The organism is Streptomyces sp. NBC_00209 (assembly GCF_045206345.1).
Classification (GTDB): domain Bacteria; phylum Actinomycetota; class Actinomycetes; order Streptomycetales; family Streptomycetaceae; genus Streptomyces.
Genome location: NZ_CP108121.1, coordinates 4,550,516 through 4,662,440 on the forward strand (window position 1 = coordinate 4,550,516; position 111,925 = coordinate 4,662,440).

General features: G+C 72.2%; 104 protein-coding genes, 3 tRNA genes, 1 pseudogene and 1 riboswitch (1 of these 109 only partly in view). Of the genes and pseudogenes, 48 read left to right on the plus strand and 60 right to left on the minus strand.

Features of this window, described 5'->3' with window-relative positions; genetic code table 11:
* Window positions 1-61: 61 nt before the first annotated feature.
* Window positions 62-529: a thioredoxin-dependent thiol peroxidase gene (gene bcp, locus OG867_RS20740; RefSeq protein ID WP_406287380.1), complete on the minus strand. Its 468-nt coding sequence runs from the start codon at window positions 527-529 to the stop codon at window positions 62-64.
* A gap of 127 nt (window positions 530-656) precedes the next feature.
* On the opposite strand from bcp, the gene OG867_RS20745 reads away from it, so the two are divergent.
* From OG867_RS20745 to OG867_RS20755, 3 genes are all read left to right on the plus strand, one after another.
* A complete protein-coding gene (locus OG867_RS20745; protein WP_406287383.1) occupies window positions 657-974 on the plus strand; it encodes a DUF3618 domain-containing protein in 318 nt (105 codons plus the stop codon).
* A 43-nt stretch (window positions 975-1,017) separates the two neighbouring features.
* Window positions 1,018-1,356 carry a GroES family chaperonin gene (locus OG867_RS20750; RefSeq protein ID WP_406287385.1) on the plus strand — a complete coding sequence of 113 codons (339 nt, stop codon included), beginning with the start codon at window positions 1,018-1,020 and terminating at the stop codon, window positions 1,354-1,356.
* A 42-nt stretch (window positions 1,357-1,398) separates the two neighbouring features.
* Window positions 1,399-1,470, plus strand: a riboswitch (guanidine-III (ykkC-III) riboswitch).
* Between the two features lie 39 nt (window positions 1,471-1,509).
* Window positions 1,510-1,830 carry a multidrug efflux SMR transporter gene (locus OG867_RS20755; RefSeq protein ID WP_018105629.1) on the plus strand — a complete coding sequence of 107 codons (321 nt, stop codon included), beginning with the start codon at window positions 1,510-1,512 and terminating at the stop codon, window positions 1,828-1,830.
* An 8-nt stretch (window positions 1,831-1,838) separates the two neighbouring features.
* Here the strand turns inward: OG867_RS20755 and OG867_RS20760 are convergent, their stop codons facing one another.
* Window positions 1,839-4,217, minus strand: coding sequence for a transglycosylase domain-containing protein (locus tag OG867_RS20760; protein ID WP_406287387.1), 2,379 nt, complete (start codon window positions 4,215-4,217; stop codon window positions 1,839-1,841).
* Window positions 4,218-4,389: 172 nt separating this feature from the next.
* On the opposite strand from OG867_RS20760, the gene OG867_RS20765 reads away from it, so the two are divergent.
* The 4 genes from OG867_RS20765 to OG867_RS20780 are packed head-to-tail and all read left to right on the plus strand — an operon-like array spanning window position 4,390 to window position 7,775.
* Complete coding sequence (locus OG867_RS20765; RefSeq protein ID WP_328900361.1) at window positions 4,390-5,190, plus strand: ABC-2 family transporter protein; 801 nt, start codon at window positions 4,390-4,392, stop codon at window positions 5,188-5,190.
* Window positions 5,183-6,052, plus strand: a complete 870-nt coding sequence (locus OG867_RS20770; RefSeq protein ID WP_328900360.1) for an ABC transporter permease — start codon at window positions 5,183-5,185, stop codon at window positions 6,050-6,052. Before OG867_RS20765 ends, OG867_RS20770 begins: the two co-directional genes overlap by 8 nt.
* Window positions 6,053-6,071: 19 nt before the next feature.
* Window positions 6,072-7,091, plus strand: a complete 1,020-nt coding sequence (locus tag OG867_RS20775; RefSeq protein WP_406287389.1) for an ATP-binding cassette domain-containing protein — start codon at window positions 6,072-6,074, stop codon at window positions 7,089-7,091.
* Window positions 7,092-7,121: 30 nt separating this feature from the next.
* Window positions 7,122-7,775, plus strand: coding sequence for a DUF1707 domain-containing protein (locus OG867_RS20780; RefSeq protein WP_328904336.1), 654 nt, complete (start codon window positions 7,122-7,124; stop codon window positions 7,773-7,775).
* A gap of 9 nt (window positions 7,776-7,784) precedes the next feature.
* On the opposite strand, the gene OG867_RS20785 is transcribed toward OG867_RS20780, so the two are convergent.
* On the minus strand, window positions 7,785-9,035 hold the full coding sequence (locus OG867_RS20785; RefSeq protein WP_406287392.1) for an SGNH/GDSL hydrolase family protein: 1,251 nt from the start codon (window positions 9,033-9,035) through the stop codon (window positions 7,785-7,787).
* 163 nt (window positions 9,036-9,198) lie between these two features.
* On the opposite strand from OG867_RS20785, the gene OG867_RS20790 reads away from it, so the two are divergent.
* Window positions 9,199-10,548, plus strand: coding sequence for a DUF445 domain-containing protein (locus OG867_RS20790; RefSeq protein ID WP_406291085.1), 1,350 nt, complete (start codon window positions 9,199-9,201; stop codon window positions 10,546-10,548).
* Between the two features lie 82 nt (window positions 10,549-10,630).
* Here the strand turns inward: OG867_RS20790 and OG867_RS20795 are convergent, their stop codons facing one another.
* Window positions 10,631-10,963 (minus strand): hypothetical protein, encoded by a 333-nt coding sequence (locus tag OG867_RS20795; protein WP_406287394.1) that lies wholly within the window; start codon window positions 10,961-10,963, stop codon window positions 10,631-10,633.
* A 174-nt stretch (window positions 10,964-11,137) separates the two neighbouring features.
* On the opposite strand from OG867_RS20795, the gene OG867_RS20800 reads away from it, so the two are divergent.
* Together OG867_RS20800 and OG867_RS20805 are read left to right on the plus strand one after the other, a co-directional pair.
* Window positions 11,138-12,649 carry an MFS transporter gene (locus OG867_RS20800; RefSeq protein WP_406287396.1) on the plus strand — a complete coding sequence of 504 codons (1,512 nt, stop codon included), beginning with the start codon at window positions 11,138-11,140 and terminating at the stop codon, window positions 12,647-12,649.
* The gene (locus OG867_RS20805) at window positions 12,646-13,200 is read left to right on the plus strand and encodes a TetR family transcriptional regulator (RefSeq protein WP_328900354.1); all 555 of its coding nucleotides are present in this window, start codon (window positions 12,646-12,648) and stop codon (window positions 13,198-13,200) included. Before OG867_RS20800 ends, OG867_RS20805 begins: the two co-directional genes overlap by 4 nt.
* 97 nt (window positions 13,201-13,297) lie before the next feature.
* Here OG867_RS20805 and OG867_RS20810 read toward each other — a convergent pair whose 3' ends face one another.
* Together OG867_RS20810 and OG867_RS20815 are read right to left on the minus strand one after the other, a co-directional pair.
* Window positions 13,298-15,214 (minus strand): serine/threonine-protein kinase, encoded by a 1,917-nt coding sequence (locus OG867_RS20810; protein ID WP_406287399.1) that lies wholly within the window; start codon window positions 15,212-15,214, stop codon window positions 13,298-13,300.
* A gap of 89 nt (window positions 15,215-15,303) precedes the next feature.
* Window positions 15,304-16,239 (minus strand): oxidoreductase, encoded by a 936-nt coding sequence (locus OG867_RS20815; protein WP_406287402.1) that lies wholly within the window; start codon window positions 16,237-16,239, stop codon window positions 15,304-15,306.
* An 80-nt stretch (window positions 16,240-16,319) separates the two neighbouring features.
* Here OG867_RS20815 and OG867_RS20820 point away from each other — a divergent pair, with 80 nt between their 5' ends.
* Together OG867_RS20820 and OG867_RS20825 are read left to right on the plus strand one after the other, a co-directional pair.
* On the plus strand, window positions 16,320-16,922 hold the full coding sequence (locus tag OG867_RS20820) for a TetR family transcriptional regulator (RefSeq protein WP_328900351.1): 603 nt from the start codon (window positions 16,320-16,322) through the stop codon (window positions 16,920-16,922).
* Window positions 16,923-17,028: 106 nt separating this feature from the next.
* The gene (locus OG867_RS20825; RefSeq protein WP_406287406.1) at window positions 17,029-17,646 is read left to right on the plus strand and encodes a dihydrofolate reductase family protein; all 618 of its coding nucleotides are present in this window, start codon (window positions 17,029-17,031) and stop codon (window positions 17,644-17,646) included.
* Between the two features lie 43 nt (window positions 17,647-17,689).
* On the opposite strand, the gene OG867_RS20830 is transcribed toward OG867_RS20825, so the two are convergent.
* Window positions 17,690-19,345, minus strand: a complete 1,656-nt coding sequence (locus OG867_RS20830; RefSeq protein WP_406287409.1) for a cellulase family glycosylhydrolase — start codon at window positions 19,343-19,345, stop codon at window positions 17,690-17,692.
* A 164-nt stretch (window positions 19,346-19,509) separates the two neighbouring features.
* Here OG867_RS20830 and OG867_RS20835 point away from each other — a divergent pair, with 164 nt between their 5' ends.
* The gene (locus tag OG867_RS20835) at window positions 19,510-20,103 is read left to right on the plus strand and encodes a sugar O-acetyltransferase (RefSeq protein ID WP_406287412.1); all 594 of its coding nucleotides are present in this window, start codon (window positions 19,510-19,512) and stop codon (window positions 20,101-20,103) included.
* A gap of 18 nt (window positions 20,104-20,121) precedes the next feature.
* Here the strand turns inward: OG867_RS20835 and OG867_RS20840 are convergent, their stop codons facing one another.
* A complete protein-coding gene (locus tag OG867_RS20840; protein WP_018105646.1) occupies window positions 20,122-20,478 on the minus strand; it encodes a DoxX family protein in 357 nt (118 codons plus the stop codon).
* An 84-nt stretch (window positions 20,479-20,562) separates the two neighbouring features.
* On the minus strand, window positions 20,563-21,513 hold the full coding sequence (locus OG867_RS20845; RefSeq protein WP_406287414.1) for an aminoglycoside phosphotransferase family protein: 951 nt from the start codon (window positions 21,511-21,513) through the stop codon (window positions 20,563-20,565).
* An 813-nt stretch (window positions 21,514-22,326) separates the two neighbouring features.
* Here OG867_RS20845 and OG867_RS20850 point away from each other — a divergent pair.
* The gene (locus OG867_RS20850) at window positions 22,327-22,833 is read left to right on the plus strand and encodes a GNAT family N-acetyltransferase (protein WP_406287417.1); all 507 of its coding nucleotides are present in this window, start codon (window positions 22,327-22,329) and stop codon (window positions 22,831-22,833) included.
* 384 nt (window positions 22,834-23,217) lie between these two features.
* Window positions 23,218-23,688, plus strand: a complete 471-nt coding sequence (locus OG867_RS20855) for a GNAT family N-acetyltransferase (RefSeq protein WP_406287419.1) — start codon at window positions 23,218-23,220, stop codon at window positions 23,686-23,688.
* 451 nt (window positions 23,689-24,139) lie between these two features.
* Here the strand turns inward: OG867_RS20855 and OG867_RS20860 are convergent, their stop codons facing one another.
* The 3 genes from OG867_RS20860 to OG867_RS20870 all read right to left on the minus strand — a co-directional run bounded on the left by OG867_RS20860 (window position 24,140) and on the right by OG867_RS20870 (window position 25,557).
* Window positions 24,140-24,346 (minus strand): DUF397 domain-containing protein, encoded by a 207-nt coding sequence (locus OG867_RS20860; RefSeq protein ID WP_406287421.1) that lies wholly within the window; start codon window positions 24,344-24,346, stop codon window positions 24,140-24,142.
* Between the two features lie 165 nt (window positions 24,347-24,511).
* Entirely contained in the window at window positions 24,512-24,721 is a 210-nt protein-coding gene (locus tag OG867_RS20865) for a DUF397 domain-containing protein (RefSeq protein WP_406287423.1), read from the minus strand.
* The gene (locus tag OG867_RS20870) at window positions 24,718-25,557 is read right to left on the minus strand and encodes a helix-turn-helix domain-containing protein (RefSeq protein ID WP_406291087.1); all 840 of its coding nucleotides are present in this window, start codon (window positions 25,555-25,557) and stop codon (window positions 24,718-24,720) included. Before OG867_RS20870 ends, OG867_RS20865 begins: the two co-directional genes overlap by 4 nt.
* Window positions 25,558-25,651: 94 nt before the next feature.
* Here OG867_RS20870 and OG867_RS20875 point away from each other — a divergent pair, with 94 nt between their 5' ends.
* Together OG867_RS20875 and OG867_RS20880 are read left to right on the plus strand one after the other, a co-directional pair.
* Complete coding sequence (locus OG867_RS20875) at window positions 25,652-25,903, plus strand: hypothetical protein (protein ID WP_406287425.1); 252 nt, start codon at window positions 25,652-25,654, stop codon at window positions 25,901-25,903.
* A 94-nt stretch (window positions 25,904-25,997) separates the two neighbouring features.
* Window positions 25,998-27,173: a methyltransferase domain-containing protein gene (locus OG867_RS20880; RefSeq protein ID WP_406287428.1), complete on the plus strand. Its 1,176-nt coding sequence runs from the start codon at window positions 25,998-26,000 to the stop codon at window positions 27,171-27,173.
* 336 nt (window positions 27,174-27,509) lie between these two features.
* Here the strand turns inward: OG867_RS20880 and OG867_RS20885 are convergent, their stop codons facing one another.
* The 5 genes from OG867_RS20885 to OG867_RS20905 all read right to left on the minus strand — a co-directional run bounded on the left by OG867_RS20885 (window position 27,510) and on the right by OG867_RS20905 (window position 31,733).
* Entirely contained in the window at window positions 27,510-28,397 is an 888-nt protein-coding gene (locus tag OG867_RS20885; RefSeq protein ID WP_406287430.1) for a hypothetical protein, read from the minus strand.
* A 561-nt stretch (window positions 28,398-28,958) separates the two neighbouring features.
* Window positions 28,959-30,041 carry a methyltransferase domain-containing protein gene (locus OG867_RS20890; protein WP_406287432.1) on the minus strand — a complete coding sequence of 361 codons (1,083 nt, stop codon included), beginning with the start codon at window positions 30,039-30,041 and terminating at the stop codon, window positions 28,959-28,961.
* On the minus strand, window positions 30,038-31,012 hold the full coding sequence (gene tgmB, locus OG867_RS20895; RefSeq protein ID WP_406287435.1) for an ATP-grasp ribosomal peptide maturase: 975 nt from the start codon (window positions 31,010-31,012) through the stop codon (window positions 30,038-30,040). The genes OG867_RS20890 and tgmB overlap by 4 nt, the downstream gene beginning before the upstream one ends.
* Window positions 31,012-31,233, minus strand: coding sequence for a hypothetical protein (locus OG867_RS20900; RefSeq protein ID WP_328900339.1), 222 nt, complete (start codon window positions 31,231-31,233; stop codon window positions 31,012-31,014). The genes tgmB and OG867_RS20900 overlap by 1 nt, the downstream gene beginning before the upstream one ends.
* The gene (locus OG867_RS20905; protein WP_328900338.1) at window positions 31,230-31,733 is read right to left on the minus strand and encodes a DUF6415 family natural product biosynthesis protein; all 504 of its coding nucleotides are present in this window, start codon (window positions 31,731-31,733) and stop codon (window positions 31,230-31,232) included. Before OG867_RS20905 ends, OG867_RS20900 begins: the two co-directional genes overlap by 4 nt.
* 97 nt (window positions 31,734-31,830) lie before the next feature.
* On the opposite strand from OG867_RS20905, the gene OG867_RS20910 reads away from it, so the two are divergent.
* Entirely contained in the window at window positions 31,831-33,201 is a 1,371-nt protein-coding gene (locus OG867_RS20910) for a hypothetical protein (RefSeq protein ID WP_328904335.1), read from the plus strand.
* 291 nt (window positions 33,202-33,492) lie between these two features.
* Complete coding sequence (locus OG867_RS20915; protein ID WP_406287438.1) at window positions 33,493-34,413, plus strand: phosphotransferase; 921 nt, start codon at window positions 33,493-33,495, stop codon at window positions 34,411-34,413.
* Between the two features lie 54 nt (window positions 34,414-34,467).
* On the opposite strand, the gene OG867_RS20920 is transcribed toward OG867_RS20915, so the two are convergent.
* Together OG867_RS20920 and OG867_RS20925 are read right to left on the minus strand one after the other, a co-directional pair.
* The gene (locus tag OG867_RS20920) at window positions 34,468-34,818 is read right to left on the minus strand and encodes a hypothetical protein (protein ID WP_406287440.1); all 351 of its coding nucleotides are present in this window, start codon (window positions 34,816-34,818) and stop codon (window positions 34,468-34,470) included.
* A 218-nt stretch (window positions 34,819-35,036) separates the two neighbouring features.
* Window positions 35,037-36,317, minus strand: a complete 1,281-nt coding sequence (locus tag OG867_RS20925) for an amidohydrolase (RefSeq protein WP_406287443.1) — start codon at window positions 36,315-36,317, stop codon at window positions 35,037-35,039.
* A 175-nt stretch (window positions 36,318-36,492) separates the two neighbouring features.
* On the opposite strand from OG867_RS20925, the gene OG867_RS20930 reads away from it, so the two are divergent.
* A complete protein-coding gene (locus tag OG867_RS20930; protein WP_018105658.1) occupies window positions 36,493-36,663 on the plus strand; it encodes a thiazolylpeptide-type bacteriocin in 171 nt (56 codons plus the stop codon).
* An 81-nt stretch (window positions 36,664-36,744) separates the two neighbouring features.
* Here the strand turns inward: OG867_RS20930 and OG867_RS20935 are convergent, their stop codons facing one another.
* The 11 genes from OG867_RS20935 to OG867_RS20985 form a co-directional block, all read right to left on the minus strand.
* A complete protein-coding gene (locus tag OG867_RS20935; RefSeq protein WP_406287445.1) occupies window positions 36,745-38,697 on the minus strand; it encodes a TOMM precursor leader peptide-binding protein in 1,953 nt (650 codons plus the stop codon).
* On the minus strand, window positions 38,694-39,449 hold the full coding sequence (locus tag OG867_RS20940) for an ABC transporter permease (RefSeq protein WP_406287447.1): 756 nt from the start codon (window positions 39,447-39,449) through the stop codon (window positions 38,694-38,696). Before OG867_RS20940 ends, OG867_RS20935 begins: the two co-directional genes overlap by 4 nt.
* Window positions 39,446-40,441, minus strand: a complete 996-nt coding sequence (locus OG867_RS20945) for an ABC transporter ATP-binding protein (RefSeq protein WP_406287450.1) — start codon at window positions 40,439-40,441, stop codon at window positions 39,446-39,448. Before OG867_RS20945 ends, OG867_RS20940 begins: the two co-directional genes overlap by 4 nt.
* A gap of 53 nt (window positions 40,442-40,494) precedes the next feature.
* Window positions 40,495-41,613, minus strand: coding sequence for a peptidase M50 (locus OG867_RS20950; protein ID WP_406287452.1), 1,119 nt, complete (start codon window positions 41,611-41,613; stop codon window positions 40,495-40,497).
* On the minus strand, window positions 41,610-42,764 hold the full coding sequence (locus OG867_RS20955; RefSeq protein ID WP_406287454.1) for a lantibiotic dehydratase C-terminal domain-containing protein: 1,155 nt from the start codon (window positions 42,762-42,764) through the stop codon (window positions 41,610-41,612). Before OG867_RS20955 ends, OG867_RS20950 begins: the two co-directional genes overlap by 4 nt.
* Window positions 42,752-45,538, minus strand: coding sequence for a lantibiotic dehydratase (locus tag OG867_RS20960; protein WP_406287457.1), 2,787 nt, complete (start codon window positions 45,536-45,538; stop codon window positions 42,752-42,754). Before OG867_RS20960 ends, OG867_RS20955 begins: the two co-directional genes overlap by 13 nt.
* A 13-nt stretch (window positions 45,539-45,551) precedes the next feature.
* The gene (locus OG867_RS20965) at window positions 45,552-47,165 is read right to left on the minus strand and encodes a nitroreductase family protein (RefSeq protein ID WP_406287459.1); all 1,614 of its coding nucleotides are present in this window, start codon (window positions 47,163-47,165) and stop codon (window positions 45,552-45,554) included.
* Window positions 47,166-47,218: 53 nt separating this feature from the next.
* The gene (locus OG867_RS20970; protein ID WP_406287461.1) at window positions 47,219-49,141 is read right to left on the minus strand and encodes a TOMM precursor leader peptide-binding protein; all 1,923 of its coding nucleotides are present in this window, start codon (window positions 49,139-49,141) and stop codon (window positions 47,219-47,221) included.
* Window positions 49,131-51,419, minus strand: coding sequence for a TOMM precursor leader peptide-binding protein (locus OG867_RS20975; RefSeq protein WP_406287463.1), 2,289 nt, complete (start codon window positions 51,417-51,419; stop codon window positions 49,131-49,133). Before OG867_RS20975 ends, OG867_RS20970 begins: the two co-directional genes overlap by 11 nt.
* A gap of 200 nt (window positions 51,420-51,619) precedes the next feature.
* Window positions 51,620-53,506, minus strand: coding sequence for a BTAD domain-containing putative transcriptional regulator (locus tag OG867_RS20980; protein ID WP_406287467.1), 1,887 nt, complete (start codon window positions 53,504-53,506; stop codon window positions 51,620-51,622).
* A 78-nt stretch (window positions 53,507-53,584) separates the two neighbouring features.
* Window positions 53,585-53,737 (minus strand): hypothetical protein, encoded by a 153-nt coding sequence (locus OG867_RS20985; RefSeq protein ID WP_406287469.1) that lies wholly within the window; start codon window positions 53,735-53,737, stop codon window positions 53,585-53,587.
* A 288-nt stretch (window positions 53,738-54,025) separates the two neighbouring features.
* Between OG867_RS20985 and OG867_RS20990 the strand changes: the two genes are divergently transcribed.
* Window positions 54,026-55,033, plus strand: a complete 1,008-nt coding sequence (locus OG867_RS20990; RefSeq protein WP_406287472.1) for a helix-turn-helix domain-containing protein — start codon at window positions 54,026-54,028, stop codon at window positions 55,031-55,033.
* Window positions 55,034-55,105: 72 nt separating this feature from the next.
* Here OG867_RS20990 and OG867_RS20995 read toward each other — a convergent pair whose 3' ends face one another.
* The 3 genes from OG867_RS20995 to OG867_RS21005 form a co-directional block, all read right to left on the minus strand.
* The gene (locus OG867_RS20995) at window positions 55,106-55,294 is read right to left on the minus strand and encodes a hypothetical protein (protein WP_328900323.1); all 189 of its coding nucleotides are present in this window, start codon (window positions 55,292-55,294) and stop codon (window positions 55,106-55,108) included.
* Between the two features lie 113 nt (window positions 55,295-55,407).
* Window positions 55,408-55,866, minus strand: coding sequence for a hypothetical protein (locus tag OG867_RS21000; RefSeq protein ID WP_406291089.1), 459 nt, complete (start codon window positions 55,864-55,866; stop codon window positions 55,408-55,410).
* A 247-nt stretch (window positions 55,867-56,113) separates the two neighbouring features.
* Complete coding sequence (locus OG867_RS21005) at window positions 56,114-56,623, minus strand: hypothetical protein (protein ID WP_406287474.1); 510 nt, start codon at window positions 56,621-56,623, stop codon at window positions 56,114-56,116.
* 867 nt (window positions 56,624-57,490) lie between these two features.
* Between OG867_RS21005 and OG867_RS21010 the strand changes: the two genes are divergently transcribed.
* Window positions 57,491-57,739, plus strand: a complete 249-nt coding sequence (locus OG867_RS21010; protein WP_406287476.1) for a helix-turn-helix transcriptional regulator — start codon at window positions 57,491-57,493, stop codon at window positions 57,737-57,739.
* A gap of 85 nt (window positions 57,740-57,824) precedes the next feature.
* On the opposite strand, the gene OG867_RS21015 is transcribed toward OG867_RS21010, so the two are convergent.
* Both OG867_RS21015 and OG867_RS21020 read right to left on the minus strand, forming a co-directional pair.
* Entirely contained in the window at window positions 57,825-58,022 is a 198-nt protein-coding gene (locus tag OG867_RS21015; protein ID WP_406287478.1) for a DUF397 domain-containing protein, read from the minus strand.
* A complete protein-coding gene (locus OG867_RS21020; RefSeq protein WP_406287480.1) occupies window positions 58,022-58,867 on the minus strand; it encodes a helix-turn-helix domain-containing protein in 846 nt (281 codons plus the stop codon). Before OG867_RS21020 ends, OG867_RS21015 begins: the two co-directional genes overlap by 1 nt.
* 164 nt (window positions 58,868-59,031) lie before the next feature.
* Here OG867_RS21020 and OG867_RS21025 point away from each other — a divergent pair, with 164 nt between their 5' ends.
* Entirely contained in the window at window positions 59,032-59,775 is a 744-nt protein-coding gene (locus OG867_RS21025; protein WP_406287483.1) for an ATP-binding protein, read from the plus strand.
* A 307-nt stretch (window positions 59,776-60,082) separates the two neighbouring features.
* Here the strand turns inward: OG867_RS21025 and OG867_RS21030 are convergent, their stop codons facing one another.
* From OG867_RS21030 to OG867_RS21040, 3 genes are all read right to left on the minus strand, one after another.
* The gene (locus OG867_RS21030) at window positions 60,083-63,226 is read right to left on the minus strand and encodes a DUF3427 domain-containing protein (RefSeq protein ID WP_406287485.1); all 3,144 of its coding nucleotides are present in this window, start codon (window positions 63,224-63,226) and stop codon (window positions 60,083-60,085) included.
* 65 nt (window positions 63,227-63,291) lie between these two features.
* Window positions 63,292-63,789, minus strand: a complete 498-nt coding sequence (locus OG867_RS21035; RefSeq protein WP_406287487.1) for a GNAT family N-acetyltransferase — start codon at window positions 63,787-63,789, stop codon at window positions 63,292-63,294.
* A 73-nt stretch (window positions 63,790-63,862) separates the two neighbouring features.
* Complete coding sequence (locus OG867_RS21040) at window positions 63,863-64,867, minus strand: hypothetical protein (RefSeq protein WP_406287489.1); 1,005 nt, start codon at window positions 64,865-64,867, stop codon at window positions 63,863-63,865.
* Between the two features lie 117 nt (window positions 64,868-64,984).
* On the opposite strand from OG867_RS21040, the gene OG867_RS21045 reads away from it, so the two are divergent.
* The 5 genes from OG867_RS21045 (at window position 64,985) to OG867_RS21065 (ending at window position 68,898) form a co-directional block, all read left to right on the plus strand.
* Window positions 64,985-65,143, plus strand: a complete 159-nt coding sequence (locus OG867_RS21045; protein ID WP_018105675.1) for a DUF3311 domain-containing protein — start codon at window positions 64,985-64,987, stop codon at window positions 65,141-65,143.
* Complete coding sequence (locus OG867_RS21050; RefSeq protein ID WP_406287491.1) at window positions 65,140-66,642, plus strand: sodium:solute symporter; 1,503 nt, start codon at window positions 65,140-65,142, stop codon at window positions 66,640-66,642. The genes OG867_RS21045 and OG867_RS21050 overlap by 4 nt, the downstream gene beginning before the upstream one ends.
* A gap of 66 nt (window positions 66,643-66,708) precedes the next feature.
* Window positions 66,709-67,047, plus strand: a complete 339-nt coding sequence (locus OG867_RS21055; protein ID WP_406287493.1) for a DUF6412 domain-containing protein — start codon at window positions 66,709-66,711, stop codon at window positions 67,045-67,047.
* Window positions 67,048-67,131: 84 nt separating this feature from the next.
* Window positions 67,132-67,902 (plus strand): YidC/Oxa1 family membrane protein insertase, encoded by a 771-nt coding sequence (locus tag OG867_RS21060; protein WP_406287495.1) that lies wholly within the window; start codon window positions 67,132-67,134, stop codon window positions 67,900-67,902.
* Between the two features lie 135 nt (window positions 67,903-68,037).
* Window positions 68,038-68,898: a fumarylacetoacetate hydrolase family protein gene (locus OG867_RS21065; RefSeq protein ID WP_406287498.1), complete on the plus strand. Its 861-nt coding sequence runs from the start codon at window positions 68,038-68,040 to the stop codon at window positions 68,896-68,898.
* Between the two features lie 73 nt (window positions 68,899-68,971).
* Here the strand turns inward: OG867_RS21065 and OG867_RS21070 are convergent, their stop codons facing one another.
* The gene (locus OG867_RS21070; protein ID WP_328900312.1) at window positions 68,972-69,451 is read right to left on the minus strand and encodes a heme-degrading domain-containing protein; all 480 of its coding nucleotides are present in this window, start codon (window positions 69,449-69,451) and stop codon (window positions 68,972-68,974) included.
* Window positions 69,448-70,578, minus strand: a complete 1,131-nt coding sequence (locus OG867_RS21075) for a Gfo/Idh/MocA family oxidoreductase (protein WP_406287500.1) — start codon at window positions 70,576-70,578, stop codon at window positions 69,448-69,450. The genes OG867_RS21070 and OG867_RS21075 overlap by 4 nt, the downstream gene beginning before the upstream one ends.
* A gap of 56 nt (window positions 70,579-70,634) precedes the next feature.
* Between OG867_RS21075 and OG867_RS21080 the strand changes: the two genes are divergently transcribed.
* From OG867_RS21080 to OG867_RS21100, 5 genes are all read left to right on the plus strand, one after another.
* Window positions 70,635-71,741 (plus strand): ROK family protein, encoded by a 1,107-nt coding sequence (locus tag OG867_RS21080; RefSeq protein WP_406287502.1) that lies wholly within the window; start codon window positions 70,635-70,637, stop codon window positions 71,739-71,741.
* Between the two features lie 192 nt (window positions 71,742-71,933).
* Window positions 71,934-72,989 carry a hypothetical protein gene (locus OG867_RS21085; protein WP_406287504.1) on the plus strand — a complete coding sequence of 352 codons (1,056 nt, stop codon included), beginning with the start codon at window positions 71,934-71,936 and terminating at the stop codon, window positions 72,987-72,989.
* 122 nt (window positions 72,990-73,111) lie between these two features.
* A complete protein-coding gene (locus OG867_RS21090; protein ID WP_328900308.1) occupies window positions 73,112-73,900 on the plus strand; it encodes an HAD-IIA family hydrolase in 789 nt (262 codons plus the stop codon).
* Between the two features lie 107 nt (window positions 73,901-74,007).
* Entirely contained in the window at window positions 74,008-74,562 is a 555-nt protein-coding gene (locus OG867_RS21095) for a hypothetical protein (RefSeq protein ID WP_406287507.1), read from the plus strand.
* A 1-nt stretch (window position 74,563) separates the two neighbouring features.
* The gene (locus OG867_RS21100) at window positions 74,564-75,244 is read left to right on the plus strand and encodes a class F sortase (RefSeq protein ID WP_328900306.1); all 681 of its coding nucleotides are present in this window, start codon (window positions 74,564-74,566) and stop codon (window positions 75,242-75,244) included.
* A gap of 295 nt (window positions 75,245-75,539) precedes the next feature.
* Here OG867_RS21100 and OG867_RS21105 read toward each other — a convergent pair.
* Both OG867_RS21105 and OG867_RS21110 read right to left on the minus strand, forming a co-directional pair.
* Window positions 75,540-75,613 (minus strand) — tRNA-Lys (locus OG867_RS21105).
* Complete coding sequence (locus OG867_RS21110) at window positions 75,591-75,707, minus strand: phage DNA packaging protein J (protein ID WP_406291091.1); 117 nt, start codon at window positions 75,705-75,707, stop codon at window positions 75,591-75,593. Before OG867_RS21110 ends, OG867_RS21105 begins: the two co-directional genes overlap by 23 nt.
* A gap of 101 nt (window positions 75,708-75,808) precedes the next feature.
* On the opposite strand from OG867_RS21110, the pseudogene OG867_RS21115 reads away from it, so the two are divergent.
* The 3 genes and pseudogenes from OG867_RS21115 to OG867_RS21125 all read left to right on the plus strand — a co-directional run bounded on the left by OG867_RS21115 (window position 75,809) and on the right by OG867_RS21125 (window position 79,614).
* Window positions 75,809-77,119: pseudogene (locus OG867_RS21115) on the plus strand (peptidoglycan-binding protein).
* A gap of 25 nt (window positions 77,120-77,144) precedes the next feature.
* The gene (locus tag OG867_RS21120) at window positions 77,145-78,857 is read left to right on the plus strand and encodes an SPFH domain-containing protein (RefSeq protein WP_406287510.1); all 1,713 of its coding nucleotides are present in this window, start codon (window positions 77,145-77,147) and stop codon (window positions 78,855-78,857) included.
* A gap of 166 nt (window positions 78,858-79,023) precedes the next feature.
* The gene (locus OG867_RS21125) at window positions 79,024-79,614 is read left to right on the plus strand and encodes a lytic polysaccharide monooxygenase (protein ID WP_406287512.1); all 591 of its coding nucleotides are present in this window, start codon (window positions 79,024-79,026) and stop codon (window positions 79,612-79,614) included.
* 116 nt (window positions 79,615-79,730) lie between these two features.
* Here OG867_RS21125 and OG867_RS21130 read toward each other — a convergent pair whose 3' ends face one another.
* The 7 genes from OG867_RS21130 to ehuB all read right to left on the minus strand — a co-directional run bounded on the left by OG867_RS21130 (window position 79,731) and on the right by ehuB (window position 85,601).
* Window positions 79,731-81,251 carry an MFS transporter gene (locus OG867_RS21130; RefSeq protein ID WP_406287514.1) on the minus strand — a complete coding sequence of 507 codons (1,521 nt, stop codon included), beginning with the start codon at window positions 81,249-81,251 and terminating at the stop codon, window positions 79,731-79,733.
* Between the two features lie 131 nt (window positions 81,252-81,382).
* Window positions 81,383-81,456: transfer RNA gene (locus tag OG867_RS21135), tRNA-Lys, on the minus strand.
* A 62-nt stretch (window positions 81,457-81,518) separates the two neighbouring features.
* Window positions 81,519-82,277, minus strand: coding sequence for an IclR family transcriptional regulator (locus tag OG867_RS21140; protein WP_026171865.1), 759 nt, complete (start codon window positions 82,275-82,277; stop codon window positions 81,519-81,521).
* A 185-nt stretch (window positions 82,278-82,462) separates the two neighbouring features.
* Window positions 82,463-83,314, minus strand: a complete 852-nt coding sequence (gene ehuA / locus OG867_RS21145; protein WP_406287517.1) for an ectoine/hydroxyectoine ABC transporter ATP-binding protein EhuA — start codon at window positions 83,312-83,314, stop codon at window positions 82,463-82,465.
* Window positions 83,304-83,948, minus strand: coding sequence for an ectoine/hydroxyectoine ABC transporter permease subunit EhuD (ehuD, locus tag OG867_RS21150; RefSeq protein ID WP_328900300.1), 645 nt, complete (start codon window positions 83,946-83,948; stop codon window positions 83,304-83,306). The genes ehuA and ehuD overlap by 11 nt, the downstream gene beginning before the upstream one ends.
* Window positions 83,945-84,679 carry an ectoine/hydroxyectoine ABC transporter permease subunit EhuC gene (ehuC, locus tag OG867_RS21155; RefSeq protein WP_406287520.1) on the minus strand — a complete coding sequence of 245 codons (735 nt, stop codon included), beginning with the start codon at window positions 84,677-84,679 and terminating at the stop codon, window positions 83,945-83,947. The genes ehuD and ehuC overlap by 4 nt, the downstream gene beginning before the upstream one ends.
* Before the next feature lie 19 nt (window positions 84,680-84,698).
* Window positions 84,699-85,601 carry an ectoine/hydroxyectoine ABC transporter substrate-binding protein EhuB gene (gene ehuB / locus OG867_RS21160; RefSeq protein WP_328900298.1) on the minus strand — a complete coding sequence of 301 codons (903 nt, stop codon included), beginning with the start codon at window positions 85,599-85,601 and terminating at the stop codon, window positions 84,699-84,701.
* Between the two features lie 353 nt (window positions 85,602-85,954).
* On the opposite strand from ehuB, the gene OG867_RS21165 reads away from it, so the two are divergent.
* Window positions 85,955-86,737, plus strand: a complete 783-nt coding sequence (locus OG867_RS21165) for a decarboxylase (protein ID WP_406287523.1) — start codon at window positions 85,955-85,957, stop codon at window positions 86,735-86,737.
* A gap of 138 nt (window positions 86,738-86,875) precedes the next feature.
* Entirely contained in the window at window positions 86,876-87,988 is a 1,113-nt protein-coding gene (locus tag OG867_RS21170) for an LLM class flavin-dependent oxidoreductase (RefSeq protein ID WP_406287525.1), read from the plus strand.
* A gap of 3 nt (window positions 87,989-87,991) precedes the next feature.
* Here OG867_RS21170 and OG867_RS21175 read toward each other — a convergent pair whose 3' ends face one another.
* Window positions 87,992-89,839, minus strand: a complete 1,848-nt coding sequence (locus OG867_RS21175; protein ID WP_406287528.1) for a putative bifunctional diguanylate cyclase/phosphodiesterase — start codon at window positions 89,837-89,839, stop codon at window positions 87,992-87,994.
* A 455-nt stretch (window positions 89,840-90,294) separates the two neighbouring features.
* On the opposite strand from OG867_RS21175, the gene OG867_RS21180 reads away from it, so the two are divergent.
* Entirely contained in the window at window positions 90,295-91,509 is a 1,215-nt protein-coding gene (locus OG867_RS21180; protein WP_406291093.1) for a M6 family metalloprotease domain-containing protein, read from the plus strand.
* Window positions 91,510-91,581: 72 nt separating this feature from the next.
* On the opposite strand, the gene OG867_RS21185 is transcribed toward OG867_RS21180, so the two are convergent.
* The 7 genes from OG867_RS21185 to OG867_RS21215 all read right to left on the minus strand — a co-directional run bounded on the left by OG867_RS21185 (window position 91,582) and on the right by OG867_RS21215 (window position 97,954).
* Window positions 91,582-91,655, minus strand: a tRNA-Lys gene (locus OG867_RS21185).
* A complete protein-coding gene (locus tag OG867_RS21190; RefSeq protein WP_328900294.1) occupies window positions 91,646-92,341 on the minus strand; it encodes a bifunctional DNA primase/polymerase in 696 nt (231 codons plus the stop codon). Before OG867_RS21190 ends, OG867_RS21185 begins: the two co-directional genes overlap by 10 nt.
* A gap of 159 nt (window positions 92,342-92,500) precedes the next feature.
* The gene (locus OG867_RS21195; RefSeq protein WP_328900293.1) at window positions 92,501-92,842 is read right to left on the minus strand and encodes a hypothetical protein; all 342 of its coding nucleotides are present in this window, start codon (window positions 92,840-92,842) and stop codon (window positions 92,501-92,503) included.
* A gap of 118 nt (window positions 92,843-92,960) precedes the next feature.
* On the minus strand, window positions 92,961-94,295 hold the full coding sequence (locus OG867_RS21200; RefSeq protein WP_406287530.1) for an AAA domain-containing protein: 1,335 nt from the start codon (window positions 94,293-94,295) through the stop codon (window positions 92,961-92,963).
* Window positions 94,292-95,920 carry a hypothetical protein gene (locus OG867_RS21205; RefSeq protein ID WP_328900289.1) on the minus strand — a complete coding sequence of 543 codons (1,629 nt, stop codon included), beginning with the start codon at window positions 95,918-95,920 and terminating at the stop codon, window positions 94,292-94,294. The genes OG867_RS21200 and OG867_RS21205 overlap by 4 nt, the downstream gene beginning before the upstream one ends.
* Window positions 95,911-97,053: a hypothetical protein gene (locus OG867_RS21210; RefSeq protein WP_406291095.1), complete on the minus strand. Its 1,143-nt coding sequence runs from the start codon at window positions 97,051-97,053 to the stop codon at window positions 95,911-95,913. Before OG867_RS21210 ends, OG867_RS21205 begins: the two co-directional genes overlap by 10 nt.
* Window positions 96,983-97,954, minus strand: coding sequence for a phosphatase PAP2 family protein (locus OG867_RS21215; RefSeq protein WP_406291097.1), 972 nt, complete (start codon window positions 97,952-97,954; stop codon window positions 96,983-96,985). Before OG867_RS21215 ends, OG867_RS21210 begins: the two co-directional genes overlap by 71 nt.
* 216 nt (window positions 97,955-98,170) lie before the next feature.
* Here OG867_RS21215 and OG867_RS21220 point away from each other — a divergent pair, with 216 nt between their 5' ends.
* Window positions 98,171-98,767 (plus strand): histidine phosphatase family protein, encoded by a 597-nt coding sequence (locus OG867_RS21220; protein WP_406287532.1) that lies wholly within the window; start codon window positions 98,171-98,173, stop codon window positions 98,765-98,767.
* Window positions 98,768-98,983: 216 nt separating this feature from the next.
* Here the strand turns inward: OG867_RS21220 and OG867_RS21225 are convergent, their stop codons facing one another.
* Window positions 98,984-100,363 carry a tetratricopeptide repeat protein gene (locus OG867_RS21225; protein ID WP_406287534.1) on the minus strand — a complete coding sequence of 460 codons (1,380 nt, stop codon included), beginning with the start codon at window positions 100,361-100,363 and terminating at the stop codon, window positions 98,984-98,986.
* Between the two features lie 238 nt (window positions 100,364-100,601).
* On the opposite strand from OG867_RS21225, the gene OG867_RS21230 reads away from it, so the two are divergent.
* Entirely contained in the window at window positions 100,602-100,991 is a 390-nt protein-coding gene (locus OG867_RS21230; protein ID WP_328904329.1) for a hypothetical protein, read from the plus strand.
* 96 nt (window positions 100,992-101,087) lie between these two features.
* On the plus strand, window positions 101,088-101,981 hold the full coding sequence (locus tag OG867_RS21235; protein WP_406287537.1) for a spermidine synthase: 894 nt from the start codon (window positions 101,088-101,090) through the stop codon (window positions 101,979-101,981).
* 17 nt (window positions 101,982-101,998) lie between these two features.
* On the opposite strand, the gene OG867_RS21240 is transcribed toward OG867_RS21235, so the two are convergent.
* On the minus strand, window positions 101,999-102,538 hold the full coding sequence (locus tag OG867_RS21240; protein ID WP_406287539.1) for a hypothetical protein: 540 nt from the start codon (window positions 102,536-102,538) through the stop codon (window positions 101,999-102,001).
* A 68-nt stretch (window positions 102,539-102,606) separates the two neighbouring features.
* Between OG867_RS21240 and OG867_RS21245 the strand changes: the two genes are divergently transcribed.
* The 3 genes from OG867_RS21245 (at window position 102,607) to OG867_RS21255 (ending at window position 106,312) form a co-directional block, all read left to right on the plus strand.
* Window positions 102,607-103,311 (plus strand): response regulator transcription factor, encoded by a 705-nt coding sequence (locus OG867_RS21245; RefSeq protein WP_406287541.1) that lies wholly within the window; start codon window positions 102,607-102,609, stop codon window positions 103,309-103,311.
* The gene (locus OG867_RS21250; RefSeq protein ID WP_406287543.1) at window positions 103,308-104,708 is read left to right on the plus strand and encodes an ATP-binding protein; all 1,401 of its coding nucleotides are present in this window, start codon (window positions 103,308-103,310) and stop codon (window positions 104,706-104,708) included. Before OG867_RS21245 ends, OG867_RS21250 begins: the two co-directional genes overlap by 4 nt.
* A gap of 128 nt (window positions 104,709-104,836) precedes the next feature.
* On the plus strand, window positions 104,837-106,312 hold the full coding sequence (locus OG867_RS21255; protein ID WP_406287545.1) for a cellulose binding domain-containing protein: 1,476 nt from the start codon (window positions 104,837-104,839) through the stop codon (window positions 106,310-106,312).
* Window positions 106,313-106,463: 151 nt separating this feature from the next.
* On the opposite strand, the gene OG867_RS21260 is transcribed toward OG867_RS21255, so the two are convergent.
* A complete protein-coding gene (locus OG867_RS21260; protein WP_406287548.1) occupies window positions 106,464-108,251 on the minus strand; it encodes a 2-isopropylmalate synthase in 1,788 nt (595 codons plus the stop codon).
* A 175-nt stretch (window positions 108,252-108,426) separates the two neighbouring features.
* Between OG867_RS21260 and OG867_RS21265 the strand changes: the two genes are divergently transcribed.
* The 3 genes from OG867_RS21265 to OG867_RS21275 form a co-directional block, all read left to right on the plus strand.
* The gene (locus tag OG867_RS21265; protein ID WP_406291099.1) at window positions 108,427-109,122 is read left to right on the plus strand and encodes a FadR/GntR family transcriptional regulator; all 696 of its coding nucleotides are present in this window, start codon (window positions 108,427-108,429) and stop codon (window positions 109,120-109,122) included.
* Between the two features lie 535 nt (window positions 109,123-109,657).
* Entirely contained in the window at window positions 109,658-110,983 is a 1,326-nt protein-coding gene (locus OG867_RS21270) for an extracellular solute-binding protein (protein WP_328900280.1), read from the plus strand.
* A 159-nt stretch (window positions 110,984-111,142) separates the two neighbouring features.
* Window positions 111,143-111,925, plus strand: partial view of a sugar ABC transporter permease gene (locus OG867_RS21275; protein ID WP_328900279.1) — the 5' portion only. It continues 216 nt past the right edge of the window; 783 of the gene's 999 nt are visible here — the first part of the coding sequence; it begins with the start codon at window positions 111,143-111,145; its stop codon lies off the right edge, out of view.

The following is a 111,925-nucleotide window of genomic DNA, read 5'->3' on the forward strand; positions in this document are numbered from 1 at the left end:
GCCCAGCGAATGGCCCGTTTCGGGCCGTTCCGTGCGGCCCGCGGAGCGGCCCCGCCACCCCTCAGATCTTGAGGTCCTTGATGATCTTGGCGACGTGGCCGGTGGCCTTCACGTTGTAGAACGCGTGGGCGACCTTCCCCTCCTCGTCCACCACGACCGTGGACCGGATGACGCCCGTCACCGTTTTGCCGTAGAGCTTCTTCTCGCCGTACGCGCCGTACGCCTCAAGAGTCTCCTTGGCCGGATCGCCCACCAGTGTGACCTTGAGGTTCTCCTTCTCGCGGAACTTCGCGAGCTTCTCCGGCTTGTCCGGGGAGACCCCGATGACGTCGTAGCCGGCCGCGGCGAGCAGGTCGAGGTTGTCCGTGAAGTCGCACGCCTGCTTGGTGCAGCCGGGGGTAAGAGCGGCGGGGTAGAAGTAGACGATGACCTTGCGGCCCTTGTGGTCCGCGAGCGAGACGTCGTTGCCGTCCGCGTCGGGCAGGGTGAAGGCGGGGGCGGTGTCGCCGGAGGTGAGGCGCTCGCTCATGGTTCTCCTCATTGGTACGTGGGGTCTAAGGGACCGAGCGTAATGGGGGTGCCGCCGGGTGCGGATGCGGCGGAACTGACAGACTGTCGATGAAGGTTTACCGGACGAGGACCACGGAGGCGGCGCGGTGTCGGATGCCAGGACCCCTGCGCAGATCGAGGCGGACATCATCAGCAGGCGCGAGCAGCTTGCGGTGGTACTCGATGAGATCGGGGTGCGGGTGCACCCGAAGACGATCATGGGTGACGCGAAGGCGAAGGTCGCCGGGACCGTGGACCGGACGGCCGGCCGGGCGTATGTGGCGGTGAACCGGGCGGTCTCGGACGTGAAGGCCCAGTTCGTGTCGGAGACGGGCAGCCCTCGGCTGGAGCGTGTGATCCCGGCGGCGCTGCTCGCGGTGGGCGTGGTCGGCCTGGTGGTCGTCTCCTCGCGGCGCAAGCGCTGACCCCTCGCGCACGGCGGGTGCGCTGCCCGGTAGGTTGCGGGGCGTGAGCGAGAACACCAACGACAAGCTGCCCATCCGGATGCTGCACGACCGCGTGCTGGTCCGGTCCGAGTCGCCCGAGGGCGAGCGGCGCTCCGGCGGCGGGATCCTGATTCCCGCGACGGCCGCGGTCGGCCGTCGGCTGGCGTGGGCCGTGGTGGTGGCGGTGGGGCAGAACGTGCGGACGGTCGAGCCGCGTGACCGGGTGCTGTTCGACCCGGAGGACCGGGCGGAGGTCGAGGTGCGGGGTGTGGCGTACGTGCTGATGCGCGAGCGCGACCTGCACGCGGTGGCCGCGGACCGGTTCGAGGGCTCGGAGGATTCGACCGGGCTGTATCTGTAGACCTGTGGGCGAGGGCCCGGTGACCGTTGTCACCGGGCCCTTTGCCTGTTCTTTGCTACGGTGGAACCACCCCGACGAGACGCGCCGTACCGGGTTCCGCAAAGACGACGCACCCGTGTGGTTCGCGTGTTCTGTCTCGTCGGAGGTGCTGTCGTGGCGTGGGTTCTGCTGGTCGTCGCCGGTCTGCTGGAAGTGGCCTGGTCGATCGGGATGAAGTACACCGAGGGGTTCACCCGGCTGTGGCCGAGTGTGTTCACGGGTCTGGGGATCGTGGCGAGCATGATGCTGCTGTCGCACGCGGCCAGGACCCTGCCGATCGGTACGGCGTACGGGGTGTGGGTCGGGATCGGTGCGGCGGGTGCCGCGGTCCTGGGCATGGTGGTGCTGCACGAGCCGGTGACGGCGGCCCGGATCTTCTTCGTGTGCCTGCTGCTGGTGGCGGTCGTCGGGCTGAAGGCCACTTCGGGGCACTGAGCCCGGTTTCAGGGGCGCGTGCCGGGTGCCCGCGTGCCCCGGGGCCCGTCGAGGAAGCCGCCGATGTCGCCCTCGCCCCCGGTGTCCCCGCCGTCCCCGCCGCCCGTGTCCGCCCCGCCGTCCGTGGTGCCGCCGGGGCCGGTGCCTCCGGCCGGGTTGTCCGTGGTGCTGGGGGTGGTGCGCGGGGCGGAGGGGGTCCGGGACGGGGTGGTGGGCGGGGTGCGCCGGGGAGTGGCCGAGGGGGTGCGGCGGCCGGTGTCGCCGGGGGCGGTGTCCTCGGCGGTGGGCAGCGCGGTGTCGCCGGTGTCCTCCTCCACGTCGAGGTCGAAGTCCTGGGCGGGGGTGCCCTTCAGGGCGGCCGCGGTGTACTGGGCCCAGGTCTCGGCGGGGGCGCCGCCGCCGTTGATGCGGGGGAGTCCGAGCGCGCCGTAGAGGGACTTCTGGGCGCCGGTGGACGGGTCCTGGCCCATGACGGCGATGACGGTGGCGAGGTCGGGGGTGTAGCCGGCGAACCAGGCGGCCCGGTCCTCCTCGGCGGTGCCGGTCTTTCCGGCGGCGGGCCGCCCCGCGCCCCGGGCGGCGGTTCCGGTGCCGCCCTCCACGACGCTCCGGAGGATCGACGTGGTGGTGTCGGCGGCCTCGCGGCTGACGGCCTGCTTCACCGTACGGCCGGGCAGGGTGACGTCCTCGCCGTCCTTGGTGACCTTGCTGACCAGGATGTGGGCGCCGTGCTTGCCGTGGGCGGCGAGGGTCGCGTACGCCTCGGTCATGTCGAGGACGCTGGCGGTGGCGACGCCGAGGGCGATGGAGGGGGTGGGGGTGAGATCGGCGGTGTTCTTGGGGATGCCGAGGGAGACGGCGGTCTGCCGGACCTTCTCGGGGCCGACGTCCTCGGCCATCTGGGCGTAGACGGCGTTGACGGACTTGTCGGTGGCGGTGGACACGGTGATGGGGCCGTAGCTGCGGTCGTCCTCGTTGGCGGGGTCGTAGCCGGTGGGGCCGTCGGGGCCCTCGACCATGCGCTTGTTGGTGCCGTCGTAGATGGTGCTGGGGGTGATGCGGCGGCCGTCCTGGGTGGTGGAGTCGTGGGCGACGGCCGAGGTGAAGACGAACGGTTTGAAGGTGGAGCCGACCTGGTAGTCGCGGCGGGTCGCGTTGTTGACGTACTGCCGGGTGTAGTCGACGCCGCCGTACATGGCGACGACGTGGCCGGTGGCGGGGTCGATGGAGGCGCCGCCGACGCGGACGTCGCGGTCGGCCGCGCGGTCGTCGTCGGTCTTGGACATGACCTTGTCCTCGACGGCTTCGACGAGGGCGTCCTGCCTCTTCCGCTGGAGTGTGGTGGTGATGCGGTAGCCGCGGGTGGCGAGGGTCTTCTCGTCCAGGATGTCGTTGCCGACGAGGTAGTCCTCGACGGCCTTGACGATGTAGCCGCGCTGTCCGGAGAGGCTGTTGGCGGGCTTGACGGGGCCGGGGACGGGGAAGGTCATCGCGGCGCGCTCGGCGGGGTCGAGCCACTTCTCCTTGACCATGCCGTCCAGTACGTAGTTCCAGCGGGCGACGGCGACGGCCTTGTTCTCCGGGTAGGCGACGACGTCGTAGGCGCTGGGGGCGTTGAGCAGCGAGGCGAGGTACGCGCCCTGGGCCGTGGTGACGTCGCCGATGTCCTTGCCGTAGTACGCCTGGGAGGCGGCCTGGATGCCGTAGGCGTTGCGGCCGAAGTAGCTGGTGTTGAGGTAGCCCTCCAGGATCTGGTCCTTGGACTGTTCCCGGTTGAGCTTGATCGAGATGAAGAATTCCTTGGTCTTGCGGACGACGGTCTGTTCCTGGCCCAGGTAGTAGTTCTTGACGTACTGCTGGGTGATGGTCGAACCGCCCTGCTTGCCCTTGCCGGTGAGGGTGTTCCAGCCGGCCCGGAACATCGCCTTGACGTCGACGGCGCGTTCGGAGTAGAAGTCGCGGTCCTCGGCGGCGAGGACGGCGTGCTGGACGGTGCGGGGGACCTGGGCCAGCTTGATGTTCTCGCGGTTGACGAGGCCGTCGCGGGCGATGACCGTGCCGTCGGCGTACAGGTAGACGTTGGACTGGGCGGTGGCGGTGGCGTTGGCGGCGGGGATGTCGACCAGCTGGTAGCCGGCGACGAACCCGCCGATCAGGATCAGGGCGATGAGGAGTACGCCGCCGAGGACCATGCGCCAGGTGGGGATGAGCCGCCGCCAGCCGGTGCGCTTGGGGCGCTTGGCCTTGCCGGACTTCTTCGGGGCGGGGGTGCCGGCGGCCTCGCCTTCGGGGGCCGGTCCCGGGGCGGCGGCGTCGGCAGGCAGGTCCCTGGGGGCCCAGCCCGGGGGGTCGGTGTCCCCGTTCTGCTGCTGTGGCTCGTCGCTCATGTCGGTGCAGACTCCTCGGCCGCGGTCAGTTCCCCCATACTGCCCTTTTCTGGCGCATATCCCTTGGATCGACGGCCGAAAAGCGCTCGCGGCGGCCGTCCCGGCTGGACTAGGCTCCTGCGCTTTGGTGTCCACGCACGGTGCGGCACCCGTTGACGGGGAGGCGGTTGCTGTGCGGGTCTACGCGGTGGCGGCGGCGGGCGGTTTCCGCCGTTACGCCACCTATCGGATCGAGACGGCGGCGGGGGTGTTCACCAACACCGTCTTCGGCTTCATCCTCGCCTACACGTACATGGCGTTGTGGGACGAGCGGCCGAGCCTCGGCGGTTACGACATGCCGCAGGCGCTCACCTTCGTCTGGCTGGGCCAGGCGCTGCTGATGACCTGCGTGATGATGGGCGGTGGATTCGAGGACGAGCTGATCGAGCGCATCCGCACGGGCGACATCGCGGTGGACCTCTACCGCCCGGTCGACCTCCAGCTGTGGTGGCTGGCCCAGGACTTGGGGCGGGCGGCCTTCCATCTGCTGGGGCGCGGCATCGTGCCGATGGTGCTCGGTGGGCTCGCGTTCGACCTGGCGCTGCCGGGGTCGGCGGGGCCGTGGCTGGCGTTCCTCGTCTCGGTGGCGCTGGGTGTGGTGGTGAGCTTCGGGATCCGTTATCTGGTGGCGCTGTCCGCCTTCTGGCTGATGGACGGGGCGGGTGCGGCGCAGATCGCCTTCCTGGCGGGGATGTTCTTCTCGGGGATGCTGCTGCCGCTGAGCCTGTTCCCGGGGCTGCTGGGCGAGGTGGCGCGGCTGATGCCGTGGTCGGCGCTGCTCCAGGTGCCGGCGGATGTGTTCCTGGGCAAGCACACGGGCTGGGGGCTGGTGCGGGTGTACGTGTTCCAGGCGTCCTGGGCCGCGGTGTTGCTGCTGGTGGGGCGGATGGTGCAGGGCGTGGCGACGCGGAGGGTGGTGGTCCAGGGTGGCTGAGGTGGTGGAGGTGGCCGTGCCGGAGGCGCCGGGGGAGGTGTTCGCCCCGCGGCCGCGGCTGGTCGAGGGGGTGCGGGCGTACGGGCTGATCGTGTCGATGTGGCTGCGGTCCACGATGGCGTACCGGGCGTCGTTCCTGATGACGGCGGTCGGCAACTTCACGGCGACGGCGTTCGACTTCGTGACGATCATGCTGATGTTCGCGCACGTCGACGCGCTGGGCGGCTACACCCTCCCGGAGATCGCACTGCTGTACGGGGCTTCGGGGACGGCGTTCGGTCTGGCGGACCTCTTGATGGGGTCGATGGACCGGCTGGGCCGCCGGGTGCGCGACGGCACGCTGGACACGCTGCTGGTGCGGCCGGTCCCGGTCCTCGCGCAGGTGGCGGCCGACCGCTTCGCGCTGCGCAGGCTGGGGCGGATCACCCAGGGGCTGCTGGTCCTCGGCTACGGGCTGGTGGCGGCGGACATCGACTGGACCCTGGCGAAGGCGGTCGTGCTGCCGCTGATGCTGCTGAGCGGGTCGGTGATCTTCGGGGCGGTGTTCGTGGCGGGCGGGGCGTTCCAGTTCATCGCGCAGGACGCCTCGCAGGTGCAGAACTCGTTCACGTACGGAGGCAACACGCTGCTCCAGTACCCCCCGACGATCTTCGCGAAGGACCTGGTGCGCGGGGTGACGTTCGTGGTGCCGCTGGCCTTCGTGAACTGGCTGCCGGCGCTCTACGTGCTGGGCCGGGAGCTGCCGTTGGGGCTGCCGGAGTGGGTGGCGTTCCTGCCGCCGGTGGTGGCCGCCGTCTGCGCGACCGCGGCGGGCCTGGCGTGGCGGGCGGGGCTGCGGGCGTACCGGAGTACGGGAAGTTGACGGACGGAGAGGGAGCGGTATGAGCAGGGACACGGACCGCGGGACGGCCTTCATCGAGCTGGACCGGCTGGAGAAGGTCTTCGACGTCCGCCGCAGGACGGGCTTCCTGCGCGCCGAGCGGCGCCAGGTGCGGGCGGTCGACGGGATCAGCTTCCGGGTGGAGCGCGGCGAGATGGTCGGCTACATCGGGCCGAACGGGGCCGGGAAGTCGACCACGATCAAGATGCTGACGGGCATCCTCACGCCGAGCGGCGGCTCCCTGCGCGTCGCGGGCATCGACCCCTCGCGGGAGCGTACGCGGCTGGCGCACCGGATCGGCGTGGTCTTCGGCCAGCGCACGACGCTCTGGTGGGACCTGCCGCTGCGCGACTCGTACCGGCTGATGCACCGCATGTACCGGGTGCCGGACGCGCGCTTCCGGGCCAACCTCGACCAGTGTGTCGAACTGTTGGACCTGGGCGAGCTGTTGGACGTACCGGTGCGTCAGCTGTCGCTCGGGCAGCGGATGCGCGGGGACATCGCGGCGGCACTGCTGCACGACCCGGAGGTGCTGTATCTGGACGAGCCGACGATCGGCCTCGACGTGGTGTCCAAGGCCAGGGTGCGGCAGTTTCTGCGGGACTTGAACGCGGAGCGCGGGACGACGGTGCTGCTGACGACCCATGACCTCACGGACATCGAGCAGTTGTGCAGCCGGGTGATGGTGATCGACCACGGCCGGCTGATGTACGACGGTGCGCTGGCCGGGCTGCACGAGGTGGGGGAGAGCGAACGCACGCTCGTGGTCGACCTGGAACGCGAACTCCCGCCGATCCGGCTGGAGTCGGAACCCTCGGTGCGGACCGTGAAGGTGGAGGGGCCGCGCCAGTGGCTGGCCTTCCCGGCGTCCGCCTCGGCGGCTCCGCTGGTGGCGCGGATCGCCGCGGAGTACCCGTTGGCGGACCTTTCGGTGCGGGAGCCGGACATCGAGGCGGTGATCGCCAAGATGTACGCGCGACCGGCCCGGGGAGCCGATGACGTGAGCGCGGCCGTTCAATAGGCTGACTGCATGACGAGCGAACTCCCCGATATGCGGGCCTCCGACGCCGAGCGTGAACGTGTTGCCGAGATCCTGCGTGAGGCGGTCGCCGAAGGGCGCCTTGAGATGGAGGAGTTCGAGCAGCGCCTCGACACCGCCTACAAGGCGCGGACGCACGGCGAGCTGGAACCGCTCGTCCGCGACCTGCCGGCCGTCGGCTCCGCCTCGTCGGCGCCCGCCGCCGTGCAGCCCCGGTCGGGCTCGGCGGCCCGCTGGTCGGAGCGGATCGGGCGGCCGGCGACGTCGACCGGCGGCTTCGCGTTCTGGGGCGGTTTCCGCCGCCGGGGCAACTGGACGGTCGGCAGGGTGTTCACCGCGTTCGCGATGTGGGGCGGCGGCGACATCGACCTGCGCGAGGCGAACTTCGAGTCCCGCGAGACCGTGATCCGCTGCTTCACGATCATGGGCGGCCTCCATGTGACGGTCCCGCCGGACCTCAACGTGGAGGTCCGGGGCATCGGCATCATGGGCGGCTTCGGGGAGGACGCCAAGGACGAGTCGGCCCCCGCGCCCGACGCGCCCCGGGTCCGCGTCACCGGCTTCGCGTTGATGGGCGGCGTCGGGGTGGAGCACAAGCGCGGCAAGGCGGAGAAGCAGCGCCTGCGGGAGGCGGAGCGCGGCCGCCTGGAGAAGGGCGACCGCTAGCTCTTCGGCTCAGAGCGCGTCGACCTTCGGCCTGTCCCCGGTCAGGGTGTCCACGTCCAGCAGCGACGCCAGGCGGGCGTACCCGGCGTCGTTGAGGTGCAGGTGGTCGCCGGAGTCGTACGGGGCGCGCAGCTGCTGGAGGTGGGCCGGGTCGCGCAGCGCGAGGTCGGAGTCGATGACCTCGTCGAAGATCCCGCCCGCCCGGATCTCCGCGTTGACCCGCTGCCGTACCTGCTCCCCGCCCGCCGACCAGGCGGCCGAGCCCCGGTACGGCATGAGGGTCGCGCCGATGACCTTCAGGCCCCGGGCGTGGGCCCGTGCGGTGAGGTCGCGCAGGGCGCCGGTGATCCGCGCGGGGTCGGTCTCCCTGGGGAGCGCCTGGATGTCGTTGATGCCGAGCGCGATGACGACGGTCTTCGCGCCGGAGACGCCGAGGACGTCGCGCTCGAAGCGGTCGAGGGCGCGCGGGCCGATGCCGTCGCGCAGGAGGCGGTTGCCGCCGATGCCCTCGTTGGCCACCGCGTAGCGGCCGTGCAGCCGGTCGGCGAGGACGTCCGGCCAGCGGGCGTTGGCGTCGGTGGTGGAGCCGGAGCCGGCGGTGAGCGAGTCGCCGAACGCGACCAGGGTCCCGGTCGCCCGCGCGTCGCCGCCCCGCACGTCGACGGCGGTGAGGTAGCGCCACTGCGTGGTGGACCAGGTGCCTCCCTCGCCCTCGGTGTACGAGGTCTGGTGGCTGTTGGGGTGCGCGGTGACCGGCCCGTCGGCGGTCGGGGTGCGCAGGGTGACCACGAGGTCGGCGTCCGCGTCGACCGGGACGGCGACGGCGTCGCTGACGGTCTGCCCGCCGGCGGCGACCGTGACGGACGAGGCCCCCCGGAACGTCACGGGGCGGGTGTTCACGGTGACGCGGTCGATGAGCAGGGGCTGCGTACCGAACAGGTTGGACAGCGTCACACGGGCCTCGGTGCCGCCGACGCTGGTGTGCACGACGTTACGGATGACGCGGCTGCTCTGGTCCTCCGCCTGCGCCGGGTCGGCCAGGCCCCCGACGGGCGACGCCGCCCAGGTGGCGAGCCAGTGCCCGGAGGAGTGCGCCGGGGCGGCCGGGCTGTGGGCCACGCCCTGCGGGGCCGCAGTGGCGGCGGCTGTCGCCCTGTCCCCCGTGGACAGCAGGGGACCGGCGAACGCCACGGCTGCGGCGAGCGCGGCGGTACCCGCCACGAGGGCTATGAGCAGGGCGTACCCCTGGCGCCTGGGCATGGGCGGTGTGTCTCCTTGCGGAAAGAGGAAAAGCGGAGGGAGTGGACCGGTTCCCATGATGCGGCAGGGCGCGGGGAACTCGACGTGCGGCCCGGGAGTAGGTCAGGTAGGCACAATGCGTAGCGGACGTCTGGGGCTGTGCGTACGCGGACGGGTGGAGCGGATGGAACGGATCGACGGGACCGGGCGGACCGAGCGGGGCGAAGTGCCTCCGGGGCCCGGTGGGAGGGCGAGACCCGGGGGGCTCGCCTCGTTCGCGTACACCGCGGCGGACGAGGAGAAGCGTCGTGGCGTACGCCGTATGAAGACCACGGCCACCGGCCTCCTTCTGCTGGTCGCGCTGGTGTACGTCCTCGCCACCTGGGCGAAGAACGAGGGGGTGAGCGGCTGGCCGGGCTTCGTCGCGGCGGCCGCCGAGGCGGGCATGGTGGGTGCGCTGGCCGACTGGTTCGCCGTCACGGCACTCTTCAAGCGTCCGCTCGGTCTGCCGATTCCGCACACCGCCATCATTCCCACCAAGAAGGACCAGCTCGGGGCATCCCTCGGTTCCTTCGTCGGCGAGAACTTTCTCTCCGGGGACGTCGTACGTGACCGGATTCACTCGCTGGGCATCGGCGGCCGGGTCGGCGGCTGGCTCGCGGAGCCGGCCCACGCGGACCGGGTCACGGCCGAGCTGGCGACCGCGCTGCGCGGGGCGCTCACCGTCCTGCGGGACGCGGACGTCCAGGCCGTCGTCGGCGAGGCGATCACCCGGCGGGCGAACGCGGCGGAGATCGGCCCCGGGCTCGGCAAGATGCTGGCGAAGGTCGTCGCGGACGGCGGCCACCGCAAGCTGGTCGACCTGGTCTGCACCCGGGCCCACGACTGGCTCGTGCTGCACGGCGACTCGGTGATGGACGCGGTGCAGGGCGGGGCGCCGGGCTGGACGCCCCGGTTCGTGGACAAGCGGGTCGGGGAGCGGGTCTACAAGGAGCTCCTGCGCTTCGTCACCGAGATGCGGGACATGCCCGGGCACCCGGCGCGCGGCTCCATCGACACGTTCCTCGCGGACTTCGCGGCCGACCTCCGGACCGACTCCGAGACCCGGGACCGGGTGGAGCGCCTGAAGGCGGAGATCCTGGGGCGCGGCGAGGTCCAGGACGTCATCGCCTCCGCCTGGGCGTCGGTGCGCGCGATGGTGATCGCGGCGGCGGAGGACGAGCAGAGCGAACTGCGGCTGCGCGCCCGGGCCTCCCTGATGTCGCTGGGCGCCCGGCTGGCCACGGACGAACGGCTCCAGGGGAAGCTGGAGGGCTGGCTGGAGGACGCGGCGGCGTATGTCGTGACGACGTACCGGACGGAGATCACCTCGCTGATCAGCGACACGGTGGCCGGCTGGGACGCGGACCAGACGTCCCGCAAGATCGAGGCCCACATCGGGCGTGACCTGCAGTTCATCCGCATCAACGGCACGGTGGTGGGGGCGCTGGCGGGGCTGGCGATCTATACGGTGTCGTGGGCGTTGTGGGGGTGAGGGGGCCCCGGGGCGGGGCCGTGTGAGGCGGTGCCGTTCAGGCCCCGCCCGCCGCACCACCGCGCCCGGAGGGCGCCCCGGTTCAGGACGCCCGGCGGGTGACCGCCCAGGACGCGGCGGCGACCGTGCCCGCCACGGTGAAGACGGCGGGCCAGGCGCCGACCTTCTTGGCCAGCGGGTGCGAGCCCGCGAACGCGGCCACATACGCGGTGGTCAGAGCGACGGCCGCGCGCGGGCCCGCCTGCCGGTTCCACTCGTACGCGGCGACGCCGCCCGCCGCCGCGAGCGCGACCCCGCCCAGCGGCCGCTTGCGGGTCCACCGCGCGACGGCGTAACCGCCGACCAGTCCGCCCGCCGCCACCGCCGCTGCCGGCACCTTCACCATCGCGGTCACCTCCGCCTTCGTGCACGTCATGGGTGTGCGCCCGGCGCACTCGTACGCGCCTCGCGCCCAGCGCCGCACCGGCGCCCGGACCGAGGCTAACGCGCGCTTCCACCCACCCGTCGCGGAGGGGGTGCACAGGCGTTTACCCTGGGGGTGAACATCCGTGCACCCCTTCACGTGCCCCCGAGCCCGCAACGGAGAACCATGCCCGCGGACATACCCGCCCCCGCCGCCCCGTCGAACCCCGCGGCCGAGGCCCCGCACCCGCGTTTCGCGGTGGGCGTGCTGGCCTTCTGCGGGGTCGTCGTCGCGGTGATGCAGACGATCGTCGTGCCCCTGCTCCCGCACATCCCCGAGCTGACCGGCGCCACCCCGGCCGCCGCGAGCTGGCTGGTGACCGTCACGCTGCTGACCGGTGCGGTGTTCACGCCGGTGCTCGGCCGGGTCGGCGACATGTACGGGAAGCGGCGGGTGCTCGTCGCCTCGCTCGCGGTGCTCGTGGTGGGCTCGGTGCTGTGCGGGGCGAGCTCCCACATCGGCGTGCTGATCACCGGTCGCGCGCTTCAGGGCGCCGCGATCGCCGTCGTACCGCTGGGCATCAGCATCCTGCGCGACGAACTGCCGCCCGAGCGCGTGCTGTCCGCCGTCGCGCTGATGAGCTCGACGCTCGGCATCGGCGCCGCGGTGGGCCTGCCGATCGCCGCGCTGGTGGTGGAGAACTTCGACTGGCACACGATGTTCTGGGTCTCCGGCGTCATCGGCCTCATCGACATCGTGCTCGTCCTCGTCTTCGTACCGGAGTCCCCGCTGCGCAGCCGCGGCCGATTCGACGTGCTCGGCGCCCTCGGCCTGTCCGGCGCGCTGGTCTGCCTGCTGCTCGCGGTGACGCAGGGCGGCGACTGGGGCTGGGCCTCCGGCCGGACGGTCGGCCTGCTCGCGGCGGCCGTCGTGGTGGCGCTGCTCTGGGGCGCGTACGAGCTCCGCGTCGCGACGCCCATGGTCGACCTGCGGGTCTCCGCCCGCCCGGCGGTCCTGCTCACCAATGTCGCGGCGCTGCTCATCGGTTTCGCCTTCTACGCGAACTCCCTGGTCACCGCGCAGATGGTGCAGGAGCCCAAGGCGACCGGTTACGGGCTCGGCGCCTCGCTCGTCGTCAGCGGTCTGTGCCTGCTGCCGGGCGGGGTCGCCATGGTGGCGCTGTCCCCGGTCTCCGCCCGGATCTCCGCGAAGCACGGCCCGAAGGTCAGCCTCGCGCTGGCGGCGGGGATCATCGCGGCCGGTTACGGGGTGCGGTACTTCACCAGCCACAGCCTGTGGCTCATCATCGCGGGCGCCACGGTCGTCGCCTCCGGCACGGCCATCGCGTACTCGGCGCTGCCGGCCCTCGTGATGCGCGGGGTGCCGGTCAGCGAGACGGGCGCGGCGAACGGCCTGAACACCCTGATGCGGTCGATCGGCCAGGCGTTCTGCAGCGCGACCGTGGCGGCCGTCCTGGCGAACCTCACCTTCCAGGCGGGGGGCCGGACCGCGCCGACCCTGCACGCGTACCAGCTGGTCTTCGTCGTCGCGGCGGGCGCGGCGCTCGCCGCCCTGGTCGTCACGCTGCTGCTGCCGGGTGGCAGGCCCGCGGGGGCGGGTACGGTCGGGGAGAGCCGCAAGGCGCCGGGCACCCTGACGGGGGGTGCGCGGTCGGCGGGGATCCAGGAGGGCGCATGACCGGCGGCCAGGCCATCGCCGCGACGGGCCGCGACGCGATCCTGCGCGCTGCCCGGCGGGCGTTCACGCAGCGGCCGTACGCGGAGGTGACGATCCGGGGGATCGCGGCGGACGCGGGGGTCAGCGCGTCCCTGGTGGTCAAGCACTTCGGCCGCAAGGAGGAGCTGTTCAACACGGTGGCCGACTTCGGACCGGCCGCCGCCGAACTCTTCGACGCGCCGCTCGACGTCCTGGGCCGCCACATGGTGGTCACCCTGGTCACCCAGCGCCGGGCGCTCCAGTCCGACCCGCTGCTGCGCGTCGTCTTCTCCCTGGGCAACCAGGACGAACGCTCCCTGCTCCGCGACCGCTTCCACGAACAGGTGACCGACGCCCTGACCGCCCGCCTCCCCGGCGAGGGGCGCGCGTTGCGCGCGGAGCTTCTGGCGGGGCATCTGCTGGGGCTGGGCGCGACGTTGAGCCTCCACCGCGAGGGGGCGGGGGCGTCTGCGACGCCGGAGCACATCGCGGACCTGTACGCGCCGGCGTTGCAGCGGCTGATCACGGGCTGAGGCGATGCGGGGGCGCTGCCCCCGTACCCCCGCTCCTCAATCGCCGGAGGGGCTTGGTTTGGCCGCGTGGCCACTTCCAGGCCCGCCGCAGGCGCCCCTAGCGCAGCGCGTTCCGCCAGACCGTCACGTCAAGCGTGATGTAGTCACTCGGCGAATCCTCCGGCGAGTGCCCCTGATACGTCACCAGCGCCATATGCCCGGTCCCCGTCGTCACGCACACCTGCCGCCCCTTCGACAGCTTGCTGGTCTCGATGCTGCCGGCGAACCGCGTCTCCGCCCGGCACACATCCAGCGACCCGGCCTGACCCGGGTCGAGCAGGATCAGCTTGCCGCCCTCGCTCTCCGCCTCGATGTACCCGCCGGAGTCGTACGTCAGCTCGTACCCGTCGTCCTCACCGTCCTGCGGCCGCACCTCGTCATCGCCGAACGTCAGGTGGTACCCCTGGGTGAGGTTGATCCCGGTGAAGTCCTCCGGCGTCGGGTCCGACGTCGCGGGGGTCTGCCCCTCGGGCTCCTGCGACGCGTTGTCATCCGCCCCCGTGGAGTCAGAGCTCGGCTTCGAACTCACCTTCGGAGCAGGTGGGTTCTTGTCCTGGGCGGTCGTGCCGCTTTTCTCACCGCTCCCGTTGTCCTTGAGCAGGAAGTAGGCCGTACCTCCGCCGGCCAGAGCGAACAGCAGCACGGCGACGATCGCGACGGCCGCCGCCAGACCCCGCCGCCGCTTGGGGGGCGTGGGCGCCTGCGGCGTCGGCTGCGTGACGTGCGACTCCGGCGGTACGCCCCCGCCGGGGTATCCCGCCCCCGGCCCCGGGTATCCGTACGACGGCTGCTGGGCGGCCGGGTACCCGTAAGCCGGGGTCTGCGCGGAGGGCGCCGTGGGCGCACCGTACGCGCTCGGCCCCACCGGTGCGGGCCCCTGCCCGGGCACGGGCGTGACCGGCGGTCCGTACCCCGGCGGCGGGGTGCTCGGCGCCGGGGTGGTGGGCGAGTAGGCGGCGGGAGTGGCCGGCGTGGCCGGAGCCGCGGGCGCGGCGGCCACCGGCGGCGTCGCCGGGGCGGCCGACGGCGGCGGCGGCGTCTGCACGGGCGCCGGAGCGGCGGCCCGTACGGTGATGTCGGCGGCGACCGGCTTCGGCAGCCAGTCCTCCGGCCGCCGGAGCACCGTCTCCGCGTTCGCGGTCTGGCAGAGCTGGATCACCTCGGCGACCGACGGCCGGTCCTCCGGGTTCTTCGCGAGGCAGCGCCCCACGAGCTCCATCAGCCGCTCCGGCACACCCGTGAGGTCCGGGTCCTCGTGCACGATCCGGTAGAGCACCCCGTGCGAGGTCCCCTCGCCGAACGCGGGCGTCCCGGTCGACGCGAACACCGCGACCTGCCCGAGCGCGAAGATGTCCGTCGCGGCGGTGACCTTGCGCCCGGCGGCCTGCTCCGGCGCCATGAACGACGGGGTGCCGATCGTGACCCCGCTCCCCGTGAGCGACGTCGCGTCGGCCGCGTACGCGATACCGAAGTCGATGACGCGCGGCCCGTCCGCCGCGAGCAGCACGTTGGACGGCTTCAGGTCGCGGTGGACGATCCCGGCGCCGTGGATGACGTGCAGCGCCTCGGCCATGCCCGCGATCAGCAGCAGCACCGCCTCGACCGGCAGCGCGCCGTGCTCCACGACCGCGTCGGCGAGCGAGGGGCCCGGCACGTACGCGGTGGCGAGCCACGGCTGCGCGCCCTGGGTGTCGGCGTCGATCACGGGCGCGGTGAACAGCCCCTGCACGCGCTGCGCGGACTGCACCTCCTGCGCGAACCGCCGCCGGAACTCCGCGTCCTCGCCGAACTCGGGCCGGATCACCTTGATCGCGACGGGCCGCCCGCCGGGCGTGTACGACAGATACACCTTGCCCATGCCGCCCGCGCCGAGCTTGGCGGCCAGCCGGTATCCGGCGATGGTGGTGGGGTCGTCAGCCGCGAGGGGCTGGAAGACCTGCGAGGCGCCGCCTCTGCGTGGCTGCTGACCGCTCATGTACTCGTAACTCCCCCGGAGAGCGCTGCTGTAGACACGGCACCCTATCCAAATCCCGGGGCGCTGCGGAGCGGTGGGAGCGCCTTGGTTCAGCCGGACCGGGGGATTGCGCACCGTACGCCCGTCGCCTCCTCCGACACCTCCCACAGCCGCCGCCCCGTCGCGGCGTCGGCCGCCCCGGCCGACAGCTCCACCCGGGTCGGCGCCCCGCGCAGCTCGCCCCTGCCGTCCGGCCCGATGAACTCGCCGCCCGCCACGCCCGGTTGCGTCGCCGCGTACAGCTGCGGCAGCGCCCCCTGGGCGGGGGACTGCGCGAGCGGCTTGAGTACGCGGCCGAACAGCAGGGACACGAGGGCGACGGGGCCGCCGGTCTGGAGGCCGGTGGCGGTGTAGCCGGGGTGGGCGAGCAGGCTGCGGACCGGGCTGCCGGCCTCGGTGAGGCGGCGGTGCAGCTCGTGGCCGAAGACGGCGTTGGCCAGCTTGGACTGGTTGTAGTAGCCCATCGGCGAGTACCGCCGTTCGCCCGTGAGGTCATCGAAGTACAGCTGCGCCTTGCGGTGGTTGGGCGAGCTGACGGTGACGACGCGGGGGTCGGTGCCCGCCGTCAGGAGGCCGAGCAGCAGGCCGGTGAGCGCGAAGTGGCCCAGGTGGTTCGCCGCGAACTGCACCTCGTGGCCCTGCGGGGACAGCGTCCGGGGCGGTGCCATGACCCCGGCGTTGTTGACGAGCACGTCGAGCCGCGCGTGGTCCGCGTGCAGCTTCTCCGCGAACGCGCGTACGGAATCGAGGTCGGCCAGGTCGATCCGGCGCACCTCCAGCCGGGCGTCCGGCTGCGCGGCGGTCAGCCCGGCCGCCGCGCGGCGCCCCTTCGCCTCGTCGCGTACGGCGAGGATCACGTGCCCGCCCCGGCGGGCGAGGGCCCGGGCCGTGGCCAGGCCGAGGCCGCTGCTGGCCCCGGTGACGACGAAGACGCGCCCGGTCTGGTCCGGGATGTGCTCGGCGGTCCAGCGTTCCTGCTGTGTCATACGGCATAGGCTGCCTTGCATGACACCAAGTGTCAACATGTCATTAAGTGCCATGCGAGGCATGGAGTACCGTGAGGAGGGTGAGTACTCCCCGAACGACCCTGGCCGAGCGCAAGCGCCGGCTGGTCTCCGACGAACTGAGCGAATCCGCCCTGCAGTTGCTGGCCCTGAAGGGCTTCGACGCGGTCACGGTGGACGAGATCGCGGCAGCGGCGGGCGTCTCCAAGCGGACGTTCTTCCGCTACTTCGCGTCCAAGGAGGACGTGGTCGTCCAGCTCCTCGCGGACATGGGCACCGGCATCCGCGCCGAACTGGCCGCCCGCCCCGCCGCCGAGCCGCCGTCCGTCGCGCTGCGCCACGCGGTCTGGGTGCCGCTCGGGGAGTGCGCGGACCACGGGGAGCGGGCGCTGCGCGTCGTACGGCTGATCCTGCGCACGCCCGCGCTGCTGGCCCGCTTCCTGGAGCGCCAGGCGCGGTGGCGCGACGACCTCGCGCGGGAGCTGGCCGAGCGGCTGGGGCGGGACGGGGAGCGGGACCTCTACCCGAGGCTGGCGGCGGGGATGGCGCTCGACGCGTTCGACGCCGTGCTGCACCACTGGAGCGCCGACGGCTCGACGGAGACCCCGGCGGAGCTGACGGACCGCGCGTTCGCGGTGATCGCCCCGGCGCTGGACGGGCCCTAGGCACCGGAAGCCGCCATTCCCGTTGCCTGCCACGGGCGCCCGTTCGATCATGGACGGCCGACGGCCCCCACGTACCGGAGGCCGCTCCCCGGACGAAAGGTCCTCTGTGCGCAAGCTGGTGTACTTCATCGCCGCCACCCTCGACGGCTTCATCGCCGGCCCGGACGGCTCCGACCCCAGCGGTCCGGACGGCTTCTGGCCCATCCCGGAGGACTACCTCGAGCACCTGATCGCGGAGTACCCGGAGACCCTGCCCGGCCCGGCGCGGGCCGCGCTCGGGGTGACGGCGGAGGGCACGCACTTCGACACGGTCGCGGAGGGCAGGCGCTCGTACGAGATCGGCCTCGACGCCGGACTCACGGACGCCTTCCCGCACCTGCGGCACCTCGTGTTCTCCCGCACCCTGGGCGAGAGCCCGGACCCGGCTGTGGAGCTCGTCTCGGGCGATCCCGCCGCGCGCGTACGGGAGTTGAAGCAGGAGGACGGAAAGGACATCTGGCTCGTCGGCGGCGGCGAACTGGCCGCCTCTCTCTACGCGGAGATCGACACGCTGATCCTGAAGCTCAGCCCGACGACGATCGGCGCGGGTATCCCGCTCTTCGGCCGGAACGCGGCGTTCGAACCGGCGGCCTGGGGTCTCAGGAGCCAGAAGATCCTGCCGAGCGGGGCGGCGTACCTGACGTACGAGCGCAACCGGCAGACCCTCAGTGTGACCGCCGACTGACACCGGCCGGCCGGGGCGCGCGCCCCCGCCGGCTGGTGCCGGGTCACGCGACGGTGCAGGCCGCCCCGCTGAGGGTGAACGCGGCCGGGGCCGCGTTCGTACCGCTCTGGTTGCCCGTGAAGCCCACGGTCACCGAGGAGTTCGGGGCGATCGTGGAGGTGTACGAGGCAGGCGCGACGGTCACCGAACCGCCGGACTGCGTGGGCGTACCGCCCCACATGTTGGTGATCGTCTGCCCGTTGGCGAAGGCGAAACCGAGCGTCCAGCCGTCGATCGCGGCGGTGCCCGTGTTGCGGATGGTGATCTCGCCCTGGAAGCCGCCCTGCCACGAGCCGACCACCTTGTACCCGACCGAGCAGCTGCCCGCCGGAGTGGTCGCGCCCTCGTCCGTGGTCACGCTCACGGCGGCCGACCGCGCCGAACGGTTTCCGGCCGCGTCGTGCGCGTAGACCGCGAAGGAGTACGCGGTGTCGGCGGCGAGGCCCGTCACGGTGACGCTCGTCGTGGCCGACGAGGCGACCTTGGTCTCCGTACCGCCGCTGACGCGCACCACGTCGTAGCCCGCGACGGCAACGTTGTCGGAGGACGCGGCCCAGGTCAGCGTGGCGGAGGTGTCGGACACGGCGGAGGCGGCCGGGGTGCCCGGGGCGGTCGGGGCCTCGGTGTCCTCCTCGACGGGACCGCCGTAGACCGTGGCCTCGCGGGCGGTCTCCGCGATGCCGTCCGCGCCGTGGAAGATGCGCTCGCCCCAGGAGCTGAGCCGCGCCGGGTCGAAGTCGATGGTCAGGTCGAGGATCGGGTCGGTGTTGCCGCTCCACGACCAGGCGATCCAGCCGAGCCCGAGCCGCTGCGCCTCGGACATCATCGTGTCCTCGTCCGGGTCGCCGTACTGGTCGGCGGGACCGCCGAACTCACCGATGACCAGGGGCAGTCCGGCGTCCACGAACGCGTTCAGATAGTCGGTGACCTTCTGGGCGGTGTTGTAGACGCTGTACATGTGGATCGAGAAGAGCAGGTTGCCGGTCGAGTCCGCGTCGTACACCGCCTGGGCGTTGTCCCGCATGACGTTCTGCCAGTCCTGGCCCCAGTTGGGCGCGTCCACCATGATCGTGTGCGCGAACCCGGCGGCGCGCAGCTTCTTGATCGCGGCGGTGGTGGGGGCCGTCCATCCGGCCGGATCGGTGTTGCCCCAGGGCTCGTTGCCGATGTCGATGACGACGTAGTCCTCCTGGCCCTGGAGGACGTCCTTCAGGGAGATCCAGTAGTCGGCCGCGTGGTCCAGCGTCCCGGCGGCGGAGTCCTCGCCGTATCCGGTGGTGTCGTGCACCTCCAGGACGCAGATGAGCCGGTTCGCCTTGCAGTCGGCGACGACGGCGGCGACGTCGTCCGGCCCGTTCCTGGTCCAGCGGAAGCCGTCGGACAGCACGACGCGGACGGTGTTGGCGCCGGTCGCCTTGATGTCGGCCAGGGACTGGGTTTCGCCGGGGTACCAGGTGTGCGCGTGGTTGACGCCGCGCATGATGAAGTCGTTGCCGTTGCCCTCGACCAGGCGGCCGTCGCTGATGTGCAGCCCGGTACCGGCGGCGGACGCGGCCTGCGCCGGGGCGAGGCCGCCGAGCGCGAGGAACCCGAGCAGGGTGGCCAGGACGGTGAGGATGACGGCGGCGGGGCGCTGCGCCGGATGTCTCGCTGTTCTCACTGCGGCTCCAGGGGGATGGGTGGTGCACTGATGTGGGAGCGCTCCCACGGGGTGGACCTATGAAGCCATTCGGTCAGGGGCACGTCAAGAGATCGGGCGACCGGAGGCGAGGTTCTATGGTTCGTCGTGTTGGTCTCCGCACCCGACGAAGGGAACGCCGCACGATGGCTGAAACCGACCAGAACGAGATACGGGCCCGCATCGCGAAGGGGCTCGTCTACACGGAGACCGAGGCGGCTTTCCTGACCCGGGCCCGGCGTGCGGACGAGATTTTCGCGTACAACCAGACGCCGCCGGGCGACACGGAGCGACGGCGTTCGCTGCTGACCGAGATCTTTGCCTCGGTGGGCGAACGCACGGCCCTCCAGGCGCCGTTCCACGCCGCGTTCGGCAGCAACGTGCACATCGGCGACGACTTCTTCGGCAACGTGAACCTGACGTTCGTCGACGACGTGGAGATCCGCATCGGCGACGACGTCATGATCGCCCCGAGCGTGACCCTGACGACGACGGGCCACCCGGTGCACCCCGCGCGCCGGGCGGATTTCGGCCGCTTCTCGGAGCCGATCGTCATCGAGGACAAGGTGTGGATCGGCAGCAACGTGGTCGTCCTGCCGGGCGTCCGCATCGGCTACGGCTCGGTGATCGGCGCGGGCAGCGTCGTGAGCCGCGACATTCCTCCGATGAGCGTGGCGGTGGGTACGCCGTGCCGGGTGGTCCGGCCGATCACGGACGCGGACCTCGACAGCCGCAGGTAGGGCCTGGGCGGGCGCCGCTCACCAGGCCCCGTGGTACTGCACGCCGAGGATCAGGGCGGCGATCGCCGTCGCCAGGAACACGATCCCGCCGACGATGTTCCGGGAGCCCACCCGCAGATGGGCGATGATCGCGCCGATGAAGTAGAGGATGAGCCCGCACGCGGCGAGCGTACCGAGTGCGGGCACGGCGAACCCGGCGAGCAGCCCGAGGGTGCCCGCCGCCAGGCACATGCCGAGCCAGGGGACGTACTTGCGCGGGATGCCCTTCATGTCGGCCTGCGACTTGGGGTATTCGTGGCCGATGAGGTAGGTCACGGCGGCGGCGCCGTTGAAGAAGATGCCGAGGATGGTGACCGTGAGGTATGCGGTGCGCATGCGTTGTTCTCCGCTTCTGAGAGTGAAGGGGCTGCTCTTCGAGTCCGACGATCAGCGGCTCTGTTTTGTGAGGTGGTGAAGGGTTCAACGCGCTGAGAGCCCTCCGGAGGGCTCGGTCAGCAACTCCGCCAGCCGGTCCGCGAAGGCGGTGATCCACTCCAGCTCGGGCCCGCCGCGGGCGACCCGGAAGCCGTGCCGCCGGGCCCAGAAGGCGGCTTGCACGGCGTGCAACTGGGCCCAGCGGCGGACGCGTTCGCGCTCCAACTCGGCGGCGTCGGCGAAGACGTCGACGATGCGGTGGGCGGTGCTGCGGAGATCGTGGGTGCCCGCGAGTGCGTACGCGCGCGACTTCATCAGCGCCCCCGCGTCGTACGCCGGGTCGCCCACGTACCCCTTGGGATCAACGGCCAGCCAGGGCTCGCGCTCGGCCCGCAGGATGTTCCGCCCGTGCAGATCCCCATGGACGAGCGTGTCGGGCTGCGCTCGCCCCAACTCCCTTACGGTGGCGAGGGCGGCGTCGATGACGGGCCGCGGCAGGGGGTGCGCGAACTCGGCGTCGTCGGTGCGCAGCCCGTCCTCCCACTCCCCGGCGCGCTCACTGAGCCGGGGCAGCCCGGGCGGCGCGGGCACCGCGAGCCGCCGCCCGAGCCGAGCGGCGACGACGACCACGTCGTCCCCGTCGGCGGCCGAGGCGAGGGTCACCGTCGAGGCCCGCTCCAGCAGCATCGCGTACCGGCTGTCGTCCCGCTCGTACAGGCTTACGGCCCCGCGCCCGCCCCACGCGACGAAGGCGTCGGGTTCGTGGTCGTTCCCGGGGTGCGGGAAGGAGACCTTGAGGACGGCGGGGGGCGTGTGGTCGCGGCGGACGGGGAGGATGACGCCGACGCCGCCGTGGGTGAGGGGGCCGTCGGGTGTGCAGCCCCAGGCGTCGAGCAAGTCGGCGATGATGCGGGGTAGTTCCGCAAGCCAGCTCGCCCCGGCGCTGCCTTCGCGCTCGACGGTGGTCCGCGCGAACTCCTCCGGGATGACGATCATCCGGGCACCTTACGTGGGCGCGACGGGGCTCTGGGGGAGGGTGAACGGGGTTCGTGGCCGGGGCTGTTGGCCTGGGGTGGAGATACGTGCCTACCGTGTAAGCGGTGGGGCGGATATGCCGGAGTGCGCGGAACTGGTCAGAACCGCCACTGCCACGAGACAAGCCGCAGGTCACGAAGAGTGCTCCCCGCAAGTGCGGAGATGGGCCCTGGGAATGGGTCGCGGACAACGGAAGCCTTGAGTGCTCCCCGCAAGTGCGGGGATGGTCCCGTCTGCTTCGCCGACACAGACGCCCTTCTCGGGTGTTGCCTGCACCTGCAGGGATGGTCCCGGCACCACGACGCAGCCGCTGCGACAGATGGTGTCTTCCTCGCGCACGCGGGGTTGGCCCCTGGGATTATCCGGATGAGTACGGGAACGACGATTGCTCCCCGCCCTGCGGGGATGGCCCCGAGGCTGGGCAGCGGCAGCGCGCTATCGAGCGCGGTCACCGCACCTGCGGGGACCGCCCGCCACGGACGGGTGCGGGGCGTCCCGCACCGCTTCCCGCCACGCGCGGGATGGTCCAGCGTTCTGGGGGAGGATCACCGCCTCGTAGTGCTGTCCCCGCATCCGCAGGAATGATCCTGGCTGGCCGGCGCATTCCCCGATTCTCGGGGATGGCCCCGGCATGTGCGACACCGCCCGGCAGTACGCTGCCTGTCCCCCGCCATCGCGGGGATGCCCCGCCGCTCACCGGTCTGCTGGGCCGTGACGGCTACTGCTCCCCGCACCTCGCGGGGACGGCATGCAGCGCCCCGTACCCTGGCCGACATGTCGGCCCACCCCCTCACCTTCCACCCCCTCCGCTTTGCCCCCGAGGAGATCCGCGACGTCGTCGCCCTCTACACCAGCAACCCGGCCTACTGGCGTGCGGCAGGCGAGTACGACCCCGACGACATCCGGGCGGCGCGGGTCGAGGCCGATCTACGGGATGAGGTCGCCACGGAGGGCGGCGAGGTGTTGCTCGCGCGCAGTGGGGAAGGGCGGCTCGTCGGAGTCGTCTGTCTGCTGCGCCGGCATCCGAAGGACGGTCTGCCCTGGATCGGGCTGCTCATGGTGGACGGCCGCTCCCGCCGTACGGGGATCGGGCGGCGGCTCGTCGGGCTGGTCGAGGAGCGGTTTCGGGCCGAGGGGCGGATTGGCCTCCGGCTCGCCGTACTTGAGAACAACCCGGATGCGTTGGCCTTCTGGAAGTCCCTCGGGTGGCGCGAGACCGACCGGCGTCAGGACCTGGCCCACGACCGGCCGTGCATCGTCATGCACAAGCACCTTGCCTGAACGGGGGTGCGCCCGCCGTCACGCGGCAGTGGGTGACCCGGCACGGTGTCAGCGGCCTGTACGAGGGGGACCGCGAGCACCGGAACGCCCCGAGCGCGAGGTCTGTGTCGTCGAAGGCGTCCAGCGGATCGGGCGTCGCGGCAGGCGTCGAGCGCGGGTGGCATGAGCCGCGGCCCCTCGCGTAGCCGAGGCCGCTGACGGCGCGCGCCAGTTCCCAGCGGGCAGGGCGGGGCCGCCGGTGCGTGGGGCGTAGGCGGAACCGTTGAGGGCGACGAGGTTGTCGAGCGCCAGGAAGCAGTTGAGGCGGGCGCCTTTGGGAGCATGGTCACATGCGGTGTGTGCGCGAGACGCACGTACGAGATCCACCGCCGAGGGAGACGCCCGATGCCGATGACGATCCGCCCCGCCCGACGCGACGACATCCCGTCCCTCGCGGCCCTGATCGAGGAGATCGAACGCTTCTACGGAGCCAAGGAGATCCAGCCACTCACGGAACGCCACACCCAGATCGAGGAGTCCTTGTTCGCCCCGATCCCGCTCGCTCAGGCACTGGTCGCGGACCCGGGCGACGGCGCCCTGGCCGGGATGGCCGCGTACTCGTTCCTCTGGCCGGCGACGGGGACGACGCATGCGCTGTTCCTGAAGGAGCTGTACGTGAGTGAACCGTGGCGGGGAGGGGGCGTGGGCGCCCACCTGATGGCGGAACTCCGAGCGGTGGCGTCCGCCCGTCCCGGGTGCAGTCGGATGGAGTGGATGGGGGACACGGACAACGTGCAGGCTTTGGGGTTCTACGGGGCGCTGGGCTTTGAGGTGGTGGAGGGGAAGGTGGTGTACAGGGTGGGGGTGGAGGGGTGAGGTGGGCGGTTGTGGTGAACGGGGCCCGAGAGAGCGGGTGTTGTCCTACGCTTGAGTCGAATGTCGGCTGTGTTGACCTTGGGGCGGTTATGCCGGAGTGGGTGAAAGTGGTCAGAAACCACGCGCACGCGAGACAAAGCCGCAGGTCATGAAGAGTGCTCCCCGCGCGTGCGGGGATGGTCCCGTCATCATCGGAACTGGCTCCGGAGAAGGCTCGTGCTCCCCGCGCGTGCGGGGATGGTCCCGCGGTAAAGGCGTTCCTGGGCTCCTCGCCGTCGTGCTCCCCGCACATGTGGGGATGGTCTCCGATCGAGGTGGTGCTCCCTGCGCGTGCGGGGATGGTCCCTACCTCTGGAGGGCCGGCCTGGCCAGCGACCACTGCTCCCGTGCGTGCGGGTGTACCCCCCGGCCCACCGGTTGGCGCGGCCCGTAACGGCGGCTGGTCGGGCGCTCAGGCCGTGTCGAACTCTCCCGTTCTGACACCTTCCACGAACGACGAGAACGCCTCCGTGGAGACCGACAGTCCCGGGCCGCCGGGCCGCTTGGAGTCACGGACGGGAACGGCTCCCGTCGTCGTGGCGAGGTTCGTGGCCACCTCGACGCAGTCGCCGCCGTTCGAGATGTACGAGGACTTGTACCAACGGAGGGATTCGGTCATCACGGGATCCGACCGCATCCGAATGCTGTCGGTCTTCGGTGAAGAGTAAGACGTGGGTGCCTGCGTGCCGGGGCCCATTTCCGGCCCGATCCCGGATGCGTACGGGCAGCGAAAGCCCCACCGCGCCGGACGCGGTGGGGCTGCGTAACAGCGGCTCGTCGTCAGTCAGATCCGGTCGAACCCACCGGCGCTGAGGCCGTCCACAAAGGACGAGAACGCGTCGGTGGAGACGGCCAGGGTCGGGCCGCCGACCTGCTTGGAGTCACGGACGGGAACGGCCCCGGTCGCGGAGGCGAGGTTGGTGGCGACCTCGACGCAGGCACCGCCGTTCGAGCTGTACGAGGATGTGTACCAACGGGGGGATTCGTTCGTCACGGGGCGCCCTTTCTCAACTGACTGATCATGGCCAACGACGCTGCTTTGGACAGCGTCTCGCCCTGAAGTTGATGGTAGGCCGTGAGCATGGGCACCACGGACGACGGCTCCCGGTCGACGTACCCCTGCATCTGCGACTCGGCGTACGCGACAACGGACCGGTCGGCGAGGGTGAGCAGGTAGACGGGCCGATCGAATGCCCGTCGGGCTCCTATGGCGAACGGAGCCACGTGGACGAACCAGTTGGGTAGCGCGGCCAACTCCTCCAACCGTTGCAGCTGGGCCTTCATGACCTTCGGGCCGCCGATGGCTTGCAGGAGACAGCTTTCGTCCATGACGACGAACACCATCGGTGGCCGGGGTCTGACCAGCGCGGCCTGCCGTTCCAGCAGGACCGAGACGCGTTCATCGGCCTGTTCGGGTGTGATCGAGCCCCGCTGCAAATCCCCCTCGGCCACCGCTCGCGCGTACTCCGGCGTCTGCATCAAGCCAGGGATGATGCCGATCTCGAACACCCGGATCTCCACAGCCCGGCCCTCGTACCCCACGTACTCGGGGAAGCCCTCCAGCAGGCTGCCGTGCCGCATCTCGCGCCACTCGCGTTCGAACGAGTCAGGCGTGCCGACGAGTTCGAGCGCGACGTCCAATCTCCGCGAGAACGGCAGGGTTGCGGATTTCCGACCAGTTTCGATGGCAGAGACGTGCCGACCGGTGCAGCCGACCATCGTGGCGATGTGGTCCTGAATCCAACCGCGAGCCTCACGCACCCTGCGTAAACGCGCGCCGTACGCCGCCTGCGGAGACGCGTCCGGATTCAGCTCCTTGATGTTGACCAATATGCCCTCCCTGGCTGCCACGTTGATGACATTGCGAGGCTAGGTCACGCTGAGCGCGTCTGGTAGTGAAACCGCTACGGAGGGACACGAAAGCGTGCCTGTCGAAGAGCATGGAACCGCGCCGGCCCCCGGCCCACTCCCCGTCCGAACCGACGAAGAACCCCCGAGCAGCGAGCTGCGCGGGGACCCGGACATCTCGCGTTACGCGTCGCTCGCCGCGTTCCCGCCGTGTCAGTGCGGGGCTCCCATCTGCCCGGACGGGCCGTCGAAGGCCGGGGCGTCGTCGGAGGACCTCCTCGTACGCGTACGGGAGACGAACGCGATGCACGCGAAGTACCGGCTGTAACGGCGCGTGCGTCGGGACGTCAACACGCCTCCCGAGAACGGCTGAACGGAGTGGACGAGGTCATGGACGGAACGACGAAGGGCCTGGCGGCGGCATGAGTGAGCAGACGGCGAGCGCGTACGCCACGCGCGAGGACGTGGCGTACGCGCTCACGACGGGCGGCGTACTGAAGTCCGGCTGGCTGGACGCGTACGCGCGGGTGCCCCGGCAGGCGTTCTTACCGGACACGATCTGGCCGTACGACATGGCGGCCGGGGGGACGGTCCACGTATCGCGGACGGAGGACGCGCGGGCGTGGCGCGGGTACGCGGACGCGGATGTGCCGATCGTGACGCAGTGGGACGACGGGGAGCATGCAGGCAGTGAGCCGGGCCGCGTGTCGACGTCGTCGTCCTCGATGCCGAGCGTGGTCTTCCGGATGCTCGACGCTCTGACAGTGGACGACTACTGCCGCGTGCTCGAAATCGGTACGGGGACGGGCTGGAACGCCGCGCTGCTGGCGCACAAGGTGGGCGAGGAGAACGTCGTCAGCGTGGAGGTGGACGAGGCGGTGGCGAACCGGGCGCGCGAGGCCCTGGACCACTTTTTCGGTGCCCCGGTGGAGGTGATCCACGGCGACGGGCGCGCGGGGGCGCCGGGGCGGGGCGTGTTCGACCGGGTGCTCGCTACGTGCGGGGTGCGGGAGATCCCGTACGCGTGGGTGGAACAGACGCGGCCCGGGGGTGTGATCGTGGCGCCGTGGGGAACGGACTTCAGCCCTGCCGACGCGGTTCTGCGGTTGACGGTGGACACGGAGGGGAAGAGCGCGAGCGGGCGCTTCACGGGGCCGGTGGAGTTCATGAAGCTGCGGGCGCACCGGTCGGCCCCGATCGACCACGAGGCTTACGCGCCCGGCCCGTTGCCCAGTCCGGAGACGACGACCTCGGATGCCGCGAGGGCCCTGTCCGCGGCCGACCGCTTCAGCCCGTTGGTCTTCGCGCTCGGCCTCCGCGTCCCCGCCTGCACGTACATCCCCGCCGAGAAGGTGCGGGGCAGCCAACCCCACTGGCTCTACAGCCGAAGCGACCTGTCGTGGGCGTGCGTGCTGGTGGAGGACGGACGGCCTGCGGCCCGCGTCTGGCAGCGGGGGGAGCGGCGGTTGTGGGATGAGGTGGAGGGTGCGTATGAGTGGTGGGTGGAGCGGGGGAGGCCGGGGTGGGAGCGGTTCGGGGTGACGGTGCGGGGGGTGGGGGAGCGGGTTTGGGTTGATGAGGTGGGGGAGTGGGTGTGAGGGGCGGTGCGTGGTGGGCTGACGGGAAAGGGCCTGCGGGAGTCGGTAGTTGACCTAGGCTGTGGGCTGTATGTCAGCTGTGGCGCTTATGTCGGAGTCTACGAAAGTGGTCAGAAACGCCACTCACCCGAGTCAAACCCGCAGGTCAGGCAGTCTGCTCCCCGCGCGTGCGGGGATGGTCCCGAGGAGGCGTACCAGTGGGTCCGCTCGGTGGACTGCTCCCCGCGCGCGGGGATGGCCTCACCCGCGACACGCCATCCGCGCCCAGCTCCGCTAACCGCTTAAGGCCCCACCGCGCCTGGGCACGGTGGGGCCTACCGCTGTACGGCACGTCGGTCAGGACTGCTGGGCGCTCGCCTGCTTGACGACCTTGTCCGTCACGTCGACCGTGTCCCCGGTGGCGGGCGCGTCGACATCAACGTCGGTCCCGAAGTCGCTGAAGTCCATGACGACCTTGGCCTTGCCCCGGTTCGCCGAACCGGAGTCCTTCGCGCCCCCGGCCGGCTGCGCGGCGATTTCGATCTGCTGGCGGCGCATCAGTCCCTTGCCATCGACCCACAGGTCCACCGGCACCGTCTCACCGAGCTGTTCGCGCAGCTTCCGGGCCTGCGCGGCGTCGCCCTTGGCCAGCTTGTCGATGTCCAGGGCGACCTTGTAGTGGGTCGTCGCGACACCGCCCAGGCTCTCCGTACCGACCTTCTTCACGTCCTTCTCGGACAGCGACTTGGAGTAGGCGAAGGAATCGGTCGGATCGCTTACCTGGCTGCTTCCGGCGGCCTCGGAGGTCCGCAGCCTCTCCATGTCGATCTTCATCCAGCTCTTGCCCCCGGGCAGGCCGCCCGCGCCCTTCGGCGGCTTCTGGTAGATCATCTTGTCCACGACCCGCTGCTCCAGCCGCTGACCCGACTGCTCCATGGTCAGCTTGCTCTCCCCGTCTTCGAAGTCCATGACGCCGGAGCCGGTGATCGTCTGGCTCTGCCCCTTGGCGCTGACCGAAGTCGTGATCTTCACACGCGCGGACCCGGCCTCGGTGGTCTTCTTGTTGGTCGCCTGTACGACCTGCGAGGGCGACGAGTCGGCCGTCTTGCCCGCTTCGGAGGGCTTCGCGTCCTTCGCCGCGTCGCCCTTGTCGTCCGACCCACACCCGGCAAGCGCGGCAACGGCCAGCAGGCCCGCCACCCCGTACGCAGCCATCTTGGTCTCCCGGGTCTTCACGTTCGCCATCACAGCAGCCTCCCCAAACCGAAACCGTTACGTCAGGTATGCGCCCGGTGCCCGGAAGGTGATCCCGCATGCAAAGCGTTTGCCGTTCTACGCCAGCCGTAGTAGTTCGCGTCCAGCCACGCTTTCCGATGCGCGGAGGCGCTGGGGGCGCACTCGGCGAACGGGCAGGCTATCCAGGGGCGTTGGCGTACTCTTGCTGCGTATGCCTGATGTGTGATTGTTGAGGTTGATATGCCGGAATGTGTGAAAGTGGTCAGAAACCGCGCCTTCACTCGATAGACCCGCAGGTCAGCGAGTCTGCTCCCCGCCCGCGCGGGGATGGTCCCTTGGTCGGCGTCCCAGAATTCCTGCTCGCCTTCTGCTCCCCGCCCGCGCGGCGACGGTCCCACCCCCGTCGAGGGTGGCGTGTCCGAGATCCCCTGCTTCCTGCACGCGCAGGGATGGCCCCATGCTGTGGGACGCGCCCGAGATTCAGCTCGCTTGCTCCCCGCGCACGCGGGAATCACCCACGCAACGCGCGGCCCTGCGCCCCGTAGCCGTATGTGCGGCCCCTCAGCCCCGCTAAAGCGCCCAAGAAGGCCCATCCGCCTCCCCGTACCAAACTTGCTGCCCCGCCGACGTCACCGTAAGACCGAAGTCCTCCCGGGCCGGTGCGACGCTCTCCGGGAACACCGTGACCAGCTCCTCCACCGCGTCCCACAGGTGCCGCGGACCGACTTGCCGTGCCCTCCCCGACGCATGCAGCGTGGCCGTGGAGCCGTCCTCCGTCCAGAGGGCGACGCCGGTGACCGCGCCCTCGTCGTCGCGCCAGGAGCACGAGCGGTATCCCGGAAGTGCCAGGGACAGCGGGAACTTCAGCCGGTCCAGTACGTCCGTCATGGGCACCGACGTGACCGTCCCCGCCTCCGTTTCCACCGCCGCGAAGTCCGGGGCCTTCGCGGGGTGACGGCGCGGCATGAAGTACGCGGGTGTGGGAAGGAAGCGGCCGGTCGCCTCCCCGGCCGCCGCGACGACGAACCGCGCGAGCCCGAAGCCGATCGGGGCGACGATGACTGCTCCTGGCCGGGCCTGTGTCAGCAGAGCATGTGGGATGCGACGCAGGGCGGCCGTTGCGATGATGCGGTCGTACGGCGCCCTGTCCGGGCATCCCTCCGCGCCGTCCCCGGTGAAGACGTGGGGGCGGTAGCACCCTTTGTCCAGATGCTGCCGGGCCCGTCGGACGAGGTCCGGGTCGACATCCACGCTCACCACGTTGTCGCTTCCTAGGAGCGACGACGCCAGAGCGGCGTTGTAACCGGTGCCGAGACCGAGCTCGAAGAGCCGATGCCCCGGCTCGGCATCCAGCGCGTCGAGCATGGCCAGCATCAACCCGGGCTCGCTGGACGAGGACGTCGGCACGCCGTCAGCGTCGAGCTGTGTAGTGAGCGCGGTGTCTGAGTAGACGGCCTTCAGGTAGCCCGGGTCCCCCTCGGAGACCTCGTACCAGCGTCCCTGCCCGTCCTGCCGGTAGAAGCTGGGTACGAAGTGCTCCCGCGGGACGTCGGCGAACGCGGCCAACCACCTGCTCGGGTGGGCTCCTTCGCCGAGGGAGGCGGCGAACCGGGCCCGCAGCATGGCCGAGGAGAGGTCGTTCGGCTCGGTCATGTCGTGTCCCCCTGCAAGTAGTCGGCGTGCGCGGCGGCGATCGGGAGCCCGGTGCGATTCTCGACCCAGGACCATGTGCCGGCCGGGTTGTTCTCGAAGAACACCCATGTGTCATCAGGGGTTACGGCGAAGTCGAAGGAGCCGAACACGATCCCGTACGAGGCCATGAACCGCCGGATGGCATCCCTGACCGAGTCGGGCACTTCAGTCGTGCCGTACTCAAGGTTCTCGTAGTCCGTGCGCCAGTCGGTACGGGCCTTCTCCGATGTGCCGACGATGGTTCCGGCGAACATGTTGCCGTCCACGGCGACCAGGCGTACCTCGTACTTCTTGGGGATGTCCTCCTGGAAGCAGTGGGCGGTCAGGCGCACGCTGTCGTCGAATCGCGTCGGGTCGACGCGGTGCGTGGCCACCATCAACTGCCTTTCGCCGCCCGCGTCCAGACGTCCGCCGAGAACCGGTTTGCAGATCAGAGGGCAGCCCACCGTCCTGGCGAAGGCGCGGGCTTCATCCGGGTCGTTTGTGATGAGGCTGCGCGGGACACGGAGACCAGCGCGAGCCGCTGCGACCAGTTGCTGCGGCTTGTGCGCGGCGACACGGTCGTGATGCGGGTTGTTGATCCAGCGGACAGGCAGGGCGGACAACAGGTTGAGGATGGCCGCGTCTGCCTGGTTCTGTGCCCAGGTCGCGTACGGCTCGGGCACGCTGTCGGCGATACGAGGGCGTCCGGGCCGCCTGTAGTAGACGGCTCGGACGTCCTGCAGCCGCACCGATCGGTGCCCGTCGGCCAGCACGCCTTCCCACCCCGCTGCCGTCGGCCGATGGCCCGCGGTGAGCGATACGTGCTGCGGGAAGTCGGCCGAATCGAACCGCATCACTGCCACACCCCGCTGATTGAGTTGGTCCACAACCATGTCAGCGGCAGCATCGAGCCGTTCTGCGACGACGAGAACCGGCCGGGCGGCACCCATCAGGAGGCGGGGGCGAAGTAGGGGTCGGCCACGTCGTCGCCCTTGCCGTCCTGGTTGGTATCGGTGGTGGACGCCGCGTGGTCGGCGGTGTGCCAGGCCGAACCGTCGGCTTGCACGTTGAGCTGGAGGTCTTCGTTCCAGGTGACGCCTGCAATGGACGTGGTCACGAGGCAGGGCGGCGCGGCGGCGCGGGTGGCGAAGGGGATCGTGGTGGTTGTCATGTCTTCTCCTTTGTCGTTGTGCGTCGGCTTTCCTGCGGTTGCGCGGAAAGAGATGTGAAATCCGATCCCGGGCGTTCTTCCGGGGGCCATGGGCCGGACGGCTCGGGACGATGTGCCGAGTTGTGCCGGAGGCGTTCGAAATTGTCCAAAAGACGTTGGGCGACGCGTGCCGTGTCACGGAGATGGGCGAATGCCTCGAACGCCGGGCTTGCCTCATTGGGGCGTCGGCCGAGGTCGAGCAGGGCGTACGCCCGCCTGAAGAGTTCACGGACGGCGTCGTCGGAGTCGTACCCCAGCTCCTCGCCCATCAGGAGATTGAGATGCCCGCGGACCTGGTGAATGGTCGAGTCGATCACCTCACGCGTGGTGGTGGCGAGGGGCAATTCGAGCGCATGGATCAGGCCGTCGCGGATGAACTCCACGTCTACCGGAATGCTGTCGGATCCGGCTTCGGCAGCGGTAGGTGGGGCGTCGCATTCCCGCGCCACGGTGATCACCACGATTCTCCCTCGGGCCGTTTGACGGCGGCGTGTGAAGAGGTAACCGCAGAGGGTGTGGGTGCGGGTACCTTGGAAGCGAGGGCAAAGCATGAATCCCATGAATGCGCGGGGAGTTGACGTGGCTACAGCGTCCGGGAAACAGCGCAACACCGAATTGAAGAACCTGCTTGGCCAGGCACAATGGTCCGAGACGCAACTCGCTCAGGCCGTGAACCGACTCGGCACCGAGGCCAGCATGAGGCTCACGTACAGCCAGTCGACGGTGGCGCAATGGATCAGAGGCTCGCAGCCCAACGAACGGGTCAGGCCGCTGATCATCGAGGCGTTCGAGCGGAGGCTGGGGAGGCCCGTCCCCTACGCGGAAGCCGGTCTCGCGCGGTCGGAGACAGCGGTGGACCAAGCGCGGGAGGGCACCGTCGAGTCCCTGCTCCAGCTCGGCAAGGCGGACATGGACCCCTCGCGGCGTGGCGTGCTCGCGGCCGGTCTGTACTCGGCCGTGCTCGCCGTCCCTCTGTTCGCCGACGCGGCACACGCCGACGACGGGCAGCGGATCGCCAGGCCCACGGGCCGGATCGGCAGGGGAGAGGTCGAGACTGTCAGGCGGATGACCGACAAGATCGCCGACATCCTTGACGAACTTGGCGGCGGACACGCGCGGCCGATGGCTGCGGCGTTCCTCGTCAATACGGTGGCCTCGTATCTCAGGGCCGGGGCCACCGAGGAGGTGCACAACGACATGCTGTCCGCGGCATCCGACTTGACGTACCTGACAGGTTGGATGGCTATGTACGAGCGAGCCCATGGGCTCGGGCAGAAGTATTACCTTCAGGCGCTCAGGCTCGCGGGGGAGTCACGCGACCAGGTCACCTACTCTCGGACGCTCCGGGGTATGAGCCTTCAGGCGACCAATTTGCGCCACGGCCGCAAGGCCCTCGAACTGGCCGATTCCGCCGCCGAGGCGGCGCCGCAGGCCGGGCCGAGGCTTGTCGCCTTCCTGCGCGGGCAACAGGCACACGCGTCCGCGATGGTCGGGGACAAGCGGGCCGCGGTGGCACGGCTCCGCGAGACCGAGGCCGCGCTCTCGAAGGCGGACTCGCGCCGCGAATCGGTTGGCGGTTACGGCCGGGCGGCGTACCTGTTCCATGTCGCACATGTGCACTACGAGAACCGGGAGCTGGCGCAGTCCATTGAGGCCATGAAGCAATCGATCAAGGCCACGCCACGTCAGGAGAGGCAGGGGCATCTGCACGCCAACGCGGTGCTCGCCCAGCGGCAGTTCGAGTTTGGGCACATCGAGGAAGCGTGCGCCTCCTGGCGGACCTTCCTCGACGACTATGCCGTGCTGTCGACGGCCCGTGGGGATGAGCACTTCGAGACGATGCGGAGGAGCTTGGCTCTGCATGGCAAGTCGCGGGCGGTGCGGGCGATGGGTGACCAGGTGCGGGTGGTGGCCGCGTTGAAGGCGTGAACCGGTGGCGGAGTGGACGAACTTGAGTCCCGCTCGGTGTTGAGGGGGCTACCGAGGTAGATGTCTGCCTTGGTCTCGGGAGGTCGATATGTCGGAATGTGTGAAAGTGGTCGGAAACGCTGCCATTGCGGGATAGCGTCGCAGGTCAGGCAGTCTGCTCCCCGTACGAGCGGGGATGATCCCTTGCCCTTCTGCGGCCGGGGCTGCGGCTTGTGCTGCTCCCCGCACCCGCGGGGACACCATCAACCACGCGGCGCCCGCCCGAGCCCCCGCCCGACTACGCTCCCCCGCATGACCGACCCTCACGCCCGTGCCGACTTAACCGCCGGCCTCATCCGCGCGCTTCTCCGTGACCAGCACCCCGACCTGGCCGATCTCCCGCTCAGCCTCGCCGCTCGCGGGTGGGACAACCAGTTGTGGCGGTTGGGGGAGGGGCTGGCTGTGCGGTTGCCGTGGGCGACCGAGTCCGCGGATGAGTTGTTGCTCAAAGAGCACGCCTGGGTGCCCGGGCTGGCTCCCGGGCTGCCGTTGCCCGTGCCTGTGCCGCAGCGGCTTGGTGTGCCGTCCGAGCTGTTTCCTCGGCCCTGGTTGGTCACCACGTGGGTGTCCGGGGAGCCCGCTGATCGGGTTCCGGCTATGCGGGCCGAGGATGCGGCCGATGCGTTGGCCCGGTTTCTCAGTGCTCTGCACCAGGTGGCTCCGGACGGGGCGCCCGTCGGGAGGGGGAGGGGTGGGCCCCTGGGGCCCTATGGGCAGTACTTCGAGCGGTCGCTTCTTGATGCTGTCGAGCGGGGGTTGGTCGCCGATCCGGACGGAGTTCGCCGCGTCTGGGTCGATGCCGTGGCCGCCCCGGACTGGGACGGACCCGCGTTGTGGCTTCACGGGGATCTGCATCCCGCCAACGTGCTGACCGCCGACGGCACGTTCTGCGGGGTCATCGACTTCGGGGACCTCTTCGCGGGCGACCCGGCCTGTGACCTTGCCGCCGCCTGGATCCTGCTCCCGGAGAACGCAGCCGAACGGTTCCACGCCGCCTATCGGCCCGCCCCGGACGTGGCAACTCTGCGCCGAGCCCGTGGCTGCGCGGTCCTGCGTGCGCTGAGTGGGTTGCTCATCGCGGACGACGGTGACCGGGGGCTCCCCAACGGGAAGTCGACGTGGGGGCCGCCCGCTCGGAGGTCACTGGAGCGGTTGGTCGCGTCGCTGGGATGAGTGAGGCGACCGGCTTGCGTTGCGGAGCCCGTAAGACGTACGTGAGTGGGGGCTCTACAGCCACCGTTGTGCCGCCTCCACGCTGTCCCCGCCCGTGGTGTTGAACGCGATCGCCGCCTGGGGCGCATGGCGGAGGATGAGGTTGACGATGTGTTCGAAGAGGGGGAGCAGGGGGGCGGCCTTGCGGATTCCGCCGCCGATGACCACGACGTCCCAGGGGCGCTCGGTCAGGGCTGTGACGAGGGTGGGTTCGGCCGCGGCGTTGAACTCGACCAGCGTCATGGCCGCGTCGATGCCGTGGTCGGCGAAGCGCGCGAGCTCCGCTTCGAGCGCCGCGCGCAGGGCGTCTCCGTCGACACCGGGGATGGCTTGGGGGTCGTAACCGACGACCAGTGCGGAAGGCATATGGTCAGACTACGGAGGGCGGGGAGTATGGCTGAAGGTGCGTGGGACGACGACCGTGGGTACGACGACGCCCTTCGGCGGGCGCGGCGTGCGACTCGGGTTGGGTGGACGGCCATCAGTGGCACGGTGGCGGCGCTCGGTTGCGCCGCCGTCGTGGTTGCTGGGGCGTGCCTGGCCGTGGTCGTCGGCTGCATGTACGTCGTCGTGTCCATGAACCGCTAGACCGTGTCCTGGCGCCCGGCCAGCCGGTCCAGCGCTGCCGCCGTGAGCGCCGTGATCGCTGCCGGGAGCGCCGTGCGGATCGCGGGGGCGAAGCGGGGGGAGTGGTTCGGGGGGATGTCCGCGCCGTCGGTGGCCGCCCACTGGCGGGGGCTCGTGGTCCCCAGCATCCAGTAGACCAGCGGGATTCCGGTCTCGCCGTGGAGTTCGCGGCCCGCGTCCCCGTAGAGGGCGAAGTCCTCGGCGGCCAGGGACGGGGGCCAGCCCGTGACGCGTGCCGGGCCGTACAGGGCGGTGTGGGCGGCGCGGACCGCGTCGGTCGCGGCCGGGTCGCCGTACAGGGCCGGGGAGCGGGAGAGCACGGTGAGGTCCGGGTCGCGGGGGCAGGCCGATGCGGCGCACTCGGCCCGGACGATGCGGTCCACCGCCGTCAGGGCCCGGTCCAGGGTCTCGTCGGTGAGGGCGCGCAGGCCGATGCCCAGTTCGGCGGTGTCCGGGACGACGTTGACGGCCGTTCCGGCGTGCACCGTGCCCACGGTGAGGGCGAGTTGCTCGGCAGGGGCCGCCTCGCGGGCGACGACCGTCTGGAGGCGGCCGATCACCGCCGCGGCCGTGACCACGGGGTCCACGGTGAGGTGCGGGGTCGCCGCGTGGCCGCCCCGGCCGTGGACGACGACGGTGAGGGCGGCGCTCGCGGCGGCGACCGGGGCGTGGGAGCCGCCGTGCGCGATCAGGCCGGCGGGGAACGGCGCGGCGTGCTGGGCCAGGACGGTGCCGGGTCTGCCGAACCGCTCGTACAGGCCGTCCGCCAGCATGGCGCGGGCACCGGTCAGGGTCTCCTCGGCGGGCTGGCCCACCACCACGAGGGTGCCGCGCCAGTGGTCGGTGGTGCGGGCCAGCAGGTCCGCCGCGCCGGTGGCCGCCGCCAGGTGGAGGTCGTGGCCGCAGGCGTGCATGGCGGGGCCGGTGCTCGCGTACGGGAGGCCGGTGAGCTCCTGGAGCGGCAGGGCGTCGAGTTCGGCGCGCAGGTAGACGCGGGGGCCCTCGCCGTTGCGGAGGACGCCGACGACTCCGTGGCCGCCGACGCCCCGGGTGACGTCGAGGCCGGCGGCGCTGAGCCGGTCCGCGAACAGGGCGGCGGTGCGGGCCTCCTCGCCGGACGTCTCCGGGTGGCGGTGGACGTCCAGGTAGAGGGTGAGGGCGGGGCGGATCGTCTCCTGGGTGAGGGCCGGGGAAAGGGCGGGATGGGGCGCTTCCTGAGGTGTGGTCAGGTGGGTCAACGGAGGCTCCTGGCGTGCGCGTCGGGGGCGCTGGCGTCACGTGCCAGCGATGTGTGTGCGGGAGACATGCCGAGCGGTGAGCGGGGGGCGGTGGAATGGACGGTGTACCCCCCCACCGGGGCGTACGCCAGGTGGTGGCCCCCGGACACGGTGGCCCCGGACCGGAGGAGACGCCATGGAGAAGAACCTCAGCACCCTCGCCGACGAGATCCTTGAGCTGGAGGCCGAGACCTTCGAGATCTCCGACTACTCGGACGCCAGCGAGGTCGTGCTCGCCGGCTCGACCAGCTGCAGCTCGACCTCGACCTGCAGCTCCACCACCAGCACCACCTCCTGCACCGCCTGACCGGGCGGTGCGCGCGCCCGGTATCCGTCTCCCTTCCGGACGGGTACCGGGCGTTTCGCCGTCTCCGGCCGGTGCACGCGGTTACGGGAAGGGGTGCGGGACCATGCGCATCCCGGCCTCGGCCAGGTCCGTGGTGCGGTGGCCGCCCCGGCGGAGCGCGGTGCGCAGGCGGGGCATGAAGGGGGCGCGGCGGCGGTTCCAGCCGAAGTCGATCGGCAGGAGCCCGGGGGCGAGGGTGGCGACGGTGCGCAGGCCCATGCGTTCCTGTTCCGGGGTGGTCTGGTCGACGGCGATCACGTCGTGTCCGGCTTGGGCGAGTTCACCGATGACAGCGCGGAGGTCGTCGCGCAGGTCGCCGGTGCGGGGGCGGCCGGTGGTCTCCCAGTCCCGGTAGACCTCGCGGAAGGGGCGTACGGCCAGGGGGCGGAGGTAGCTGTCGGCGTGGACGGCCATCCTGGGCAGGCCGTAGAGCTGGGCGTGGTCCTTGAGGTGGCGTACCCGGTCGAAGTCGTCGGCCATCGCCTCCAGTTCGTCGCGGCGCTCCTCGGTCTGGCGGGAGAGGTGCGGGATGTACGTGAGGACTTCGGACAGGGCCCCTTCGACCGCCGCCCGCGGGTCCAGCGAGGCGGCCGCGGCGAAGGAGAGGGCGCCGGGGCCGCCGTCGCGGCGTACGGCGAGCGCGGTCACGACGGGGACGGCCAGGTCGACGCGGTTGTCGAGGGCGTGGACGTCGTAGCCCTGGAGCGCGGCGCGTTCGGCCATGGCGGGTGCGGCCCGTCCGCCTACGGTGGCCAGGTCGATCTCGGTGAGCCGGGCGTTGCCGTACCAGGCGTTGAGGAAGGCGTCCCGTTCGATGAGTTCGAGGAGCCCGCCGAGGACGGCCTCCTCCAGGCCGCCGCCGATGGCGCAGCCGTTGGAGCACTCGAAGACGAAGTTGTCGGCGGCCAGTCCCGCGCTGTAGTAGACGAGCCGGGACGGGACGAGGACGGGCTTGTCGTCGCGCAGCGACCAGCCCCACTCCCACGGGATGGCGCGGTCCGGGTCGAAGGGGTCGACGAGCGGGTCGTCGCGGTAGGTGAGGGGATCGTAGAGGCCGCAGACGGCGGGGTCGACGGCGTCGGCCCGCAGCTCCGTCCAGGAGCCGGTGACGGGGGTGGTCCGGCCGCGCCGGTGGGTTCCGGCGTAGCGCTCCAGGCCCTCCAGGAAGGCGAGGACGCGGCTGGTGGAGAAGGTGTTCTCCTGGCCGCTCCAGGTGACGTCGTTGAGCCCCGCGTAACCCCTTACGAAGACGCTGCCCGCGACGGGCGCGGTCGTCGGCGAGGTGACGTCGGACCAGGTGCCGCCGCCCAGCACCCCGCAGACGGGGTTGGCCAGGGCCTCTTCCGGCAGGGGGTACGAGGACGCGGGGCGCAGCCGGTAGCCGTCCGGGTCGGGCTTGGGGCGGGCGACGAGGGTGAGCGGGCGGGGCCCGGCGGGGGCGGGCGGCGGGGCGCAGTCGGGGCAGCGGGGGTCGGCGAGCAGGGGGTACGTCCGCACCTGGAGGGTGGCCAGGTCGAGGCGGGTGACCTGGGGCAGGAGCCGGTCGGCCGGGCCGGTGGCGGGGGGTTCGGCGCCGGGGCCGTCCAGCAGCGCGCGGCACAGCGCGGCCACGGCGTCCTGGGCGTGGTCGGTGAGCAGCGGCCAAGTCCCCGTCGGGCGGGGGCCGTCGGGGCCGCCGGTCTCCAGGGCGTCCCGCTCGCTGCGGCTGCGCAGGCGCTGCCAGCGCATCGCGAGGCAGCGCCCGCAGGCGGGGGCGGTGCCGTCGCCGCCCCAGGGGCCGATGAGGACGGCGGAGGCCGTGAGATGGACGCGGGCGCCGGGGCGTTCGGCCGCCCAGGGGTCCGGGGCGCCCCGGTCGCCGAGGGCGTCGGTGGCGCCGACCGGGACGACGGGGACGACGGGGACGTCCCGCCCTGCGCGGGCGGCCAGGGCGGTGTGGAGCACGGTCCGGGCCGCCTCCATGGGGGCGGGGGCGGTGCGCGCCGGGGCGCTCATGAGGACCTCGTCCAGCGGAAGGTCTTGGCGGCGGCGGCGCCGAAGACCAGGGCGAAGGCGACGAGCCCGGCGCAGCCCACCCAGACGTCGGAGAGGCTCCCGCGTCCGGCGATCGCGTGGGACACGGCGTCGTTGAGGTAGCGCAGCGGCAGGACCACGGAGACGTGCTGGAGCCAGGACGGCATCGAGTCCAGCGGGAAGAAGGAGCCGGAGAGGAACGCCATCGGCAGCATGAGGAAGTTGGCGACGGCCGCGACGGACTCCGGGGTGTCGGCGAAGGAGCCGATGATGACGCCGAGCAGCAGGAAGGTGGTGACACCGAGGAGGAGCACCGGGATCAGCAGCGGCCATCCGGAAGCGGGCCGCAGGCCGAACACCGGCAGCATGGCGACACCGACGAACAGCAGCGACTGCACGGCGCCGACGACCAGGGCGAGGACGTAACGGGAGCCGATGACGGCGGAGAGCGGGGCCGGGGACATCCGGATCAGGCGCAGGATGTCGTCGTTCCGCCACTGCATCAGGGTGAACGCGATACCGAAGACGGCGGCGTTGGCGACGCCCCAGGAGAGGACGCCGGCGGCGGTGTACGAGAGGTAGGACAGGCCGCTCTCCTCGACGTCCTGGCCCCGGAAGATCAGGCCGAAGACGACGAGGAAGAGGAGCGGGAAGGCGAAGGTGAAGAAGAGGGTGCTCTTGTCGCGGATCTGGGCGCGGTAGCCCGCTGCGGCCAGTGCGGCGTAGGCGCTCATGGCTGGTGCTCCGTGGTGTCGGCGTTCCGGTGGGGGGCGTGCGCGGACCGGGTGAGCCGGGCCGTGAGGTCGAGGTAGACGTCCTCCAGGCCGGCGGTACGGGTCTGGACGCCGTCGAGACCGGTCAGCTTGTCGACGGCGCTGAGGACCTGGCCCGCCTCGCGGGTCTCCAGGACGAGGGAGCCGCCCTGGACGGTTACCCGGTCGACGCCGGGGATGGCCGCCGCCTCGTCCTCGCCGAGGCGGCCGAGCGGCAGCATCAGCCTGGTGGCCGCCTTGAACCCGCCGACGAGGTTGTGCGGGGTGTCGGTGACCGCGACCTTGCCGTCCACGAGGATCGCGATGCGGTCGCAGAGCGCTTCCGCCTCGTCCAGGTGGTGGGTGGTGTAGACGATGGTGCGGCCCTGTGCCTTGAGGGCGCGCAGCACCTCCCACAGATCGCGGCGGGCCTGCGGGTCGAGGGCGGCGGTGGGCTCGTCCAGGAAGATCAGCTCGGGGCCGTGGACGAGGGCGGAGGCGATGGCGAGGCGCTGGCGCTGCCCGCCGGAGAGGCTTTCCACCTGGATGTCGCGCTGCTCGGTGAGCCCGACGGCCTCCAGCGTGGCGTCCACGGCGCTGCGCGGGGCGCCGTAGAGGGCGGCGACGGTACGCAGGTGCTCGTGCGCCCGCTGCCGGACGAAGAACGCGGAGGACTGGGTCTGGACGCCGACCCGGGGCAGCAGCGCGGTGTTGCGGGGCCAGGGGGACTCGCCGAACACGGCGACCGTGCCGCTGTCGGCCCGGCGCAGCCCCTCCATGATCTCCACCAGCGTGGACTTGCCGGCGCCGTTGGGTCCGAGCAGGCCGAAGAACTCGCCGCGCCCGATCTCCAGCGACACGTCGTCGAGGGCCTGGCGTTCCCCGTACCGCTTGGAGACGTGCCGGACGTGGACGGCGGGGGCCGGGGCAGCGCCCTCGCCGGGGGTGGTGGGCATCGCCTGTACCTCATTCATGTGGTGCGTGGTTCCTTCCGGTCGGGGGCGGTCGCGCGGCGCGGGCACCTCGGTCACCCCGTCAGGAGCTGGTACGCCGCGGCGCAGGTGCCCGCCGCGGCGAGGAGGACGAGCGCGACGAATCCGGCGGCGTACGCCGTGTAGAGGCGCCGGGCCCGGCGGGGGTACGCGGCGGCGGCGTCCGGGTCGTTTCGGCGCAGGGCCAGGTAGGCGCGGGTCTCCGGGGCGAGGCGGGCGGTGCCGAGCAGGTGGCCGAGCATGCGGTAGCCGTCGAGCGGGGGCAGCGGGACGAGGTTGCTGAGTCCCTGGACGGCGCCGAGCAGCAGGAGTCCGGCCAGCAGTGCCCTGGTGGGGTCGCCGGGGGGCAGCAGGGACCACCAGAGGGCGAAGGGCAGCAGCAGCACCATGTTGAGGTGGGCGCCCGCCCCGGCGATGACGAGCCGGGCGCGCAGGGCGGGGAGGAAGAGGTAGTTGTCGACGGTGCAGTAGAGCATCGCCACCGGGAACCGCCAGCGCAGTCCGATCTCGGTGACCGTGCCGCCGTAGTGCTGGGCGGCGATGCCGTGGGCCAGTTCGTGCAGGGTGATGCTGAACCACAGGAACAGGGCGGCACCCGCCAGGGCGGCCGGTTCCCGGATCAGCTCGCCGGTGCCGTCCAGGAGTTCGCCGGTGTGCAGGACGAGGGCCACGACGGTGACGAGGCCGGCGGCCAGCAGCGGGAGCTGGACCGCCCGGTGGAGCAGCGGACGCAGGACGCGGTGGAGCCGGGCGGTGGTCCGGTCGGCGTCGGCGACCAGGCGCCGGGTGCCGTGCCACCGGCCGCCGGTACGGGCCGGGGGAGGGGCGGCGGTCGGCGGGTCGGGGGCGCCCGCCAGCAGGCTCCGGGTGCCGAGGAGACCGAGGAGCCTGTTCCAGTGCTCCTCGGCGAGCCGGCGGCCGAAGCGTTCGGCGTAGGCGGGCGCGAGGTCGTCCAGGGTGCGGGTCCCGTCGAGGCGGGAGATGAGGAAGTGCTCCTTGGGGCCGACCTCGAACGCGGCGCCGCTCACGGGGTGCTTGAGCAGGTGCACCGTGCGGGGGCCGCGCAGCAGGGGCGGGCTGATGAGGACGCCGGGCCCGAGCGCGGGCCGGTACGCGCGAGCGGCGGCGCGGGCGCGGTCGGTGGCCGGGTTCATGAGCCCGCCTCCCTGTCCGTACCGGTGTCGTCCGTACCCGCGTCGCCCGGCGGCTCGCGCAGGACCTGGCCGAGGACGAAGGAGAGGTACGCCTCGTCGCGGATCGTCACGTGCAGCCGGTTGTTGGTCATGTGCATGTACGGGGAGAGCAGCCGGGGCAGGACGGCCGGGACATGGGTGAGCGGTTCCAGGGGGGCCGCGTCGGCCGGCTCGGTGCGCTCCTGGCCCGAGTCCTCGCGGGCAGGTCCGTCCCAGACCGGGAAGAGGAGTTCGCCCCGGGTGGCGAGGTCGGTGGCCCGGTCCCGCAGCTCCAGGCAGTGGGCCGCCCAGCCGCGCAGGAAGGACGGCAGCCGGCCGAGTTCCCCGGCGGCGACGGCGGCGCGGATCGCGGCGAAGCGGCTGCCCAGGGCGGGCGCCATCTGCGCGTAGTTGCGCTCGTACTCCTCCGATCCGATGAAGCCGGTGCCGGGGAAGGCGCGGTGCCAGAACGCGTAGTAGCCGTCCAGGTAGTCGGCGAGCCGGTCCTCCTCCGGCAGGAAGCAGCTCGCCATCACCATCATCAGCTGGGCGGAGGTGCCCAGCAGCACGGTCCGCAGGTGGAGGTTCATGGTGCGGAACGCGTCGATGACCAGGTCGCTGGAGTGCCGGAAGTGCCACTCGGCCAGCTCGACCCCGGCCGGGCCGCCGTACTTGGCGTACTCGGGGGCGTACGGCTCCAGGCTGAAGGAGTTGTTCGGCCGCAGGTTCATCCGGCCGTCCTCGCCCATGTACCGGGCGCGGTCCTCGCCGGGGAACTCGATGTCGAACAGCTCGTTGTAGAAGTCCTTGAGGAACCCGGAGTCGACCTCGTAGAGGGCGGGCCGGGTACGGAGGAAGCCGGTGAGGGCCGCTTCGGCGCGGCGCCGCACCTCGGGCGCGGCGGCGGGGCTCGCGGGGCGCAGCCGGAGCCGGACGTGCGGTCCCTCCAGCCAGTACGTGATGAAGAAGTGGCCGGCCAGCAGCCCTTCGGCGGTCAGCTCGGCGACCAGCGGGCGGACGCAGTCGACCAGCATCGGCCGGGGGCTGGCCGCGTAGAAGACGTGCAGGGCGATCCAGTCCCCCCGCTCCGTGCCGGCGGGGCGGGCGGGGCTGGGCGAGATCAGTTCCGGCATGTGGGGCCGTCCTCGGTACGCGGTCGGGAGGTGAAGGTCTCCACGGCCAGTTCGGCGACGTGGTGGCCCTGTTCGGAGAGCACGTGCGGGGCGTCCTCGGCCGGGAGCATCTCCCGCAGGACCACGGCGTCGCCCGGCCCGCGCTCCAGCAGGGCGTCGAACGCGGTCAGGGACAACGGGCTGTCGAAGTCCACGTACAGGGGTTTGGCGCCCAGGGCGCGGCGCCCCTCGCGCAGGACCGTCGCGAAGACCTGGGCGGGCAGCCCGTGGGCGCGCCGCCAGCGCCGCCAGCCGAGGAACCACCCCGCGTCGTCGGCGCCGGGTGTCCGGGCGGGCAGCGCCCGGGCGTCGGCCGTCCAGCCGCGGCGGCTGACGACGACCCCGTCGTGGACCACGCGCGGTCTGCGGGTGACCCCGTCGCGGGCGGGGGCCTCGGGGACGCCGCCCCAGACGTCGGTGGGGGTCATGGTGCTCGGGGCGAGCAGGAGCAGGGTGCGGGGGATCTCCGGCAGGGCGACGGGGACGAGGTAGCCGAGGTAGACGGGGACGACCTCGCACCCCAGCCGCCGGGACCGCAGGACGAGCCGGTCGGTGGCCTCGTCGTGCTGGAGGTACAGGTCCTCCAGGTGGATCCGGGCGTCCTCGGGCACGGTGGAGGTCTCGCCGGGGCACACGATCTGGTGGTTCGTCAGCCGCCCGTGCAGGTTGAGGTTGGTGGTGATCGGCCCCCCGGTCAGCTCGGCGAGGACGGCGCCTTCGGGGGCGCGGGTGAGGAGTTCGGCGCGCAGCCGCTCCGAGAGGCCGGGGCGCACCTCCGGGGCGGTCGCGCCGTCGGGGTCGTAGACGTGCGTGAACCTGCTGAAGGGGAAGGCGAGTCCGCCGTACGAGCGGTTGAGGACCACCAGCGGCCGCCCGTCCGGGCCGGGCCCGGCGACCTGGATGTGATGGCTCTGCGGGGTGAAGTCCTGCGTGATCGGGGCGAGTTCCCCGGCCACATCGGTGAGGAGGGAGGCGGGGAGCCGGATCTCGTCCGCCGTGCCGTGCTTCTCCCACTGCTCGCGCATGCCGTCCACGAAGCGCCGGCGGGCCGAGTCCAGGGTGCGCAGGGCGCTCTGGCCGAGCCAGTTCTCCTCCGGGACGTACTCCCCTTCGGCGTCGAAGGCGGAGTGCTTGGAGGTGAACGAGATGTACTGGTCGAAGAGGTCCTCGTGGAAGTCGTGCACCAGACCGAGCAGATCGTCGCAGCGCCCGCCGCTTCCGTGCCGGGCCAGGAAGAAGCCGCGCAGGGTGATGCGCTGGGGCAGGGTGATGTCGTACATCGGGAGGATGCCCTCGACCCGCCGCAGGGCCCGGCCCGTGGCGCCGGCCAGCGGCCCGGGCCCGCCGCGCAGGTCCTCGCCCGCGCTGACGTCCTCGTACACCAGCGTCCGCGGCAGCGCGGCGTCCTCGGCGCCCAGCTCCCGCTGTACGTCGCGGAGTTGCGCGCGCAGGGTGCGGAGCAGGGTGCGGCGTTCGGTGAGCGGGGCGGCCGGGTACGCGGCCAGGCAGGCGGCCGGTCCGTCGAGCGAGGCCGCGACCGCGTCCGCCCAGGGGGCCCCGAGACCGCGCAGGGCCTGCTGGAAGGAGCGCAGCGGGTCGGGGCTGTGCACATCGGTGCGCAGGCCCGGCACCTGCACCATGCCGAGCTGGAGCAGGGCCGCCGCGTAGCGTTCGGCCTCGTCAGGACCGGCGCCGCGCTCGGAGCGCAGCATGTCCACGAGGTCCCGGTGGCGGGGCCCCTCGTGGGCGGAGAAGAAGGTGAGCAGCCGGTCCAGGGTGCCGCTGCCGCGGAGGTAGAACAGCCGGTCGCGTATGGCGTCGAAGGTGACGGCCGCGCTGTCGTCACCGGTGGTCACCCACTGGCGGACGTAGCGGATGCGGTCCTCGTCGCGTCCCCAGCCCGGGGCGAGGACGACGGGGAGGTCCTGGCGGCGCACGGGGTCGGCGAGGACCAGGTCGGCCAGCCGGCCGAGGACGACGACGTTGAGCCGGACATGGCTGGTCCACTCCTCGCCGACGCGCAGGGCGGGCGGGGCGGAGTCCGGAGCGGAATCCGGGGCGCCCGGGTCGAAGGTGCCCGTGGCCACGGCCGTCAGCGTGCTGAAGGGACTCGTCTTGCACGCGGTGCGGTAGAGGTAGGTGAGCGCCGAACGCTCGATCTTCCGCATCCGCTTGCCCGGCTCGGCGCTCGTGTCCTCCAGGTATCCGCCGAGCCTGCTGTCCAGCGTGGGCGAGGCCAGCAGCAGACCCAGCCGGAACCGGTCCCCGGCCAGCGCCTCGCGCAGCGCCCGGCGCGCGTCCCGCATCTCGCGGGCCAGCAACTCCGGCCCCCGGCCCAGGAGATCGGCGTACCGGGTGCGGAGGGTCAGCCAGTCGGCGAGCCGTGCGCCCGCCGGTTCGGCCAGCCCGGCCACCAGGCGCTCGGCGGCGCGGGGATCGGCGGGCAGGCGGTTGTTGAAGACGGCGCGGCGCACGCTGAGCAGCAGGCGGCGGGCGTCGCTGCCGGCCGCGTCGGCGGCGCCGAGCAGCCCGTGCAGCAGCTCGCTGAGCGCGGCGCCGTCGGCGGTCAGCCGTTCCTCCAGTACCAGGACCTCGTTCGCCCAGTCACCGGTACCGGGGCAGCGCAGGCCCCGGACGGTCTCCAGGGGCAGGCCGGCCGCACGGAGCAGGAAGCGGTGCCCGGGCTCCCACACGTCGGGCGGACGGGGGGTGGTGTCGGACGTCAGGAGTGTCATCGCAGGGTTCCCGTCAGGCGATCTCGTGCCGGAAGTCGGCGGGCCGGGGCCGCTCGTTGCCGAGCGGCATGATCAGCAGGGGTGCCTCGTCGCCGTCGCCCAGGCCGAGCTTCTCGACGTACGCGATGTTGTCGAAGCCCAGGGCGACGCCCGCGCCGAGCCCGAGCGCGGCGGCGGCCACGTAGAACGTCTGGGCGACGGCGCCCGCGGTGCCCGCCGCCAGGCGGTAGCCGCGGTCCCCCACCGCGTCCAGCACGGCGGTGGTGCGGACGGCCGGCACGAGGACGGCCCCCGCCTGCTCCAGGTTGTAGTTGGCGAGGAAGTAGGTGTTCTGGAGGAACGCCCCCGGCGGCCCCGCGTCGACCAGCCGCAGCTCCCCGGCCTCGGGGTCGTACGCGTACGCGCCCGGCTCGACGGACTCGACGTGGTTGACGAAGGCGTACATCCGGGTCTGGCGCACCGTGCCGTCCGGGTCCGCGTCGCTGGGCAGCGACGTCCCGGCGCAGGCCGCGAGGACGGCGGAGAGCTGGGCGGGTGTGACGGGGCGCGCCGCGTCGAAGCGGCCGAAGCTGCTGCGCCGGGTGCGCAGGGCGCGCCGCACGGACACGGCGGGGAAGGCCGGGGCGGGGAGGGCGGTCCGGGTGCCGCCCGGCGGGGTGGGCAGCGCCGCCGCGGCGGCCAGCGCGCCGGGGGCGGGGCGGTCCGTCGCGTTCTGGGTGGTCGCGGCGTGCATGGCGAGAAGGGTGGGGAACTTCCTTACGGCGCGGGACCGTTCGGCGTCCCGGTGCCGCACGGCCGGGTCGGGGCCGCGGGGGACCGCCGCCGGGGCCGGGGCGGGGGCGTCCCAGCGCAGCGGGACGACGGCGAAGACGCCCTCCTCCTCTCCCTCGGTGCCGAGCAGACCGTTCAGCCGGGGCTCGTCGAACCACAGGACGGGCGAGGTGGCCAGGCCCCGGGCCCCCGCCCAGATCCGCCAGGTCTGCACGAGGGTGCCCAGGTCGGTGGAGACGACGTGGTACGAGAAGCTGTTGTACTTGAACGCGTTCTGCCAGTACTTCACCCCGAGGATCAGGTACTGGTCCGTCTCCCGGGCCTCCTCGGGCGCGCCGGGCCCCAGTGCCTCGCGGACGCGGGCGGACACGTCGCCGGTCAGCACCCGCTGCACGGCGTGCCGCTGGACGTCGTAGTAGTGGATGCCGGGGGTCAGCGGCCCGGAGGGGCCGGACGCCCAGTAGATGCTGACCGGGTAGAGACCGCCGCCGCCCGCGGTGCCCCGGGACCAGTTGGCGTGGGTGTGCAGCGGCAGCCCGGACAGGTCGCTGTTGGCCTGGACGCCGAGGCGGCGGCCGGTCAGCCCGTACGAGTCCTTGAGCATCGCCGACAGCAGCGGAAGGGTGAAGCCGGCCGGGTCGCCCGCCGCCGCGCCGCCGTCCCGGGCGGGCAGCAGACCGCGTGCGGCAGGGGCGTCCGGGAGTTCGTCGCCGTCCGGGAGGGCGTACGGTTCCACGCCCGGGTAGAACTTCCCCCGGCGCGGGCCGTCGGGCCAGTCCGGGACGAAGTCGGTGGGCTCCATCGGGACGCGACCGCGGTGCAGGACGGCGTCGGCGTACTCGTGGGCGTACCCCATGGGGCGGCCCCCTCTCGCATGGGTTCGGATGGGCGGCTGAGGCTGACGTACCGTCATGGGAACGGGTGGGGAGCCGGGTTGAGGCCGGCCGGACCGAGCACGGTGCGCATCCGGGGCATGTGCCGGGCGCGCTGGCGGGACCAGCCGAAGTCGATGGGAAGCAGCCCCGGCACCAGGACCTTCACGGTGTGCAGTCCGAGTGCGCGCTGCTCGGGCAGGGTCTGGTCGACGACGACCACGTCGTAGCCGGCGGCGGTGACGGCGCCGACCGCGCGCAGCACGTCCGCGCGGAGGTCGGGGGCGGCCGGGCCGCCCCCGGTGTCCGGCCAGACCAGGTCGGCGACGGCGAGCGGGGGACGGGGTTCGGGCTGCCGCAGCAGGAAGTCGGCGTGCCGGCCCATCTCGGGGATCCCGTACGACAGCGGGTGGTCGTGCAGGGTGGTGAACCGGTCGAAGTCGGCGGTCATGGCCCGCAGCCGTTCCTCGTCGCGCAGGGTCCGGCCGACGAGGTTGACCGCGTCGGTGGCGATCTCGCGGAGCGCGGAGTCCAGGGCGGATTCCGGGTCGAGCCCGGCGCCCGCGCCGAAGCACATCCGGCCGGTGGAGCCGTCGAAGCGTTCGGCGCAGCCGGTGACCACGGGGACGGGGAAGCCGATCCGGGTGTCGAAGAAGCGGGCCCGGTAGCCGTACAGGGCCAGCCGGTCGACCATCTGCCGGGTGGCGGGCCGGGTGCTGGTCGCCGGGTCGATCTCGCGCAGGGGCACCTGCCCGTGCCAGGCGAGCAGGAAGGCGTCCCGTTCGATGACCTCCATCAGCCCGAAGTAGACGGCCTCCTCCGTACTGCCCCCGGAAGCGCAGCCGTTGGAGCTCTCCTGCACGAACCTGCCCTCCAGGCCCGGGGCGTGGTAGTAGGCGAGGACCTCGGGTACCGGCCGGGGGCGGTCGTCGCGCAGCGACCAGCCCCACACCCAGGGGATCCTCCGGTCCGGCGCGAAGGGGCGCACCCAGGGGTTCCGGGCGTAGAACTCCTCGTCGTACAGGCCGGTTTCGCGCGGATCGACGGCATTGGGGCCCAGCTCGTCCAGGGAGGCGGTGAGCCGGGTGGTCCTGGCGCGGGCCCGCATCCCGGCGTACCGCTCCAGCGCCTCCAGGATCCCGATGCTCCGGCTGTGCGCGTACGTGTCCGCGTGGCCGCCCCAGAACGTCTCCCGGAGGTAGTCCCCGGACCGGGTCGAGAAGCAGCCGACGGTGGCGGAGGTGGTGGTCGAGGCGACATCGCAGGTCACCGAGGAACCGAGCGCGCCCCAGTGCGGGTTGACGAAGGCGTCCTCCGGCAGCCGGTGGTCCTCCACCCGCCGCACCCGGAAGACACCCGGCCGGTACGGGGGAGCGGGCCGCAGGGTGAGCGCCGCCGCCTCGGCGGTGTCGGCGCGGGGCGCGGAGCAGCCGGGGCACTCCGGATCGGGGACCAGGGGGTGACTGCGTACGGTCATGGCGTCCAGGTCCAGCAGATGGACCCGGGGGTACGGGCCCGGCGCGGGCTCCGCACCGGCGAGCCCCGCCATCAGGGCGGCGACGGCGGTGACCGCGAAGGGCAGCCCGTACGGCCAGTCGCCGACCGCACGGGTGCCGTTGCCCAGTTCGAGGCCCTCGCGCAGGGCCACCGAGCGCACGCCCTGCCAGCGGCGGGCGAGGCAGATGCCGCAGCCGGCGCGCCCGTCCCGGGCGGGCCACGGGCCGATCAGCACCTGCCGGCCGTAGAGGTGGACGGGCACGGCGGGGCCGTCGGCCGGGGTGTCCTCGTCCGGGGCGCCGGTCCGCGCGTACGCGTCCCGGACACCGAGCGGCGCGACCGACACGGCCGGTACGGCGCCGGCACCGCCCTCGCCGAGCGCGTCCCGCAGCGCCGCGGCGAACCGGCCGACGGCTCCGGGGAGTTCGGTGGGCAGGGGGCGTACGGCGGTGTCAGCCGGCATCGGCGGCCGCCCGGGTGAGCAGGACACGCACGGTGTGGATGCCCGCGGTGGGCAGGTCGGCGGCGTGCGTGGGCACGACCAGGGCGTCCCGCCCGGCGGCGGCGAGGCGTTCGAGGACGCGGGTCCATCCGGTGTCGTCCTCCCCGGCCGGGGCGTCCGGGGCGGCGGGCTGTTCGGAGGTGACCGGGACGAGCGCCGCGTCCAGGTCGCGCATCAGCGGGTCGCCGGTGTCCGGGGCGCCGGGTCCTCCGGCCGTCTGGGCCCGTCCTTCGGCTGTCTGGGCTTCGGCTGTCTGGGCCGCGCCGAGCAGGTCCCGCAGGGCGTCCACGGCCGCCGTCGCGAGGTCCGGGGCCGCGCCGACGGCCCAGAGGGCGGGGCGGGGGGTGCCGGTCGTCCGGGCGAGGACGACGGACGCCCCGGAGAACGCCCGCTCGCCGAGGTCCAGCAGCTCGACGGTGAGGCCGAGATGGGCCGCCGACCGCAGCAGGAACACCGGTTCGGGGTCCTCGCCGAGCACCTGGGGCGTGATGACGGAGACCGCGCCGGCCCCCCGGACGGCCCGGCGCAGAGCGTCGTGGGCGAGCGCCGACAGCAGCCCGGCCCCGGCGGCCTCAGGCAGGTCCGCACCGGCTCCGGCACCGGCCCGGGTGGGTTCGAAGCGGCGGTCCGCGTTGTCCGCGCCGAAGGGGCGCACCGCCCCGGCGGGCACCCGGACCACCTCCTTGGTGAGCAGCGAGACGGCCGCCGTCCACCGGGTGGCCGTCCCGGTGCCGCCGGTGCCGGACGCGACGGTGAGGCTGTCCGGGGCCACGGCGGGCAGTTCCGCCGTGGCGTCGTCGGGCGCCGGGGCGGGCACCACGTGTTCGGCGTAGACCGTGGCGGCGGCGTTCAGCGCCCGCAGCCGGGCCCCGGCGGTGTGGTGGACGTCGAAGGCGGTGACCGTCCGGCGGCCCCGGGCGCCGAGGCCCCCCAGGACGACCGAGCCCACCTTCAACGGGGTCTGGGTCAGCTTCTCGTCGGCGTAGGCGGTGAACACCCCGGCGTGCGGGTGGACGAGCGCGGAGCGGCGTTCGAGTGCGGCGAGCGGGCCCTGGGCGGCCTCGTCGTCGGCGGCGGTGGCCGCCGTCGGGAGGAACGCCGGGCGGGTCGGTGCGGAGGCCAGGTCGACCGGCTCGGGCAGGGCGGCGGGCGGCGCGCAGAACGGGCACGCCGGATGCGGCAGCAGAGGCTCCGACGCCACGTCGAAGGAGGCCATGTCCTGGAGCAGGAGCCGGTCGCGGGTCTCTGCCCGCAGCGCGCCGGTGACCAGGCGGAACACCTCGTAGCCCAGCAGGTTGCCGAGCATCGCCGCGAGCGGCCCCACGGGCTGGGCCCCGGGGGTGCCGGTGCCGAGGGCGAGCCCGCTCCAGAGACCGGCGGCCGCCGTGTCGGCCGCATCACCGGCCGCGCCCAGCCGCAGGGCCGCGCAGGCCCAGCAGGCCGCCGCCCCCGGGGTCATGACCGGCCCGACGACGGCCCGTCCCCGGAACGTCCAGGCCGGGAGCAGCGTCCGCCCCTCGGGCACCCCTTCCCGGAGCAGCGCCAGTACGGTGCCCGGCGCCTGGGGACCGGCCGCGGCGACGACGACGTCGTACCCGTCGTAGGCCGCCCAGCCGGGACCGGGCCCCTCCGGGAGTACGGACAGCTCGACGGGGCAGTCCTCCTCCGTCAGCCGGGCCGCCTCCCGGTGGACCGCCGCGAACTCCTCGGCGGTGGTGCCCCCGGAGCCGTCGAGGAGGGTGGCGTCGACGCCGATGGCGGCGCAGCCGTTGCGGATGAGCGACAGCACGCACCAGCGGGCCACGGGACCGTCGCCGAGCACGGCGACCCGGGTGGAGCGGTAGCGGGCGAACCGGGCGTCGGCTTCGTCCGCGTAGTGGTCGATGTAGGCGATCTGCTGGGCGAAGCGTTCGGCGGGCGCCGGGGCCGTCCGCGGGGCCGCCGACTCGTCCGGTGCCGGTACGGGCCGGGCGAAGCCCCGCGCGTAGAGGGCCTTCACGAGTTCGCCGACCATGGCCTTCTGCCGGTCGCCGAAACCCTGGCAGATCTCCTCGACGGATCTGCTGCCGTCCAGGTGGGGCACCAGAAGGGTGGCGAACCGGTAGCCGGATCCGGCGGTGAGCCGGAACCCTCCGTCGGCGTTGTGAAAGATCACGCCGTCGGGCGTCTCGGTGAACAGGACGTCACGGCGGACTCGCGGCCGGGTCCCGGCGGTCTCTGTGTAGGGCGTTGCTGCCATGCGTGCGTCACACCTCTTGTTCTGGGGCCGGGACGGCCGGCCCGGGGGCGGGCCACGCTGTCCGGCTGCGGGCGGGTAGGGGTGTACGGAGCGGTGGTACGGGTGTCAGGGGCGGGGAGTTCCGGGGCCTGGGTCTCAGGGGCCGGGCGGCCGGTCCGGGCGGACGCGATGGGCGGAGTCCGCGGCGCGGTGACGGGCAGTCACCGCAGGGCGGTGGGCCGGGTACTGCCCGCCTGGGGTGTCTCCCCGCACCGTGGCGGACGTGGGAGTGCCCGGGCGCGCCCGGGGGCGGAGGAGGCGGTCGCGCGCCGCGCATGCGCGCGCAGCAGTTCATGCATCCGGAACGCGCCCGGGTGCTCCTCCTCCAGGAGGCCCGCGTCGAGAAGGCGTTCCAGCACGTCTTCGGCCGTCTCCCACGGGACGTCGAGGACGGTGGCGGCCAGCTCCGCGGTGAGCGGGCCCCGGGGCGCCGCCCCGAGCCGGAGATGGGCCTCGGCCAGCACCGGGGGGAGCCGTCCCACCGCCTCGTCCAGGGTCAGCGGTACGGACATCCGGGGGTCGTCGGCCAGGCTGAGGCGGGCCGGCAGGCCGTGGCGGAGCCAGTGCGCGCAGTCGGCGGGCTTGAGGAGGGGCCGGGTGAGCAGCCGGGCGGCGGCGATCCGCAGGGCGAGCGGATGGTGCCCGCACACCTCGGTCAGCAGCCGGGCCCCCGCGGGCTCGGCGGCGACGCGTTCCCGGCCCAGGACGGTCGTGAGCAGGTCATACGACTCGTCGGGGCCGAGCGCGCCGAGCCGGTGCGCGGTGCCGCCGTGCGTGGCGACGAGGGCGGCGAGCCCCATCCGGCTGGTGACGATCGCGGCACCGCCCGCGTTGGCGGTGAGCAGGGGGCGTACCTGGTCGGGGTGGACGGCGTCGTCGAGGATCAGGAGCGTCCGGCCCCGCCCGGTGCCGGGCCCTGCGGGCAGCGCGTCGCGGAGCTCGGCGGCGGCCTCCTCGGTCGGACGCGGGGTGCCGTCGGGCGAGGTCAGCCGCAACAGGACGCACCCGCCAGGGAATTGCCCGCCCACCAGGTGTGCCACGTGCAGGGCGAGCGCGGTCTTGCCGATACCGGGCGCCCCGGAGAGCACGGCCACCGGGGCACGCCCGGCGGCCGCGGCGGACGCCAGCAGCGGGACGAGTTCCTCCACCTGACTCCGGCGCCCGGTGAAGCCGGGCACCGCGGGGAGCGGGGCCGGCGCCCTGCCGCCGCCCTCGCCTCGGCCCTCCGGCGGGAGCAGGTGGGGCGGGAGCGCGGCCGGTGGCGGGGCGGTGGCCAGGAGTGAGACGGGGGCGTGCCCGGTGTCCGGGGCGCCCAGGTCGTCGCCGCGCAGAATCGCCAGTTCCAGGCGCTGGAGCCCGGGCCGGGGGTCGACGCCGAGTTCCTCGCGCAGGTACGCCTTGATCCTCCGGTACTCCGACAGCGCCTCCGTCTGCCGCCCGGTCCGGTAGAGGGCCAGCATCAGCTGCTCGGAAAACCGCTCGTGAGCCGGGTATACGCGCGTAACTTCCCAAAGATCGACGAGGGTTTCGCGGCAACGGCCGTGCCCCAGTTCGATGTCGCAGACCCTCTCCAGGATCCGCAGACGTTCCTCCGCCAGCCGGGGCACCTCGTCCCGGTGCAGCAGCCCGGAGGGCACGTTGGCGAGCAGCGGCCCCTGCCAGAGGGCGAGGGCGGCCCGCAGGGTGTACAGCTCGGAGTTCTCACCGGCCGCCGCCGCCCGGCCGACGAGCTGCCGGAAGTGGAGCAGGTCGAGGGTCTCGGTGTCGGCGTGGATGCGGTAGCCGCCGGCGACCGCCATGACGGCCTGGTCCTCGATGCCGTACTTGGCGAAGATCCGGCGCAGCCGCAGGACGCAGCTCTGGAGCGCGGCCTTGGCCGTGGCGGGCTGTTCCTCGCCCCAGACGGCCTCCTGCAGGTGGTCGGTGGAGACGACCCGTCCCGGCCGGATGAGCAGGGCGGCCAGCAGCGCGGTCGGCTTGGAGGGCGGGAGGACCACGAGGTCCCGCCCATCGGTGATGCTCAGGGGCCCGAGCAGTTGGAACAGCACCGTCGTCCGCCTTCCCGTACACTCTCGGCGGCCCGTCGCCCGGCCGCTGCGTCGTCGTACCCGTACAGGAACCGGGGACTACTGCCAGCCGAAGTCGTGCGCCCGGTTCCCCGGGGGCTCGGGCAGGGCGGGGCTGCTGAGCACGTCGGACGAGGGAGCCGGGGCGAGAGCGCCGCCGCTCAGGGCCGGGGACAGGGGAGCGGGACAGGAGAACCGGTGGAGACGCGTCATGCGGAAGCCCTTCGAACCATCGGTGGGGGAGTGTTCGACAGCACCGTGAGTTTTGTACGCGGGTGACGCGACGGTGAAGGCGAGACCGGTGGACCGATGAGGCCATGGCCCCTTCCGTCCAGCATGTGGATGCCCGGACCGCCCCGGCCACGTGGAGGCGGTCCGCCACCGTTCACGCGTTCGTGGCGGGGCCCTTCACCGCCGCGCAACCGGGTTGCCGAAGAGTAGATTTCGCTGCCCCGAGGTAATAACTCCGGCAAGAGACAGTGCTCCTAGTGTGGAGGGACGATGCTCGACCCCTTGGGTCTGGATGCCACGGCGGAGATCGTCTACCGGGCACTGCTCGCCCAGCCGTACGCGTCCCTCGCGGAGCACCGCTCCCGCCTCGGCCTGACGTCCGCTCAGTTCGACTCCGCGGTGCGGGAGTTATCCGGCCTGTCTCTGGTGCGGCCGGCCGCGAGCGCCGGTGAGCAGCGCCTGCATGTGGTCGATCCCAGGCTGGGCCTGGAGATGCTGCTGACCCGCCGCCGCGCTCTGCTCGCCGCCGAACAGCAGCGCCTGGCGGACGGGGAGGCTGCCGTGGCCGAACTCCTCTGCGGTCTCCCCGCCCCCCATGCCGCCGCCGGTGAGTCGCCGGTGGTGCACCTGGACGGCGTGGACCACGTACGGGACTACCTGGCGCGGTTCCACGAGGAGGTGGAGGAGGAGATCCTGACCTTCGCGACGGGCGGTGCGCAGACGGAGGAGAACATGCACGCCTCCCGCCCCCTCAACCAGGAGCTCCTGGAGCGCGGGGTGCGGATGCGCACGGTCTATCTCGACAGCATCCACAACCACCCGCCGACGGTGGCCCACGTGACCTGGCTGGCCTCTCTCGGCGCCGGGATCCGCACGGCCCCCTCGCTCAGCACCCGCATGATCATCACCGACCACCGCCTGGCCCTGGTCGCCCTGGACGACCAGGACTCCTCGCTCGGCGCACTCGTGGTGTCGGGCCCGGGCCTCATCGCGGCGCTGGAGGCCCTGTTCGAGAACGTCTGGGCCGACGCCGAACCCCTCGGCCCGTCCGAGAAACCCGCCGACCACTCACTGACCCGCCAACAACACGAAACCCTGCGCCTGCTGGCCCGCGGCTACACGGACGAGGCCATAGCCAAACGCCTCGGGGTCTCCCCCCGCACCGCCCGCCGCATCGCCACCGGCCTCCTCGGCCACCTGGACGCACGCAGCCGCTTCCAGGCCGGCGTCCACGCCGCCCAACTCGGCTACCTGCCGGCGGACGGGCCTCGGCCTTGAGAGGCGGGGAGGCTGCCCAGCGGGGGAGGCCGGAGGGATGCCCGGCGACGAGTCGCCGGGCAGGGGCGGGGCTCAGCCCCCGTACGGCCCCATGTTCTGGCTCTGCGCGTGCCCGTGCGCCAGGCCCTGCGCCCGCCCCTGCTCCGCCGCCCCGCGCTCCAAGGCCCCGCGCTCGCCGGACCCGCCGCGCTTCCGAAGCGCTACGAGGCACGCGGCGAGGACCACGCCGAGAACGACCACGACACCGATGACCAGAACCATGTCTTCCCCCCACTCTGCCGGAGGGCCACGGACTGCGGGCCCTCGCCGGTTGTACGCATTGTCGCTTGTAGGGCGCTCATGGGGAAGTGGGGTTCGGGCCGGTGCGCATCCGCTCAGGCGGGCCCGGTGAGGGACGCGGCGAAGGAGGCCAGCGCGGCGAAATCGTCGTCCCGCAGCCCGATCCGCGGATTCACGTGGTGGAGGAGCGCCGGGCCCGGGTGGTGGGCGCTCACGTGCGCGTGGTCGGCGTCGCTCTGTTCGTCGTCCACCCAGGCGAACGAGCGACCGCCGGCGTACGCGATCAACGCCTCGCACTTCCAGTGCACGCCGTCGGGGCGCTCCCGGAACAGACCGTCCCCGAAGTCCACGAACGGCAGCTCGGGCAGGCCGAGTACGGGCCCGATCCACGTGTTCGCGTCGTTCATCCAGGTGGTGGCCCAGCACAGCTCGTAGTCGAGCGCCATCAGGGCCTCGCCATGGGCGGGATCGAGCCACACCCGCAACGGCGGCGCGGAGGAGCGGAGCAGGCCGTGCCCCGTGGCGGCGAGAGCGTCCCGGGGGGACGCGGAGATTGACGATCTCGCCGTTCGCCTGCTCCCAGACTTCCGGGCACCCCTGCTCGCCGCCTGTGGTGCCCAGTTCGGCGGGGGATTTGCCCAGACGGCGCACCGGTGGCGAAGAAGGATCGGCTTCCCGGCCCCGAGTCATCACAGCTCTCCCTTCAGTCCTCCTGAAGTAACCCAGGCCACATCCCGTGTGGTGGCGAAGAACGGCTTTGGATCACCGGCGCGTGGAGCCGCAAGGCGCGCCGCGTCCCCTTCACGGCCTGCGGCAACCGATCGAGGCGCGTTTGACCGCGTACCCGCACAGTCGGGTGCCGTAGAGGTCCAGCGCGTCGTCGGGGTTCGTGGCGTAGTGGGCGGCGACCTCCTCCCAGCGGTCCCAGCTGTAGAGGCGGGCGTGACGGCGGTCGTCGTCGGTGCGTCGGTCCTCGCTGAACTCATCCGCTTCGGCGCGCTGCTGGAGCCATGCCTGCCAGGCGGGATTGCCGGTGGGTTCGGCAGTCTCCGGGCGGACGTCGGCCGGCAATTCGTGGCACGGAGAGGCGGACACCCGGTCGCGGAGGCGCGCGGTGATGTACGCGGCGGGGTTGGCGGGGCGCCAGGTGACCCACCAGGAGGTCAACTCGGCTGCGACGTCGTGCGTGCTGAGCCCCTCGTCAATCAACGGCCGTAGCGCATAGGCGAGTCGGCGTGGTCCCTCGCTCTGCGTCCACGGGACGAGCGGCCGGACGTGGGCGGCGATCCGGATGTCGGCGGCGACCTGCATCGGGCTTCGCGGCGCCGAGCCCCCTGACCGGTCGGTGGTCCGCGCCTTCGCGCGCCTGCGCGGGGTGTCTTTCAACCTCCCTCTCGTTTCAACTGCGCCTGTACGGGGTCGGGCGTCGAGAGATTGGGGCTCACGCCCACGACGACTCGGCCTCTGTGTCACGGTGTTGCCCGCGCTAGGCACCGGCACCCCGACCACCCGGGCCCTGAATCCCTGACCGCCGACGCGGTGATCGTGTGCCCGGTCGTAGGCGTACGGGATGGTGGCCGCGTAGACCGTCGCCGTACCCGCGTACGCCCGCCCGGGCAGCCGAAGATTGCGCCGCGACCCGTGGCGGGCCCAGGCGAGGCACCCCAGCTCCCGGAGGTAGGCGACGTGCCGCTTGACCGTCGCCCTGGAAAGTGCGCACCGTGTGGCCGTGCCATCGAGGTCGTACAGGACGGTCCCCTCGATGTAGTCCATGCGCCGCGCCAGGTCCCGCGCCACGCGTAACGTCGCCTCGCCCGCCTTCGGGTGGAGCCGGGCCTCCTCTATCAGCCACACCACGGCACGCAGCCAGGCCCGGGGCTGAGCATGGCGGGCGGCGGTCGACGAGACCTCCTGTATCGAGGCGGGAACGGGCTGCCAGTGGAGATCCGGGCAGGAGTGAGAGACGCGGCTCGGGGCCGCGCCGGGGATTCGACGCATCACAGTCCAGGGGTGGGAAGAGGGCAGAGCGCGGCGGGGCGCGGGGGCCTGCAACCGACACAAGAATGATCCCATGAGGAGGTCTAACTTGTGGCGGCTTACGAAGATGCGACAGCGAACATGCTGCCGCGCATCGGCCTCTCGGTATCGTGGCCTTCACAGCGCGGGCGAAGGAGAGACATGGACACCCCGAGCGATCGGCTGCTTGACACCGGGGGTGTCGCGGAAGTCGCGGGGATCACGCCCGCCACCGTCCGCCTGTATCTCAAGCGCACGCGCAAGCGCGTGGCCGACGGCCTCAGCGTCAGGCCAGCCGACTTCCCGCTCCCCGACGGTCAGTTCGGGCGTTCTCCCGCCTGGCGGGAGGGCGCCATCAGGGCGTGGCTCGCGGTTCGACCCGGACGCGGGCGTTCGACTCCGGATGTGTAGGTGATCCTCGGGACGCTGTGACTTGCCCTGCCCTGGGCGGATGTACTGGGCCGATGCCGCTTTCGAAGGCGGTTCGGGCGGCGGCTCAGCCCAGTCTGCGGGCGCGGACCGACCTGATGAAGTAGGCCCAAGTCCGTGCGTCCACACGCAACCGCCTCTGGAGAGGCTGCTTGCTGTCGCGCACTACGGCTCCGCCATCGATGAACGCGGCCTCCACACATTCCGTGCCGCTGCCGCCGCTGTACGACGACTTGAACCAGTGGTAGCCGTCTTCGCGTCCCATCACAGCCCCCTGTAAACCTCGTTCAGTAGCGCGACGGACGACTGGAGGTCCAGTGCTTGGGCGCGCAGATACTCGAACGCCAACCTATAGCGTTCGAGTTCCTGAGGCTTTTCCATGAACAAGCCGCCGCCGAGGATGTCCACGTAGACGACATCGAGCTCCGGCGTCGCCCCACCCAGGATGACGAAACTGCCTACAGCCGCCGCGTGCGCCCCTGCGGAAAACGGCAGGATCTGCACCGTGACGTGGGGCTGGGTCGAGAGTGCGAGCAGATGCCGCAACTGCTCGCGCATGACGGAACGTCCCCCGACCATGCGTCGGATCACGGCCTCGTCGATTACCGCCCAGAGGTGTGGGGGCTTGTCGCGTGACAGCAACTCCTGACGCTTCATCCGGATGTCGACCATGCGATTGATCTCTTGGTCGCTGCACCTCATCTCGGATGCGCGGTGAACCGCTTCGGCGTACGAGCGGGTCTGAAGCAGCCCGGGAACGTACATGCAGGCGTAGTGCCCTTCACTCACCACCTCGTCCTCAAGGGTGAGCATCAGGTTCATGGACTCCGGGATCGGGTCCGCCAGAGAGCGCCACCAGCCTTGGACACGAGCGCCCTTGGCTAGTTCGATCAGTGAGTCTCGTTCCTGGTCCGAGGCGCCGTACTCGCGACACAGCGCGTCCACGGCAGGCCACTTGACCGTGCCTTCCTTCGTTTCGTACCGACTCAGTGTGGCTTTGGAGATGCCTACCCGGGCACCTGCCTCCTCCAGCGTGAGGCCCTTGGCATCGCGGAGGCGGCGCAGGTCGGCCCCGAGTTGCCGCCTGCGGGTCGTTGGTCCAACTGACATGTTCCGAGCCCTTCGAGTCGATCTCTGAGGGTGCACGTTGCTGAGCCTTGCAGGCAAGGAGTCGTGCGCCGGGGGCGCGCACTGGCCCCTCGCGCCCCTGATGAGAGGTGGTGAGAGTTCCATTTTGAGAGTTCCAATGCAACTCTACGGAGTGGAGTGATCGCATGGAGTGGTCACTTTTCTGTGGAGGATGGTTCGGCATGGGCGAATGTCGTTTTGGCGTCGAGCGAAAGAAATGGGAGCTGCCGTTCCTGGCGGAGCCGAGCGAACTGGTCGGCATGCGGCGAGCGATCGGGCGCCGCCTCGAGCTCTGGGGCCTCTCGTCGGTGGCCCACGCGGCTCAGCTTTGCGTGACCGAGTTGGTCGGCAACGTCATCAAGCACGTGGGCACCGGAACCCCGGGTTGTCTGGAGGTGAGTATGAACGGCAGCTACGTGCGCATCGGGGTGAGCGATCCTGATGGCCAGCGTCTCCCTACGCTTGTCAGGGCGGCCGGCCTCGGCGAGGAGGGGCGGGGCGTGGCGCTGGTGGATGGAGTGGCTGCTCGCTGGGGAGTGATCCTGCGCGGCGATTCCAAGATCACGTGGTGCGAGATCGCCACAGGTCTGCAGTCGCCCGACAGTCACATCGGGAGTGAGCAGGTAGCGAAGGCTGAGGCACTTCTGGGGCTCTGTGACCTCGTGGCGCGTACGAAGACTTCGAGCCCCAAGGCGACGACCGCAAGGGAGGCTGCGGACACAGCCACCGCCTTGATCGCCGACCTGCTCTTGTGGCTTACGGCGCACGGCTTCGACGCTGACGAAGCGCTCGACCGCGCGCAGCTTCTCTTCGAAGAGGAGTCGGAAGCCGGGTTGGCGTGCGTCATCGGCGCTAGGCGAGGCCCGTCTCACGTGCCCTGCAGGCGGTGACGGCAGAGGGCTTTCGCGACTCGGTGACTGTTCTGCCCTGGGGCGCTGCGGGTCGTGTCCCCCGTCGTGGTGTAGCCGATCGCGGTCCGTCGCCCCCGCTTCGGAGCCATCCAGTACGTGCCGCTACCGGCCGTCGTGCGATCGCCGCTGATCCCGGCCCGGTGAGCCTCAACAGGGTTTCTGGCGAGGGCGATTCGGGCCGCGACCTGCGGATTCCGTCAGCTTGATCGGCTACACCACTCGGCGGGACGCCATCGCGCTGCGCGCCCTCCTGCGCTACCCGGAACGGTCAGCCTGTCGCATCCCGTCATCCAGGCGCGATCGCGGAGTACGCCACTACGTCGGCGGGCATCTCATGTCGGAGATTCCAAGTGACACCTATGGGCTTGCTTCCCTCGTGCGTTACGTATTCAGCCGGCCCGAGCAGCATCCAGGGATGGGGGCCTCCGATGTCCGTCTTCTTGTAGCGTCGGGCGAAGAGGAGGATATGAGTGCCCTTCTTCTGGTGAGTCTGGTAGCGAAGGCCCGTTGCGGACGTCTCTGAGGTCTGATTCTGGGACTCCCAGTGGAACTCGGACTCGTTCAGCGCGTAGTCCTTGTACCGGGTCTCCGGAGAGAAGTCCTTCTCATCCTTCTCCAGGGTGACGAAGAGCGCGTCCGTACGCGTGCTCTCGCACCACCTCGCTCCTTCGCGGAAGTGCCCAGGTAGGAACCCGGCCAGTTTCGACTCGCCCAGGGCTGTGAGGATCTCTTCGCGGCTGTACGAGGCGTGGACGGTCAGCGGTAGATCGGCGTGCGCACCGCGGAGCGGGATGGGCAGGTGGTCGGCGAGTTCCATTACGTGGGCGAGGACCTGGCGGACCTCGTCTCGGAAGGCGTGCTGACCGTGCAACGTTTCCAGGCCCTCTCCGTGGCTTGCGAATTCACCGCCGAGAGGCCACAGAGAAAAGAAGAGCATGCGGGCGTACGCCTGGTCCTGCGGGCCCAGCTGGTCGTACGCGGGGGCGTCATCGCTGAGGAGCTTGGTGTACGCCGCTATGCGGGCCGGGTCGTCGACGTGGAGGAACGCCGGTACACGCTTCAGGAGTGCAGCCTCGCCCTCGGGAGCGGCCGAGTCCAGCAGTTTGGCGCGACGAAGGAGGCCCGTCCAGGAATTGCCGTTGCCGCGGTACAGCTCCCTGACCTCTCGGCCGCTCTCCCGGAGGTAGGTAGAGATCCGCAGCTCCGCACACTCTGAGACTTCGCGCGCGAGCTGCGTGACGTTGACTCTGAGCTGATTGCGGACGTTGTCGAGGATCAGCTCCTTGGCCTTCTTCTCAAGGATGATGTGGCAACCGGAAGGAAGTTGCGGGAAGTCGTGCTCGATGCCCGTCAGCAGACGGTTGCGTGTCAGGTTGGTTAGAGCCCGTAGCGGTGCTTCGAACCGAAATTCCTTGCGGTGTTGACCGATGAAGTCGAGGACCGTCAGAACGGCCTTGTTCTCGGTTCTGCGCAGGCCACGCCCCAGCTGCTGCAGGAAGACGGTTGCGCTCGATGTCGGCCTGAGCAGGAGCAGGGTGTCGACGTCGGGGATGTCGAGTCCTTCGTTGAGCAGGTCGACAGAGAAGATCACCTGGAGCGCCCCGGCACGGAGCTCTTCGAGTGCAGCCCTGCGTTCGGCCCGTGGGGTCTCACCGGAGAGCGCGACCGCCTTGAGCCCGGCGCGTCGAAAGTAGTCGGCCATGAACTCGGCGTGGGCCACTGTGACGCAGAACCCCAGAGCCCGCATCGTTCCCGGATTTGTGACTTTGTCCTTCACGGCCTTGACGACGAGCCTGGCGCGAGCATCGTTACCCGTGAACAGATTGCCGAGAGCGTTCGTGTCGTAGGACCCCCTCTTCCACGTGACCGCACTTAGGTCGGTGTTGTCGGTGATGCCGAAGTAGTGAAACGGGCTCAGCAGTTCGTTTTCGAGGGCTTCCCAGAGCCGCATTTCAGCCGCGATCCGTCCGTCGAAATACTCCTCCTGGATGCTTTTTCCGTCCATCCGCTCGGGGGTGGCGGTGAGTCCGAGGAGCTCCACAGGATCGAAGTGCTTCACGATTCGCCGGTAGGTGTCCGATGTGCCGTGATGGAACTCGTCGATCACGATGACGTCGAAGTGGTCCGGGGCAAGGCGGTCCAGAGTATGTCCCTTGAGCGACTGGGCGCTTGCAAAGACGTGCGTCCAGTCGTCGGGCACCTCGCCGCTGTAGCAGAGCTCGCCGAAGTTCGCGTCTACCAGAACGTTCTGGTAGACGCGCAGGGACTGCTCGAGGATCTCCTTGCGATGGGCCACGAAGAGCAGGCGGAGATCCCGGCCGTGCTTCTGCCGCAATTGCTTGAAGTCCAGGGCGGCCATCACCGTCTTGCCCGTACCGGTGGCTGCAACCAGGAGGTTGCGGTGCCGCTCGTGGACTGTGCGCTCGACTTCGAGGCGTTCCAGCATGTCGCGCTGGTGGGGGTAGGGACGAACCTCCAGCCCGGAAAGCGTGATGACGTTGTTGCCCCGGCGGTCGGAGGGAGCACTGGCCTGAGCAAGGGCCTCGTCCAAACGCTGACCGTCGGCGTCGGGGTCGTACGTCTCGAAGGAGCGCTCGCTCCAATAGGCGTCGAAGGTCGCCTCGAACTTGCGCAGAACCGAGGGGGTTGCCACTGAGGACAGACGGACGTTCCATTCGAGACCGTCGAGGAGCGCTGCCTTCGACAGGTTGGAGCTGCCGACGTATGCCGTGTCGAAGCCGCTCTCACGGCGGAAGAGCCAAGCCTTCGCGTGCAGGCGAGTCGAGCGGAGCTCGTAGTTCACTTTCACTTCGGCGCCGAACTCGCGGACGAGGCGGTCGAGCGCGCGTCGTTCCGTTGCTCCGATGTACGTCGTGGTGAGCACCCTGATGGGGACACCCCGGTCTCGGGCGGAGGCGAGTGCGTCTTCGAGTACGCGTAGGCCGTGCCACTTCACGAACGCGCAGAGAAGATCCACCCGGTCCGTGGTGGCCAGCTCAGCCCGTAGCTCGAATCCGAGGCTCGGGTCCTCGGGTGCGTTGGTGATGAGGGCGGTATCGGAGAGAGGCGTGGCCGGACGTACTGCATAGACGCCTGGAGCTTTCTGCTCGGCGACTGCGAGCAGTTGTCGCGGTCCGTCGAGGACCACGTCAACCCACTCGGCGGCGCCCTTGATGGTTTTGATCGATTCGAGGATGTGATTCGCGGCTACGACCTGCTCCGCCGGATCGAGACCCTGGAGCACCCGACGCACCGTATTCGCGATGTGGCGCGAGAGGATGTGAGGTGCGGAGCCCGCTCCGACTACATCGTCGATAGCCCGCCAGCCAGCGGCGTCTAGCTGCTTTATCCGCTCTTCGAGCCGCTGAGTGATCAGCGTCTCGTAGAGCCCGGCAACCGGCGCCGCGGCAGAAGCGCTGTTGCTGACCATGGGCCACCCCCTCTTCGCGATACCTATGTGCGCAGTTGTATCAAGGGGGTCGGACAGCGAAAGGGCTAGCCAGGCGTCCCCGCCCCCAGCACCCGCACAAACGCCACCCCCCGCTCCCCGCTCAGCTCCACCGCCTCCCCCGTCTCCACGAACCCCGTCCTCCTCAGCACCCCCCGCGACGCCGCATTCCGCACCGCCGCCCTCGCCCTGAGCGTCGTCAGGCCGTACGTCGTGCGGCACAGGTCGAGGAGCTGGTTCACCGTGCTCGTCGCCAGGCCGCGGCCCGTCGCCTTCTCCGCGAGGCGGAAGCCGAGTTCGGCCGTGCCGGCGGTGGCGTCCATCAGGTTGAAGCGGCCCAGGATCTCGCCCGACTCCACCAGGACGTGGAAGTGGCAGACGCCCGCCTCCTGTTCGGCGAGCAGGGCCGCGTGGCGGGGCGGGTAGTCGGTGAAGTAGTCGTCGCCGCGGTCCGGGACCGATGCCGCGAAGAACGTGCGGTTGGCCTCCTCGAACGCGAGGACGGCCGGGGCGTGGTCGGGGCGCAGGCGCTGGAGTTCGGGCATGCGCGAAGAGTACGGAGCCGGGGCGCGCCCCGGCATCCGCAATTCGCCACTGGGGGCGGCCCCGCCTCAGCCCCTACACCCGCCCCCCATGGCACCCCCGATAGGACTCCCCCGACCCGCACCAGCACTCCGCGCTCTTCGCCGGTGGCCACGGCACCGCGCGACCCCGCGCGGCCAGGGTCGTCGCGTACTGGGGGAGGAGGTCCGGGTCCGCCGGGGAGGCGGATTCGGAGGCGGCGAACGCTTCGTAGGAGGGGACCGTGCCGCGGACGATGCCGAGGTTCGGGGTGCCCGCGGTCTGGAGGTCGCGGAGGGCCGTCTCCAGGCGGGCCAGGTGGTCCGGGTGGGAGGCGTATTCGCTGCCCAGGCTCGGGTACGCCGTGAGGAGTTCGCGGAACTCGGCGGCCGGCCAGTGCAGCACCGCCACCGGGAACGGGCGGGACAACGCCGTCCGGTACGTGCCCAGTTCGGCGCGCAGGCGGGTGATCTCGGCGCGCAGCTCGCCCGGGTCCGACGAGCCGAGCGACCACAGCCGCTTCGGGTCGTGGAGCTCGTCCAGCGGGACCGCCGCCGTGTGCAGGGTGTCCGCCAGCTCGTCCCAGGCGTCGTGCCCGACGCCCATCAGGCGGCGCACCCGGTGCCGGCCGGTCAGCAGCGACTGGGTCTGGTACGGGACCTCCTCACCCGGGGCGATCAGCAGGCGCAGGGCCGTGGAGAAGAGGTCGTGGGCCGCTTCCAGCTCGTCGTGGGCCTCCAGCGTCTCGGCCGCGATCTCCCACGGGGCCGCCTCCTGCGGGGCCGCCACGCGGACGCCGTCGATCAGCGCGCGGGCCTCCGCCTCGTGGCCGTACTCCCACAGGTTCGCGGCGCTGAGCGCCTTCACCAGGTGCGGGTGCTCGGTGCGGGCGTCGCCGAGCAGGTCGTCGTAGAGCGTCGTGGCACGGGCGCGCTCGCCGCCGAGTTCCAGGTGGGCCGCGGCCTGGAGGAGCAGCGGTTCGTGGTCCTCGGGGTACTGCGCCGCGGTGCGGAGCAGACGCTCGGCTTCGGAGATGTGGTCGGCAGGAGTGTCGGGGCGCATGCACCACACCGTACTGCTGTGCGGGCATACGGCGGGGGCCACTCCTGGGGCCCCGGGCATGCCGCCGACCCTCTAACGTGTTCCCTCGTGCTCAGACGACGTCCGCAGTTGTTGTGGTTGCTGGTCCCCTACGTGCTCTACCTCGGGGCGCTGCCGTTCGTGAACCGGGTCCGGCCCGTCGTTCTCGGGCTGCCGTTCCTCTTCTTCTGGCTGCTCGGGGCGACCCTGCTGACCCCCGTCGCCGTATGGCTGACCCGGCGGGGTGACCGCCGGTGAACGCGGCCGTCGCGACCTCCGTCTTCGGGGTCTTCATGGTCGCCACCGTCGCCCTGGGGCTGCTCGCCGTACGGGGTACGCGCGGCGGCGGGGGCGGGCTCGCCGAGTGGTCGGTGGGCGGGCGCAGCCTCGGCACCGTCTTCATCTGGGTGCTGATGGCCGGCGAGGGCTACACCAGCTTCAGCTACCTCGGCGCCGCCGGCTGGGGCTACACCTACGGGGCGCCCGTCCTGTACGTCGTCGCGTACATGTCCTGCGGGTACGCCGTCGGCTACGTCGTCGGGCCCATGCTGTGGGCGTACGCGCGCAAGCACGGTCTCGTCGGGATCACCGACATGGTGGCGCACCGCTTCGGGCGGCCCTGGCTCGGCGCGCTCGTCGCCGTCCTGGCGACCGTGTTCCTGCTTCCGTACATCCAGCTCCAGATCACCGGCATGGGCGTCGTCGTCTCCACGATCTCGTACGGCGCCATCAGCCTGAACTGGGCGTACTTCATCGCCTTCGCCGTCACGACCGGCTTCGTCGTGGTCAGCGGGCTGCGCGGCAGCGCCTGGGTGTCCGTGCTGAAGGACCTGCTGGTCATCGTCACGCTCGGGTTCCTGGCGATCTACGTGCCCGTGCACTACTTCGACGGCTACGGGCCCTTCCTCGACCGGCTCGTCGCCGAGAAGAGCGAGTGGCTGACCTTCCCCGGCCACGGGGACAGCGGCCTCGGGCAGGGGTGGTTCATCACCACGTCGTTCCTGAACTCGCTCACCGTGGTGATCTTCCCGACCACCGTCGCCGGCTACCTCGGCGCGAAGAACGCCGACGTGCTCCGCCGCAACGCGATGTGGCTGCCCGCCTACAACGTCCTCCTCTTCGTCCCGATGCTGCTCGGCATGGCGGCGCTGTTCGTGGTGCCGGGGCTGGTCGGCGCCGAGTCCAACCTCGCGCTCTTCAAGCTCGTCACGGACTCGCTGCCCGCCTGGTCCGTCGGCGTCATCGGGGTCGCCGCCGCGCTCTCCTCGATCGTGCCCATGGCCGTGTTCATGCTGGTCATCGGCACGATGTGGGGCCGCAGCGTGCTCTCCCTCGTCCCGCGCTGGGAGCGCCGGCAGAAGGGCGCCGCGCAGCTGGTCGTCGTGGTCGCGGGCTCCCTGGCGCTGCTCCTCACGTACACCGCCCCCAACACCCTCGTACGCCTCTCGCTCATCTCGTACGAGGGCATGGCGCAGCTGCTCCCCATGGTGCTGCTGGGGCTGATGTGGCGGCGGCTGACGCTGCTCGGGGCGATGTCCGGGCTCGTCGTCGGGGTCGGGGTGGTGTGCGGGTTCGTCTTCACGGAGAACGATCCGGTGTGGGGCGTGAACGCGGGCATCGTCGCCCTCGCCGCCAACCTGGCCGTCGCGCTCGCGGTGACGTACGCCGGTCCGCGCGAGCACGACGAGCGGCCGGACGACGAGGTGCTGGCCCGGGACGAGGTGGCGGCGGACCGGATGGCTGTCAACGTACGTTGACCCGCTCGGCCGGTCGTGTATAACGGATGGACCGACAGGAGCGCATACGGAAGGGAGGCACCGCCCATGGACACCGACGCCATGAGCCGCGTACGCGAAGGTCTCTCCCGCGTCCTGCGCCCCGCGGGGCTGCTCCTTTTCCTCCTCACCGAGGTGCTCCTCGCCGAGGGCGGCAGCCTCTCCGCCGCCGTCGCGCTCGCCGCCACCGCCGCCGTCGGCACCGCGCTCGTCGCCTGCTCGGTCCTCAGCGCCCGCTGCGCCACCCCGGTGCCCCGCACCCGGGTGCGCACCGCCATCCGCGACCGGGAGAAGCGCACCGCGTTCCTCCCGCAACGGGACCCGGACGCGCAGGGGCGCCGACGCCCCCGAGCGCCGGGCCGCGCCCTCCTGACGGCTGCCGCGTAAGCACACCAGCGCCTTTCGCGGACCCGTCACGCCGAAGCACGTACTCCTCGCTTCCCGCATGACGAGACCCCGGAGGGCCCACCCATGTCCGCCTTCATGTCCGCTTTCGCCAGCCTGGTCGGCGCCCTCGCCGACCTGCTCCACCCGCTCTTCCAGGGCGCCTCCACCGCAGCCGCGATCGTTCTGTTCACCGCGCTCGTCCGGCTCGCCGTGCACCCGCTCTCACGGGCCGCCGCACGCGGGCAGAAGGCGCAGCGCCGGCTCCAGCCGCAGATCGCCGAGCTGCGCAAGAAGCACGGCAAGGACCGCGAGCGGATGCAGAAGGCGCTCATGGAGCTGCACCGCGAGGAGAAGGTCTCGCCGCTCTCCGGCTGTCTGCCGAGCCTGCTCCAGATGCCGGCGTTCTTCCTGCTCTACCACCTCTTCTCCAGCCAGAAGATCGGCGACAAGGCCAACTCGCTCCTCGGCCACCAGCTCTTCGACGCCCCGCTGGGCGAGCGGTGGCACGACGCCCTGTCGCACGGCGGGATGTTCGGCGCGCAGGGCCTCGTCTACCTGGGCCTCTTCGTGATCGTGGCCGCCGTCGCCACCTTCAACTACGGGCGTACGAAGCGTCAGATGGCCGCCAACCCGGTCACCCCGGCCACCGGCCCCGACGGGCAGCCGATGCCTGGCATGGGCGCGATGAACCAGCTCATGCCGCTGATGTCCTTCTTCACCCTCTTCACCGTCGCCTTCGTGCCGCTGGCCGCCGCGCTGTACGTGGTCACCAGCACGACCTGGACCGCGATCGAGCGGGCCTTCCTGTACCGCGACATGACCGTGCCGGGCGCCGCGGTCGCCACGGCCGCGTAACGGCGGCGCCGGGGCGGCCCGGTCCAGGTGGTGAACAGGGTCTTGCGGAGTGATCGGATGTCTTGGAGGATCGGACAAGCCTGCGATGGCCGCCACCCATCCGACGGGCCTGATCCCGACCGAGGAGAACGACTCTTGAAGCTGCTTCGTGTGGGTACGGCGGGCGCGGAACGACCGGCGCTGCTGGACGAGGACGGAACCCTGCGTGACCTGTCGGGCGTCGTCCCCGACATCGACAGCGCCCTGTTCGCCGACGAGGACGCGCTCGCCCGGGTGCGTGCCGCCGCGGCCGCGTCCGGCGGGCTGCCGGCGCTCGACGCCGAAGGGCTGCGGGTGGGCCCGCCGCTCGCCCGCATCGGCAAGATCGTGTGCATCGGGCTGAACTACCACGACCACGCCACGGAGACCGGGGCGCGGATTCCCGACGAGCCGATCCTGTTCTTCAAGGCCCCGGACACCGTCGTCGGGCCCGAGGACACCGTGCTCGTGCCGCGCGGCAGCGTGAAGACCGACTGGGAGGTCGAGCTTGCCGTCGTCATCGGACGCACCGCGCGCTACCTGGAGACGGCCGAGGAAGGGCTCGCCCACGTCGCCGGGTACGCGGTCGCGCACGACGTCTCCGAGCGCGAGTTCCAGATCGAGCGCGGCGGCACCTGGGACAAGGGCAAGAACTGCGAGACGTTCAACCCGCTCGGCCCCTGGCTGGTCACTGCCGACGAGGTCGCCGACCCGCAGGCCCTCCCGCTGAAGCTCTGGGTCAACGGCGAGCTGAAGCAGGACGGCTCCACCGCCGACCAGATCTTCCCGGTCGGCGAGGTCGTCCGCTATCTGAGCCGGTTCATGACGCTCTACCCGGGCGACGTCATCAACACCGGCACCCCGGCCGGCGTCGCCATGGGCCGGCCCGAGCCCAAGCCGTACCTGCGGGCGGGCGACGTCGTTGAGCTGGAGATCGACGGGCTCGGCCGGCAGCGGCAGGAGCTGAAGGACGCCTAGGGACGCTTAGGGGCGCCCGATACATCGGAGGGGTGAGGTCCGTTCGTACGCGGACCTCACCCCTCCGTACGTGTCAGCCGTCGATCCGCGACACGAACTGCTCCAGCGCCTCCACCACCAGCGCGTGGTCCTCCGCCTGCGGCAGCCCCGAGACCGTCACCGAGCCGATGACGCCCGCGCCCTCGACCGCGACCGGGAACGAGCCGCCGTGCGCCGCGTACACGTCCGGGTCCAGCCGGGACGCCTCGTCGAACGTCGTCCCCTTCGCCCGGAACCGCGTCCCCACCAGGTACGAGCTCTCGCCGTACCGCTCGACCACCCGGCGCTTGCGGTCGATCCACGCGTCGTTGTCCGCGCTCGAACCGGGCAGCGCCGCGTGGAACAGCTGCTGCGCCCCGCGCCGGATGTCGATCGCGACCGGGGCGTGCCGCTCCCGGGCCAGCGAGACCAGCAGCCCGCCGAGCGCGTAGGCGTCGTCGTAGCCGAAGTGCGGCAGGGTGAGCCGGCGCTCCTGGGCGATCAGCTCGGAGATGGTCGGAGCGGTGGGGTTCATACGGGCTGCTCCTCGGTGACGTGGGCGGAGGCGCCGACGGGCCGCAGGGTGACGGTGACCCCCTCGCGGGCCGAGCGGCGGGCCGCCTCCAGGACGTCCAGGGTCGCGGCGGCCTGAAGGGCGGTCACCGGATTGTCGCCCGTCCCGCGCAGCGCGTCGTTGACCGCCGCGTAGTACGCCGGGTAGTCGCCCGGGAGCGTACGGACCGGGGTGCCGCCGCCCGTGAGCGGGGACTCGCCCGCGCCGAGCCGGCCCCACAGCTCCTCGCCCTCCTCGCCCCACGGCTCGCCCGGGGCCGGGCGGGCGCCCTCGCGCAGGGCGGCCTCCTGGGGGTCGAGGCCGTACTTCACGAAGCCGGCGCTCGACCCGAGCACCCGGAAGCGGGGCCCGAGCTGGGCCGCCGTGGCGCTCACGTACAGGTGCGAGCGGACCCCGGAGGTGTGGGTGATCGCGAGGAACGTGTCGTCGTCGGCCGCCGCGCCCGGGCGCCGCAGGTCCGACTCCGCGTACACCTGGGCCGCCGGGCCGAACAGGGTCAGGGCCTGGTCGACCACGTGACTGCCCAGGTCGTACAGCAGCCCGCCGATCTCCTGCGGGTCGCCGGACTCGCGCCAGCCGCCCTTCAGCCGCGGGCGCCACCGCTCGTACCGGGACTCGAAGCGCTGGACCTCGCCCAGGGCGCCGTCCGCGAGGAGCGCGCGCAGGGTGAGGAAGTCGTTGTCCCAGCGGCGGTTCTGGAAGACCGAGAGCAGCAGCCCGCGCTCCTCGGCCAGCGCCGCCAGCTCCCGGGCCTCGGCCGCCGTGCCCGCGACCGGCTTGTCCACGACCACCGGAAGCCCGGCCTCCAGGGCCGCCCGCGCGAGCGGTACGTGGGTCTTGTTCGGCGACGCGATGACGATCAGGTCCAGCTCGTCCGCCCGCCGCCACAGCTCGTCGGGGGAGTCGGCGAACCGTACGCCGGGGTAGGCGGCGCGGGCCTGGGCGCGGCGCTCCTCGTCGCGGGTGACGACCGTGTCGAGGGCCAGTCCTTCGGTGGCGGTGATCAGCGGGGCGTGGAAGACGGACCCCGCCAGGCCGTAGCCGACGAGTCCGACGCGCAAGGGGGAGCCGGAGGTGTGGGAGGTCATGCCGTCCACTTTGGCAACGCTGTTGCCAAAGTGCAAGCGCGGGCCACAATGGTCTCGTGAACAGGAGCAACACCGGCGCGAACCTTCCCGCCCTGCGCAGCCACAACGCGGCCCTCGTCCTCGATCTGCTGCGGGTGGCCGGCGAGCGCGGCATCAGCCGGCTCGAACTCGCCGAGCGCACCGGACTCACCCCGCAGGCCGTCAGCAAGATCACCGCCCGGCTGCGCGCCGAGGGCCTGGCCGCCGAGGCGGGCCGCCGCGCCTCCACGGGCGGCAAGCCCCGGACCGTGCTGCGGCTGGTCCCCGAGGCCGGGCACGCGGTGGGGCTGCACCTGGACCGCGACGGGCTGACCGTGGTGCTCGTGGACCTCGCGGGCGTCGTCGCCGAAAGCCGTACGGCTCCGCTGGACTTCGGGGCCCCGGCGGACGAGGTGCTGGGGGCCGCCGCCGGGGCGGTCGCCGCCGTGCGGGGGGACGGGGCGCTGCCGGTGCTCGGGGTGGGCGTCGCCGTGCCGGGGCCGCTGGACCACCGGGGCGGGGTGCTGCACCGCGTCACGGGGTTCCCGCGGTGGGACGGCTACCCGCTGCGCGACGCGCTCGCCGCCCGGACCGGGCTGCCCGTGGTCCTCGACAAGGACACCAACGCCGCCGCCCTCGGCCTGGCCCTCGGCGCGGAGGGCCCCGCCGACTTCGCGTACCTCCACCTCGGCACCGGCCTCGGCGCCGGGCTCGTCCTCGGCGGCGCGGTGCACCGGGGGGAGCGGACGGGGGCGGGCGAGTTCGGGCACCAGACCGTGCAGCTGGACGGCCTCCGGTGCGGCTGCGGCGGACGCGGCTGCCTGGAGGCGCTGTGCCTGGCCGCCGTCCGCAGGGGCGACGCGGCCGAGGCGGCCCGGGTGCTCGGGACCGGCGCCGCCAACCTCGTCGGGCTCCTCGACATCGACCGCGTGGTCCTGGGCGGCCGCACGGTCGCCGCCGACCCGGACACGTACGTACGCGGGGTGCGCGCGGTCCTCGACGCACGCTCCCGCCGCGACGGGGTGCGGGGCGCCCCGGTCCCGGTCACCGCCCACCGCGCGGGCGACCGCCCGGTCGCGGAGGGCGCGGCGCAGCTGGTGCTGGGCCGGTTGTTCGGGCGGGTGGGGGAGGCGGTCGGCCCCTGAGGCCGGGGGCCGACCGGGTCGACCACCGCCGCCGTCCGGGCGGCCCCCCGGCACGCCTGCGCCGGGCGCTCGCGCGCGCGTGGCAGGGTCGCCGCCCCAGGGCGTGTTCCCGGAGCGCCGCCGTCCGTACGGCCGGCGGGCCGGCCCGCGTCCCGACCGGCCCTTGCCGTACGAAGTGGAGGCTGCCCCGCCATGCCACCCGAACCCGCAGAGCCCACCGAGACCACCGAACATCCCGGCACCGGCCGCACCCGGCACGGCCTCGCGCTCGGCCTTGCCGCCGCGAGCGTGATGCCCGTGGTCCTCGGCGGGGCGACCGCGGCCGCCGCCCCGCAGCGCAGCGCGGTCGCCGGAACGGCCGGCGGGCTGAGCCGGGCGAGCGCCCCCGGCTCGGCCACCGCCGACCAGCAGCCGGCCTGCGGGAACCCCGCGTCGGCCGGCTTCCCCATCGACACCCGCATCCACGGCGGGCCCGAGACCTACGCGTCCGGCGGCGGCTACGGCACCTGGTTCCTGGACCTGACGAACACGACCACCGAGTCCTGCCGGGCGATCCACCCCGTGCTCGTCCTCACCGACGAGGAACGGGCGCTGACCTCGGACCAGATCCAGCTCCAGTTCTCGGAGCGCGCCCACCCCGGGGTCGAGCACCGGGTGACCTGGGAGACGACCGACCGGGACGAGCACATCGGGGTCTTCGGCGGCGAGGGCGACGACGCCTTCCCCGGGTTCACCGTGCCCGCCGGACGCACCGTCACCGTTCAGGTCCGGCTGGCCTTCACCTCCGACACGAACCCGGGCCGGATCACCGCGAACGCCGCGATCGTCCAGCGCCGGGGCGGCGGGAGCGGCACGGGGGGCGACGGGGAGTGGGTCGGCGAGTCCGAGGACTACCCGTTCGCCGTGGTCGAGCCCGACGAGGACGGCACCGGGACCGGTGAGACGGACGGCGACCGCGAGAGCGCGGACGGGACGGCCCGGGAGCACGTGGGCGGCACCGGCGAGAACGAGGACGAGGGGAGCGGCACGGTGAAGGGCAAGGGCGACGAGGGGTACGCGGACCCGGGCAGGACGGGTACCACCCGGCGCCCCGTGCCCCCGGGCACCGACCCGGCGGGGGTACCGCAGCTCGCCGCCACCGGCATCTCCGTTCCCCTCCCCCTACCCGCCCTGACCGTCTCCGGATTCCTGATCGGCGGCGGCGCGATGGTGCTCGCCGCCCGCCGGAACCGCCGCACGAACCACTGATCACCAAGTGGTCAGCCAGTACCTCCAGGTCAAGCTATCGGCCTAAACTCGGGGCCGTCGGCGCTGCACAACGCGGTGCCGCCGGCGTCCCCGCATCTGGCGTACGGCAACTGGAGTCCCACATGGCAGAGCGCAAGCCGATCTCGTCCTGGCTGACCGACATGGACGGAGTCCTCATCCACGAGGGCACCCCGATCCCCGGCGCCGACGCCTTCATCAAGCGGCTGCGTGACTCGGGACTGCCCTTCCTGGTCCTGACCAACAACTCGATCTACACCGCCCGCGACCTGCACGCCCGGCTGAACCGCATGGGCCTGGACGTGCCCGTCGAGAACATCTGGACCTCCGCCCTCGCCACCGCCCAGTTCCTGGACGACCAGCGCCCCGGCGGCACGGCGTACGTCATCGGCGAGGCCGGGCTCACCACCGCGCTGCACGACATCGGGTACGTCCTCACCGACCACGACCCCGACTACGTGGTGCTCGGTGAGACGCGTACGTACTCCTTCGAGGCGCTCACCAAGGCGATCCGGCTGATCAACGCCGGGGCCCGGTTCATCTGCACCAACCCGGACGAGACGGGCCCGTCCGCCGAGGGCCCGCTGCCCGCGACCGGCTCCGTCGCCGCCCTGATCACCAAGGCGACCGGCAAGGCCCCCTACTTCGCGGGCAAGCCGAACCCGCTGATGATGCGCACCGGGCTCAACGCGATCGGCGCCCACTCCGAGTCCAGCGCCATGATCGGCGACCGGATGGACACCGACGTGCTGGCCGGTCTGGAGGCGGGCATGCAGACGTTCCTGGTGCTCACCGGGCTGACCACGGTCGCGGACATCGACAGGTACCCGTTCCGGCCGTCCACGGTCGTGGACTCCATCGCGGACCTGATCGACCTGGTCGACCTGGGCTGACACCGCCTCGACGCGGGGGAGCGGGGCCCACTCCACCGGCCCAGCGCCCCCGCGCTCCGGATGCGAAAAGCCCCGGCGCGCGTGAACCTTCCCTCAGGAGGTTCACGATGCGTTCCATACCCCTCACGTTCTGTGCCGCCGCACTGGCCGCGGCGACCCTGGTGCCGATCCCCTCGGCACTGGCCGAATCCGGCTCCGGCCACGAGGACTCCCGGTCCCGTGCCGCCCTGTCGGTCTCGCCCTCGTCCGCCGCCCCGGGCGGCGAGGTCGAGCTGGAGCTGTCCGGCTGCAAGGCCAAGGAGGCCAAGGGGAACTCCGACGCCTTCGTCTCCGAGGCGCGGTTCTCGTCCGGCGGCGACCGAACGCTCCACGCCGAGGCGCGCGTCCGCGCGGACGCCGAGCCCGGCGACTACGACGTCCAGGCGATCTGCGACCAGCACACCCGGGTGACCGCGACGCTCACCGTCGTGCACCGCGAGCGGCCCGTGCCCATCGCCCCGGTCCACGCGGGCGGCGGAGGCACCGCCGTGCTCGCGAGCGAGACCGCCGAGCAGGACGGCCCCGGCACCGCCCACGAGGTGATCGGCCTCGGACTGGCCGCGGTCGCGGCCGTCGCCGTCGCCTTCCGCAGCGTGCGCCGTCGCCGTCCGGCGGCCGACTGACATGTCCGCACCGGAGGAGGCGGCGGGGCGCGGCAGGCTGCTCACCGGAGTGACCTGGGCCGTCATCCTGCTGGGCCTGTGGCTCTGGGGCCGCGGGATCACGGACGGCTCGGGCATCGGCTCGGCCCCGACCACCGGCGACGTCGCCGCGGTCGGGCGCCCGCTCGGCGTGCCGCTGCCCCCGGCGCACGCGCCGATCGGGGGCGTCGCGCCGAAGAGCGTCGAGATCCCGTCGATCGGCGTCGAGGCCCCCGTCGTCTCCCGGGGCCTCGACGCGGACGGCGCCATCGAGCCGCCGTCCTTCGACACGCCCCAGACGGTCGGCTGGTACGGGGACGGCACCCGGCCCGGCGCCGAGGGACCGGCCCTCTTCGTCGGCCATGTCGACACCGAGACCAAGCCCGCCGTCTTCTACGGGCTCAGCGCGGCCCGCCCCGGCGCGAAGGTCGACGTGACCCGCACGGACGGCACGGTCGCCGAGTTCACCATCGATGACGTGCAGGTCCTCACCCGTGCCCGGTTCGACGCCCAGAAGGCGTACGGGCCCCGCAAGGACGGGCGGGCGGAGCTGCGGCTGATCACCTGCGGCGGCACGTACGACCAGAAGTCCCACTCGTACACCGCGAATGTGATCGTCTCGGCCTACCTGACGGCGGAGAAGAGCACGGCGAAGGCGGCCTGATCCGCGCGAAGGACCGGTACCCGGCCCGGCCGCCGCCCGTTCCCCGGGCTGCGGCCGGGCCGGTCCTCGACCGCGGTGCGCGGGCCGCGGGAGTGGCCCGGCGCGGACACGGGAGGTCGGTGGCGTCCGGGTCCGCCGCACCCCCCACTGTAGGGGGACGCGCCCCGTCCGCCCAGCCGTTTTCTGACTTTACGTCGATAACCGGTCACCCTCCGCACGCGTGAAGCGGTCGCGGAAGCGCATCGAAGAACGACCAAGGCCCCCTCGCGTGAAGCGAGGGGGCCTTGGCTGTGCGTGCGCCGCCAGGGACTCGAACCCCGGACCCGCTGATTAAGAGTCAGCTGCTCTAACCAACTGAGCTAGCGGCGCCTGCTGACCTGGAAAACTCTACCCGATCCCCGGCGGTGCTCCTGACACCCTCCGGCCTTCCCGGCCTGTCGGATGGTCGTTTTTTCCCTTCTATCCGTCAAACTGCGGTATGTCGCGACGTAGGTCGCGATCGTTGCCACGCTGACGCCCGAGCAGATGCGCCCGAGGAACTTGACGACTGCGGAGGGGAATCGCATGACTGTGCCGGCCTTCGAGGAGTACGTACCCGCCATCGACTGCCCCTGCCCCGGCTGCGCCGCCCAGCGGCGGACCGCCGCCGGGGGACTTCCCGTGCGGTACGGGGGACACCCGGCCGCGCACGGCGCACGGCGCGCGATGGTGCTGGTCACCGCCGCCGGGGTGGTGCTCGGCGGCGGGGCCGCGGAGTCCGCCGGGGCGCCCGCCGACCCCGCCCCGGTACCCGGCACGGGGGTGCCGACCGGTATCGGCCCGCTGCCGGACAGCCCCCAGGGGCTGCCGGGTCCGCTCCAGGGCGTGGGTTCGCCGGGACCGGCGGCGACCCAGGCCGCGACGCCCGAGCCGCGGGCGACGACCCGGACCGAGATCATCAACCGCGCGAAGAAGTGGCTGGACGCGCAGGTCCCGTACAGCATGTCGAAGTACTGGTCGGACGGGTACCGGCAGGACTGCTCCGGCTATGTGTCGATGGCCTGGAACCTGCCGGGCAACGAGTGGACCGGCAGCCTCGCCGCGTACGGCACCCGCATCGCCCGCGCGGACCTCCAGCCCGGCGACATCCTGCTCTTCCACAACCTCGCCGACCCCGGGAACGGCTCGCACGTCACGATCTTCGGCGGCTGGACCACTTCCACGCACACGCACTACACGGCGTACGAGCAGACCAAGCCGCACACCCGCAAGCAGACGACGCCCATGGCGTACTGGACCAACTCCGCGAGCTATGTCGCCTACCGCTACAAGGGCCTGAGCACGGGGAAGTCCGGCAGCGAGGCGGAGAAGGACCCGTTCCCCGGCGTGGCGAAGTTCGGGCCCCGCACGAAGAACGCGTACGTGACCCGGCTCGGCGCGATGCTCGTCGCCCGGGGCGGCAAGCGCTTCTACAAGATCGGCCCCGACCCGGTCTGGACCGACGCCGACCGCCGGGCCACCCGGGCGTTCCAGCAGGCCTAGGGGTGGAAGGGCGCCGAGGCCGACGGCATCCCCGGCCCCGACACCTGGCGGCTGCTGGTGACCGGAACCGGCCGCGACATCCCCGCCGCGAGCGGGCAGGGCGGCGCGAAGGCGGCCCCGGCCTTTCCCGGACGGGGCTATTTCCGGCCGGGTCGGTCCAACAGCCATGTCGACCGGCTCGGAAAACAGTTGGTGAAGAAGGGGTACGGCGCGCACTACCGGCTGGGCCCCAGCCCCCGGTGGACCGAGGCGGACCGGCGCAATGTCGAGACCTTCCAGAAGGCCCAGGGCTGGCGGGGGACGGAGGCCGACGGCTATCCGGGCCCGGAGACCTGGCGGCGACTCTTCGCGTGACACGACGGACATGACGGAGGCGGAAATGCGATCCACGGTGTCGGACAGCTCCGGAAACCCGGAGTACGGCCAGGAGACGGAGTACGGAGCGGTCCCGGTAGGGGAATGGGTCGGCCCGGGCGGAGCGGGCAGCGTCACGGACGCCTGGGCCGCGCGGGCCGCGGCGGACGAGCCGGTCGCCGAGGGGCTGCCGGTGCGGGGTGCCGGCCCGGCTGCGCCCCGCGCGCCCGAGCCGCCTCCCCTCTTCAGGCCCGTCTCGGTGTCGGTGCCCTCGGACGAGGACGTAGTGGTCCAGGTCGCGGAGGTGCCGGAGCCGGCCGCTCCGGACGGCGGCGGGGACACGGATTCCGTCGTCGATCTGGTGCTCGACCTCCCGTCGGGCGAGGAGGACCGCAAGACCTCGCTCGGGGCCACCTCCGCTTCGGTGTCGGTGCCGGCCGAGGCCCGCGCGGAGGAGCCGCAGGACGCGGCGCCCGAGGACGCGCGTCCTGCGGAGGCGCCCGCGCCGGAACCCGTCAAGGACGCGGCGCCCGAGGACGCCGTGCCCCTCGTGGACGCTCCCCGGCCCGAGCCCGTCCTCGCTCTCACCGGCGGCCGCGTGCCCCGCCCCGACCCCATCCGGGACAGCGGCCGTCACCAGGCGGTCATCGCCAACGAGCGCACCGCCTCCATCCCCGTGCACCTCCTCTTCCGCGAGGACCAGCGCGCCGGTGCCGCCGCCGTGCCGCCCACCGTCGTACGGCCGGGCGGGGGCGAGCCGGGTGCCGGGGTGCGGCGGCCCCCCGTGCCGAGGACACCGCGGGTGCGGCCCTCGACCCGGCCCGCCCCCGACGCCGACCCCCGGCTGCGCGAGCGGCCCGGGCCCGCGCTGCCCGGCTGGGCCGCGCTGCTCACCGGCTTCGGCGGGATCGCGGCGGCGGGCGGTGTCCTGTGGTGGACCGGGGTGGTTCCGGCCGCCGTGCTCGCCCGGGTCGGGCTCGGGCCGCGCCCGTACGAAGGGCTGCCCACCGGCGCCTGGGCGGCGCTCGTGTTCCTGACGGCCGTGGTGCTCTTCGCGCTCGGCGGCCTGGGCCGGGGACGGGTCGGGCACGCCTGGGTGCTCACGCTCTTCGGGCAGTACCGGGGCAGCGTGCGGCGCACCGGTCTGGTGTGGGTCAGCCCGCTGCTGCTGCGCCGCCGGATCGACGTACGGCTGCGGCACTGGCGCAGCGAGCCGCTGCCCGCCGTGGACGCGAACGGCACGGCGCTGCGGGTCGTCGTCCAGGTCGTGTGGCGGGTCAAGGACACCGTGCGGGCGGCGCTCGGGATCGAGGACCACGAGGCGTACCTGCGCGAGCAGGTCGAGGCCGCGATGGCCCGGGTCCTGTCCCAGCTGCCCGCCGACGCCTTCCACGAGGACGCGCACACCCTGCGCGACGCGGAGGCGGTCGGCGACGCGCTGACCCGGATGCTGAAGGCGGACTGCGAGCCGGTCGGCGTCGAGGTGTACTCCGCCCAGCCGACCGGGATCGAGTACGCGCCGGAGGTCGCGGCGGCCATGCAGCGGCGCCGGATCGCGGCGATCGACGCGCAGCACCGGGACAGCGTGCTGACTTCGGTCGTCGACGCGGTGGACGACACCGTCAGCAGGCTCACGGAACGAGGGCTCGTGGAGCTGGACGATTACGAACGGAAGGCGCTGGTCAAGGACTTGACGGTGGCGTTCTACGTAGGGCGGACCGGGGGCGACGGCAACTGAGGAGGCGTGGGGGGAGGTTCCAGGGCTACCGGAATCCTGCGCTCATTGGTCTGGACATGGTCAAGGCGCGGCAATAATCTAAGCCTTGGTCTAGACCGCAGAACGCGCGTACGCGGCAGTGCTCATGGAATCCCCACTCCCCCCACGATCCGAGGAGCGACATCTCATGCGTATGAAGGCAAGCGCGGCCCTGGTCGGCCTGGCGGTAGCGGGCGTCTCGATGTTCGCGACGAGCAGCGCCAGCAGCCACGGCTACACGGACAGCCCGATCAGCCGTCAGAAGCTGTGCGCCAACGGGACGGTGACCGGCTGCGGCAACATCCAGTGGGAGCCGCAGAGCGTCGAGGGACCGAAGGGCTTCCCGGCGGCCGGGCCGGCCGACGGGGCGATCTGCTCCGGTGGCCATGGCGAGTTCGCCCAGCTGGACGACCCGCGCGGCGGCAACTGGCCCGCCACCAACGTGACCGCCGGCCAGGGCTTCAGCTTCCGCTGGCAGTTCACCGCCCGCCACGCCACCACGGACTTCCGGTACTACATCACCAAGGACGGCTGGGACCCCACCAAGCCGCTCACCCGGGCCGACCTGGAGCCGCAGCCGTTCATGACGGTGCCGTACAACAACCAGCAGCCCCCGGCGACCCTGACCCAGCAGGGCACCATCCCGACCCAGAAGTCCGGGAAGCACATCATCCTGAGCGTCTGGAACATCGCGGACACGGCCAACGCGTTCTACGCGTGCTCGGACGTCCAGTTCTGACGCCTGCGGGTGACCGTGCCGCGTAGGTGACGTGCTGCCGGCGGGCAGCACGGCGAGCCCCGGGGAGTCCAAGGACTCCCCGGGGCTTCGCTGTGCCGGTGCCGGCCGGGTCACGGTCAGACCCCGGCCGGGACCGGAGCCGTGGCCGGTGCCGGCCGGGTCGCCCGGCGCAGCAGGGTCGCCGCGAGCACCGCACCGGTCAGCAGGACCAGGGACCCGGTCATCGAGGCGTACCGCATGCTGTGCACGAAGGCGTCCCGGCCGATCGCGATCAGCGAGTCGTCACCGGTGGCCAGCGCGCCCGGCAGGGTCTTGCGGGCGGCCTCGGGGGCGGCGGCGGGCATGTCCGCCCGGTAGACCGCGGTGGCGACGGCGCCCAGCAGGGCCATGCCCAGCGCCCCTCCGAACTCCCCTCCGGTCTCCAGGAGCGAGGCGGCCGAGCCGGCCTTCTCCGGCGGGCTGGCGGACATCGCCATGTCCGAGACGAGCGCCATCACCGCGACGATGCCGCTGCTCATCACGGCCGAGCCGATCAGCAGCAGGACCAGCGAGTCGGTCCCGGCCAGCGTGAAGACCCCGAAGCCGGCCGCGCCGACGGTGAACCCGCCGCAGACCACGTATGCCCGCTGCACCCGCTGGGCGAGCACGGTCGCCGCGGGCGCCGCCGCGCCGACCGCCAGGGACGGGGCCAGGCTCCACAGCGCGGCCTCCATCGTGCTCATGCCGAGCACCGACTGCAGGTACTGGGTGGTGAAGAAGGCCGAGCCCATCATCGCGAAGGAGGCCAGCGCGTTGAGTCCGATCCCGGTGCCGAAGCCCCGGCCCCGGAACAGCTCCCGGCTGATCATCGCGTCGGGGCGGGTGTGCTGCCGGTGGACGAAGACCCAGCCGACGGCCAGCCCGGCGGCGATCACCGCGGCCCAGGTGATGTCGAACCCGTGGGCGGCGCTCTCCTTGATGCCGTAGACCACCGGCAGCACCGCGCCCATGGACAGCGGGACGCTTCTGAAGTCGAAGCGGCCCGGGTTCGGGTCCTTGAACTCCGGCACCAGCAGCGGCACGAGCGCCAGCAGCAGCACCATCGCGGGCACGTTGATCAGGAAGACCGAGCCCCACCAGAAGTGCTGGAGCATCACCCCGCTGAGCACCGAGCCGAGCGCGACCCCGCCGGCCATGGCGCCCGACCAGATGCCGATCGCCTTCGCCCGCTGCTGCTCGTTCCGGAACATGTTGCGCACGAGCCCGATCGTGGACGGCATCAGCGTCGCCCCGCCGATCCCGAGGACCGCCCGGGCCGCGATCAGCATCTCCGGGCTGTTCGCGTAGGCGGCGCAGACCGAGGCGGCGCCGAAGGCGAGCGCCCCGATCATCAGCAGCTTGCGGCGGCCGATGCGGTCGCCCAGGGAGCCCATCGTGATGAGGAGGCCGGCCAGGGCGAAGGCGTACACATCGAAGATCCACAGCTGCTGCGTCGCGCTGGGGGCGAGGTCCCGGTCGATGGACGGGATCGCGAAGAAGAGGACGGAGACGTCCATCGAGACGAGGAGGAGGGGGAGGAGCAGGACCAGGAAGGCGGTCCACTCCCGACGTCCGGCGAGTGCGCCGGCGGCGGCGGTGGTGCTCGTGGGGTTCGTCATGCCAAGGAATATACGATTGTTTAAAACAGTTGTCTAGTACGACTGTGTAAAACGTTTGTACATGACGGAGGGCAGCGCAAAACGCACGAGGCGGTCTCCGTGGATACGGAAACCGCCTCGTGCGTTGTCTGTGCGCCGCCAGGGACTCGAACCCCGGACCCGCTGATTAAGAGTCAGCTGCTCTAACCAACTGAGCTAGCGGCGCGTGGTGACGTGAAAATAATACCTGGTCCGGAGGGGTGCTGGTGACCAGCCGCCCCGCCGGACCTACAGGGCCAGCGACAGCAGCATCGGGGCCGCGCGCCGGTTCAGCGTGTCCGCCGCCGCGCGCAGCCGGTGCGCGTCCTTCACCGGCATCGACAGCGCCAGGCAGCCCGCCGACGACCCGGCGGTCAGCGGCACCGCCGCGCACACCGTGCCGACCGCGTACTCCTGGAGGTCGAGCACCGGGACCGTGGCCGGCTGGCTGTCCAGCTTGGAGAAGAGGACCTTCTCGCTGGTGATCGTCCGCGAGGTCAGCCGGGGCGTCTTGTGCCGGGCGATGTGGTCGCGCCGGCCGTTCTGGTCGAGCTGGGTCAGCAGGCACTTGCCGATCGCCGAGGCGTGCGCGGCCGACCTGAAGTCCACCCACTCGTTGACGGCCGGGGTGAGCGGGCTGTCCGCGTACTGCGTGACGCGGATCTCGCCGTCGACGTACCGGCTGATGTAGACCGCCGCGCCGACCGAGTCGCGGAGCTGGGCCAGGGTCTGCTGGAGCTTGGACTCCAGGGCCTGGCGGCGGGCCGCGCCCGAGCCGAGGAGCAGCAGCGAGGCGCCGATGACGTACGCCCCGTCGGTGATCTGTTCGACGTAGCCCTCGCGGCGCAGCGTCAGCAGCAGGGAGGTGAGGTGGCCGACGGGCAGCCCCGTCTCCCGGGAGAGCTGGGCCTCGGTGACCCCGCTGCCGTGCTTGGAGACCGTTTCGAGAACGCGAAGGGCGTACTGCACCGAGTGGAACGGCGCGGTCGGTTCGGGCTTCAACACCACGGCTTCCCCCTGCCAGTCGGGACCGGAGGCCGGTTCGCGGGCCCCCCTGCCTCGCCACCACGATAGCCGCCGACGGCCTGTTCGGGGCGGTGTGCGGCGGACTCGTGGGTGCGCCCCGGAGCTGTCAGCAGGGGCGCACCCGTATGGCATATGCCTCCGTCATGCGCGAGCGACGTATGCCGAGGTCACAGCACTGCGTTGAGGAATTCGCGCGTGCGTTCGTGCGAGGGATCGGAGAAGATTTTCTCCGGCGAACCGGACTCCACGACCCGTCCGGCGTCGAACATCAGCACCTTCTCCGAGACGTCCCGGGCGAAACTCATCTCGTGGGTCACGCAGAGCATCGTGATGTCGGTGTTCCTGGCGATGTCCGTCAGCAGCTCCAGCACCCCCGCCACCAGCTCCGGGTCCAGCGCGGAGGTCACCTCGTCCAGGAGCAGGATCTCCGGCTCCATCGCCAGCGCACGGGCGATCGCGACACGCTGCTGCTGCCCGCCGGACAGCTGCGAGGGGTGCGCGTCGACCTTGCCGGAGAGCCCGACCAGCTCCAGCAGCTCCCGGGCCCGGGCCTCCGCCTTGTCCCGGTCCATGCCGAGGACGTTGACGGGCGCCTCGGTGATGTTCTGGAGCACCTTCATGTTGGGGAAGAGGTTGAACTGCTGGAAGACCATGCCGATCCTCCGGCGGGCCGCCCGCAGGTGCTTCTCGGACGCCGGCTTCAGCGAGCCGTCCGGCGCCCGGACGTGCGTCAGCGGTTCGCCGTTGACCCAGATCACGCCGTCGCTGACCCGCTCCAGTGTCATCAGGAGGCGCAGGATCGTCGTCTTGCCCGAGCCACTGGGCCCGATCAGGGTGACGTGTTCGCCGCGCTCGACGGTGAAGTCCAGCTCGTCCAGGACCGTGTGGTCCCCGTAGCGCTTGACGACCTTGTCGAAGCGGACGAGCGGGGGGCCGCCGTCCTTGGAGGCGTCGACGGGCGCGACGGCCTCGGAGGCCGTGGCCGCGTTCTTCTGCAGGGGGAGGGGTTCAGTGGCCAAGGCGCTTCTCCAGCTTCCTCATCAGGAGTGACGTGGGGTAGCTCGCGACCAGGAAGATCAGGCCGGCGAGCGTGAACACCTCGGTGAACACGAAGTGCTTGGTGCCGTAGTCGCGTGCCTCGAAGAGCATCTCGTGCACGGTGATCACGGCGAGGAAGGGTGTTTCCTTGAACATCGAGATCGCGTAGTTGCCCAGCGCGGGCACCACGTTGCGCACGGCCTGCGGCAGGATCACGGTCTGCCAGGTCCGCCGGGGCGTCAGCGACAGCGCCCGGCACGCCTCCCACTGCCCCTTCGGCACGGCGTCGATGCCGGCGCGGTACACCTCGGAGGTGTACGTGGCGTAGTGGACGCCCAGCACCACGATGCCGATCGTCAGCGGCTCCACGGACGTGAACAGGGCTGCGGCGCCCACCAGTTGCACGATCAGCGGGGTGGAGCGGATGAACTCCATCACCGTCCTCACCGGCACGGTCACCAGCCGGCTCGGGGCCCGCCCGGCGACCGCGATGGCCAGCCCGAGCACCGCGGCGACCAGGGTGCCGAACACCGTGGCCAGCAGGGTCACCCAGAACCCGTTGAGGACCTGGGGGAACGCGTCGCCGACGGCGCCCCAGTCGAAGTCGTTGTTCACCGGGCACCTCCGGCCTGGGCGGCGGACACGGCGCTACGGCTCTTCAGCAGGCTCTTCCCGCCCGCGGCCAGACCGAGCCGCCGCTTGGCGGACCGCTCCAGCAGGTTCATGAGCAGGGTCAGGGCGTAGGCCAGGACGAAGTAGCAGACCAGCAGCGTCGCGTACGCGGTGAGGGTCTCGCCCGTACGGCTGCGGAGCTTCTCGACGGCGGTCATCAGGTCCGCCGCCGAGATCAGCCACAGCAGCGGGGTCGCCTTCAGCAGCTGGATCAGCAGGTTGGTGAACGACGGGATCATCTGCACCCACGCCTGCGGCAGGATCACCTTGCGCATCCGGTGCAGCGGCGACATGTTCAGCGCGAGCGCCGCCTCGTACTGCCCGCGCGGTACGGAGTTGACCGCGCCGCGCACCACTTCGGCGCCGTACGCCCCGTAGTTGAGGCCGAATGCCATCACCCCGCAGACCAGCGGCGTCAGTTCGTACCCGGTCAGCTGCGGCATCGCGTAGTACAGCCAGAACAGCTGGACGTACAGCGAGGTGCCGCGGAAGAACTCCACGACCACGCGGGAGACCCCGCGCGACAGCATGAGCCGGCTGAGCGACAACAGGCCGAGGACGAAGGACAGGACCAGCGCCACCAGGGCGCCGAACACCGTGGCCTCCAGGGTCACCCACAGGCCGGACCGCAGCTGCGGCAGATCGTCGGCGAAGGCCGAGAAGAAATCATTCATGCGGTGGGTACCGTCCCTGTCAGCCCTTGCACAGATCGGCCGTCTTCAGCGTGGCCGGCGGCAGTTCGGTCGCCCCGAAGCCGTAGTCGCGCAGCAGCTCCACATAGCGGGACTTGTCGGCGACGATCTTCTTCAGCTCGCGGTTGAACGCGTCGCGCAGCTCCTCGTTGCCCTTGCGGAAGACCGCGCCGCCGGGGCTGTACTGCTTCGCGCCGTCCAGCTCGGGCAGGAACGCCTCGGTCACCTCGGTGCCCTCGTTGGTCTTGGCGAGCCAGCGCAGCGAGATGCCGGTCAGCAGGAACGCGTCGACCCGGCCGCCCTTGACCGCGTCCGCGCCGTCCTGCGGCTTCTGGAGGGTCTTGATCTTGCCCTCGGGGATGCCGGCGCCCTTGGCGTACGAACCCTCGACCGCGCCCGCCATCACGCCGAGGGTGATCCCGGCCTCCTTCGCGGAGGCGAGGTCGGTGACCTTCTTGGGGTTGCCCTTCTTCACCATCAGCGCGGTCGGCGAGATGAACTCCGGCTCCGAGAAGAGGGCGTTGGCGCAGCGGTCCGGGGTGATCGCCATGCCGGCGCTGACCACGTCGTACTTGCCGGCCTGGAGCCCGGGGATCAGGCCGTCCCACTCGGACAGGGTGGGCTTCAGTTCGTCCACGCCCAGCGCCTTGAAGATCTCGCGGTGCAACGTGGGCGCCTCGCCCTTGAGTTCCTTGCCCTCCATGTAGCCGTACGGGGCCTCGTCGGCGTAGGCGACCCGTACGAAACCCTGCTTGCGGAGCTTTTCCAGCGCGCCTTCGCCGTCGGCGGAGCCCTCACCGGTCTTGCTGCACGCGGCGAGGAGGCCGGGGACGACGAGCAGACCGCCCACCGCTGCCGATCGGTTGAGGAATCCCCGGCGGGACAGGTTCGGGAAGTCAGCCATGGTTCGCAATCTCCTGAAGCAGTCGAACAGTCCGGACAGGCTTGGCGCCTGCCCGATCCGGGGCTTCTATTCAGGAAGAGGGCGCATGTAATCGAACGGTGGCCGGAGGGTGACCTTCCCGTGTCCGCGGGCAGGCCGGAAGGCAGGGTATGTGCGGGATGTCCCGTACCCCGGCTCCGTACCGCGACGGGTGCCCGGCCGGCCGCCGTTCATGCGCGCCTCCGCCGCCCGGGGCGATATCCGGGCCGGATGGCGGAATACTGGAACAGGAGCGGGGAAACCGGTCAGTGCCGCCGCGAACCCGCGCGGCACAGACGCAGGCGCAGAGCAGCAGGCGCAGAGAAAGGGTGGACATGACGACCGTCGGATTCCTCTACCCGGGCCACTTCGCCGAGGACGACTATCCGCGCATGGAGATCCTCCTCGACAGCACCATCAGACTCGTCGTCCGCCACACCGAGAGCCCGGACGCCGCCTACCGCGAGGAGGCGCTGAGCGCCCTGGGCACGCCCGGCCGCCTCGCCGCGGGTATCGAGGAGCTGCAGCGCTCCGGCGTCCAGTCCATCGTCTGGGCCTGCGACGGCGGCAGCTTCCTGTACGGGTGGCAGGGCGCCCACGACCAGGCCGCGGCCCTCGCCCGGGCGGCGGGCGTACCCGCGTCCAGCACCTCGATCGGCTTCGTCCACGCGGTCCGGAAGCTGGGCGCCGCGCGCGTCGCGGTCGCCGCGACCTACCCGGAAGCGGTCGCCGAGCGGTTCGCCGCGTTCCTCCGGGAGACCGGCACGGAGGTGGCCGGTGTCCACGCGGCGGGCGTCACCGAAGCCGCCGAGGCCGCCGCCTGGAGCGCGGAGCAGGTGCTCGACCTGGCCAGGGCGGCCGACCGCCCCGAGGCCGAGGCCGTCCTGATCCCCGACACGGCCCTGCACACCGTCTCCCACCTCCCCGAGCTGGAGGAGGCACTGGGCAAGCCCGTCCTCACCGCGAGCCAGGTGGCGGCCCGGGAGGCCCTGCGCCTGGCCGACCGCCCCGCCTGGGCCCCGAGGCTCGGCGCGCTCTTCGCCCACCGCGAGCAGCCGCCGGCCCCGGTGAGCCGGGGGAACGGACGGGCGTACGCGCACGGGAAGAAGAGCTTGTAGGGCGCGCCCGGAACGGAGGCCGGAGCGGAGGCCGGAACGAGGGGCTGGAACAAGGCGCCCGGAATAAACGGAGCCCTCCTCCTGTTCGTGCTCTCCGGACAGACGAGCACCGACGCGCACCACCGGAGAGGCCAGAACGTGGACGAGATTCGAGGCGACGAGATCCAGGGCGACGAGATCCGCGGCACGGCCCGGGGCACCGCCCCCGTGCCGCTGTCCGTGCTGGACCTGGTCACCGTCGGCCAGGGCCGCACGGCGAGCCAGGCCCTGCGCACCGGCGTGGAGATCGCCCAGCTCGCCGAGCGCCGGGGCTTCCACCGCTACTGGGTCGCCGAGCACCACTCGATGCCCGGCGTCGCCTCCTCGTCCCCGGCCGTCATCCTGGCCCACACCGCCGCCCGCACCGAGCGCATCCGCCTCGGCTCGGGCGGCGTCATGCTGCCCAACCACGCCCCGCTGGTCATCGCCGAGCAGTTCGGCACCCTGGAGGCGATGGCTCCCGGCCGCGTCGACCTCGGCCTCGGCCGCGCCCCCGGCACGGACGGCGCCACGGCGGCGGCGCTGCGGCGCACGGAACGGCTCAACGAAGGTGCGGATGACTTTCCGCAGCAGCTGATGGAGCTGACCCGGTTCCTGGACGACGACTTCCCCGACGGACACCCCTACGCCCGCATCCACGCGGTCCCCGGACCCGTCCAGGCCACCGCCGAGGGCGGCGTCCAGTCCCCGGCGCGCCCGCCCGTCTGGCTGCTCGGCTCCTCCGGCTTCAGCGCCCGGCTCGCCGGGGTGCTCGGGCTGCCGTTCGCCTTCGCGCACCACTTCTCGGCCCAGAACACCGTCCCGGCCCTGGAGCTGTACCGCGACTCCTTCAAGCCGTCCACGGTGCTCGACGCCCCGTACGCCCTGATCGGCGTCGCCGCGCTGGCCGCCGACGACGAGCGCGAGGCCCGGCGCCAGGTGCTGACCGGCGCGCTTTCGATGCTCCGGCTGCGGTCCGGGCGGCCCGGTCTCGTACCGACGCCCGAGGAGGCGGAGGCGTACGCCTTCTCGCCGATGGAGCGCGAGTTCGTGGACAACTGGCTGGTCAACATCGTGCACGGCACCGCCGACGAGGTCCGCTCCGGCCTGGACGCCCTGGCCAAGCGCACCGGCGCCGACGAGCTGATGATCACCGCCAACGCCCACGGCGGCGAGGCCCGGCTGCGCAGCTACGACCTGATCGCCGACGCGTACGGCCTGCCCCACGCGTAGGCGTTACGCCCCCGGGGCGCGGGCCCCGATCAGTTCGGCGATGCGCTCCGGGGGCACCGCCCGGGAGTAGAGCCAGCCCTGTCCGGTGTCGCAGCCGATCCGGCGCAGCCGCTCCGCCTGGCCCGCCGTCTCCACGCACTCCGCGGTGACGGTCAGGCCCAGCCGGTGGGCCAGCTCGACCATGGCCTCCACGATCGTCTCGTCGGCGGGGCTGGGATGCGTGCCGTCCTCGTAACGGAAACCGCGCACGAACGCGCCGTCCAGCTTGAGCACGGACACCGGGAGGCGGCTCAGGTAGGCGAGGTTCGAGTAGCCGGTGCCGAAGTCGTCGATGGCGATGCGCACGCCCATGTCGCTGAGCGCCTGCAGGGCCCGCAGCGGGCGGCCCGCCGAACCCATCACCGCGGACTCGGTCAGCTCCAGCTGGAGCAGCGCCGGGTCGAGCCCGGTCTCCGCCAGGATCTCCGCGACATCGGTGACCAGGTCGGAGTCCCAGACCTGGCGCACCGCGACATTGACGCTGATGAACAGCGGCGGCTGCGCCGGGTGGTCCAGCTGCCAGCGCCTCGCCTGGCGGCAGGCGGCGCGCAGCACCCAGCGGCCGAGCTGCACGATCGAGCCGTCCTCCTCGGCGATCGCGACGAACCGATTCGGCGCGAGCATGCCGAACTGCGGGTGGTTCCAGCGCACCAGCGCCTCGACCCCGCGCACCACCCCGTCGGCCAGGCCGACCAGCGGCTGGTACTCGATGGTGAACTCGCCGCGCTCCACGGCCGGGCGGAGCGTGGACGACAGCGCCTGGCGGGTCATCCGGTGGGCGTTGCGCTCCGGGTCGAACAGGGTCCAGCGGGCCTTGCCGTCCGCCTTCGCCCAGTACAGCGTGGTGTCGGCGGCCTGCATGAGCCCGGTGGCCGACGTGCCCGCGACGGGCCGCTCCACCACCCCGATCGACGCCGACACCGAGAGCCGCTGCCCGCCCAGGTCGAACGGCTGCTGAAGGGCGCCCAGCACCGTGCGCGCGAGGCCGGTCAGCTGCTCGGTGCCGGTGGACTCCTCGACCAGCACCGCGAACTCGTCGCCGCCGAGCCGGGCCACCAGCGGGGCACCGGACGGGTACGCCCCCTCCTGCCCGGCGCAGTCCGTGAGCCGGGCGGCGACGGCCGCGAGGAGCCGGTCGCCGACGCGGTGCCCCAGGGTGTCGTTGACCGCCTTGAAGCCGTCCAGGTCCAGATAGCAGAGCCCGACGCGGGACCCGGAGCCGTCCTCGTGGGGCGGGGTGCGCAGGGCCGCCGACAGCCGCTCGAAGAACAGCGCCCGGTTGGGCAGCCGGGTCACCGGGTCGTGCATCTGGAGGTGGCGCAGCCGGTTCTGGAGCTCGCGCCGGTCGCTGACGTCCGCGACGGAGAGCAGCACCTGAGCGGGCGCGTCGTCACGGTGCGCCTGCCGGGCGTCGGGCAGCGGTACGACGGTGATCTCGGCCCACAGCGAGCGCCCGTCGGGGTGCTTGAGGCGCCGGGTGCAGCGGAAGCGGGAGCGCCGGCCGTGCAGCACCTCGCGGTACGCGTGCCAGGCGCGGGCGTCCGCCGCGAGGTCGACCAGATCGGCCGCCGACTGCGCGGTGAGCGCCGCCGCCCCGGTGCCCGCCAGCGCGCCGAGCGCCTCGTTGGCGGTGACGATCAGGCCCTCGTGGTCGACCACGGCCATCGGCAGGGTCGCGGCACGGAACGCGGCCCGGTAGTCGTGCGCCTCGGTGGCGGACGCGCCGGGCGGCCACACTTCGTGACTCTGCGTGAGGACGGGTCGCTGTGCGGAGGGCGCCTCGGGCCCCGGCCCTTCGGAGGTTGCGCTCACCGTTCGCTCCGCCCTGCAGTTCTGTCCCGGACACCTCTGGCCGGACTGGCCCGCCGCGTGGAGTGCCGTCGTCAGAGGCGGAAACCGCGCAGGAAAGCGAGGTGAAGCATAGAGGGCGCGCCCCGGGCCGATCCAGCGCCCCGGCCCTCGGGCGCCCCGCCCACGACTCGCACGGCCCATGCGGACGCCGATCCGGTTTGTCCCCGACTGATTGATTCTGCGCACCTCTGTCCTCACGCGTTGCGCAAGTGATCGATTGTGACTTTCTGTGAAGGAAGTCGGCGGAGCGGTGATCGACACGGCTGGGGGAGTCCAGCGTGACGAAACGGCCATAACCCCACAAGGTGGACGGGAGGGTTCCAGGGTCCGCGCCCCGCGCCGGAGTCGTCCGCGGCCCTAGGTGTCCGCTCCCCGTTCCGGAGGTAGATGTGCCGCGTCAGACCGGGCCCTCAGAGGTGGAGCGGCCCAGCCCGCGCGCGCTGGCCGCCGGGCTGGTCTCGCTGCTGGCGCTCGTCGCCACCTCCCTCGTCGCCGGGCCCGCGGCCGCCGCCACCGGGGACGCCACCCCCTGCGCGCTGCCCCGCACCCCCGCGCACCACTCCCTCGGCGTCGACCGCTGGAACGGCGCCTACCCGCGCCCCGACCACGCCCTCGACGCGGTGATGGTCTTCCTCTCGTTCCCCGACGCCAAGCCGGCCACCACCCCCGCCGAGCTCACCGCCGACTACTTCCCGGCCACCACGCAGTTCTTCCAGCGGGCCTCGTACGGGAAGTTCACGCTGCGCCCGCACCCGCAGCGGGAGTGGATCCGGATGCCGAAGCCCTCGACCTGGTACGGCATACAGCGCGACTGGGCCAGTGACCGGCGGAGCGCCTATCTGCGCGACGCGATCCGCGTGGCCGACCAGCGCATCGACTTCTCGCGGTACGACCTCGTCTACCTCGTCGCGGACCCGGACGCCCCCGGCGTCGACTCGGACGCCACCAAGGTCGTCAACTTCGACCGGCCGCTGCACGCCGACGGTACGGACATCAGGCGCGTCGTCACCGTCTTCGAGCAGCACCCGCCGGACCACAACGTCCTCGCCCACGAGACCGGCCACGTCTTCGACCTGCCCGACCTCTACCACCGGCCCACCGACGGCAAGGGCGACTGGGACACCTACGTCGGCGACTGGGACGTCATGGGCAGCCAGTTCGGCCTGGCGCCGGACCTCTTCGGCTGGCACAAGTGGAAGCTGGGCTGGCTGGACGACCGGCAGGTGGTCTGCGTCCAGAGCGACCGCGTCGTCACCCTCGAACCGATGGCCGACGTGCCCGTGCCCGGCGCCTCGCTCGGCACCCGGCTCGCGGTGATCAGGACCGGCGAGGGCAGCGCGGTGGCCGTCGAGGCGCGCGCCTCCACCGGCAACGACCTCTCGACCTGCGCCGAGGGCGTCCTGCTCTACCGGGTGCGCAACGAGACCCCGTCCGGCGGTGGCCCGGTCGAGGTGCTCGACACGCATCCGGACAGCGACGCCTGCTGGGAGCGCTCCGTCTACCCGCCGCTCGCGGACGCGCCGCTGCGCGTCGGCGAGACGTACTCCGTGCCGGGCGCGCACGCCACGGTCGAGGTCGCGGACCGGACGCCCTCGGGCGCGTACACGGTCCGCATCACCACGGGCACCTGACCGGGCCCGCTGCCGGACCGGCTCTGGGAAACGAAGAAGCCCCCCGCTTCCGCGAGGGGCTTCTTCCGTCTGTGCGCCGCCAGGGACTCGAACCCCGGACCCGCTGATTAAGAGTCAGCTGCTCTAACCAACTGAGCTAGCGGCGCCTGCTGACGTCGTAGACCTTAGCACCCGGATCGGTGAGAGGAAAAATCGAAATACGGGGCGTCGGAGCGGGCGCCGACCGGGCCACCCGGACGCACGCCCACAGCAGTACGTCCGGCCCCGGCAGCCACGGGGTCCGGGTGTCCGGGGCCACCAGCCAGCGGGGCCCCGTGTACTTCTCGTCGCAGGTCAGGGGCGGGACCGTCACCGCGTCGCCGGTGCCGTGACAGAGCAGCGGGGGCACCTTCGTACCGCCGCCGTTCCGGCTCTGCGGGCCGCCGCCCCACTCCTCCCAGTCCAGCAGCGACGGCAGCCGCTGGGCCGTGCCCGGGGCCGCGAAGAGCAGCATCCGGCCCCGGTGCGCGGCGACCGGACCCGAGCCCGGACCGTCCGCCCACAGGTGCTCCAGCATCCGGCGCCCGAACAGCGTCGGTACGTTCACCACGTCGAACGCCGTGCCGCACGGCAGGACCCCGGGCGCCGCCGGGCGCGACTCCCACTGGGCCAGGGCACTGCGCGGGTACGCCGTCGCCCCGGCCAGCCACGCGGCACCGGCCGCCGTGACCTGGGCCGTCTGGTTCCGCGCGGGCTCGCGCAGGGCCGAGAACAGATCGGCCTCGTGGTCGGCGCGGAGGCAGGGTCCGTCGCCGTGGTGCAGGGTCGTTTCGTCGGGCAGCCATGCGGTCATGTGCACAGGTCTACCCGGAGTGATCAACCGGATTCCGAGAGTTGCCGGAAATCGGGACAGGAGAACCGCACAAGGAGTATGGTTCGCCCGGGCATATGCCGGAGGGTGGTACCCGCGGCCCGTACCCGGGACCTTTCGCCCGGGTCAGGCGGTCAGGTCCTAGGGCTGCGGCGTGTTCAGCAGGGTGCGGCCGAACTCGACCATCTTCTTCGCGTAGTCCTCGGTCCACTCCGCGCGCTGCGCGATGTCCGCCGTGGTGAGCCGGTCGAACCGGCGCGGGTCGGCCAGCTGGGCCGCCGCTATCGCCTGGAACTCGACCGCGCGGTCGGTCGCGGCGCGGAAGGCGAGGGCCAGCTCCGTCGCCCGGCCCAGCAGCTCCTTCGGATCGTCCATCGACTCCAGGTCGAAGAAGTGCTCCGGGTCCGCGACGGCGGCCGCCGGCTCGAAGAGCAGGGGTGCGGGGCGCAGCCGCCGCTGCTCGCCTTGCTCGGGTTGTGCCATGTGCTCTTCCTCCTCAGGCGGCCCGGACGGCCACCCTCCATTGTCCTGACGGGCGCAAGGGCGCATGGCCTGTCCGGCGGCCAGGGCGTGCGCCGGCCCGGGCGCGCCCCCGGCGCACTCAACAACTCCAGCGCACCCGGTGTTCCGCCAGATGCGCCAGCACCGCGTGGTTCGCCTCCCAGCCGTCCGGGAACTTCACCGTGACGCCCAACTGGACCGGCTCCGTCGACGGATGCTCGTCCAGCAGATCCGCGACGCCCTCCCGGCAGACCACGACGCACGCGTGCCGGTGCCGGGACGCCAGCACGCACAGGCGGCCCGTCTCCAGGTGGAACGCGGTGGCGTCCGGCCGCCCCGACAGCGGGTGCAGCACCACCGTCACGTCGAACTCGCGGCCCTGGAGCCGGTTCGCCGTGTCCACCGCGACCCCCGTCACGCCCAGCTCCGCGAGCGCCGCGCGCACCGCCGCCGCCTGGTCGCGGTGGGCCGTGCCGACCGCCACCCGGTCCGCCGTCACCGGGGCCGCGTCGGGCGACCGCTCGCTGGTGGCCGCGCCGCCCCGGTCCAGCAGCCGGCGCACCACCAGGGCGACCGCCCGCACCGCCTCCGGGTCGGTGCGCGGGGTGTGCCGGGCCGGCAGTTCGAGGAGTCCCCAGCCGGACTCCGCCGCCTCGTCCAGCACCCGGTCGGCCGCCGACCCGTCCGACGCCACCCCGAAGGACAGCCGCCGGTCCCCGTGATCCGTGCCGCTGCGGAACGGGGTGTACGGGTAGAACGCGTCCGACACCAGGGGCGCGGCCGACGCCGGGAGCCGCCAGGAGACCGGCAGCCGGTGCTGCGGCAACTCCGGATTGTGCGCGAGCAGGGTGCTCACCGCACTGGCCGAGGGGTCGTAGCTCAGCCCCGCCCACTGGTCCGCGCCGACGATCGAGAACGGGTCCAGCTGGCCCGGATCGCCCACGAACAGCGCCCGCTCGAAGAGCCCCGCCACGGCGAGCAGGGCGTCCGAGCGCATCTGGTACGCCTCGTCCACGATCGCGTGCCCCCACGGCTCCACGTTCTTCACATGGGCCCACTTCGCGGCCGTCGAGATCACCACGTCGAGCCCGGCCAGATCCGCCGCCTTCGCCGACTTGCGTACGTTGGCCAGGCCGTCGAGCACCTTGTCGTACGGATCGGAGTCGCTGCTGTGCAGCCGGCCCACCGGCAGTTCGGGGTCCTTCTCCGCGAGCCGCACCACCAGATCGTCCACCTGCGCGTTCGTCTGGGCGACCACCATCAGCGGGCGGCCCGCCGCGGCCAGCTCCAGCGCCGCGCGCACCACCAGCGTCGACTTGCCGGCGCCCGGCGGGGAGTCCACCACGATGCCCCGGGCCGTGCCGTTCAGCGTGTCGTCCAGAATCTTCGCGGTGGCCAGGCCCGCCGCCGCGCCCGGGTCGAATACGGCCGTCACAGCAGGTCCTCCGGGGTCACGGGATCGGGCAGCTCGGACGCTTCCAGGCCGCCCGGCGGACCGCCGTGGGTCCACGGGGTCTCCTCGGCGTCCGGCAACTGCGGCCCGCCGCGCTGGTCGTGCTCGAACAAGGTCCAGGCGATCCGGTCGCCCGGCTCCGGGACCGACCCCGGGGCCGGCTCCTTGCCGCGCCCCATCCGGTCCGTGATCCGCAGCACCAGCGACAGCGCGCCGCCCTCGCCGTCCGTCGGATCCGGCTCGTCCGCCGGGCCGTACGCCACGCACTCGGCGGTCTGCGGTTTGCCGTCCAGCGAGCGGTAGACCTTCACTCCGGCGCCCAGCTGCGGCCGCTCCTCGGTGCGGACCGTGACCAGCGGGCGCGGCGAGGGCCGCTTCGACTCGCTGTACGCCATCTCCACCGCGCTCACCTCGGCGATGAACGCCTCCCCGGCGAGCCGCCGGCCCGCCAGGACGAGCGGGTCGTCCAGCGCCTCCTGCGCCTCCAGCTGCGCCTGGGCCGTCTCCCGGGCGGCCAGCTTGCGGGCGGCCGTCACCGCGTCGTCCCGGCGCGGCTGGGGCGGCTCACCGGAGCGCACCCGGTCGCGATGGGCGGTGAACGACCAGCGGTCCCGGGTCCAGCGGTCCTCGGTCCGGGACCCCTCGGGCAGCTCCCGCAGCAGGTCGAGACCCCGCCACACCGCGTCCCAGGTCGGCAGCAGCACCCCGGCGAGCAGCGCCCTGATCTCGCGCTCGGCCCCGGTCAGCTCGGCCAGCCGCGCATCGGCGGCGAGCCCGTCCTCGGCCGCCGCGAACGAGGCGCGCGCCCGGTCGTACTTCTCGATCGCCGGGGCCAGCAGCCGGTTGTCGAAGTCCGGGTCGGTGGCCGGGCCGGCCGGCGGGCACAGCAGCTGCCCCGCCGCGTCCCGGGCCAGCTCGGCCCGGAGCGCCGCCTCCGCCCCGGACTCCCCGGCCGGCGGGTCGATCCAGGCGAGCAGCGCCCCCAGGTGCTGGTCCTCCAGATGCGACTGGCCGGTCGCCCAGTGCCGGTTCAGGAGGTCCGTGCAGGCCGGCAGCAGGGACGAGCCGGGGACCCGGGCCCGCTCCCCGTAATGCGTCAGCCAGCGCCCGAGGAGCGGGACCCGGGCGGGCGCCGGATACGGCGTGTCCGGGTCGTCCTCGGCGGTGCGCCGGAAGCGCATCGAGCGGCCGAGCAGCCGGACGAACTCGATGCCCGCCCGGCTCGGGACGACGAGCTGCGCCGCGTCCACGCACAGCTCCGTCTCGACCTTGACCCGCTTCCCGGTCGCCGGATCGGTCTCGTTGCGCTCGGCGGGCTCGATGACGTCCGCGTACGCCTCGATGTGCGGCAGGACCGCCTCGGCCAGCTCGGCGAGGAACGCGAACCGCAGGTCCCGGTCGCGCGGCTGGGCGACGACCAGCAGCCGGGGCGCCTCCCGGTCCGTGCCGACGAGCGCGCCGAGCGGGGCGCCCGCCTCGCCCGCCGTGGTCAGCGGCACCAGGACGAGCGGCCGCTCCGTCAGCCGGCGGTGGCGCACGGTGGCCGTCGGCCGCGCCCGGCCGCTCTCCACGGCCTCCAGCCGGGCCAGTGTGTTGATCAGCGACATGCGGCCCGCCCCTCCAGCGCCTCGGCGCGCAACGCCGCCGCGCGGCGCAGGGCGGCGACCGCCGGATCGGCCGGGTCGCCCTCCTTGCCCGCGGCGGCCGCCAGCACCCCGGCGACCGTCGTCAGGCCGCCCAGCTCGCCCCGCACCCCACGGCCCAGCGCCTCCACGGCGCCCTCGGACCGCGCCCGGGCCCGGCAGTGGAAGGCCAGCTCGCAGGCGGACAGGCACTCCGGCGCGTAGGCCGCGGCGACCGACTCGACCGCCGACTCCAGGTCCTCGGGGGAGCGCTCCGGGTCGAACGAGGCGCCCTCGGGGAGGGCCGCCGCGATCTCCTCGACGCGGGTGAGCCGGGTCAGCTGGCGACGGGTGACGGCGCGCTGCTTGCGTACGTCCACCACGGAGGCGGCCGGCAGGTTCGAGAAGTCCTTCGGGCACACCAGCAGCACCCGGTGCCCCACCCGTGCCCCGTCCGTGACCCCCGCGACCCGCTCAAGAGCCAGCACGTACACCGCGGACTGGCGGGCCGCCGCGCCCACCTTCGCGGCGTCCGCCGAGCCGTCGATCATGGGGAACGACTTGATCTCGACCACCGTCCAGGTGCCGTCCGGATGCACCACGACCGCGTCCGGCTCCAGATAGGCCGGGGAGCCCGCCACCTCCAGGGCCAGCATCGGGTGGTCGAGCAGCGCCCAGCCGCCGGCCTCCGTCGCCTCCCGCAGCGCCAGCGCGGTCCTGGCCGCGCGGCCCTCGGGCCCGGCGGCGGCCAGATCGGGCGTCGCGACCTCGCGCGGCGGTTCACCGGAGCCGCCGAGCCGCTCGTGCAGCAGGCGCATCAGCTCCGTACCGCCGTCGGCCTTGACCCGGGCCTCGAAGGCGTTGCCCCGCATGAAGGCGAACTGGGACTGGCCGAACGGGGCCGGTGAGCCCAGCGCGGAGGCGAGCGCGCCCTTGTCGACCCCGGCGCCGTCCAGCAGGGCGCGGCGCTTGCAGCCCGGGTTGGCGGCGAGGGCCGCGAGCGCGCGGGCGTCCAGCGGGCGCGGGGCGACCGCCGGGCCTCTCAGCTCAGCGAGTCGCCGCCGCAGGGTCCCCGTCGGGGGCGCGTCCGGACCGGTCGGCGCCGTCGGCCCGGGCAGGCGGGCCGGCCGCTGCTGCCGCGTCGGTTGGTTCTGCGGAGGAGGTCCGCTGGCCGGGGATTCGCTCACCCGCCGAAGTCTTGCACCCGGCACTGACATCCGGGGACCCCGTCGTCGCGGAACCCCGCGAGAAGCGGGGCAGGACCGCCGCCCTGACCCGGTCGGCGAGGCGCGTCACGGGCCGGGCGAGCAGCGCCCCGACGCCCATCACGGCGCAGCCGGCGACCGCGTCGAGCAGGTAGTGGTTGGCGGTGCCCATCACGACGAACGTGGTGATCAGCGGGTACGCGATGCCCGCGGCGCGCAGCGCGGGGTGCTTGGCGTGGCGCCACAGCAGGATGCCGCACCACAGCGCCCACCCCACGTGCAGGCTGGGCATCGCCGCGTACTGGTTGGTCATCCCGCCCATGCCGCGCGGCGCGCTCGCCTCCGTACCCCACCAGCCGTACGAGCTGTACTGCGCCATCGTGTCCACGAAGCCGTGCTGCGCGTCCAGCAGCCTCGGCGGGCACGTCGGCATCAGCGTGAAGCCGATCAGACCGAGCATCGTGGAGGTCATCAGCCAGGTGCGGGCCCTGCGGTACGCGGCCGAGTGGCGGCGGAACATCCAGATCAGGACGGCCGGGGTGACCACGTAGTGCAGGGAGGCGTACGCGAAGTCGGACGGGATGCCTATGGAGGGGTGCGCCGTGAAGAGGCGGTTGAGCGGGTGCTCCGCGTTCAGGAACAGCGCCTTCTCCAGGCGCAGGAGGCTCAGACCGTGGTCGACAGCCGTGGACACGTCACCGCGTACGAGGAGGCGGCCGCCGGAGTACGCCGCGTACACCAGGGCCAGGAGCGGCAGCTCGGTCCACCAGCGGGGCCGGTGGCGCGGAGCGGGCGCGGTGGTGGCGTGCGGCATCCGGAACTTCTCCATCACGTATTCATGCGGCCGACTGCGGGCGTTCAACCGTACGGTGCGCGTCGGGCGCGTGTCCCCCTGGGGTGTGGTCGGCACCCCTCAGCTGCTGCGATTCATCTGTGGTCAGTGGGACGCCGCCGCGGGCCGCCGGGTTGCCTCATGGGCGGATACGGGATGATGGGAACAAGGTCTTGGCTTTTCAGGGAGAACCCTCTTATGGCACCGCGCATCCTGCTCGCCCGGCACGGGCAGACGGAATGGTCCCTCAACGGCAGGCACACCGGCAGGACGGACATTCCGCTGCTCGACGCCGGACGCGAGGGGGCCAAGCTGCTCGGCGAGCGGCTGCACCGGGGGCCGTGGACGGACCTCCATGACCTGGAGGTCCGCACCAGCCCGCTCGTCCGGGCCGCCGAGACCTGCGCGCTCGCGGGCTTCGGCGACCGCGCCGAGCGGTGGGACGCGCTGATGGAGTGGAACTACGGGGCGTACGAGGGCATGACGCCGGCCGAGATCAAGGCGGGCCGTCCGGACTGGTTCATCTGGCGCGACGGGGTGCCCGAGGGCGAGAGCACCGCCGAGGTGTCGGCCCGGGCCGACGAGATCGTGGAGTGGGCGCGGTCCGCCGACCGGGACGTCCTGGTCTTCGCCCACGGCCACATCCTGCGGGCGCTCGGCGCGCGCTGGCTGGGCGAGGACATCGCCTTCGGCGCGCGCATCTGGCTGGCGCCGACGTCGCTGTCCGTCCTGGGCTGGGCGTACGGCGCCCCGGCGATCCAGAAATGGAACGACACGGGGCACCTTGAGCGGTGAGCAATGGGGTTCAGCCCGTCCGGGGCGCCTGACGGATCCCGTCAGCCGGTGAAACCCAGCCCGTCCGGCGCGCCCGACGGATCCGGTGAGCCGGTGAAACCCAGCCCGTCCGGCGTTTGAGGACGGAACCGTTGCGCACGGGGGCGGTGCCTGTCCTGGGTCCTTGGCCCGAGGGCCGGGCGGCTGCGCCCCGGACCGGGGCAGAGGGTTCCGTCCTCAAGCGCCGGACGGGCTGGGGTGGGCCGGGCAGGCGGGCACACTTTTGTAGCGGTCCAGGAGGTCGCGTACCGCGGAAGTCGCCCCCGTCCGGGGCCCCAGGGCCCCCACCGTGTCGTGGAGTATGGCGCGGATGCGGGAGGACCGGACCTCGTCCAGGAGGTCCAGGACCGCGTGGCCGGCCGCGGCCGCCTCCTCGGGGCGGCCCCCGCGGGCCAGGTCCCAGGTGAGCTCCGCGCGGTACAGCGCGAGGTTCCGGGTGAAGTGGGGATCCTGGAGCCGGACCGCCAGGTCCGCGTGGCGCGCCGCCCGCGCCCAGTCACCGAGCGCCGCCCAGCACTGGGCCTCCAGCATCTCCAGCTCCGCCTCGCGGAAGAAGCTCATCCACTCCGGGTCCGCCCCCGAGGGCCCCCGCGCGAACGCGGAGTGCGCCCGGCCGAGCGCCCGCTCGCAGCCCGTACGGTCCCCGAGCCCCGCGCGGCCCCCCGCCTCCCGGAGCGCGAGCAGCGCCCGCAGCCGGGGCGAGCCCAGCGGCTCGGCGGCCCGCTGACCGGCCTCCGCCGCGCGCACCGCCTCGCGCGGCCGCCCCGTGTCGCGGGCCAGGAACGACACATTGCAGAACGCGTGCGCCTCCAGCGCCGGATCACCGGCCACCCGCGCGGTGGCCAGCGCCTCCGCGTAGTGCGAGCGGGCGTCCTCGAAGCGGCCCGAGTCATGGGCCAGCCAGCCCACGGAGATGGCCAGTTCACCGGCGCCGGAGTGCAGCCGGTCCGCCGTGGAGCGCCGGTTCACGGTCCCCGCGTCGAGCAGCGCGTACGCCGCCCGCAGGGGCTGCGAGGCGCGCCGGTAGAGCCAGTCGCCGCCGTGCCGGTCGTCCAGCACCCGGATCTGCCGCACCGCCCGCTCGACGGCGCTCACCTCCGTATCGCCGACCCGGCGTTGCAGGGGCAGGGCGGCGGCCGGGCCGCCGAGGCCCAGGCCCAGGGAGACGGCCGCCACCGTGGTGGTGCCGCTCGTCATGAACACGCGACGCAGCACGTCGCTCTCCTCGTCGTCGCCGCCGGGCTCCGGCGGCGGGGCAGTCGGGGGCGGGGCGTCCGCCGCGGACCTGGCCCCCCGCCCGCGTACCGAAGCGCGGGGCGAGAAGCCCAGGTCCTCCAGGGTCGTCCCGGGGAACATGTGCAGGAAGACCCGCTCGTACGCGTAGTTGGGACAGCGGATCTCGCCGGACTCCACGCGCCCGATGTACCGGGCGTCGCACGCGACCTGCTCGCCGATCTCGCGAGCGGACCTGCGGACCGCGGCAGCGAACTCCCCGGCGGAGCGCGGGCCGCGCAGCCGCCGGAAGGCGAGGTTGGGAACTGCCCGTGTCGACACCATGGCATGGCCCTCTCGGTGCGAGCCGGGCGACGTTTCCGGTGTCCCGGCGGAGCAAGAACGTACCCGCTGTGACAGGTCGCACACGAAGCGTTTCCGGATGAACCGGGCATCTCGGCCGCGATCCGCCATGAACTGCCACCCTTTGCGGCGGTGTCGCACCGTAGCCCTTGACGCCGTCGGCGCGTTGGTCCCTGTGGAGACGGAATACGGCTCCGGCGATGAGAGGAGAGGTCCCTTGTTGCACATCGATCTGCCGAACGGCGGCGCGGCGGCCGCCGACGAACCCTGCGATCTGGTGACCGTGCCCGCACGGCAGGGCCTGGAGGCCGTGGACATCCTGCGCCGGGGCGCGGCGCGGGACGTCGTGGGCCCGGTCATCCACGACGGCACCTGCGACACCCTCGGCTTCCTGGTGCCGCCGGGCACCGCACAGGGCTGGGACGTACCGGGCAGCGCCTGTACGCGGACCGACGGCCGGGGGCTGCGCATCCCCGCCGAGCCGCCGGTCTCCGGCAGCGGCTGGCTGCTGCCGCCCGCCGAGGACACCCCGGTCACCGACCCGGCCGTGCTGCGCGTCGCGCTCGACCAGGCGGCCCGGCTGATCGAGGCCGCCGACAACTGCCGGTGAGCCGGGCGCGCCCCTCGCACCGATAATGGCCGGACGGCGGGCCGCGCGGATCGGCTCGTCCCGGACATGGTGAGCAGTGGGCAGGGGCGAGAAGCAGTGGCACGTCGAGGAGCGGCCGGCGGCGGCGACCGCAAGGGACGGGCGGGCCGAGGAGCCCCGGAGCACAACGTCTCCGAGCCCGTGGACGGCGGTCTCGCCGAGCTCGTGCCCGACCGGGAGCGCCGGCGTGCCTGGACGCTGACGATCGACGGGGCCCCGCAGTCGCATGTCGACCTGGACGACCCCACGTACCTCTCCTTCGCATACCAGCGCCGCATCGGCCACATCGCCGACCTCGTCGCGCCCGCCGGGCAGCCGCTGCACGTGGTGCACCTGGGCGGCGGGGCGTTCACACTCGCCCGGTACATCGCCGCCACCCGTCCCCGGTCCACCCAGCAGGTCATCGAGATCGACGCGGCCCTCGTGCAGCTGGTCCGCCGCGAACTGCCGCTGGACCCGCAGGCCAGGATCCGGGTCAGGTCCACCGACGCCCGCGCGGGGCTCGGGAAGATCCAGGACGGCTGGGCCGACCTCGTCATCGCGGACGTCTTCAGCGGCGCCCGCACCCCGGCGCACCTGACCAGCACCGAATTCCTCGCCGAGGTGCGCAGGGTCCTGAAGCCCGGCGGGAGTTACGTCGCCAACCTCGCGGACGGGCCGCCGCTGGCCCATCTGCGCGCCCAGATCGCCACCGCCGCCACGGTCTTCCCCGAACTCGCGCTCGCCGCCGACCCCACGGTGTGGCGGGGCCGCCGCTTCGGCAACGCCGTCCTGCTCGCCTCCGACACGGCGCCGGATCTCGCCCAGCTCACCCGCCGCGTCGCCACCGACCCGCACCCCGGGCGCGTCGAACACGGCCGCGCCCTCGCGGACTTCACCGGCGGCGCGGCCCCGGTGCACGACGCGGACGCCCGCCCGTCACCACCGCCGCCCCCGGACGCGTTCCGCTGACTTCTTTCTCGTACGGGCTACGAGTTGACGATGTCCACCTGGGGCGCGTGGTCGTTCCAGGTGCAGAAGACGGAGACCGTCGTGCCGTCGTCCCGGGCGAAGTTGACCCGTATCCACGTCGTGTTGGACCACACCCGCATCGACCAGCCCGGTTCCGGGGTCGCCGACACCAGCTCCGCCGATGTGGCCCCGATCTCGAAGACGACCCGGCCGCCGTCGGTCGCGTAACTCCGCGCCTTCCCGGCCGCCGCGGTCGTCCCGGACGCCGGGCGGGGGGTGTTGGGCGCCGGAGTGCGTGACGGGGACGGCTTACGGGAAGACGGCGCGGTCGGCTTCGGGGTGGTGGCCCGGGGTTCGGGGGACGGTGAGGGCGAGAGGGCGGGGCGGTGCGTCGAGGACGTCAGGCTCTCCGTGGTCGGCGCCGCGACCGGCACCGCGCGCGGCGGGTCGTACACCGTGCCCGCGAGCACGGAGTGCACACCCCACCACGAGACCGTGACCGCCGCGCCGGTGGCGAGCGACCACGCCAGCGCGTGTACCAGACCTCGTTGCATCATCAACATCCTGCACCACGAAACGGGTGGACATGACACCCGGGCAGACCGGATGGCGTACGGTGCCGCCCATGCCCAGTGTGCTCGTGGTCGAGGACGACCAGTTTGTACGTTCCGCCCTCATCCGGCACCTGACGGAGGCCGGTCACACCGTACGGAGCGTCGGCACCGCGCTCGAAGCCTTGCGCGAAGTCGCCCACTTCCGTTTCGACGTGGTCATTCTCGATCTCGGGCTGCCCGATCTCGACGGATCCGAGGCCCTGAAGATGCTGCGCGGCATCACCGACGTGCCCGTCATCATCGCGACCGCCCGGGACGACGAGAGCGAGATCGTCCGGCTCCTCAACGACGGCGCCGACGACTACCTCACCAAGCCGTTCTCCGTGGAGCACCTGTCGGCCCGGATGGCCGCCGTCCTCCGCCGGGCCCGGGCCACCGGCGGCGAGGCGCCGCCCCCGCGCGTCATCCAGGTCGGCGGGCTCTGCGTCGACCCGCTGCGCCGCCGGGCCGAACTCGACGGCTCCGCGCTCGACCTCACCCGCCGCGAGTTCGACCTGCTGGCCTTCCTGGCCGGGCGCCCCGGCGTCGTCGTGCCCCGCCGGGAACTCCTCGCCGAGGTCTGGCAGCAGTCCTACGGCGACGACCAGACCATCGACGTCCACCTCTCCTGGCTCCGCCGCAAGCTGGGCGAGACCGCGGCCCGGCCGCGCTATCTGCACACCCTGCGCGGCGTCGGCGTGAAGCTCCAGCCCCCGGCGCCGGAGCAGCCGGCATGAGATGGGCGCTGGTCAAGGTCTGCCTGGCCGTCACCGCCATGGTGGTCATCGCCTTCGCCGTGCCCCTGGGTCTCGTCGTCAAGGAGATGGCCCGCGACCGCGCGTTCTCCGACGCCGAACGGCAGGCCGCGACGATCGGCCCGACCCTCTCCATCACCACGGACCGCACCCAGCTCGAAAAGGCCATCCTCACCACCGAACCGGGCGCCGCCGGGCGGATGGCCGTCCACATCCCGGCCTCCGGCGAGCCCGACGGCATCGCGGTCGACATCGGCAAGGGCCGCGCCACCCGCGAGGAGCTGGAGGCCGTACGTGTCTCGGGGCGCGCCACGATCACCGGGGTCACCGGAGGCTCCGTGCTGCTCCAGCCGACCGCGGTGGGGCCCAGGGACATCGCGGTGGTCGAGGTGTTCGTGCCCGAGGCCGCCGTGTCCCACGGGGTCACCACCGCCTGGCTGATGCTGGCCGCCGTCGGCGTCGCGCTCATCGTCGGCTCGGTCGCCGTGGCCGACCGCCTCGGCATCCGCATGGTCGAGCCCGCCCGCCGCCTCGCGGGCGCCGCCCACGACCTGGGGGAGGGGCGGCTCGGCACCCGCGTCCCCGAGGAGGGCCCGGACGAACTGCGCTCCGCCGCCGTCGCGTTCAACTCCATGGCCGACCAGGTCGTCCAGCTCCTCGCCAACGAACGCGAACTGGCCGCCGACCTCTCGCACCGGCTGCGCACCCCGCTCACCGTCCTCCGGCTGAACGCCGCGTCGCTCGGCGAGGGCCCCGCGGCCGAACAGACCCGGGCGGCCGTCGAACAGCTGGAGCGCGAGGTCGACACGATCATCCGGACCGCCCGCGAGCAGCGCCCCCAGACCCAGCCGGGCGGCCCGGGCGCGGGTTGCGACGCCTCCGAGGTGATCCGCGAGCGCATGGCCTTCTGGTCCGCCCTGGCCGAGGACGAGGGCCGCGAGGTGCGCCTCGCCGGGGTGGACCGGACGGTACGCATCCCGGTCGGCCGGCCCGAACTGGCGGCCGCGCTCGACGCGTTGCTCGGCAACGTCTTCCGGCACACCCCGGAGGGCACCGCCCTCGCGGTCGACGTGCACCACAGCGGTGACGCGGTGATCGTGCTGGTCTCGGACGCGGGGGGCGGGATCGCCGACCCGAAGGCGGCCCTGGCGCGCGGCGGGGCCCGGGACGCGGTGGGCTCGACCGGGCTCGGGCTCGACATCGTGCGCCGGGTCGCCGAGTCCACCGGCGGTGACGTGCGCATCGGCCGCTCGGTGCTGGGCGGCACGGAGGTCCGGGTCTGGATCGGGCTCGACGGACAGCGTCCGCAGGGCGGCGGACGGGGCCACCGGGTGGGCCGCCGGCGCCGTCACCGGAGTCTGGGACGCGTCAACCTTTAGCGCGGCCGATGCGCTCCTTAAGGCAGTCCTAAGAACCTCAACCCCGGCCCGAATCGCCCCATTCGCCCGATCCGCAGCCGCTAGCGTGCTCCCGCATCCCCACTTCCGTACGACGAGGCAGGAACGCGATGGGCACCAGTACGCACCGGCGCACGATGGGCACCAGGACCAAGGTGATCGGCTCGGTCGTCGCCGCGGCGGTGATCGGCGGGACGGTGTTCGCCCTCACCGGGACGGCGCAGGCATCGGCGGTCGGCGCCGCGTACACCCGTACCAGCGGCTGGACCGGCGGCTACACCGGGCAGTACGTCGTCACCAACGACACCGGCTCGGCGAAGACCGACTGGACGCTGGAGTTCGACCTCCCCGCGGGCACGAAGCTCAGCTCGCTGTGGAACGGCGAACACACCGTCAGCGGCGACCACGTCACCGTCCGCCCCGCGAGCTGGAACAAGCAGCTGGCCGCCGGGCAGTCCGTCACCGTCGGCTTCGTCACCGCCGCCGACGGCACGGCAGCCGACCCCACCGGCTGCCTGATCGACGGCGCCACGTGCTCCGTCGACCCCGGCGCCACCCCCGAACCCAGCGGCCGCCCCACCGAGTCCGCGACGCCGACCCCCACGGCCACCCCCACCGAGAAGCCCACCGAAACGGCGACCCCGACGCCGACCCCCACCCCCACGAAGACCGACGACGGCGGCTCCACCGCGAGCGGCGCCCGCTTCGCCCCGTACGTGGACACCTCGCTCTACCCCGCGTACGACCTGGTGGACACCGCGAACAAGACCGGCGTCAAGCAGTTCAACCTCGCCTTCATCACCTCCGGCGGCAGCTGCGCCCCACTCTGGGGCGGGGTCACCGGCCTCGGTGACGACCACGTCGCCTCCCAGATCGGCGCCCTGCGCGCGGCCGGCGGCGACGTCCGGGTCTCCTTCGGCGGGGCCTCGGGATCCGAACTGGCCCTGCGCTGCACCTCGGCCGCCGACCTCGCCGCCGCGTACGGCAAGGTGGTCGACACGTACAAGCTGACCAAGGTCGACTTCGACATCGAGGGCGGCGCGCTTCCCGACACCGCCGCCAACACCCGCCGCGCGCAGGCCATCGCGCAGCTCCAGAAGGCGCACCCCGGCCTGGACGTGTCCTTCACGCTGCCCGTGATGCCCGAGGGCCTGACCCAGCCCGGCGTCGACCTGATCGCGGACGCGAAGAAGAACGGCGTGGACGTCGGCGCCGTCAACATCATGGCGATGGACTACGGCGCCTCCTACAGCGGCGACATGGGCACCTACGCCATCCAGGCCGCCACCGCCACGCAGGCCCAGATCAAGGGCGTGCTCGGGCTCTCCGACGCCGAGGCGTGGAAGGCCGTCGCCGTCACCCCGATGATCGGCGTGAACGACGTCAGCACCGAGGTCTTCAAGGTCGAGGACGCCACCCAGCTCGTCGCCTTCGCGAAGGAGAAGGGCCTCGCCTGGCTCGCGATGTGGTCGGGCACCCGCGACAAGGAGTGCGCGGGCGGCGCCAAGCCCACCGCGGACGCCTCGTGCAGCTCGATCGCCCAGGAACCGCTGGCCTTCACCAAGGCGTTCGGCGCGTACCAGTAGGACCAGCACCCAGGACCACACCCCCTCCGCGCACCCCGGCCCGGCCCCCCTTCCCCCCACCCCGGCCGGGGTGCGCGCCCCACTGCCCCCGGCCGGGTCGAGCACCCCCCCTTCCACCCGGCCGGGGGCGCACCCCTTTCCGCGACAGGCCCTACCCCCGCGCCCGGTTCACCGCCGACAGCACCGCCGCCACGGACGCGGCCACGCCCGAGGCGTCCCGGCCCGCGCCCCAGCGCTCCTCGCCGCCGACGCGGCAGCGCGCGTACGCGGTCGTCGTCCCGGCCCCGTCCGGGTGCCGCTCCGGCAGTTCGAGGACGGCCGCCGCCACCCCGGCCGCCGCCAGCGCGTCCGCGAACGCCGTGACCGGGCCGGTGCCCGTCCCCTCGTAATCGCCCTCCCGGTCGTCCACGCGCAGAGTGCAGACGAAGCGGTGCTCCCCGGCCGGGCCGGTCTGCGCCGACCAGGAGGTGAGGGCGACCCCGCCGTCCCGCCCGGGCACCAGATACGCCGCCTCGAAGAGGTTCCACAGATCCTTCGGGGTCGCCTCCGCGCCGCTGTCGTCGGTCGACCGCTGCACCGTACGGGAGAACTCGGCCCGCATCCCGGCAGGGAGGTCCACGCCGTGGCCGGTGCGCAGCAGATGGGCGATACCGCCCTTGCCCGACTGCGAGTTGACCCGGATGACGGCCTCGTACGTACGCCCCACGTCGGCCGGGTCGATCGGCAGATACGGCACCTCCCACAGCTCCGAGGTGCTGTCCGCGCGGCGGGCGAAGCCCTTGCTGATGGCGTCCTGGTGGGTGCCGGAGAACGCGGTGTACACCAGGTCCCCGCCGTACGGATGGCGTGGTGGCACCGGCAGCCGGTTGCAGTGCTCGACCGTGCGGCGGATCTCGTCGATGTCCGAGAAGTCGATCATCGGGTCGACGCCCTGGGCGTGCAGGTTGAGCGCCAGGTTGACCAGGTCGACGTTTCCGGTGCGCTCCCCGTTGCCGAACAGGCAGCCCTCCACCCGCTGGGCGCCCGCCAGCACCGCCAGCTCCGCGCAGGCCACGCCCGTACCGCGGTCGTTGTGCGGGTGCACGGAGAGGACCACCGAGTCCCGCCGGGCCAGGTGGCGGTGCATGTACTCGATCTGGTCCGCGTAGACGTTGGGCGTGGCGATCTCCACGGTGGCCGGCAGGTTGTGGACGACCGGCCGGTCCGGCGAGGCGTCCCACAGCTCGGTGAGGCTGTCGCAGAGCTCCAGGATGTAGTCGGGCTCGGTCAGGTTGAAGACCTCGGGCGAGAACTGGAACCGGATGTCCGCGCCGGGCGCGGCCCGGGCCAGCCGGTCCATCTGCCGGGCCGCGTCCAGGACCACGCCGTGCACCTCGGCCCGGTCGCGGCCCAGGACCACCTCGCGCCAGACGGGGGCGGTCGCGATGTAGAGGTGGACGACGACGCGGTCCAGACCCGCCACGGACGCGAAGGTCCGGTCGATCAGGTCGGCCTTGGCGGGGGTGAAGGCGACCACGGTGACGTCGTCGGGGACGGCCCCGCTGGTCGCCAGGTGGCGTACGAAGTCGAAGTCGGTGCGGCTCGCGGACGGGTAGCCGACCTCGATCTCCTTGAAGCCCATCGCGACCAGCAGGTCGAACATCTGCCGCTTGCGCGGGGTGTCCATCGGCTCCGCCAGCGCCTGGTTGCCGTCCCGCAGGTCGACCGGCACCCACAGCGGGGCGCGTTCGGTACGGGCCTGCGGCCAGCTCCGCCCGGTCAGCGGGACCGCGACCCGGTCGAACGCGGAGCGGTAGCGGTGCGAGGGCATGGAGCTGGAGCGTTGCGGGTTCCAGCGGGGCGCCGCCCGGGGGACCGGGCCGCGCGGCGTGCAGATGGTGGGGAAGCTGTGCATCGGGGCAGGGGCGTCGGACGTGGCCGCGGACATGAACTCGGGCATGGACGGTGTCTCTTCTCGCATCGCCGGATGCGACCGGCACAGCACGACACCCCGCGGCGGGGTGCCGATCGCTTCAGGCCCCGCCGCGGCAGCCGAGAAGGAGGAGACCGCGGTACGTCATGGGCGGTACAGTAACCAGAACGCAACCCCTCAGACAACCTGACAGGTGAACCACGTGTCCCCGCCCGGCCCCCTCCGCCCCAGCCCCCTCGTAGAACAGGCGACCAGCCATCTGCGCGCGCAGATCACCGAGGGGCACTGGCCGGTCGGCACCAGGCTCCCGGGCGAGACGACCCTCGCCCGCGAGCTGGGCGTGGGCCGCTCCACGGTCCGCGAGGCGGTCCGTACGCTCGCGACGCTCGGACTCCTCCGGTCCCGCCAGGGCGCCGGCGTCTTCGTCGTCGCGGACCACGTCACGGAGGACTGGCCGGTACGGCTGCGCCGGGCGTCGGTCACCGACGTCTACGAGGTCCGCATGCTCATCGAGGTCCAGGCCGCCCGCCTCGCGGCCCGCCGCCGCACCGACGAGGACCTGACCGCCCTCGACGCGGCGCTCACCGCCCGGCTGAAGGCGGGCGCCGGCATCGATGACGCGGACTTCGTGGACGCGGACATCGCGGTGCACCGGGCGGTCGTGGCCGCCGCGCACAACCCGGTCCTCACCGACCTCTTCGCCGAGTTCGTCCCGGCCCTCCGCCAGGGCCTCATCGACCTGGTGGACCTCCTGGGCCTGCGCCGCCACGACCCCCACCACGGCCACACGGGCCACCGCGCCCTGGTCGCCGCCATCGTCGCGGGCGACCCGGACGGCGCGGCCCGGGCGGCCCAGGAGGAGTTGGAGGCGACGCTGACCCGGCTGCGCGGGGCGTGACGCGGGGGTGCCCTCCCGCCCTCACCCCCGCCACCATCCGGACCCCGGCTTCGGGCAAAGAACGCTCGGGTCCGGGTCCTTGCCCCCTCCGGGCCATGGCCCGTTCATTTCCCGGCGAGGTCCTCGGGGTTCCGCCGGGCTGTTTCCGAGCCGTGCCGAAAAACCGGCACCGCGGCCGGTTTTCCCCCGGGGCTCAGCCGAGATCGAAGGTCAACCCGCCCCCCACCTGCGGGAATCCAAAAGCGCGAGCCGCGCCGCAACACGGCGCACCGCTTTGGCAAGCCTTCGGCCGGACACGGTCTCGTGACTTGCAGGACACGCTCGCGCAACGGAAGCGTCTTCAACTCTTGACACCCACCCCCCGCAGGCAGCAATCTTCCGACATCGGCGCATGGGAGCGCTCCCACATCACGCGGGGATTCCTCGGGTGAACGGCACTGCCCGTGTACTCCCCCCAAAACCATCCGGCACTCGCACTCACCAGCGCGTATGCCACGCAGTGAGCCAGTCCCACCCTGGAACAAGGAGTAGTGGAATGCGTATCACCCGCACCGTCGCCGGCCGCGGCCGCAGAGTCGCGGTCCTGGCCACCACGGGCCTGACCGCTTCGGCGTTGCTGCTGACCGGCTGCAGCAGCGACGACTCCGATTCGAACGAGTCCTCCGACGCGAACGGGAAGATCACGCTGACCGTCGCCGACTTCGGCCAGTTCGGCTACAAGGAAGCCGGTCTCTTCGCCAAGTACCACGAGCTGCACCCGAACATCACGGTGAAGGAAGACACCACCGCCGATGAGAAGGTCTACTACCCCAAGCTGCTCCAGCAGCTGAACTCGGGCAGCGGCCTCGCCGACGTCCAGGGTCTTGAGGTCGGCCGCATCAAGGAGCTGGTCGACACCAAGGCGGACCAGTTCGCCGACCTGGCCAAGGTCATCGACGTCAACGAGTTCGTGTCGTGGAAGGAGAAGCAGGCCACCACGGCCGACGGCAAGGTGATCGGTGCGGGTACCGACATCGGCCCGATGTCGCTCTGCTACAACACCGAGCTGTTCAAGAAGGCCGGTCTGCCGACCGACCGCAAGGAGGTCGCCGCCAAGATCTCCGGCGGCTGGGAGGACTACCTCAAGCTCGGTGAGGAGTACAAGAAGAAGGCCCCCGCGGGCACGTACTTCATGGACTCCGCCAGCGCCATGTACAACGCCGTCGTCAGCTCCAACGCGAAGCAGTACTACGACGAGAGCGGCAAGCCGATCTACAAGGACAGCCCCAGCGTCCAGCAGGGCTGGAACCTGGCGGCCGAGGCCGCGGACAAGAAGCTGACCCAGGGCCTCGCCCAGTTCAGCGACCCGTGGAAGGCCGCGCTCCGCAAGAGCACCATGGCCACCGTGGTCTGCCCCGCCTGGATGGCCGGCCAGATCTCCGTGAACGCCGGTGACGCGAACAAGGGCAAGTGGGACATCGCCACCGCCCCCGGCTCCACCGCGGCCAACTGGGGCGGCTCCTTCCTCGGCGTCCCGAAGGCCGGCAAGAACGTGGACGAGGCCGCCAAGCTCGTCAAGTGGCTGACCGCCCCCGAGCAGCAGGCCGCCGTCTTCAAGGCGATCGGCTCCTTCCCGTCCAACAAGGGCGCGTACGACCTGCCCGACGTGAAGACCGCGACCCTGCCGTACTTCAACGACGCCCCGATCGGCCAGATCTACGCCGATGAGGCCAAGTCCATCCCCGAGACGATCCTCGGCCCGAAGGACGCGGCTATCAAGGACACCATCTCCACCCAGATCAACAACATGGAGCAGCGCGGCACCAAGCCCGACGCCGCGTGGGAGGCCGCGACCAAGTCGATCGACAAGGTGATCGGCTGACGTTCGCCAGGGCGTGTCCGGCCTGATCCGCCGGACGCGCCCGGCGCGGGCGGCCCCTCCCGGGCCGCCCGCACCCGCGTGTTCCTGAGGGGTGCGGCGCGACGGCCCAGCCATCCCGTACCCGGGTAACCCAAGCAATCCAGGGAAGGACTCCCGCTCGTGGCCACCTCGACTCCCACCCGGGACGCATACGCGCCGCCACCCCGCGGCTCCCAGCACAAACCGGCGAACTCCCGCCGGCAGACCTGGCGGAGCCGGCTGTGGCGGTTCGACGACAAGGCGTCCCCGTACGCCTACATAGCCCCGTTCTTCCTCGTCTTCGGCGCCTTCGGGCTCTACCCGCTGCTGTACACCGGCTGGATCGCCATGCACCGGGTCGAGATGACCGGCATGGACCAGATGGAGTGGGTCGGCTGGGACAACTTCGACAGGATCCTGCACGACTCCGAGTTCTGGACGGCCGTCAGCAACACCTTCCTGATCGGTGTCATCTCGGTCGTCCCGCAGCTGCTCGTCGCGCTCGGCCTGGCCCACCTGCTCAACTACAAGCTGCGGGCCAGCACCTTCTGGCGCACGGTCATCCTCACCCCGTACGCCACCTCCGTGGCCTCCGCCGCACTCGTCTTCGCCCTGGTCTTCCGGGCCGACGGCGGCCTGCTCAACTGGGTGCTGCACTTCGTCGGACTCGGCGACACCAACTGGGCCAACGGTCACTGGACGTCCAAGATCGCCATCGCGGTCATCGTGATCTGGCGCTGGACCGGTTACAACGCCCTGATCTACCTCGCCGCGATGCAGGCGGTGCCGTCCGACCTGTACGAGGCGGCCTCGCTCGACGGCGCCTCGCGCTGGCAGCAGTTCCGCAAGGTGACCATCCCGTCGCTCCGGCCCACGATTCTCTTCACGATCGTCATCTCGACCATCGGCTCCATGCAGCTGTTC

Excerpts from the sequence above, each read along its gene's own strand:
- bcp (WP_406287380.1), bottom strand. The coding sequence starts at position 529 with ATGAGCGAGCGCCTCACCTCCGGCGACACCGCCCCCGCCTTCACCCTG.
- OG867_RS20760 (WP_406287387.1), bottom strand. The coding sequence starts at position 4,217 with ATGAGCGACGAGCCACAGCAGCAGAACGGGGACACCGACCCCCCGGGC.
- OG867_RS20775 (WP_406287389.1), top strand. The coding sequence starts at position 6,072 with ATGAGCAGGGACACGGACCGCGGGACGGCCTTCATCGAGCTGGACCGG.
- OG867_RS20780 (WP_328904336.1), top strand. The coding sequence starts at position 7,122 with ATGCGGGCCTCCGACGCCGAGCGTGAACGTGTTGCCGAGATCCTGCGT.
- OG867_RS20785 (WP_406287392.1), bottom strand. The coding sequence starts at position 9,035 with ATGCCCAGGCGCCAGGGGTACGCCCTGCTCATAGCCCTCGTGGCGGGT.
- OG867_RS20790 (WP_406291085.1), top strand. The coding sequence starts at position 9,199 with ATGGAACGGATCGACGGGACCGGGCGGACCGAGCGGGGCGAAGTGCCT.
- OG867_RS20795 (WP_406287394.1), bottom strand. The coding sequence starts at position 10,963 with ATGACGTGCACGAAGGCGGAGGTGACCGCGATGGTGAAGGTGCCGGCA.
- OG867_RS20800 (WP_406287396.1), top strand. The coding sequence starts at position 11,138 with ATGCCCGCGGACATACCCGCCCCCGCCGCCCCGTCGAACCCCGCGGCC.
- OG867_RS20805 (WP_328900354.1), top strand. The coding sequence starts at position 12,646 with ATGACCGGCGGCCAGGCCATCGCCGCGACGGGCCGCGACGCGATCCTG.
- OG867_RS20810 (WP_406287399.1), bottom strand. The coding sequence starts at position 15,214 with ATGAGCGGTCAGCAGCCACGCAGAGGCGGCGCCTCGCAGGTCTTCCAG.
- OG867_RS20815 (WP_406287402.1), bottom strand. The coding sequence starts at position 16,239 with ATGACACAGCAGGAACGCTGGACCGCCGAGCACATCCCGGACCAGACC.
- OG867_RS20835 (WP_406287412.1), top strand. The coding sequence starts at position 19,510 with ATGGCTGAAACCGACCAGAACGAGATACGGGCCCGCATCGCGAAGGGG.
- OG867_RS20840 (WP_018105646.1), bottom strand. The coding sequence starts at position 20,478 with ATGCGCACCGCATACCTCACGGTCACCATCCTCGGCATCTTCTTCAAC.
- OG867_RS20845 (WP_406287414.1), bottom strand. The coding sequence starts at position 21,513 with ATGATCGTCATCCCGGAGGAGTTCGCGCGGACCACCGTCGAGCGCGAA.
- OG867_RS20850 (WP_406287417.1), top strand. The coding sequence starts at position 22,327 with ATGTCGGCCCACCCCCTCACCTTCCACCCCCTCCGCTTTGCCCCCGAG.
- OG867_RS20855 (WP_406287419.1), top strand. The coding sequence starts at position 23,218 with ATGCCGATGACGATCCGCCCCGCCCGACGCGACGACATCCCGTCCCTC.
- OG867_RS20860 (WP_406287421.1), bottom strand. The coding sequence starts at position 24,346 with ATGACCGAATCCCTCCGTTGGTACAAGTCCTCGTACATCTCGAACGGC.
- OG867_RS20880 (WP_406287428.1), top strand. The coding sequence starts at position 25,998 with ATGAGTGAGCAGACGGCGAGCGCGTACGCCACGCGCGAGGACGTGGCG.
- OG867_RS20885 (WP_406287430.1), bottom strand. The coding sequence starts at position 28,397 with ATGGCGAACGTGAAGACCCGGGAGACCAAGATGGCTGCGTACGGGGTG.
- OG867_RS20890 (WP_406287432.1), bottom strand. The coding sequence starts at position 30,041 with ATGACCGAGCCGAACGACCTCTCCTCGGCCATGCTGCGGGCCCGGTTC.
- tgmB (WP_406287435.1), bottom strand. The coding sequence starts at position 31,012 with ATGGGTGCCGCCCGGCCGGTTCTCGTCGTCGCAGAACGGCTCGATGCT.
- OG867_RS20900 (WP_328900339.1), bottom strand. The coding sequence starts at position 31,233 with ATGACAACCACCACGATCCCCTTCGCCACCCGCGCCGCCGCGCCGCCC.
- OG867_RS20910 (WP_328904335.1), top strand. The coding sequence starts at position 31,831 with ATGAATGCGCGGGGAGTTGACGTGGCTACAGCGTCCGGGAAACAGCGC.
- OG867_RS20915 (WP_406287438.1), top strand. The coding sequence starts at position 33,493 with ATGACCGACCCTCACGCCCGTGCCGACTTAACCGCCGGCCTCATCCGC.
- OG867_RS20920 (WP_406287440.1), bottom strand. The coding sequence starts at position 34,818 with ATGCCTTCCGCACTGGTCGTCGGTTACGACCCCCAAGCCATCCCCGGT.
- OG867_RS20930 (WP_018105658.1), top strand. The coding sequence starts at position 36,493 with ATGGAGAAGAACCTCAGCACCCTCGCCGACGAGATCCTTGAGCTGGAG.
- OG867_RS20935 (WP_406287445.1), bottom strand. The coding sequence starts at position 38,697 with ATGAGCGCCCCGGCGCGCACCGCCCCCGCCCCCATGGAGGCGGCCCGG.
- OG867_RS20940 (WP_406287447.1), bottom strand. The coding sequence starts at position 39,449 with ATGAGCGCCTACGCCGCACTGGCCGCAGCGGGCTACCGCGCCCAGATC.
- OG867_RS20945 (WP_406287450.1), bottom strand. The coding sequence starts at position 40,441 with ATGAATGAGGTACAGGCGATGCCCACCACCCCCGGCGAGGGCGCTGCC.
- OG867_RS20950 (WP_406287452.1), bottom strand. The coding sequence starts at position 41,613 with ATGAACCCGGCCACCGACCGCGCCCGCGCCGCCGCTCGCGCGTACCGG.
- OG867_RS20955 (WP_406287454.1), bottom strand. The coding sequence starts at position 42,764 with ATGCCGGAACTGATCTCGCCCAGCCCCGCCCGCCCCGCCGGCACGGAG.
- OG867_RS20960 (WP_406287457.1), bottom strand. The coding sequence starts at position 45,538 with ATGACACTCCTGACGTCCGACACCACCCCCCGTCCGCCCGACGTGTGG.
- OG867_RS20965 (WP_406287459.1), bottom strand. The coding sequence starts at position 47,165 with ATGGGGTACGCCCACGAGTACGCCGACGCCGTCCTGCACCGCGGTCGC.
- OG867_RS20970 (WP_406287461.1), bottom strand. The coding sequence starts at position 49,141 with ATGCCGGCTGACACCGCCGTACGCCCCCTGCCCACCGAACTCCCCGGA.
- OG867_RS20975 (WP_406287463.1), bottom strand. The coding sequence starts at position 51,419 with ATGGCAGCAACGCCCTACACAGAGACCGCCGGGACCCGGCCGCGAGTC.
- OG867_RS20985 (WP_406287469.1), bottom strand. The coding sequence starts at position 53,737 with ATGACGCGTCTCCACCGGTTCTCCTGTCCCGCTCCCCTGTCCCCGGCC.
- OG867_RS20990 (WP_406287472.1), top strand. The coding sequence starts at position 54,026 with ATGCTCGACCCCTTGGGTCTGGATGCCACGGCGGAGATCGTCTACCGG.
- OG867_RS20995 (WP_328900323.1), bottom strand. The coding sequence starts at position 55,294 with ATGGTTCTGGTCATCGGTGTCGTGGTCGTTCTCGGCGTGGTCCTCGCC.
- OG867_RS21005 (WP_406287474.1), bottom strand. The coding sequence starts at position 56,623 with ATGCAGGTCGCCGCCGACATCCGGATCGCCGCCCACGTCCGGCCGCTC.
- OG867_RS21010 (WP_406287476.1), top strand. The coding sequence starts at position 57,491 with ATGGACACCCCGAGCGATCGGCTGCTTGACACCGGGGGTGTCGCGGAA.
- OG867_RS21015 (WP_406287478.1), bottom strand. The coding sequence starts at position 58,022 with ATGGGACGCGAAGACGGCTACCACTGGTTCAAGTCGTCGTACAGCGGC.
- OG867_RS21020 (WP_406287480.1), bottom strand. The coding sequence starts at position 58,867 with ATGTCAGTTGGACCAACGACCCGCAGGCGGCAACTCGGGGCCGACCTG.
- OG867_RS21025 (WP_406287483.1), top strand. The coding sequence starts at position 59,032 with ATGGAGTGGTCACTTTTCTGTGGAGGATGGTTCGGCATGGGCGAATGT.
- OG867_RS21030 (WP_406287485.1), bottom strand. The coding sequence starts at position 63,226 with ATGGTCAGCAACAGCGCTTCTGCCGCGGCGCCGGTTGCCGGGCTCTAC.
- OG867_RS21035 (WP_406287487.1), bottom strand. The coding sequence starts at position 63,789 with ATGCCCGAACTCCAGCGCCTGCGCCCCGACCACGCCCCGGCCGTCCTC.
- OG867_RS21040 (WP_406287489.1), bottom strand. The coding sequence starts at position 64,867 with ATGCGCCCCGACACTCCTGCCGACCACATCTCCGAAGCCGAGCGTCTG.
- OG867_RS21055 (WP_406287493.1), top strand. The coding sequence starts at position 66,709 with ATGGACACCGACGCCATGAGCCGCGTACGCGAAGGTCTCTCCCGCGTC.
- OG867_RS21060 (WP_406287495.1), top strand. The coding sequence starts at position 67,132 with ATGTCCGCCTTCATGTCCGCTTTCGCCAGCCTGGTCGGCGCCCTCGCC.
- OG867_RS21070 (WP_328900312.1), bottom strand. The coding sequence starts at position 69,451 with ATGAACCCCACCGCTCCGACCATCTCCGAGCTGATCGCCCAGGAGCGC.
- OG867_RS21075 (WP_406287500.1), bottom strand. The coding sequence starts at position 70,578 with ATGACCTCCCACACCTCCGGCTCCCCCTTGCGCGTCGGACTCGTCGGC.
- OG867_RS21085 (WP_406287504.1), top strand. The coding sequence starts at position 71,934 with ATGCCACCCGAACCCGCAGAGCCCACCGAGACCACCGAACATCCCGGC.
- OG867_RS21090 (WP_328900308.1), top strand. The coding sequence starts at position 73,112 with ATGGCAGAGCGCAAGCCGATCTCGTCCTGGCTGACCGACATGGACGGA.
- OG867_RS21095 (WP_406287507.1), top strand. The coding sequence starts at position 74,008 with ATGCGTTCCATACCCCTCACGTTCTGTGCCGCCGCACTGGCCGCGGCG.
- OG867_RS21100 (WP_328900306.1), top strand. The coding sequence starts at position 74,564 with ATGTCCGCACCGGAGGAGGCGGCGGGGCGCGGCAGGCTGCTCACCGGA.
- OG867_RS21120 (WP_406287510.1), top strand. The coding sequence starts at position 77,145 with ATGCGATCCACGGTGTCGGACAGCTCCGGAAACCCGGAGTACGGCCAG.
- OG867_RS21125 (WP_406287512.1), top strand. The coding sequence starts at position 79,024 with ATGCGTATGAAGGCAAGCGCGGCCCTGGTCGGCCTGGCGGTAGCGGGC.
- OG867_RS21130 (WP_406287514.1), bottom strand. The coding sequence starts at position 81,251 with ATGACGAACCCCACGAGCACCACCGCCGCCGCCGGCGCACTCGCCGGA.
- ehuC (WP_406287520.1), bottom strand. The coding sequence starts at position 84,679 with ATGAATGATTTCTTCTCGGCCTTCGCCGACGATCTGCCGCAGCTGCGG.
- ehuB (WP_328900298.1), bottom strand. The coding sequence starts at position 85,601 with ATGGCTGACTTCCCGAACCTGTCCCGCCGGGGATTCCTCAACCGATCG.
- OG867_RS21165 (WP_406287523.1), top strand. The coding sequence starts at position 85,955 with ATGACGACCGTCGGATTCCTCTACCCGGGCCACTTCGCCGAGGACGAC.
- OG867_RS21190 (WP_328900294.1), bottom strand. The coding sequence starts at position 92,341 with ATGACCGCATGGCTGCCCGACGAAACGACCCTGCACCACGGCGACGGA.
- OG867_RS21195 (WP_328900293.1), bottom strand. The coding sequence starts at position 92,842 with ATGGCACAACCCGAGCAAGGCGAGCAGCGGCGGCTGCGCCCCGCACCC.
- OG867_RS21205 (WP_328900289.1), bottom strand. The coding sequence starts at position 95,920 with ATGTCGCTGATCAACACACTGGCCCGGCTGGAGGCCGTGGAGAGCGGC.
- OG867_RS21215 (WP_406291097.1), bottom strand. The coding sequence starts at position 97,954 with ATGCCGCACGCCACCACCGCGCCCGCTCCGCGCCACCGGCCCCGCTGG.
- OG867_RS21220 (WP_406287532.1), top strand. The coding sequence starts at position 98,171 with ATGGCACCGCGCATCCTGCTCGCCCGGCACGGGCAGACGGAATGGTCC.
- OG867_RS21225 (WP_406287534.1), bottom strand. The coding sequence starts at position 100,363 with ATGGTGTCGACACGGGCAGTTCCCAACCTCGCCTTCCGGCGGCTGCGC.
- OG867_RS21240 (WP_406287539.1), bottom strand. The coding sequence starts at position 102,538 with ATGATGCAACGAGGTCTGGTACACGCGCTGGCGTGGTCGCTCGCCACC.
- OG867_RS21245 (WP_406287541.1), top strand. The coding sequence starts at position 102,607 with ATGCCCAGTGTGCTCGTGGTCGAGGACGACCAGTTTGTACGTTCCGCC.
- OG867_RS21250 (WP_406287543.1), top strand. The coding sequence starts at position 103,308 with ATGAGATGGGCGCTGGTCAAGGTCTGCCTGGCCGTCACCGCCATGGTG.
- OG867_RS21255 (WP_406287545.1), top strand. The coding sequence starts at position 104,837 with ATGGGCACCAGTACGCACCGGCGCACGATGGGCACCAGGACCAAGGTG.
- OG867_RS21260 (WP_406287548.1), bottom strand. The coding sequence starts at position 108,251 with ATGCCCGAGTTCATGTCCGCGGCCACGTCCGACGCCCCTGCCCCGATG.
- OG867_RS21270 (WP_328900280.1), top strand. The coding sequence starts at position 109,658 with ATGCGTATCACCCGCACCGTCGCCGGCCGCGGCCGCAGAGTCGCGGTC.